Below are 112,910 nucleotides of genomic sequence, written 5' to 3' on the forward strand. Positions count from 1 at the left end.
GCGTACTCCTGCACACCGGCGCCGGCCTCGGCTGCCTGGCGACCGGATCGGCGTTCGAGGCAGCCGGGCTGTGGTGGGCCGTGCGGATCGTGCGGGGAGCGGTGTGAGCGGGCGCGCGGCCGGGGGCGTGCGGGAAGTGGCCGGAGACGAGGAGGGGAGAGCGGCGTGCGGACACGACATGCGGGGCGGCTCGCCGGAAGTGGCCCGCGATGAGCGGGCGAACGGTGTGGGGTGCGCGGCGTGCGGTGGGGTGCGCGGTCCGGCAGACGGGGGGAGAGCGGGCGGTATGAGCGGGGAACTTGTCCACAGGCTGGGGATGGCCGGGGTCGTGGCACTGGCTCTCGGCTGGGCGGTTCGGCGGCTGCATCTGGTCCGGCGGCGTCGGACGCGGCGTCGGGTGGCCGAGCTGCTGGGCCGGGACGTCACGGCCGCGAGGCGGAGGTTCACGCCGGCGGGCGCGGTACGGCGGTGGCTGCCGCCGGCCGGAGCGGCGTGCGGGGCGTGGGTTCTGGTCGGTGGCGTGACCGGGGCCGCGCTGGGCCTGGTAGCCGGTGTGGTGCTGTGGCGATGGCGCAGCCGCCAGTCGGCGGCCGGTCGTACTGAGCCGGTCGACACCGCCGCAGCCGCGCGCCAGCTCCCGCTCGCCGCCGACCTGCTGGCCGCCTGCATCGCGGCCGGTGCGGGGCCGGTGCCGGCGGCCCAGGCGGTGGGGGAGGCGCTCGGCGGACACGTCGGGGAGGCGCTGGCGCGGGGCGCGGCGGAGGTACGGCTCGGTGGTGAACCGGCGGATGCCTGGCGGTGTTTGGCCGAGCTGCCCGGCGCCGGAGCCCTGGCCCGGCTGCTGCAGCGCGCCGACGAGTCCGGGCTCCCGGCGGCGGGCCCGGCCGCCCGTCTCGCCTCCGACGCACGCGCCCAGTGGGCCCGCACCGCGACGGCCCGTGCCCGCCGCGCGGCCGTACTGATGTCCGCGCCGGTGGGCCTGTGCTTCCTGCCCGCCTTCATCGCGGTCGGTGTGCTGCCCGTCGTGATCGGCCTGGCGGGCAGGGTGATGGGAGGCAGGTGAGGCGTACGAGGACGGACGAGCACGACAAGCCTGAGCAGGCGAACAGAACCACGGAAGACCTGAACCTCACGGGGGTTGGAATGAGCAAGAAGACCGAGCAAGCGGCGGTGCGGCTGCGGCGGAAGTGCCGCGCGGACGCCGGAATGGTGACGTCCGAGTACGCGATGGGCATCATCGCGGCCGTCGGGTTCGCGTTGCTGCTCTACGAGGTCGTCACCAGCGGCCAGGTCCGGACGGAGCTTCAGGACATCGTGAAGAAGGCCCTCAGTGCGCGGATGTGAGCGACGCGCGGACCGGGGGTTCGTCACCGCGGAGGCGGCCGTGGTGCTCTGCGTACTGGTGGCGTTCACCATGGCGCTGGTCTGGGGGCTGCTTGCGGTGGCCGCACGGATCCAGTGCGTGGACGCCGCCCGTGTGGGCGCCCGGGCCGCCGCCCGCCAGGATCCGGCGGACGCGGTCGAGACGGTGACCCGGCAGGCGGCGCCGCGCGGGGCTCGGGTGACGGTCGGGCGCGAGGGCGACCAGGTCCGGGTGACGGTGGTGGCCAGGCCGCCGGTGCTGAGCGGACTGCCGTTCGAGGTGCGGGAGGAGGCCGTCGCGCCGGCCGAGGACACCACGGGGGCCGGGGAGGCGGGGCCATGAGGCGAGGCGTGGCGAGGGGAGGTGCGGTGAGGGGTGCGGCGCACGACCGGCGGAACTCCGACCGGGGGTCCGCCACCGTGTGGAGCCTGGGAGTGATCGCCGTGCTGTGCGCGGTGTTCGGCGCCGTGCTCGCGCTCGGACAGGCCGTCGTGGTCCGGCACCGGGCGGCCGGCGGCGCGGACCTGGCGGCCCTCGCGGCGGCGGCCCACTGGACCGAGGGCGGTGCGGCGGCCTGCGCACGGGCGGAGAAGACGGCGGCAGCCGACGGGGTGCGGCTGGTGCGGTGCACGATCGCCGGCGAGACCTCGGACGTGACGGCGGCCGCGGGAAGAGGACCGTTCGCGGCGGAAGTCAGGGCCAGAGCCGGGCCGGCGGGCCCGGCACCGGACGCCCTCAACCGCGGGGCGCCCGCCCCGGAGCCGTCCCGTCCAGGCTCTCGGGGTCCTCTGAGGGCACCCGGCTCTCCCCGTCCGGCTTCTCCTCCGGCGCTCCCCGCAGGAGCACCGTGAGAAGCCGCACCGCACCCCGCTTGTGCAAGGGATCGTTGCCGTTGCCGCACTTGGGGGACTGGATGCAGGAGGGGCAGCCGGCCTCGCACTCGCAGGAGGCGATCGCCTCACGGGTGGCGGTGAGCCAGGCGCGGGCGGTGTGGAAGGCCCGCTCGGCGAAGCCCGCGCCGCCCGGGTGGCCGTCGTACACGAAGACCGTGGGCAGGAGCGTGTCGGGGTGCAGGGGCACGGACACGCCGCCGATGTCCCAGCGGTCGCAGGTCGCGAACAGGGGCAGCATGCCGATCGAGGCGTGCTCGGCGGCGTGCAGGGAGCCGCCGAGGATCTCCGGGATGATCCGGGCCTCGTCCAGCTGGTCCTCGGTGACCGTCCACCACACCGCGCGGGTGCGCAGCGTACGAGGGGGGAGGTCGAGTTTCGTCTCGCCCAGCACTTCACCGGTGATGACGCGTCGGCGGAGGTAGGAGACCACCTGGTTGGTGACCTCGACCGAGCCGTAGCAGAGGCGGGCCGCGCCCCACGGGATCTCGGTGTCCGTCTCCAGGATGGAGATCGACGTGGTGTCGCGGGCGACCGTGGAGTACGGCGGGTCGGCCTGCTCGACCAGGGCCACCGCGTCCTCCAGGTCCAGCCGGCGCACCAGGTAGGTGCGGCCCTGGTGCAGGTGGACCGCGCCCTCGTGGACCGTGGAGTGCGCGGCGCCCGCGTCGACCGTGCCGAGCAGCCGGCCCGTGCCGGACTCGACGACCTGCACCGGGCGCCCGCCCGCGCCGCGGATGTCGGTCAGGTCGGCGGCCCGCTCCCGGCGCGTCCAGTGCCAGGCCTTCGTCCGCCGGCGGAGCAGCTTCGCGGCCTCCAGCTGCGGCAGTACGTCCGCGCAGGCGGGGCCGAAGAGGTCCAGGTCCTCCTCGGACAGCGGGAGTTCCGCGGCGGCGGCGCACAGGTGCGGGGCGAGGACGTAGGGGTTGTCCGGGTCGAGGACGGTCGATTCCACCGGCTGGTCGAACAGGGCCTCGGGGTGGTGGACCAGGAAGGTGTCCAGCGGGTCGTCGCGGGCCACCAGCACGGCGAGCGCGCCCTGTCCGGAGCGGCCCGCGCGGCCCGCCTGCTGCCACAGGGACGCGCGCGTGCCCGGATAGCCGGCGATCACCACGGCGTCCAGACCGGAGACGTCCACGCCCAGCTCCAGGGCCGTCGTGGCGGCCAGGCCGAGAAGGTCGCCGGAGTGCAGGGCGCGTTCCAGGGCGCGGCGCTCCTCGGGGAGGTAGCCGCCGCGGTAGGCCGCGACACGCCGGACCAGGGAGCGGTCGACCTCGGCGAGCTTCTCCTGGGCGATCACCGAGATCAGCTCGGCGCCGCGCCGGGACCGTACGAAGGCGACCGAGCGCACGCCCTGCACCGTCAGGTCGGTCAGCAGATCGGCGGTCTCGGCGGTGGCGGTGCGCCGTACGGGTGCGCCCCGCTCGCCGTGCAGGTCGGTGAGCGGGGGTTCCCAGAGGGCGAAGACGAGTTCGCCGCGCGGGGAGGCGTCGTCGGCGACCTCGGTCACCGGCAGCCCGGTCAGCCGGCGGGCGGCGACGGCGGGCTCGGCGGCGGTCGCCGAGGCCAGCAGGAACACGGGTGAGGTGCCGTAGCGGGCGCACAGGCGGCGCAGCCGGCGCAGCACCTGGGCCACGTGCGAGCCGAAGACGCCCCGGTAGGTGTGGCACTCGTCGATGACGACGTACCTGAGCGATTTCAGGAAGGAGGACCAGCGCGGGTGGGAGGGGAGTATCCCGCGGTGCAGCATGTCGGGGTTGGTGAGGACGTAGTTGGCGTACTGGCGGATCCACTCCCGTTCCTCGAACGGGGTGTCGCCGTCGTACACGGCCGGGCGCACGGCGGTGCCCAGAGGTTGTGAAAGTTCCTTCACCGACCGGCACTGATCCGCCGCGAGCGCCTTGGTGGGGGCCAGGTAGAGGGCGGTGGCCCCGCGGCCGTTCGGCGCCTGTGAGCCGTCCAGGAGGGTGGACAGGACGGGAACGAGGTACGCCAGGGACTTGCCCGACGCGGTGCCGGTGGCGACCACCACGGAGTCGCCGTCCAGGGCGTGCTCGGCGGCCAGCGCCTGGTGCGCCCACGGGTGCTCGATGCCGCACGCCTGGACGGCCGCGATCACCTCGGACCGAATCCGGTCAGGCCAGACGGCATGGCGGCCCGCGCGCGGGGGCAAGTGCTCCGTATGAGTGATGCGCGCAGACCGGCTCGGCCCCGAGGCGAGCCGGTCCAGGACCACGCCCGGAGACGGGCGGGACGCCGGGTCCGCCGGGGATCGATCGGATCGGTGATTCTTGGCCATCGGCACCGAGTGTGTCACTGGCGTGACGGACAATGGAGCCAAGGCGTCGTGCACGCCTGCCGGTAAGTGATTGAATGCCATCGCGGCTGGCGATGCGTCCCGGGGGCCGCAAGTCGGGTGCCCGAGGGGCGACCGCTCGATAGCAAGGTGCTGGAGGATCCGTGGACCTGTCCCTGTCGACCCGTACCGTCGGCGATCGCACGGTCGTCGAGGTCGGTGGCGAAATCGATGTATACACCGCGCCCAAGCTGCGCGAGCAGCTGGTCGAGCTGGTGAACGACGGGAATTTCCACCTCGTCGTGGACATGGAGGGCGTGGACTTCCTCGACTCCACCGGGCTCGGCGTACTGGTCGGCGGCCTGAAGCGAGTGCGTGCCCATGAGGGCTCGCTGCGCCTGGTCTGCAACCAGGAGCGCATTCTCAAGATCTTCCGCATCACCGGCCTCACCAAGGTGTTTCCGATCCACACCTCGGTCGATGAAGCGGTGGCGGCCACCGACTGACCCAGGACCCGTCACCGGCGCCGGGCTCCCGACGGGGCCCGGACGCCGGGCGGTTCCGGCCGGGCCGATGAAGTGGCCCGGGCACAGAAGCACACCAGGGGGTGCGGGCTCACGGCGGCCCCGCCCCCGACCGCACGCCCGTAGTCGCGAGGGGGATGCATGGCCATCGTCGAACTCCGCTTCAGCGCGCTGCCCGAGCACGTCCGGACCGCCCGGCTGGTGGCGGCCGCGGTGGCACGCAGGGCCGGAGTGGACGAGGCCGTCCTCGACGAGGTCCGGCTCGCCGTCGGCGAAGCCTGCTCCCGTGCCGTCGGACTCCACCAGAGCAGCGGCATCAGCGCGCCCGTGAAGGTGGCGCTGATCGAGGAGGAGAAACAGTTCTCCATCGAGGTCGGCGACGAGGCGCCGCACGCCACGCCGGGCGACACGCCCGGCGCGCAGGGCGCCGAGGCGGAGATCGAGGAGGACGAGATGGGCCTCGCGGTCATCAGCGGCCTCGTCGACGACGTGGAGGTCACCACCGGACAGGACGGCGGCCTGATCCGGATGACCTGGCCGACCGCACCGCCGGCCGCGGCACTTCTCTGACGCCGTCGCACCACCTCACGAGGGCCCTGCCTGGCAGGGCCCTCGGTGTTTTTCTCACACGAATGAGACGCCCTCCCGAATTCGTGAAGGAATTCACGATCATCCGCGATCATTCACCAATGCCTTCAGGGCATTACTCCATTCGGGTGGAGTGGCGGGATCTCGATCACTACTAATGAGCCGGTGGAGGCTAATTCCGCTTACCGCGCTCTGTTGAGATCACTCCGGGGTACCTAGAATCCGTCCACATCTTGAGCTCAGCCCAAGCGTCAAGGAGGACGAATGGCGGGGCTTTCCATCCCTCAGTCGGATCACCCCACATCTCTCGCAGCAGCGGTTCTGACCGACGACAACCGGATCATCGTGGCCGCCATCGCGGCGGTCGCCCTGGCCGCGCTGGTGGTGGCGGGGATCCTGGTGCGCCAGGTGCTGGCCGCGGGCGAGGGCACCGACAGCATGAAGCGGATCGCCGAGGCGGTCCAGGAAGGTGCGAAGGCGTATCTCGCCCGGCAGCTGCGCACGCTCGGCGTATTCGCTGTCGTCGTCTTCTTCCTGCTCATGCTGCTGCCCGCGGACGACTGGAATCAGCGTGCCGGTCGATCGGTGTTCTTCCTGATCGGTGCGGCGTTCTCGGCGGCCACCGGCTATATCGGCATGTGGCTGGCCGTGCGCAGCAATGTGCGGGTCGCCGCGGCGGCCCGGGAGGCCACACCGGCACCAGGAGAACCGGAAAAGGATCTCACCAGCGTCTCGCACACCGCGATGAAGATCGCATTTCGCACGGGCGGCGTCGTCGGCATGTTCACGGTGGGGCTCGGCCTGCTGGGCGCCTCCTGCGTGGTGCTGGTGTACGCGGCCAACGCGCCGAAGGTGCTGGAGGGCTTCGGCCTCGGCGCCGCCCTGATCGCCATGTTCATGCGGGTGGGCGGCGGCATCTTCACCAAGGCCGCCGACGTCGGCGCCGACCTGGTCGGCAAGGTCGAGCAGGGCATTCCGGAGGACGACCCGCGCAATGCCGCGACCATCGCCGACAACGTGGGCGACAACGTCGGCGACTGCGCGGGCATGGCGGCCGACCTCTTCGAGTCGTACGCCGTGACCCTGGTGGCCGCGCTGATCCTCGGCAAGGCCGCCTTCGGCGACTCCGGACTGGCGTTCCCGCTGCTGGTGCCCGCCATCGGCGTCATCACGGCGATGATCGGCATCTTCGCGGTCGCGCCCCGCCGCGCCGACCGCAGCGGCATGACCGCGATCAACCGCGGCTTCTTCATCTCCGCGGTGATCTCCCTCGCGCTGGTCGCGGTCGCGGTCTTCGTCTACCTGCCGTCGAAGTACTCCGCCCTCGACGGGGTCACGGAGGCGGCGATCAGGGGCAAGGACGGCGACCCGCGGATCCTCGCCCTGGTCGCGGTGGCGATCGGCATCCTGCTCGCCGCCGTCATCCAGCAGCTGACCGGCTACTTCACCGAGACCAACCGCCGCCCGGTGCGGGACATCGGCAAGACCTCGCTCACCGGCCCGGCCACCGTCATCCTGTCCGGCATCTCGGTCGGCCTGGAATCCGCCGTCTACACCGCGCTGCTCATCGGGCTCGGCGTGTACGGGGCGTTCCTGCTCGGCGGGACGTCGATCATGCTCGCGCTGTTCGCGGTAGCGCTGGCCGGCACCGGCCTGCTCACCACGGTCGGCGTGATCGTCGCCATGGACACCTTCGGGCCGGTCTCCGACAACGCGCAGGGCATCGCCGAGATGTCCGGCGACGTAGTGGGCGCGGGCGCACAGGTGCTCACCAACCTGGACGCGGTCGGCAACACGACCAAGGCCATCACCAAGGGCATCGCCATCGCCACCGCCGTCCTCGCCGCGTCGGCGCTGTTCGGGTCGTACCGCGACGCGATCACCACCAACGTGCAGGCCGTCGGGACGAAGCTCACCGGCCCGGGCGCGCCGCTGAGTCTGTCGCTGGACATCTCGCAGCCCAGCAACCTCGTCGGCCTCATCGCGGGCGCGGCGGTCGTCTTCCTCTTCTCCGGACTGGCCATCAACGCCGTGTCCCGCTCGGCGGGTTCGGTGGTGTTCGAGGTGCGGCGGCAGTTCCGGGAGAAGCCCGGGATCATGGACTTCACCGAGAAGCCCGAGTACGGCAAGGTCGTCGACATCTGCACCAAGGACGCCCTCAGGGAGCTGGCCACGCCCGGTCTGCTCGCCGTCATGGCGCCGATCTTCGTCGGGTTCACGCTCGGCGTCGGCTCGCTGGGTTCCTACCTCGCCGGCGCGATCGGCGCGGGCACGCTGATGGCGGTGTTCCTCGCCAACTCCGGTGGCGCCTGGGACAACGCCAAGAAGCTGGTGGAGGACGGCCATCACGGCGGCAAGGGCAGCGAGGCCCACGCGGCCACGGTGATCGGCGACACGGTCGGCGACCCCTTCAAGGACACCGCAGGACCGGCGATCAACCCGCTGCTCAAGGTCATGAACCTGGTCTCGCTGCTCATCGCGCCCGCGGTGATCAAGTTCTCCTACGGCAGCGACAAGAACCTCGGTGTACGGATCGGGGTCGCGATCCTCGCGCTCCTGGTGATCGTCGTCGCCGTGTACGTGTCCAAGCGGCGCGGAATCGCCGTCGGCGACGAGGAGAGCGTCGAACGGGTCGCCAACTCGGCGAACACGGCGGTGGTTTCGTAGCCGTACCTCGGGTTCTGTTCGAGAAGCCCTGCTCAACGGGCGGGCGGGCGGCGCGTACTGACGTGCCGCCCGCCGTTCGTGTTCACGGGGCCGGCTGTGGGCGCGTCTCGGGCGGGGCTGCGGGCGGCTGGGGGCTCGCCCGTGTGGTGAGCCTTCTCTCGCATGGTGCAAAGAGTCACAAAGGGTGCCTCCGAGGGCGTTCGGGGTGCGGAGGGTGTGGGTCCGCCGTGTAGGGTCCGTGGGCCGAGAGCCATGGAAGGGGCCAATCCGGTGAACAAGAAGCTCGTGGCCGCACTGTCCGGCGGTTCGGTACTCGTGATGGCGCTGTCGGGATGCAGCAGCAGCAGCGGCGGCGGTGGCGGCGACAAGGGGCCCGACCCCAAGCTGGTCGCCTGGGCCAAGTCGGTGTGCGACGCGGTGCCCGCACAGGACGCCAAGATCAAGGCGGCGAACGCGTCGATCGCGGCCATCGCCACCAACAGCAACCTGCCGCCCAAGAGTGCCCAGAAGACCTACTCGCAGGCCTTCCAGGACATGTCCGACGGCTACAAGGCGCTCGCTGACGCCCTCAACGGTGCCGGAGCCCCTCCCGGGGTCGGCGACGGCGCCAAGCGGCAGCAGGACGCCGCCAAGAACCTCGCCGGTCTCTCCGCGTCGTACGCCGCCCTGAAGAAGAAGGTCGACGGGCTCGACACCAAGGACCAGGGCAAGTTCGCCAAGGGCCTCAAGGACGTCGCCGCCACCCAGACCAGGGAGGTCGGCAAGCAGAGCGAAAGCGGCACGGAGGCGCTGAAGCGGCTGGAGCAGGGCGACGTCAAGAAGGCGATGGCCGAGCAGGCCAGCTGCAAGAAGGCCGCGTCGTCGGCGTCGGCCGCCCCCTCGTCGTCGGCGGGCTGACGCGGCCCGTCATGGGGCGGCGCGTGAGCGGTGGCTCACGGCGACGGCTTACGAGGGTGGTGCACGGCCGGCGGCTCGCGGCGGCCGGCGGTTCACACCCGACGGGAAGCCGGTCGCCTCTCTCGGGCGGCCCGCCCGGCACCGGCCGGCAGGCCTCGCCGAAGCCGGGGGCGTGAGGCGCGCTGGGGCCGCGCCCGGCAGGCGCAGCGGGCCACAATGGGGGCGTGACTGACTCCGGACTCGCTTCCCTGCCCGCTTCCGACCGGCCCGACACCGCCGCGCGCCTGCGGGACGCGCTGCTGGCCGCCTCCTTCACCGCCGACGGGCTGCTCGACCTGCTCGGCGCTCCCGCGTACGCGGCGCTGGCGCGCAGCGAGACCGTGCCCGCCCTGAGGGCGACCCGCGGCGACACGCCGCTGGAGACGCTCGTACGGCTCTTCCTGCTCCAGCAACCGGTGCCCCACGCGCGCGTGGCGGCCGTTCTGCCCGTCGAGGAGGCCCTGGAGGCCGGCTGGCTCACGCGCGTGGCCGGCGACGAGGTGGCCGCCACCGTGGACGTACGGCCTTACGGCGGCCCCGGCGGCGAGGACTGGTTCATCGTCTCCGACCTCGGCTGCGCGGTCGGCGGCGCGGGCGGCATCGGACAGCGGGAGGAAGGCGTCGTGCTGGGCGTCGGCGGTGCCTCCACGACCCTCGCCGGCATCACGGTCCGCACGCCGGTCGCCTCCGCCCTGGACCTCGGCACCGGCTCCGGCATCCAGGCGCTGCACGCCGCCCAGCACGCCACGCGCGTGACGGCCACCGACCTCAACCCGCGCGCGCTGCACATCACCGCGCTCACGCTCGCGCTCTCCGGGGCGCCCGCCGCCGACCTGCGCGAGGGCTCGCTCTTCGAGCCGGTCCGGGACGACGAGACCTTCGACCTGATCGTCTCCAACCCGCCCTTCGTCATCTCGCCCGGTGCCCGCCTGACGTACCGGGACGGCGGCATGGGCGGGGACGATCTGTGCCGCTCGCTCGTTCAGCGGTCGGGGGAACGGCTGAACGAGGGCGGGTTCGCGCAGTTCCTCGCCAACTGGCAGCACGTCGCAGGGGAGGACTGGCAGGACAGACTCAGGTCATGGGTGCCGCGCGGGTGCGATGCCTGGATCGTGCAGCGCGAGGTACAGGACGTCACGCAGTACGCCGAGCTGTGGCTGAGGGACGCCGGGGACCACCGCGGGGACCCGGCGGACTACCAGGCCCGCTACGACGCCTGGCTCGACGAGTTCGAGGCACGCAAGGTCAAGGCCGTCGGCTTCGGCTGGATCACCCTGCGCAGGACGGGGGCGGCGGAGCCCTCGATCACCGTGGAGGAGTGGCCGCACCCGGTCGAGCAGCCCCTCGGGGACGCGATCCGGGCACACTTCGAGCGACTCGACTACCTCCGGGAGCACGACGACGCGGCGCTGCTCGACAGCCATTTCAAGCTCGCTGTCGAAGTGGTCCAGGAGCAGGTCGGGATGCCCGGTGCCGAGGACCCGGAGCACGTGGTGCTGCGCCAGCACCGCGGCATGCGCCGGGCCACGAAGGTGGACACGGTCGGCGCGGGGTTCGCGGGCGTGTGCGACGGCACGCTGAGTGCGGGCCGCATCCTGGACGCCATCGCCCAACTCGTCGACGAGGACCCGGTGGTGCTTCGCGACCGGACGCCCGCGCAGATCCGGCTCCTGGTGGAACAGGGCTTCCTGGAGCCGGCGAACTGAGCGGACCGCACCGTTGCCGTGTCTCCGCCGGCCACCGTCCGCCCGGCCCGGCGCTTGGCGGGCGGACGGTGGCCGGTCCGCCGGGCTTGGTGCCTGGCGGGGCACGGTGGCTGGTGCGGCTGAGGTATGCCGGGTGTCGGGTGCGGGCGTAGGCGTTCCGGGCCCCCTTGGGGGTGGCGCCCGGATCATCGTCGTATGCCGGTGGCACTGGCTGGAACCGGCTGGTGCCGGGTGCCGGGACGCGCCGGTGCCGGGAAAACGGCCGGAAAACTACGGAGGTGCGCCGTGCGGCGGTGGTGCTCGATCACGTGTTCGGCATCACGTTGGCCTTCCGTTCACCCCGGTGTCGTCCGTTCTTCCCCGGCGCGTGCCAGTCTCCGGCGCTGGGCGGAGCCGGACGGCACGGAAAGGGCGGGGCGGGGATGGAGAGCGGGCCGGCGATCTTCACGGGCATGGTGTTCGCCCTGTTCGGGGGTGCCGTACTGGCCTGGACCGGGACCCGCCTCAGGCGTCGCGAGCCGGTGGCCCACGGTGTGAACCCGATCGCATCGGCCGCCCTCGCGAGCGTGGCCGGGACGGTCGCGCTGGCCCTCGCCGTGTACTGCCTGACCCGCCTCTGACGTCGGCGGGACGCGGCGGCGGGAACACTGCGAGAGTAAGGGGAGCGTCACGCTCCGGACATGCCTGGAAGGGGTACCCGGTACTCCGGGCGGCAGGAATGGCGGTAGTCGGGTTACCGTTCGAGTGGCCGTTGTGGGCTTTTCCCGTTTGACACGGGGGCGGGATGTACCGTCACACTCCGCAGCATCACACGAGCCAGAAGCACGCCGTGCCCCCGGGACCAAGGCCTGGGGAGGCCCCAGCGTCGACCGGAGAGAAGAGCGAAGTTGTCCCCGACCAGCGAGACCGCACAGGGCGGCCGCCGACTCGTCATCGTCGAGTCGCCTGCCAAGGCGAAGACGATCAAGGGCTATCTCGGCCCCGGCTACGTCGTCGAAGCGAGCGTCGGGCACATCCGCGACCTCCCCAACGGCGCCGCCGAGGTGCCCGAGAAGTACACCGGCGAGGTGCGCCGCCTCGGTGTGGACGTCGACCATGACTTCCAGCCGATCTATGTGATCAACGCCGACAAGAAGGCACAGGTCAAGAAGCTCAAGGACCTGCTGAAGGACTCCGACGAGCTGTTCCTCGCCACCGATGAGGACAGGGAGGGCGAGGCCATCGCCTGGCACCTCCAGGAGGTCCTCAAGCCGAAGATCCCCGTCAAGCGGATGGTCTTCCACGAGATCACCAAGGACGCGATCCGGGAAGCCGTCGCCAACCCGCGCCAGCTCAACCAGAAGCTGGTCGACGCCCAGGAGACCCGCCGTATCCTCGACCGCCTCTACGGCTACGAGGTCTCACCGGTCCTGTGGAAGAAGGTCATGCCGCGCCTGTCGGCCGGCCGTGTCCAGTCCGTCGCGACCCGTCTCGTCGTCGAGCGGGAACGCGAGCGCATCGCTTTTCGTTCTGCTGAGTACTGGGACCTGACGGGGACCTTCGCGACCGGCCGCGCAGGAGACCCGTCGGACCCGTCGTCGCTGGTCGCCCGCCTTCAGACCGTCGACGGCAGGCGGGTCGCGCAGGGCCGCGACTTCGACTCCCTGGGACAACTCAAGAGCGCGAACACCCTCCACCTCGACGAGGCGACCGCCCGCGCCCTCGCCGCCGCCCTGGAGAACACCCGCTTCTCCGTGCGCTCCGTCGAGTCCAAGCCCTACCGCCGCTCGCCGTACGCCCCGTTCCGTACGACGACGCTGCAGCAGGAGGCCAGCCGCAAGCTCGGCTTCGGCGCGAAGGCGACCATGCAGATCGCGCAGAAGCTGTACGAGAACGGCTACATCACGTACATGCGTACGGACTCCACGACGCTGAGCGACACGGCGATCGCGGCGGCCCGCGCGCAGGTCACGCAGCTGTACGGCGCCGACTATCTGCCCCCGCAGCCGCGCACGTACGCCGCCAAGGTCAAGAACGCGCAGGAGGCACACGAGGCGATCCGCCCCTCGGGTGATCGTTTCCGCACTCCCGCCGAGACCGGCCTGTCCGGTGACCAGTTCAAGCTCTACGAGCTGATCTGGAAGCGGACCGTCGCCTCCCAGATGAAGGACGCCACGGGCAACTCCGTCACCGTGAAGATCGGCGGCACCGCCGCCGACGGCCGGGACGTCGAGTTCAGCGCCTCCGGCAAGACGATCACCTTCCACGGCTTCCTGAAGGCCTACGTGGAGGGCGCCGACGACCCGAACGCCGAGCTGGACGACCGCGAGCGCCGGCTGCCGCAGGTCAGCGAGGGTGACGCCCTCAGCGCCGAGGAGATCACGGTCGACGGGCACGCCACCAAGCCCCCGGCCCGCTACACCGAGGCCTCGCTGGTCAAGGAGCTGGAAGAGCGCGAGATCGGCCGCCCGTCGACGTACGCGTCGATCATCGGCACGATCCTCGACCGCGGCTACGTCTTCAAGAAGGGCACGGCCCTCGTCCCGTCCTTCCTCTCCTTCGCCGTCGTCAACCTCCTGGAGAAGCACTTCGGGCGGCTCGTCGACTACGACTTCACCGCCAAGATGGAGGACGACCTCGACCGCATCGCGGCCGGTGAGGCGAAGGCCGTGCCGTGGCTGAAGCGCTTCTACTTCGGCGAGGGCACCGGGCACGGTGGTGCGGCCGAGGCCGGCAACGGCGACGGGGACCACCTCGGCGGCCTCAAGGAGCTGGTGACCGACCTGGGCGCGATCGACGCGCGCGAGGTGTCGTCGTTCCCGGTGGGCAACGGCATCGTGCTCCGCGTCGGCCGCTACGGGCCGTACATCGAGCGCGGCGAGAAGGACACCGAGCAGCACCAGCGCGCCGACATCCCGGACGACCTGGCGCCGGACGAGCTGAGCGTCGAGCTGGCCGAGGAGCTGCTGGCCAAGCCGAGCGGTGACTTCGAGCTGGGCACGGACCCGCAGACGGGCCACCAGATCGTCGCCAAGGCCGGTCGCTACGGCCCGTACGTCACGGAGATCCTCCCCGAGGGCACCCCGAAGACCGGCAAGAACGCCGTCAAGCCGCGTACGGCCTCGCTCTTCAAGTCGATGTCCCTCGACACGGTGACGCTGGACGACGCGCTGAAGCTGATGTCGCTGCCGCGCGTCGTCGGCACGGACGCCGAGGGCCAGGAGATCACCGCGCAGAACGGCCGCTACGGCCCGTACCTGAAGAAGGGCACGGACTCGCGCTCGCTGCAGTCCGAGGAGCAGCTCTTCACGATCACGCTGGAGGAGGCGCTGGCGATCTACGCCCAGCCCAAGCAGCGGGGTCGCGCGGCCGCCAAGCCGCCGCTGAAGGAGCTGGGCGAGGACCCGGTGTCCGGCAAGCCGGTCGTGGTCAAGGACGGCCGCTTCGGCCCGTACGTCACCGACGGCGAGACCAACGCGACCCTCCGCTCGGGTGACAGCGTGGAAACGATCACTCCGGAGCGTGGCTTCGAACTGCTCGCCGAGAAGCGCGCGAAGAGCCCTGCCAAGAAGACCGCGAAGAAGGCCGCGGCCAAGAAGACGGCCCCGGCGAAGAAGACCGCCGCCAAGAAGACGGCGGCGAAGAAGACGACCGCGGCCGCGAAGAAGACCACGGCGAAGAAGACGACCGCCAAGAAGGCGACGGCTTCGAAGGCGACGGCTTCCGGTACGGAGGACTGACGGCCCGGCGTGGCGGACCGCCGGCTCCCGGTAGGGGGGCGGCGGCTCCCCGGGCGGTAGCCGACGGCTGTGGCGCGGGCCCCGCACCTCCCCTGTACGGGGCTGACCGTTTCGGGCAGGGAGGGTCGGCGGCTCCGGCAGGGAGGTCGGCGGCTTCCCGTACGGGAGCGCGGTTTCCGGCGGACGTCGTAGGATCCCGTGGCTTCCCGCAAGGCGGCGGCTCCCTGTGGGTGGCCTGCGGCTACCCGTACGCGCGTCCGCTGTCTTCGCCGCGGCGAACCGACCGGCGCCGGCGGCTCCCGGCTTCGCGCAGCGCACGCTCCGGCATCACTTTGGTGTCGGGGCGTGCGCATGCCAGGAGCGGCGGGGTGTGGTGTCGGTGGCTGCGGATAGGCTGAACGCATGACGCGAGCCGAGCAGCCAACGGCCCCCACCACAGCCCCGGACGACGCCCTGGTCGCGGACTCCCGCGAGCGCGCCGTCCGTTCCCTGCTGCGCCGACCGCAGCTGCGGCGCCTGTGGAGCGCGCAGCTGGTGAGCGGTGTCGGCGACGGCCTGGCACTCTTCGTCCTGGTCGTCCTCACCCTCCAGGCGGCGATCGCCCAGGGCGCGTTCGGCGGTGGATACCGGGGCGTGGCGTTCGCAGTGGCGACGGTCTTCGCAGCGCGCGTCCTCGCCGCGCTGCTGTTCGGCGCGGTCCTCCTCGGCCCGCTGACCACGCTCACCGCCCAGGAGGGCCCGCTCGACCGCCGCTGGACCATGGTCGGCGCCGACGGCGTGCGCGCCGCCCTGCTGATCGTGGCACCCCTGTGGATCGACTGGACGCCGGACAACGCGCTGGCCGTCGTCCTGGTCACCGCCTTCGTCACCGGTGTCGCCGAGCGCCTGTGGACGGTGTGCCGGGAGAGCGCGGCTCCGGCGCTGCTGCCCGGCCCGCCCCCGGAGGGCGCCACCGTACGGCCGCTGCCGGACCACATGGACGCCCTGCGCCGGCTCTCGCTGCGCACCGGCTTCCTGGCCGTCCCGCTGGCGGCCGCCACGCTGGTCGTCGCCGCCCTGTTCAACAACCTGCTGGGCACCGGCGTGGTCTGGTTCGACCAGCACCACGCGGCCCTCGGCGCGTATGTCGCGGCCGGTCTGTTCGCCGCCTCCCTGTCCGTGCTGAGCTTCCTGGAGCTGCCCGACACGCGCACCCCGCGCGCACGGTCCCCGCTGGAGGGCCTGCGCCGCCCGCGCACCGGTACCGGCGTCGACAAGGGCCGCACGGGCGTGGTCCCGCTGCTCGTCCCGGCCTGCGCCGCGGTCGCCGGAGCCATTGCGGCGGCCGTGTCGGTGTGCGTGCTGCACGCCACCGACCTGGGCGGTGGCCCGGTGCTGTACGGCCTGCTGGTACTGGGCCTGACCGGCGGTGTCGCCGTCGGCATCCGTACGGCTCCCGCGCTGCTGCCCTCGCTCTCGCGCCGCCGGCTGCTCGCCCTCGCGATCGCCTTCACCGGTATCGCCCTGCTGGCCGCCGGGCTGGTCCCCGACGTCACCACGGTGCTGCTGATCGTCACACTGGCCGGTGTCACCGCGGGCGTGGCCGCGAACACCGGGCACGTCCTGCTCGACCAGGAGACCGAGGACTACCGCCGGGCGCGCGTCACCGAGCACCTGCACGCGGTCGTCCGGGTCTTCATAGCGCTCGGCGCGCTGGTCGCGCCCGTGGTCGCCGGGCTCATCGGCCCCCACCGGCTGCAGAACGGCAGGTTCGTCTTCGCGCACGGCGGCGCCTCGTTCACGCTGATGCTGGTCGGCGCCCTGCTGCTGCCGGTGGCGGCGCTGGTGCTCGCCAAGGTCGACGACCGCTCCGGCATCCCGCTGCGCCAGGACCTCAAGGACGCGCTGCTCGGCGGCGACGACCCGGTCGAGACACCGATGGCCAACGGCTTCTTCATCGCCCTGGAGGGCGGCGACGGCGCCGGCAAGTCCACCCAGGCCGAGGCCCTCGCCGAGTGGATCCGCGCCAAGGGCCACGAGGTCGTGCTCACCCGCGAGCCGGGGGCCACGCCCGTCGGCAAGCGGCTGCGCTCGATCCTGCTGGACGTGTCCTCGGCGGGCCTGTCGCACCGCGCGGAGGCGCTGCTGTACGCCGCCGACCGCGCCGAGCACGTCGACACGGTCGTACGCCCCGCCCTGGAGCGCGGCGCGGTCGTGATCTCCGACCGCTACATCGACTCCTCCGTCGCCTACCAGGGCGCCGGCCGCGACCTGTCGCCGACCGAGATCGCCCGCATCAACCGCTGGGCGACCAACGGACTCGTCCCGCACCTCACGGTCCTGCTGGACGTCTCCCCGGAGGCCGCCCGCGAGCGGTTCACCGAGGCGCCGGACCGGCTGGAGTCGGAGCCGGCGGAGTTCCACGCGCGCGTGAGGTCCGGTTTCCTCACCCTGGCCGCCTCCGACCCCGGCCGCTACCTGGTCGTGGACGCCGGCCAGGAGCCCGAGGCCGTCACCACCGTCATCCGGCACCGGCTCGACACCGTGCTGCCGCTGTCCGAGGCCGAGATCAAGGCCCAGGAGGAGGCGCGGAAGAAGGCCGAGGAGGAGGCCCGCCGCAAGGCCGAGGAAGAGGCCGCGCGCAAGGCCGAGGAGGAGCGCCTGGAGCGCGAGCGCCAGGAGGAGCTGGCCCGGCTGCGCGCCGAGGAGGAGGAACGCAAGCGCCGCGAGCTGGAGGAGGCGCAGCGCCGCGAGGCCGAACGGCAGGCGGAGGAGGCCCGGCAGCGGGCGGCGGAAGCGGCCCGGCGCGCGGAGGAGGAGCGGCTGCGCCTCCTCGCCGAGGAGAAGGCCCGTGCCGAGGAGGAGGCCCGCCGCAGGGCCGAGGAGGAACGGCGCCGCAAGCAGGCCGAGGAGGAGGCCCGGCTGCGCGCCGAGGAGGAAGCGCGCCGTCTGGAGAAGCAGCGCAAGGCCGAGGAGGCGCTGCTGCGTGCCGAGGAGGCCCGTCGGCAGGCGGCCGAGGCAGCGGCGGCGGCCGACACGGCGGCCCGCAGGCCCAGCACACCCCTGCCGACCGCGCCGGGCGTGGCTTCCGACGCGGTGACGGTCCCGACACCGGTGGTCTCTTCGGGACCGGATGAGCCGGGCAGGCGCGGGGCGGGCACGGAGGAGACCACGGTGCTGCGTCCCGTGCGTGACGACCGGGGCGACCGGGGCGACGTCGGCGAGCGGCGGGGCGTGGCTGGTCCGGCCGAGCCCGGCTCCGACGCCGAGGTCACGGCCGAGCTGCCGCAGCCGCCGTCGGCTCCGGGCGCGGCGGACGAGACGACGGTGCTGCCGCCGGTGGTTCCGGGCGCGGCGGACGAGACGACGGTGCTGCCGCCGGTGGTTCCGGGCGCGGCGGACGAGACGGCCGTACTGCCGCCCGTACGGGGTGACGCACCGGCGGACCGGGTGCCGCCCGGCTTCTTCCGGGACGAGCGGCCCGCCGCCGGCCCCGATGGCTCCCAGGACCGGACGCGCGAGATGCCCCGGCTCGACGCCGACGGCACCCCGCGCCGCCGACCACGGCCCGAGTGGGCCGAGGAGACCCCGCTGGACGACCTGCCGTCGCTGGCGGACGAGCTGCTGGGCTCCTACGACGAGCGCGAGCACGGCGATCAGGACGAGGAGCAGGGCCGCGGCCGGGGCCGGGGCCGACGGGGCTGACGGCCGGCCCTTCGCGGGCACTGCCTCGGGGCGGCGCCGATCGGACCAGCGATCGGCGCCGCCCTCGCCTTTCGCCGCCCGCCCGTCTCACCGTCCTCACCGCCCCGTCCGCAGGACCGCGTTGTCAGTGCCCACCCGCACAATGGAGGCAAGGAACGCGGAGTGTGACGGAAGGGCGGCGTGACCCATGACCGTATGGGACGACCTCGTCGGGCAGGAGAAGGTGAGCGCGGTGCTCGACGCGGCCGCGCGGGACGCCGACGCCCTCGTCACGGCCGCCGCGGCCGACCAGCCGCTGCCCGAGGCGTCGAAGATGACGCACGCCTGGCTGTTCACGGGCCCGCCCGGAGCCGGCCGCAACCAGGCGGCGAGGGCCTTCGCCGCGGCCCTGCAGTGCGTGAGCCCGGACCGCGCGCTCGGCGGTTCCCCCGGCTGCGGCTTCTGCGACGGCTGCCACACCGCGCTGCTCGGCACCCACGCGGACGTCACGACGGTGGCCGCCGTGGGCTCCGAGATCCTGGTGAAGGACATGCGGGACACGGTCCGCAAGTCGTTCACCGCCCCGGCGAACGGCCGCTGGCAGATCATCCTGGTCGAGGACGCCGAGCGGCTGAACGAGAAGTCGGCCAACGCCGTCCTCAAAGCGGTGGAGGAGCCCGCCCCGCGCACGGTCTGGCTGCTCTGCGCCCCCTCCGTCGAGGACGTCCTGCCGACGATCCGCTCCCGCTGCCGCCACCTGAACCTGCGCACGCCGTCCGTGGACGCGGTCGCCGACATGCTCGTACGGCGTGACGGCATCGAGCCCGGGGTCGCGGTGGCCGCCGCCCGCGCCACCCAGGGGCATGTCGACCGGGCCCGGCGCCTCGCCACCGACCCGGCGGCCCGTGAGCGCCGTACGGCCGTGCTCAAGCTGCCGCTGCGCCTGGACGAGGTCGGCGCCTGCCTCAAGGCCGCCCAGGAACTGGTCGACGCTGCCGCCGAGGACGCCAAGCAGCTCGCCGAGGAGATGGACGGCAAGGAGGCCGAGGAGATGAAGGCCGCGCTGGGCGCCGCCCAGGGCGGTCGGCTGCCGCGGGGCACGGCGGGGGTGATGAAGGACCTGGAGGACATGCAGAAGCGCCGCAGAACCCGCACGCAGCGCGACAGCCTCGACGTCGCCCTCGGCGATCTCACCGCCTTCTACCGCGATGTCCTCGCCCTTCAGCTCGGCTCCCGCGTGGCGATCGCCAACGCCGACGCCGAGGACGCCCTGGAGCGGCTGGCGCGGGGCAGCACCCCGGAATCCACGCTCCGTCGCATCGAGGCGATCGCCGCGTGCCGCGAGGCCCTCGACCGCAATGTGGCTCCGCTGCTCGCGGTGGAGGCGATGACGATGGCACTGCGGGCGGGCTGACCACCGCGCGGTGCCGGCAGGCCGACCCTGGCCCCGGCACCGCTCTGACCCCATCGGAGGTGCGGGTATGTACCCCGTACGAGCCATAATCCCGACGTGCCGCACCCGATCCGTCGCTCAGCGTTACGCTCGCTTGATGCACCTCAGGCCAACCCTCCGCCGGACCCGGGCCCCCCGCGCCCGGACGAAGACCCGCCTCACGGCCACCCTTCTCGCGGCCGTCGCCCTGCTCGTGTCCGCCTGCTCCTCCGGGAGCCCGACCACGTCGGCCGGCGGTGCGACGGACGCGGCGCTGGCCGCGCTGCCGCGCGCGACACCGTCGGCGCTGTCGCCGTACTACAGCCAGAAGCTGCGCTGGCGCGGTTGCGGTGTGTCCGGCTTCCAGTGCGCGACGATGAAGGTCCCGCTGGACTACGCCAAGCCCGCCTCGGGTGACGTCCGGCTCGCAGTCGCCCGGAAGAAGGCCACCGGCAAGGGCAGGCCGCTCGGTTCGCTGCTGGTCAACCCGGGTGGTCCGGGCGGCTCGGCGGTCGGTTACCTGCAGAGCTACGCGGGCGTCGGCTACCCGGCCGACATCCGTGCGCGCTACGACATGGTCGCGGTGGACCCGCGGGGCGTCGCCCGCAGCGAGCCCGTCGAGTGCCTCGACGGCCACCAGATGGACGCGTACACGCAGACGGATCTGACGCCCGACGACCAGCAGGAGCGGAACGCGCTGGTCACGGCGGACAGGAAGTTCGCGGAGAGCTGCGGGGCGCATTCGGCGCGGCTGCTGCGGCACGTCTCCACCGTCGAGGCGGCACGGGACATGGACATCGTGCGGGCGGCGCTGGGTGATCCGAAACTGAACTACGTGGGGGCGTCGTACGGCACGTTTCTCGGGGCGACGTACGCCGGGCTGTTTCCCGACCGGGTGGGACGGGTGGTCCTGGACGGCGCGATGGACCCCTCCCTGGACGCCCGCACGATGAACCTGGAGCAGACGGCCGGCTTCGAGACGGCGTTCCAGGCGTTCGCGAAGGACTGCGTACGGCACTCCGACTGCCCGCTCGGCGGCAAGGGCACGACGCCCGCGCAGGTCGGCGACCACCTCACGGCGTTCTTCCGCAAGCTCGACGCGCATCCCATCCCGGCGGGCGACGCGGACGGCCGCAAGCTCGGCGAGGCGCTGGCCACGACCGGGGTGATCGCGGCGATGTACGACCAGGGCACGTGGGAGCAGCTGCGGGAGGCGCTGACCTCCGCGATGAAGGAGAACGACGGGGCGGGCCTGCTCGCGCTCTCCGACAGCTACTACGAACGGGATGCCCACGGCCGCTACAGCAACCTGATGATGGCCAACGCCGCCGTGAACTGCCTGGACCTGCCGCCCGCCTTCACCGGCCCCGACCAGGTGGAGAAGGCACTGCCCGCCTTCGAGAAGGCGTCCCCGGTCTTCGGTGCCGGCCTGGCGTGGGCGTCGCTGAACTGCACGTACTGGCCGGTGAAGGCCACGGGTGAGCCGCACCGCATCCGGGCCGGGGGCGCGGCGCCGATCGTGGTGGTCGGCACCACCCGCGACCCGGCGACCCCCTACCGCTGGGCGCAGTCCCTGTCCCGCCAGCTGTCCTCGGCCCGCCTCCTGACCTACGTCGGCGACGGCCACACCGCCTACGGCCGCGGCAGCGCCTGCATCGACACGGCGATCAACACCTACCTGCTCCACGGCACCCCGCCGACCACGGGAAAGCGCTGCTCGTAGCCCCTCCCACCGGCCCCGGAACCACCCGCTCCGGGGCTGGTACGAAGCACCCTCCGAAACTGTGTAGACTTACCGACGTCGCTGATCGCACCATAGGTGCGGCAAGCGCGCCGCTTTAGCTCAGATGGCCAGAGCAACGCACTCGTAATGCGTAGGTCTCGGGTTCGAATCCCGAAAGCGGCTCCACTGAATCCCCAAGTCAGATCGTCTCTGACTTGGGGTTTTCTCGTTCAGCGGACGTGGCCGGGAAGTCGGCGGTGGTCGTCGGTTCTCCGGCGGCGGGCCCGGGCCCGCAGGGGAAACGGGCGGGTGAATCCGGAGCAAAAGGGTCGCAAAGTGAATCAGGGTCGGGGGAACCCTCGCACCTGAGGCAACATCTTGGTGAACGGCGGACACCGCGCGCTCAGGGGGCGGCGCCGCCGTCGGCCGGATGGGGTGAGTGACGTGGTGGAGCCGAGGATCGCCGTCGCCGTGGTGACGATGGGCAACCGGCCCGCCGAGGTCGACGCCCTGCTGGAGTCCGTGGCCAAGCAGGATCTCGCCCCCGCCCGGATCGTCATCGTCGGCAACGGCTGCCGGCTGCCCGAGTTCGCCCGCCGGCTCTCCCTGCCCGGCGAGGTCACGGCCATCGACGTGGAGGAGAACCTCGGCTGTCCGGGCGGCCGGAACGTCGCGCTCGCCCGGCTGCGGGAGTACGGCGACGTCGACGTCGTCGTGGAACTGGACGACGACGGACTGCTCGTCGACGCCGACGTGCTGCGCCGCGTACGCGACCTGTACGCCGCCGACCCGCGCCTCGGCATCGTGGGTTTCCGCATCGCCGACGAGCACGGCGAGACCCAGCAGCGGCACGTGCCCCGTGTGGGCAAGTCGGACCCGCTGCGCGGCGGTTACGTCACCGGCTTCCTCGGCGGCGGGCACGCCCTGCGCATGGCGATGCTGGCCGAGACGGGGGACTGGCCCGCCGAGTTCTTCTTCGCGCACGAGGAGACCGACCTCGCCTGGCGCGCCGCGGACGCCGGCTGGAAGATCCTCTACGCTCCCGAACTTCTGCTCCAGCACCCCAGGACCTCACCGGCCCGGCACGCCATCTACTACCGCGTCAACGCCCGCAACCGCGTCTGGCTCGTCCGGCGCCGGCTGCCGTTGCCGCTGATTCCCGTGCACCTCGGCGTGTGGACGCTGCTCACCCTGGCCCGCACCCGCTCCCCGGCCGGGCTGAGGGCATGGTTCGCCGGTTTCGCGGAAGGGGTCCGGGAGCCGGCCGGCGAGCGCCGCCCCATGCGCTGGCGGACGGTGTGGCGGCTGACCCGGCTGGGGCGCCCGCCGGTGATGTGAGGGGCGGGCCCGCCGGGGAACCGGGGTGCGAGGCCCTGCCGGTGGGCCGACCGGGGCAAACGGGTCCTGGCGCAGGGAACGGGACGGGGCCCCGGGCGTTCACCTCCGCCGACCGGGGCCCCTTGCGTCCCCGGATCCAGCCTGCGGCGACACTCCCCCGAGTTACGCGACATACGCGCGCGCCGTCGGGCCAGATCCGATGGAGATGATCACATCAGGATTCGCCAACGGATCGCTAACATGTGGCCAACGGTTCGTCGGCAGGTCGAGGATCCGTTGGCTGGAACGTGCCGACGGTATCCGGAATCAGTCCGTCGGACAGGCCGATCCGGGGCCGGACCGGCAGACAGAAGGTGGCGGGAAACCGTTGTGGACAGGGTGGATTTCCGCCAGGGATCGGCGGGCACGCGCTCGCCGCGGAGCACGGTCGGCCCCGACCGCGCGGGAAGGCAGCGGAGCGGCGTGATGCGGCGGTGCGGGCTGCGGTTCGGACTGCTGGGGCCGCCGGTCCTGTACGACCGACCGCCATTGGGAACCTCGGCCGAACCCTCCGGCGCCGATCCCGGCGACCCCGCGCCCGGCGGCCCCCCGCACGGCAGGCTCACCGCCGACGGCTCCGACACCCCTGACGATCCCGACGGACCAGCCGCCCCCGACAGCCTCATCCGTGCCATCGGCAGCCCCAAAGTGCGCGTACTGCTCGCCGCGTTGCTGCTGGAGCCGGGCCGGGTCGTGTCGGTGGAGTCGCTGAAGGACGCCCTGTGGGGCGGCGCGCCACCGGTCTCCGCGCAGGCCTCCCTGCACAACCACGTGACCCGGCTGCGCCGCCTCCTGGACGACCCCGACCGGCTCAGGGCCGTACCGCCGGGATACGTACTGCGCGTCGATCACGGCGAGTTGGACGTGCACGTCTTCGACGCCCGGGTCGCCGAGACGCGGGCCGCGCACACCCGGCGGGACTGGCCGGGTGTCGTACGGGCCTGCACGGCCGGACTCGCGCTGTGGCGCGGCGCCCCGCTCAGCGGGCTCCCCGCCGACCTCGGCGGGTACGCCCTGGTGCAGCGCCTGGAGGAGGCCCGGCTGCTCCTGCTGGAGTGGCGCTACGACGCCGAACTCGCCCTCGGCGGCGCCCGGTTGACCGGTATCCTCCCCGAGCTGGCGGCGCTGGTCGCCGAGCACCCGCTGCGCGAGGCGTACCACCGTCAGCTCATGCTCGCCCTGCACCGCACCGGCCGCCAGGCCGAGGCGCTCGCCGTCCACCGTGATCTGCGCGCCCGCCTGATCGAGGAACTCGGCATCGAACCCGGCCCTGCGGTCCGCGAGGCGCATGTCGAGGTGCTGCGGGGGAGCGACGCGGAGCAGCGGAACGCGGGCGAGGAGCGTGACGCCCGCCGGCCGGGCGTGCCGAGCGATGTCCGTCAACTGCACCACGTTGACCGGCCCTTGGACGCCGACACCGACACCGACACCGACGCCGGGCAGGGGGGTGCGACGCCGGCCCACCACCCGGGCGGTGCGCCGGAGGTCCGGCCGATTCCGCGTCCGGCACAACTGCCGCCCCCACCGGCCCAGTTCACCGGCCGTACCGATGTCCGCCGCGAGCTGTGGCACGCGCTCACCGAGCCGCCCGTCCCGGCTCCCGCCATCGCCGTGATCAGCGGCATGGCGGGCGTCGGCAAGAGCGCGCTCGCCCTGGATGTCGCGCACGGGCTGCGGGGACGATTCCCCGATGGCCAGTTGTACGTCAACCTGCACGGCGCCACCCCAGGCATGACCCCGCTCCCGTCGATGCAGGCGCTCGCCGCGCTGCTCCGGGACCTGGGCGTCGAGCCCCGCGGTATCCCCGAGCACCCGGACGCGGCAGCCGCCCTGCTCCGCTCGCTGCTCGCCCCGGCCCGCATCCTGCTGGTGCTGGACGACGCGGCGAGCGCGGCCCAGGTGCGGCCCCTGCTGCCGGCCGGGCCGGGCTGTGCGGTGATCGTCACCAGCCGCTCGCCGCTGACCGCGCTCGACGGCGCCCGGCGCTTCCCGCTCGCCCCGCTGACCGGCGAGGACAGCGCGGCACTGCTCCGCGCCGTGAGCGGACGCGACGGGCTGGACGCCGGTCATGCGCTGGTCGAGCTGACCGGCCGGCTCCCGCTGGCGTTGCGCGTGGTCGCCGCCCGGCTCGCCGCCCGGCGTGCCCTCACCCCGGATGCGCTGGCCGGCCAACTGGCCGAGACCGGCGGGCGGTTGCGGCACCTGGAGTACGACGACCTGAGTGTCCGGCGCTCCCTGGCCGTCGCCCATGACGCGCTCGCCGCCGCCGAGCGTGAGGCCGACCGGGACGCGGCCCTCACCCTGCGCCACATCGGCGCGCTCGACCTGCCCACCTACGGCGCCCCGCTGATCGCCCGCCTCACCGGCACCGACGAGCGCCGGGCCGAGGCCGCCCTCGACCGCCTGGTCGACGTCGCCCTGCTGGAGGAGACGGCCTACGGCCGGTACACCCCGCACGACCTGGTCCGCGACTTCGCCCGCGAACTGGCCGACACGGCGACGGACATGGGGAAGGCCGGGGGAAAGGGCATGGGGAAGGACATGGGTGGGGAGCCGGGGAAAGACACCGGTACACGGGCGCCCGGTGCCCCGCCCGGCACCGAGCCGGGGCCCGGCGGCCACGGCCCGCACCGGGAAGCCGACGGTCGGACCGATGCCGCAGCCGTGTCCGGCTCCCTCCCGGCCCCCGCCCCGGACCTGACCGCCCTGCGCTGGTACGCCGCCGTGGCGGAGCGGCTGCTGGAGGCGATCGCGGAGCCCGGGCTCGACCTGGACGACCGGCGCCGGCCGACCTCCGCGCAGCCGCCGGACCATGCGACGGACCTGGCCGGGATGGCGCACTTCGACTCCGCCGAACAGGCCTTCGCCTGGGGCGAGGTGGAGCTGGAGAACGTGGTCGCCCTGGTGTCACGGAACGCGGACACGTCCGACGCGGACCGGGCGGCCTCCCTCTCGGCGCTGGCCCGGCTGCTCTTCCCGTATGTCCAGCGCAGCGGACGGGTCGCCGAGATGGAGGTGCTGGGGCGGGCCGCGCTCGGTGCGGCGCGGCGGCTCGGGGACGCGGCGGCCGAGGCGTACGCGCTGGGCGACCTGGCGGGGGTGCACTTCCTGGCCGGCCGGCAGAAGGACGCCCTCGCCCTCACCGACCAGTCCCTGGAGATCTGGCGGCGGCTCGGTGTGGCCTCCCGGGTCCGGCGCTGCCTGAACAACCGAGGGCTGCTGCTGGAGGGGCTCGGGCGGTTCGCGGAGTCCGGGGAGGCGCTGCGGCAGAGCCTCGCCTGCTCCCGGCAGCTGAACGACCCCTACGGGGAGGCCGTCACCCACAGCCACCTCGGCAACCTCTACGAGCACACCGACCCGCGCGCCGCCATCGAGCAGCACCGGCGCTCGCTGGCGATCGGGGACGCGATCGGCGCGGTCATCGTGCAGCACTCGGCGCACTGCAACATGGGCTACGCCCATCTCACCCTGGGTGAACCGGGCGCTGCCGCCGAGCACTTCGAGGAGAGCCTGCGCATCCTCGGCGGCCACGGCGACTGGCACGGCGAGTCCCAGACCCGGCTCGGCCTGGTCCGCGCGCTGCGGCAGCTGGGGGAGACCGAGCGGGCGGCCCACGAGTGCGCTGAGCTGCTCAGCCGGGCCGACGCCCGCGCCGACCGCTACATGGGCGGCCTGGCCCGGCACCAGCAGGGACTGCTGCTGCGCGCGCGGGGACGCCGGCCGGAGGCGCACGACGCCTGGCACGCGGCACTGGCGGCGCTGGACGGCACGGACGAGCAGGCGGTCGTGGCGGAGCTGCGAGAACTTCTCGCGGAGTGACCGAAGGGCGCGGGAACAGCGCTCACTTGGCGTCGGCATAGCACTCCACCACCGCCGTCGTGAACGGGAACCGCACCGGTGTCTCGCCGAAGGTCAGCCGGCCGGCCAGGTCGGCGGCGGCGCGGATGGCCAGGACCACCGTGTCGGCCTCCTCGGCGGGACAGTGCACGATCACCTCGTCGTGCTGGAAGAAGACCAGCTCGGCCTTGAGGTCCGCGCAGGCCTGGCGGAGCGCGGCGAGCATCAGCAGGGCCCAGTCGGCGGCGCTGCCCTGGACGACGAAGTTCCGCGCGAAGCGGCCTCGCGCCCGCGAGTTGGCGGAGGCGTAACCCGGAACCCAGGCGGCCCGGCCGTCGGCCTGCGGCTCGGCGTCGTCCTCGCCGACGGGGATGCCCGCCTCCTCCGCCGCGTCCTCGCCTGCCCCGGCGGCCGGCGGGCAGGTGCGGCCCAGCCAGGTGCGCACCAGCCGGCCCTCCTCGCCCGCGCGGGCCGCCTCGTCGACGTAGGCGACGGCCTTCGGGAAGCGGCGGCGCAGCGCGGCCAGGTTCTTCAGGCCGTCGCCCGAGGTCTGGCCGTAGACCGCGCCGAGCACGGCGAGCTTGGCCTGGTCGCGGTCGCCGGAGAAGGCGCGGTCGGAAACGGACTGGTAGAGGTCGCTGTCGCGGCCGGCGACCTCCATCAGGCCGGGGTCCCGGGAAATCGCCGCGAGCACGCGCGGCTCCATCTGGTCGGCGTCGGCCACCACCAGCCGCCAGCCGGGGTCGGCGACGACGGCCCGGCGGATCACCTTGGGGATCTGCAGTGCGCCCCCGCCGTTGGTCACCCAGCGTCCGGTGACCGTGCCGCCGGCGAGGAACTCGGGACGGAAACGGCCCTCGCGCACCCAGTCCTGCAGCCAGGACCAGCCGTGCGCCACCCAGATGCGGTACAGCTTCTTGTACTCCAGCAAGGGGGCGACGGCCGGGTGGTCGACGGACTGGATCTCCCAGCGTCGGGTCGAGCGCACCTTGATGCCGGCCTGCGCGAAGGCCTTGACGACGTCTGCGGGCAGGTCGGGGCGCACCCGGCGGCCGAAGGCGGCGGACACCTCGTCGGCCAGCTCGGCGAGGCGGCGCGGCTCGCCGCCGCCCGTGTACCGCTCGCCCAGCAGGTCGTGCAGCAGGCCGCGGTGGACCTCGGCGCTCCACGGCAGGCCCGCGTGGTTCATCTCGGCGGCCACCAGCATGCCGGCCGACTCGGCGGCCGTCAGCAGGCGCATCCGGTCGGGGTGGGCGGTCCGCTCGTGCCGCCTCAGCTGCTCGGCGTAGACCGCGAGGAGGTCGGTCAGGGGCAGTCGGGTGCCGGTGGGCTCGAACAGCGGGGACTGCGCGCCCGGTTCGGCCGAGCGCTGGGGCGGGTCGGGCGGCACGGGGCCGCCCCGGAGGCGGGCCAGGGCGGCGGCGGCCGAGCGCGGCTCGCCGTACCGGCCCTCGTGGCCCAGCAGGAGTGTCTCGGCGTCCTCGATGTCGTAGCACCGCTCCACTCGCACCCCCGTGGCGAGCAGACGCGGGTAGACCTCGGGGGTGGACCGCCACACCCAGCGGGTCACCTCCGGGCGGCTCCGCACCGCCCCGGCGAGATCGCTCTCCCGCCGCACCGGCCCGGCGGGCAGCCCGTCCCGGCCGAGGGGGGCGACGTCCACGCCTCCGTCCTCGGCCGGTGCGAGTGCCCACCGGTCGGTCATGAGTGCGAGTGTGGCAGGGGGCTCTGACAATCGGCCTGACCTGCGGTTTCAGTCCTCGGTCGGGTGGGGGTCGGCTTCCGCGCCGGCTGCCTCGGCGGCCGCCGCCCTCGTCTGCTCCGTCAGCAGCGCCAGCACCTTCGCGACGTACCTCTCTGTGGCGGCCTTGGTGATGCCGAGGTCGCTGAGCACGCCCCGGCCGTTCTCGTGTTCCAGCAGGGCCAGCAGGATGTGCTCGGTGCCGATGTAGTTGTGGCCGAGCCGGAGTGCCTCGCGGAAGGTGAGCTCCAGGACCTTCTTGGCGCCGGGGCCGTAGGGGATGAGGTCGGGGACCTCGTCCGCGGCGGGCGGGAGCGCGGCGGTCGCCGCCTGGCGTACGGCGTCCAGGAGGACGCCCTGCTCGGTGATCGCCTGCGCCGCCAGCCCCTCCGGTTCGGCCAGCAGCCCGAGGACCAGGTGTTCGGGGCGGCCCTCGGGGTTGCGGGCGGCCAGGGCCTCGTTGTGCGCGGACATGACGACGTTCCGTGCGCGCGGGGTGTAGCGGCTGAAGTCGGCCGCGCCGAGCTCGGCGGACTCCTTCGGCACGAACCGCTTCTGCGCCGCCTGCCGGGTCACGCCCATGCTCCTGCCGATCTCGGTCCAGGAGGCGCCGGAGCGGCGGGCCTGGTCGACGAAGTGGCCGATCAGGTGGTCGGCCACGTCGCCGAGGTGATCGGCGGCGATCACTGCGTCCTGGAGCTGCTCCAGGGGCTCGGAGTGGGACTTCTTGATGGCCTCGATCAGGTCGTCGAGGCGTACGGGTGCGGTGGGGTTCGGATTGGTGGCCATGCGTCAACTGTAGGTTGACACCCCGTAGGCGTCAACCGTTAGTTGACACTCATGCGTGCCGGTGTCGGCGACCGCCCCCGTCCGCCCACCCCCTTCATCCACAGCCTGTGGACAGCGCTCGGCCCGCTGTCGGTGGGGCATGGCACGATCGACGATGTGACCAGCGCTGCCAGCACCGTCGAGCGGGCTTTCCGTGCCGCCCTCTACGACGACACCGACACCGGCCTCGACACCGGCGCCTCCCTGCTCGCCGCCGACCCCGCCGCGGACGCCGAACTCGCGCGCCGGGGCGAGGAGCTCGTCGCGACGGCCTGGCGGCGCGGCTGGCAGCCCGCCGACGTCGTACGGCTGGTGCGGCGCGAGCTGGAGGACCCGCATGTACGCCGGGTCGCCGCGCTGATCCGCGCGCAGGCCGGGCAGGACCGCCCGCGCGGGCGCCGATGGGCCGCCCAGCTGGGCGAGCTGCCCGAGGGGCCCGCCCGCGAGGCCGACCGCTTCACACAGGCCACGACCGCGCTGGAGCTCTACCGCCTGCTGCTGCGCCTGCCCGCCCTGGAGCCCTTGGAAGAGGAGTCCCGTCCCGCCCCGGGTCCGGCCGCCTCCCGCATGCTCACCCGCATCCGCGCGCTGCTCGCCAAGGCCGAGGCGACCGGGTATCCGGAGGAGGCCGAGGCGCTCAGCGCCAAGGCACAGGAACTGATGGCGAGACACAGCGTCGACGAGGCGCTGCTCGCGGCCGGGGCACCCGCGCCGGACGCGCCCGGTGCCTGCCGGATAGGAGTCGAGCCGCCGTACGAACAGGCCAAGGCGGTCCTGCTCGACGCCGTAGCCGGCGCGAACAACTGCCGCGCGGTGTGGAACGAACCGCTGGGCTTCTCCACGGTCGTCGGCTTCGAGGCGGACCTGGAGGCGGTCGAGCTGCTCTACACCTCGCTGCTGGTGCAGGCGACGCACGCGATGACCAAGGCGGAAGCCGCGCAGAGAGCCGGCGGACGGAAGCGGACCAAGACCTTCCGGCAGTCGTTCCTGGCCGCCTACGCCCACCGCGTCGGCGACCGGCTCGCGGCCGCCGCCGGGACCCAGGTCACCCAGGACCTGCTGCCGGTCCTCGCCACCAGGGAGCTGGCCGTCACCGACCGGCTGGAGCGCATGTTCCCCGAGACCACCACGACCCGGCTGCGCGGCGTGAGCGACGCCGCCGGGTGGACGGAGGGCGCGCGGGCGGCGGACCGCGCCCAGGTCAGAGCCCGTCCCCGGCTGGAGTGACACCGCCCGGACCGGAGCGACGCTCAGTCGCCGACCTGCTGGAAGGCGCTCACGGAGGCGTCCGGGCCGCTCCCGCCGGCCTGGGCCGCGACGGGGCCGTAGGACCAGGGGAAGCTCCGGGCGCCGGGGGAGCCCGGCAGGCTGATGGTCACGGTCTTCGCGTCCACGCCGGTCTTGTCGCCCGCCTTGCCCCGCACGTAGCCGATGGTGAAGGACGCCGAGTCGCCCTTGGCGAGCTTGAGCTTCTGGGCCTTCGCGCCCTTGAGCGTCGGCACGTCGGCCTTGGTGCCGCCGGCGTTCAGGACGACGCCCGCGAAGTGGTCCAGGGTGCAGGGCTTGCTCTGGTTGGTGATGCTGACGGGGATCTCGCCCGTGTCACCGGCCTTCGGTGCGACGCTCGCCGACCCGATCTGCACGGAGACCCCGCCGATCTCGCAGGCCGAGCTGTTCTTGCTCTCGCTCTTGCTCCCGCCGCCGTTGCAGGCGGTGAGCAGCAGGGCGGCGGCGAGGGCCGTGACGGTGAGCGGAATGGCGCGCATGAGCAGGTCCCATCGAGGTCGTGACGGTGCCCCTGCATCATGGCGGCTGCGCGCCGCCCCCGCTCGCGCACCCCCTCGGAATCATCACTTCAGGTGGCGCGCCCCGCAGGCGTCACTTCTTCACCCGGGTCGGTGGTGCCGACGGCAGCGTGCCGCCCTCCGCCCTGGTGTACGTCTCCTCGCCGGCCTTGCCCGACCACTTCACCGTGAGGCCCTTGCCGTCCACCGAGTCGACCATGCCGGTGGTCCGGTCCTTGTCGCCGTCGGGGCAGGTCAGATGGATCATCTGCATCCCCGCATCCTGGCCCGCGGTCCCCTGGCACCAGGTCTTGCGGCCGGTCACGAACAGCCCGGCCTTCTTCCCGGTGATCACCAGAGCCACGATCTTGCCCCCGTTCGTGGTGAGCCAGCTGCCCTGGAGCTTGCCGGAGGCGCCCGTCGCGGCCGCGGAGCCCGAGCTCGCGGTGGGCGTCGCGGTCGCGCTCGGCGGCGCCGAGGAGGCGCTCTTGCCGCCTCCGCCCCCGCCGCCGCTGCACGCGGTCAACGCGGCGAGCGCACCCACCAGCCCCGCGGCCACGGCCGCGGTCCGCACCCTTGCAGTCGCGCTCCTTGCTGTCGCAGAAGTCACCGGAAAACTCCCAAGCTGTAGCGGCCGGCCGCCCTCGGCCGGACGGCCCGCAGCAAGCTACCAGCAGTTACCAGGAGGACTTCCGGACGCCGGGCAGGAATCCGTTGTGAGCCTGCTGGCGCAGGTTCACCCGGGACAGGCCGAAGGTGCGCAGATACCCGCGTGGGCGGCCGTCGACCTGGTCGCGGTTGCGCACGCGCGTGGCGCTCGCGTCCCGCGGCTGCCTGCGCAACTCGGCTTGGGCGGCGAGCCGTTCGGCGTCCGTGGACGACGGCCGGCGGATGATCTCCTTCAGTTCGGCGCGCCGGGCGGCGTACCGGGCGACGACCTCCTTGCGCCGCTCGTTCTTCGCGATCTTGCTCTTCTTCGCCATCAGATCCGCACCCCCCGGGCGCGGATCCGGGCCACGGCCGCCTCGACGCCGATGGCGTCCACGGTCTTGATCCCCTTCGTGCTCAGCCGCAGCCGGACGTACCGGCCCTCGCCGGGCAGCCAGTAGCGCTTGATCTGGATGTTCGGGTCGAAGCGGCGGGAGGTGCGCCGGTGGGAGCGGGAGATGCGGTTGCCGAAGCCCGGCCGGGCCCCGGTGAGCATGCAGTGCGCGGACACGGTGACGTAGCTCTCCTCAGGCGTAGTGCGTAATGGAATTCATTTTCAGTAAGATAGCAGCATGGCACGCAACGAACTCCGCCCGGTCATCAAGCTCCGGTCCACCGCCGGGACCGGCTACACCTACGTGACCCGCAAGAACCGCCGCAACGACCCGGACCGCATGACGCTGCGCAAGTACGACCCGGTCGTCGGCCGGCACGTCGACTTCCGAGAGGAGCGCTGAAGCCATGCGCAAGGGAATCCATCCGGCCTACGGCCCCGTCGTCTTCCGTGACCGTGCCGCGAACCACGCCTTCCTCACCCGCTCGACGATGACCAGTGAGAAGACGATCGAGTGGGAGGACGGCAACACCTACCCGGTCGTGGACGTCGAGATCTCCGACGTCAGCCACCCCTTCTACACCGGCACCGCGCGCGTGCTGGACACCGCCGGGCGCGTGGAGCGCTTCGAGCGCCGGTACGGGAAGCGGGGCGGGGCATGAGCCTCGCCGTGGCCGTCGTGGGCGGGCTGCACGCCGATGCCCGCAAGGCGGCCGTCGACCGCCTCCTCGCCGACGTGCCCGGCAGCGTCGTACTCCACCACGACCTGGCGACGGCCGCCGCCGGCACGGTCGTCCGTACGGTCCGCGACCGCGACGGCGTCGTGTCCGTGGGCGAGACGCCGCTGGTCAACGACTGCGCGTGCTGCGCGCTGCGCGAGGACCTGGTGCCCGAGCTGCGCCGGCTCGCCCACGACGGCACGACCCGGCTCGCGATCGTCGAGCTGTGGGACTCGGTCGAGCCCAAGGCGATGGCCGAGGTCGTCGCGTCCGGCGGCCTGACCGTGACCTCCGTGATCACCGCCGTGGATCCGGCGCTGGTGCTGCCGTACCTGGCCAACGGCGACGATCTCGCCGAGGCCGGCCTCGCCGCGGCGGCCACCGACCAGCGCACGGTCGCCGACACCTTCGCCCGGCAGCTGGAGTACGCCCCCGTCCTCGCCGTGGCCGACTCCCCGGAGGCCGACGACGAGGACCGGGAACTGCTCGCCCAGCTCCACCCGACGGCCCACCAGGTCCCGATCACCCCGGGACCACTCGGGCAAGCCCCTTACCGTGACCGGCAGCCGCCAACGCCGGACGCCCGGGTGACTCCGCGGGACGTGCCGCCGGCGCACGCGCAGGCGCACGGCCCGGGGGCGCAGGCGCCGTCCGACACCCCGGCGTCCGCGCCGGACGCTCACGCTCCCTTGCGGGGCGCTCACGCCCCCGCGCCCGACGCGCCGCCCGCGCACGCGCAGGGGCGCGGACCGGGGGCGCAGGCGCCGTCGCCGGACAAGCACGCCCCCTCTCCACAGCCCTGCGCCCCCACACCCCACCCCCACGCCCCCTCACCCCTCGCGCACGCCGCTCTCGCCGGTTTCGATGTGGAGGCCGCCGCGGCGGCCCAGCACCCGGCCTGTGCCTTGCTGCCCGTCGAGGCGGACGGTCACGGCGTGTCGACCCTGGTCTGGCACCGGCGCCGGCCCTTCCACCCGGAGCGGCTGTACGCGGCACTGGAGGACCTGACCTGCGCCGCGGCCCGTAGCCGGGGCCGGTTCTGGCTCGCCGACAAGCCGGACACGCTGCTGCACTGGGACGCGGCCGGCGGCGCGCTGTGCGTGGAGAGCGCCGGGCCGTGGCTGGCCGCGCTGCCCGACGCGGCCTGGGAGATGGTCCCGCCGGTACGCCGCGCCGCCGCCGCGCTGGACTGGCACCCCGCGCACGGCGACTGCTGCAACCACCTCGTGTTCACCTCGCCCGCCCTCGACCGCGACGGACTCACGCGCCTGCTGGAGTCCTGCCTGCTCACCGACGCCGAGTACGCCGCCGGGCGCGACGCCTGGAAGAGGCTTCCGCCCGCCTTCGACACCCTGCTGGAGATCTGATGCCGCGCAAGAGCGACCGCAAGCCGGCCAAGGACCGCCCCAACCCGCTGGACCAGGCCGGGATCACCTACATCGACTACAAGGACACGGACCTGCTTCGAAGGTTCCTCTCCGACCGGGGCAAGATCCGCAGCCGCCGGGTCACCCGGGTGACCGCCCAGCAGCAGCGGCTGCTCGCGCGGGCCATCAAGAACGCCAGGGACATGGCGCTGCTGCCGTACTCCAGCAGGTGAACAACTATAGGTAGGCGATTACCTACGGTTGACGCGTAGGAAATCGCCTACCTATTCTTGGTGCATGACCATCACCCACGCCTCCTTCGTCACGCTTCCGGTCGCCGACCAGGACCGCGCCCTGCGCTTCTACCGGGACGTCCTCGGCTTCACCGTCACCGCCGACCGGGACACACCCCGGGGCCGCTGGCTCCAGGTGGCCCCCGAGGGCGCTCAGACCGTCTTCACGCTCTCCGGGCCCGGCATGGGCGGTTTCGAGTCCGGCTCGGCCCGGGGGATCATGTTGGTCACGACCGACGTCGACGCGGACTGTGCGCGGCTCGCCGCGGCCGGCACCCCGGTGCAGGGCCCGGACGAACTCCCCTGGGGGCGCATGGCCTCCTTCACGGACCCCGACGGCAACGGTCTGATGCTGCTGACGGAGAAGGAAGGCTTCTGACCGCTCCATGAACGGGACGGGTACCGCCGCCGAGGACCGCGTCTTCGCCGCGCTCGCCAACGCCACCCGCCGCGAGGTGCTGCGGCTGCTGCGCGAGCGCGGACCGCAGCCCGTCCAGGCCCTGGCCGACCACTTCGACATGCGCCGCCCGAGCCTCTCGGAACACCTCAGGGTGCTCCGCGAGGCCGGCCTCGTCTCCGAGCAGCGCGCCGGGCGGCAGCGCATCTACCGTCTGGAGGCGGCCCCGCTCGCCGAGGTGCAGGACTGGCTCCACCCGTACGAGCGGTTCTGGCGCGAGCGGCTGCAGGGCCTCGGCGATCTGCTCGACAGCATGCCCGACGATCAGCCCTCATGAGCACGGCACCCGGCGATGACGCGGACGACCTGACCACCCTCCGCGTCGACCAGTTCTTCCCGCACCCGCCCGCCAAGGTCTGGCGCGCCCTGACCGACCCCGGCCTGCTCGCCCGCTGGCAGATGCCCGGCGCCGAGGACTTCCGGCTGGCGGTCGGCCACCGGTACCGGATGACCTCCGTCCCGCGTCCCAACTCCCGCTTCTCCGGGGTCGTGGAGGTGCGCGTCCTCGCCTACGACATCGAGCGGATGCTGTCCGTCCGCTGGGCCGACGCCGATCCGGCCAATCCCGCGGACTGGACCATCACCTGGACCCTGGAACAGGAAGGGCGCGGTACGCGTCTCTTCCTAGTGCACGAGGGATTCGATCCGGACGACCCGGCTCAGCTGATGGCGCGGAGGATCATGGACGGGGGATGGCGCGGGCATGTGCTGCCCGCACTGGGGCAGACGCTGGACCAGCTTCGGTAAAGCGGACGTCAAACCTGTAACCGTGGGAGCACCGCGCGTGCACGTGCATTTGCTCATGCATCTGCACATGAACGGGTTATGATCCGGGTCAGTTGACCACCGCATCTATGGCCACACCAGCCAGTGCACCACCGGGGAGCGACCTGTGGACCGCGACGTTGACGGCGTGTACGGGGGGTACGACGTGTACAACGGCATGGCTGCCGAGCAGTTGGTCGGAGTGGCCTGGCAGAAGAGCAGGCACAGCAACTCGCAGGGCTCCTGTGTGGAGTTCGCGCGGCTGCCGGGCGGCGAAGTCGCCGTCCGCAACTCGCGTTTCCCTGACGGCCCGGCGCTCGTCTACACGCGCGCGGAGATCGAGGCCATGCTGCTCGGCATCAAGGACGGCGAGTTCGACCACCTCATCGTGAGCTGACGCCCCGGAGCGGAGCCCGGGGCGCGCCGTTGGCAACGATGTCGGAGTGACGCGCGTAGAAACCGGGCGTCCGTCGGTGCACCGCAGGATCAGCCGGCCGGGCGCAGCCGGAACAGCGCCCAGACGACCTTGCCGTGCAGGGTGCCGGCGAGCGGGTGCCAGCCCCAGCTGTCGGCGAAGGAGTCGACCAGGAACAGCCCGCGCCCGGACTCGGCGGAGAAGTCGTCCGAGTCGCGCGGGACCGGCGTCTCGTGGCTCGGGTCGCGTACCGCGCACACCAGCCGCTCGCTCCAGCGCATCAGGTGCAGCCGCACGGACGGGGCCTGTCCGGAACAGCCGGCGTCCCCGGGAAGGGCATGGCGCAGGGCGTTGGTGACGAGTTCCGAGACGACGAGGCATATGTCGTCGAAGCGGTCGCCGGCGTCCCACTGGTCGAGGGTGGCGCGGGTGAAGCGCCGGGCCTCGCGCACCGCGTCGTACCGGGCGGGGAGGGCGCAGGAGGCGGCGTCGGACACGGCCGCGGGATCCAGCGGCGGAAGGCCCTGCCGTAACGGCTTGAGCATGGTCGATCCATTCGTCCCCATGCGAGGCACTCCCGGGAGTTCGCGGTCGTTGCGATGCGGCGGTGGTGCGGCACCATGGTTTCGGATGCGTACAGCAGATGCAAGGGCAGATGCACGTGCACGCGACCGAAATGACACTGCCCGTACCGCTTCTTGGCCATTTTTTCCGCCATCTTCTCGGCGATTGCCGCCAGTGGTCCTGACCTCTTCTCGAAACCGGCAGGCAGAAACGGTCCGCGTCTTTCCGTTTCCGTAACCGGACGAGTACTGCTCGAAGTGTTTTAGTGGCAGACTGCGGGCCCTGAAGACGGTTGGGGAGGCTGACGAAGGTGAGCGCGGGAGAGCCCGGATCGGTGGTGCGGCGGATGCTGCTCGGCTCGCAACTCAGGCGACTGCGTGAAGCTCGCGGAATCACGCGCGAGGCGGCCGGGTACTCCATCCGCGCCTCCGAGTCGAAGATCAGCCGGATGGAGCTGGGCCGGGTGAGCTTCAAGACCAGAGACGTGGAAGACCTGCTGACGCTGTACGGCATCACGGACGAGGCGGAACGCGAGTCGCTGCTCTCCCTCGCCCGCGAGGCCAACGTGGCCGGCTGGTGGCACAGCTACACCGACGTCCTGCCCAGCTGGTTCCCCACCTATGTGGGCCTGGAGGGCGCGGCGTCCCTCATCCGCGTCTACGAGGTGCAGTTCGTCCACGGCCTGCTCCAGACCGAGGAGTACGCCCGCGCCGTGGTCCGGCGCGGCATGAAGGGCGCGAGCCCGGCGGACGTCGAGCGCAGGGTCGCCCTGCGCATGGAACGGCAGAAGCACCTGCTGGCGGACAACGCCCCCGAGTTCCACATCGTCCTCGACGAGGCCTCCCTGCGCCGCCCCTACGGCGACCGCCAGGTCATGCGCGGTCAGCTGCAGCACCTCATCCGCCTCTCCGAGCGGCCCAACGTACGGCTGCAGGTCATGCCGTTCAGCTTCGGCGGGCACTCCGGCGAGAGCGGCGCCTTCACCATCCTCAGCTTCCCCGACGCCGACCTGTCCGACGTCGTCTACGTGGAGCAGCTGACCAGCGCCCTCTACCTGGACAAGCGCGAGGACGTGGCCCAGTACGAGCAGGCGCTCAAGGAGCTGCAGCAGGACAGCCCGGGCCCCGACGAGAGCCGGGACCTTCTCCGAGGTCTCCTTCAACTCTCCTGACACATAAGTACGATGACGTGTGATCAGACCTTGACCAGGATCTGCGTCCGCTAGTGATTGAGGGATCACATGTCGTCCTGCTTCACCGACCTGGCCCAGCAGTACATCGACGGCGAGTGGCGTCCGGGCACCGGCTCCTGGGACGTCATCGACTTCAACCCCTACGACGACGAGAAGCTGGCCTCGATCACGGTGGCCACGGTCGACGAGGTGGACCAGGCCTACCGGGCCGCGGCCCGCGCCCAGAAGCAGTGGGCCGCGACCAACCCCTACGCCCGCCGCGGAGTCTTCGAGCGGGCCCTGAGACTCATAGAGGACCGCGAGCAGGAGATAGCCGACCTGATCATCGCGGAACTGGGCGGCACGCGCGTGAAGGCCGGCTTCGAGCTGCACCTGGCCAAGGAGTTCCTGCGCGAGTCGATCCACCTGGCGCTGCGCCCGGAGGGCAGGATCCTGCCCTCCCCGGTCGACGGCAAGGAGAACCGCGTCTACCGGGTGCCGGTCGGCGTCGTGGGCGTGATCAGCCCCTTCAACTTCCCCTTCCTGCTGTCGATCAAGTCGGTCGCCCCGGCGCTCGCGCTCGGCAACGGCGTGGTCCTCAAGCCGCACCAGAACACCCCGATCGCGGGCGGCACCCTGATAGCGAAGATCTTCGAGGAGGCCGGGCTGCCCGGCGGCCTGCTCAACGTCGTGGTCACCGACATCGCCGAGATCGGCGACGCGTTCATCGAGCACCCGGTCCCGAAGGTCATCTCCTTCACCGGCTCCGACAAGGTCGGCCGGCACGTGGCCACCGTCTGCGCCGCGAACTTCAAGCGCTCGGTGCTCGAACTGGGCGGCAACAGCGCGCTGGTGGTCCTGGACGACGCGGACATCGACTACGCGGTGGACGCGGCGGTCTTCAGCCGGTTCGTCCACCAGGGCCAGGTCTGCATGGCCGCGAACCGCGTGCTCGTGGACCGCTCGATCGCCGGTGACTTCACCGAGAAGTTCGTCGCCAAGGTGAAGGCGCTGAAGGTCGGCGACCCGCGCGACCCGCAGACCGTCATCGGCCCGGTGATCAACTCCCGGCAGGCGAACGCCCTTTCCGGCGCCGTCGAGCAGGCGGTCGCCGAGGGCGCCACCGCCCTCGTGCGGGGCGGCAGGTCGGGCAACCTGGTCGAGCCCAGCGTGCTCACCGACGTCCCCGCCGACTCCGCGCTGCTGCGGCAGGAGATCTTCGGCCCGGTCGTCTTCCTCGTCCCGTTCGACGGCGAGGAGGAGGCGCTCCGCATCGTCAACGACACGCCGTACGGCCTCAGCGGCGCCGTCCACACCGGTGACATCGAGCGGGGCGTCGCCTTCGCCAAGCAGATCGACACCGGCATGTTCCATGTGAACGACGGCACGGTCCACGACGAGCCGATCGTGCCGTTCGGCGGCGAGAAGCAGTCCGGGATCGGCCGCCTGAACGGCGCGACGACGCTGGAGGCGTTCACGACCGTCAAGTGGATCTCCGTGCAGCACGGCCGCAGCGCGTTCCCGTTCTGACGAATTCCGGCCGAGCGGGCCCTTGCGGACAGCACCTGACCGCAAGGGTCCGTAACGTCATCGGTGTCAGGGCGAGAGCCCCGGTGAACCGATGAAAGGCGGCTGTCATGGTCAAGCACGTGCCTGCGGAGGAGAACGGCGACGAGCGAGGGGCGCTGCTGGCGTTCCTCGAGGAGCAGCGCGGCGGGATCCGCCGGGCCCTGCTCGGGCTGACCGAGGAACAGGCCCGCACCCGCCCCAGCGCCAGCGAGCTGTCACTCGGCGGCCTGCTCAAGCATGTCGCCGAGACCGAGCAGATCTGGGTCGCCCGGGCCAAGCAGGAGCCGCCGGCGGTCAGGCGCGACGAGTCGAACTGGCACGAGAGCTTCCGGCTGGCCGACGGGGAGACGGTCGCCGCGCAGCTGGCGTACTGGGAGGAGGTCGCCGCCGAGACGGAGAAGTTCATCCGCTCCGCGCCGAGCCTGGACGACACCTTCCCGCTGCCGCCGGACCCCTGGTTCCCGCCGCAGGGCCGGGTCTCGCTGCGCTGGCTGTGTCTGCACCTCATCCGCGAGACGGCCCGGCACGCCGGCCACGCCGACATCCTCCGGGAGTCCCTGGACGGCACGACCGCCTTCGAGCTGGTGGCCCGGGAGGCCCAGGAAAAGGGTGTCTCCTGAGGGTGATCGGGGAGTCCTAACCTGGACCCCATGTCAGCGATCCGACTCCTCGTGCTGGGCGCGGTCCGCCAGCACGGGCGGGCCCACGGCTACCAAGTCCGCAACGACCTGGAGTACTGGGGCGCCCACGAGTGGTCCCACGCCAAGCCGGGCTCGATCTACCACGCCCTGAAGCAGATGGCCAGGCAAGGGCTGCTGTACGCGCACGAGACCGCGCCGTCCACGGCCGGCGGTCCGCCCCGCACCGAGTACGAGCTGACCGGCAAGGGCACCGAGGAGTACTTCACCCTGCTGCGCGCCGCGCTGGTCACCTACGACCAGCGCGGCGATGTGAAGGCGGCGGCGATCGGCTTCATGGTCGACCTGCCGAGGCCCGAGGCGGTGGCCCTGCTGAAGGAGCGCACCCGCCGGATCGAGGCCTGGCGCTCCTCGGTCACCGAGCACTACGTGCCCGAGGAGGGACCTGCGCAGCTCGGCCACATCGGCGAGATCACGGACATGTGGGTGCACACGGCCGACTCCGAGGCCGAGTGGACCCGTGGCCTCGTCGCGCGCATCGAGAACGGCGCCTACACCTTCGCCGGCGAGGGCGAACCGTTCGTCGGCGTGCTCGCCGAGGGCGAGGAGAACCCGTACGCGACGGGGGAGCGGCATCCGGAGGACGACCGCTGAGGCGAGACCCCTAGTGGTGGAAGCCGGTCGCCGCCTGCTTGTCGCGGGTGAGCGGGTGCGGCTGCCGGCGCAGCTCGGGCAGCAGGCGGGTCAGGTCGTCCAGGAACAGGTCGGCCAGGTCGTGCGAGAAGCCGTTGCGGCACACGATCCGCAGTACGGAGAGGTCCTCGCGGTGCGGCGGGAAGGTGTACGCGGGGACCAGCCAGCCACCCTCGCGCAGCCGCCGGGAGACGTCGAAGACGTCGTACGCCGTGACGTCGTCGGCCGTGGTCAGCGCGAACACCGGCAGCTGGTCGCCGTGCGTGAGCAGCCGGAAGTCGCCGAGCGCCGCGATCTTCCCGGCGAGCGAGGTCGCCACGTCCCGCGTCGACCGCTGCACCGCGCGGTAGCCCTCGCGGCCCAGGCGCAGGAACGTGTAGTACTGGGCCACCACCTGGGCGCCGGGCCGGGAGAAGTTGAGCGCGAAGGTCGGCATGTCCCCGCCCAGGTAGTTCACCCGGAAGACCAGCTCCTCGGGCAGCGCCTCCCGGTCCCGCCACAGGGCCCAGCCGACGCCCGGGTACACCAGCCCGTACTTGTGCCCCGAGGTGTTGATCGAGGCCACGCGCGGCAGCCGGAAGTCCCACACCAGATCCGGGTCCAGGAACGGCGCCACCATGCCGCCGGACGCGCCGTCCACGTGCACCGGGATGTCGAGCCCGGTCCGCTCCTGCAGGGCGTCCAGGGCCGCGCACAGCTCGGCGACCGGCTCGTAGGAGCCGTCGAACGTCGAGCCGAGGATGCCGACCACCCCGATGGTGTTCTCGTCGCACAGCTCGGCGGCGGCCTGCGGGTCCAGATGGAACCGGTCGCCCTCCATGGGCACCTGCCGGGCCTCCACCTCCCAGAAATCGCAGAACTTGTCCCAGCAGACCTGGACGTTGACACCCATCACCAGGTTGGGCCGCGCCCCGCCCGGATAGCGGTCTTCGTTGCGCCGCATCCAGCGCCGCTTCAGCGCCATCCCGGCGAGCATGCACGCCTCGCTCGACCCGGTGGTGGAACAGCCCATGGCCGCCGACGGGTCCGGCGCGTTCCACAGGTCGGCGAGCATCGCCACACAGCGCCGCTCCAGTTCGGCCGTGCGCGGGTACTCGTCCTTGTCGATCATGTTCTTGTCCCGGCACTCCGCCATCAGCACCCCGGCCTGCGGCTCCATCCAGGTGGTGACGAACGTGGCCAGGTTCAGCCGGGAGTTGCCGTCCAGCATCAGCTCGTCGTGCACCAGCTGGTACGCCGTCGACGGGGCCAGCGGCGCGTCCGGGAGCCGGTGCGTGGGCGGGGCCTCGGCCATACCGCCGACCGGATCGGCCTCCCCGAAGAAAGGGTTGACCGCCATCGTCCGTTCCTCGTGCTTCGCGGGACCTTTGTGCAGGGCCATGACTGCCTCCAGGGGGTTCTCTCAGCGGACCGGGGTGCCGTCCTCGCGCAACTGCATCTGCGGGCGCCCGGTCACCAGCAGCCAGGCCGGCAGCGACGCGACGCACAGCAGGGCGAGGGCGCCGGGCGAGGCGACGAGTACCGCGGCGGTGAACAGGCTCACCCAGCCCTGCCGGGTGACCGCCAGGAGCATGCCCAGGACGGCCGTCGCGACGCCCACCGCGGGATGCACGGCCGGAACGAGCGCGTGGGCGCACAGGCCGAGGGCGCCGCCGACGAAGACCGCCGGGAAGATCCGGCCGCCCCGGAAGCCGCAGGACGCGGCGACCAGCAACGCGGCCAGCTTCACCACCGCCATCCCGGCGAACTGCCCCGCCGACCAGCCGTCCGGACGGCGGGCCAGCTCCCCGATCTCCGACAGCCCCTTGAACAGCGTCAGATGGCCGCCCAGCGCCCCCAGGGCGCCCAGCACGACCCCGCCGGCCGGGAGCATCAGCATCGGGTGCCGCAGCCGCCGGAAGGCCGCGTGGACGTACGGGAAGGCGTGCACCGCGCACATGCCGAGCAGCGCGGCGGCCGAGGCGATCAGGAGGGCCGCCAGGACGTCCTTGCCGTCCGGGCGGCCCATGGGCGGAAGCCCCAGGTCGAAGGTCGGATGGGACACCAGGGTGGTCGTGACGGCCCCGCACGCGCCGGCGGTCAGCGGCGCGAACAGGTTGTCCCACAGCCGTCCGCGCATCGGACGCCCGGCCAGCGCTTCCGAGATGACCAGCGCCGCCGCCACCGGCGTGCCGAACAGCGCGCCGATCGTCCCCGACTCGGCCAGCACGGGCCACAGGCTGCCCGGCGTCCGCGGCATCAGACGCGAGCCGAGCCAGGCCGCGAGGCCCACGTTCACGGCGATGACCGGGTTCTCCGGGCCGAGGCTCGGGCCGCCGGCCAGCATCAGCCCGGTCGCCAGCACCAGTCCGGGCAGCACGACCGGCGCCATGACCGGGGCGTTCAGCCCGACGGTCGCCGGATCGGGTCCGGCGTGACCCGGCACCTTCCAGACCACCAGCCCGACGGCGATCCCGGTCGCCACAAGCATGACGAACATCCACAGCACCGAGTAGCGCCCCACCCCGAGCGCGTCCGGCAACGGCCCCCACAGCACGTGCTCGAACTTCTCCGCCACCGCACTGACCCCGACGAAGACCAGGCTGGCGGCCACGCCCACGGCGACGGCGGGCAGGATGAAGGGCAGCAGAGCCCGTGCCGGGGCCGTGGGAGCGGTCGCGGGCGCCTGCTGTGCGCCGGTGTCCTGGGCCACGGGCTCACCATAAGCGGACGAAATGCGCACAACATCCCGAACATGCTGAACGGCAACCGGCTTGCACCTCACGTGAGGTGAGGCCTCAGCGTGGACGGCGTACCGACCACACCGACGACGAGGAGCGGAAAAGTGAGCCACTCCGTGGGACAGGTCGCGGCGTTCGCCGGGGTCACGGTGCGCACCCTGCACCACTACGACGAGATCGGCCTGCTCGTGCCCAGCGAGCGCACGTACGCCGGCCACCGGCGCTACAACGACGCCGACCTCGACCGGCTCCAGCAGATCCTGTTCTACCGGGAGCTCGGCTTCCCGCTCGACGAGGTCGCGGCCCTGCTCGACGATCTGGCCACCGGCAGAGGTGACCCGCGCGCACACCTGCGCCGCCAGCACGAACTGCTGACCGCCCGGATCGAGAAGCTGCAGAAGATGGCCGCGGCCGTGGAGCACGCCATGGAGGCACGCAGGATGGGCATCAACCTCACCCCGGAAGAGCGGTTCGAGGTGTTCGGGGACAAGGACCCCTTCAACGAGGACTACACCGAGGAGGCCGAGCAGCGCTGGGGCGACACCGAGGCCTGGGCCGAGTCCCAGCGCCGGGCCGCCCGCTACACCAAGGAGGACTGGAAGCGGATCAAAGCCGAGGTCGACGACTGGAGCGAGCGGTACGCCGCCCTGGTGGCCGCCGGCCAGGAGCCCTCCGGCGAGGCGGCCATGGACCTGGCCGAGGAACACCGGCAGCACATGAACCGGTGGTTCTTCGAGGTCCCCTACGAGATGCACCGGTGCTTCGCGGAGATGTACGTCTCCGACGAGCGCTTCAAGGCGTACTACGACTCCATGGGACCGGGTCTCGCCGTGCACCTGCGCGCCGCGATCCTCGCCAACGCCGACCGGCACGCCTCCTGACCGGTCCCGGCCCGGGTGTGCACGGGGGGCACTCCCGGGCCAGGACCACCGCCGTGCCGTAGGCGCACACCTCGGTGCCCACGTCCGCGGCCTCGGTCACGTCGAACCGGAACGCTCTTCAGCTCGCCGCCGATCATCGACTTCAGACCGGCGCCGATCTGGCCCCAGCGCACCCTGGAGACTGCGGTGGAACCTGGAGCGGTCACCTCACGTTGATAGCTTTGTGCGGCCGTACCCGGCGTAGCCGCCTTGACCCCCTGGAGCCCGGACCCGTGATGACACTCGCCCTCGGCCCGAGCTGGATGGACCCCAACTATCTGCTCAACACCTACAGCATCTGGGGTCTGCTGCTCGTCGTCTTCGCCGAGTCCGGCCTGCTGATCGGCTTCTTCCTGCCGGGTGACTCGCTGCTGTTCACCTGCGGCCTGCTGATCACCTCGCACGAGATGCACTTCCCGCTGTGGGGTGCGATCGGCCTCATCTGCCTCGCCGCGATACTCGGCGACCAGGCGGGCTACATGTTCGGCAAGAAGGTCGGGCCGTCCCTGTTCAACCGCCCCGACTCGCGCCTGTTCAAGCAGGAGAACGTCACCAAGGCGCACGAGTTCTTCGAGAAGTACGGCCCGAAGTCCCTGGTCCTGGCCCGCTTCGTGCCCATCGTGCGCACGTTCACGCCGATCATCGCCGGCGTCAGCGGCATGAAGTACCGCTCGTTCCTGGTCTTCAACGTCATCGGCGGCGTCCTGTGGGGTGCGGGCGTCACCCTGCTCGGCTCCTGGCTCGGCAACAACGGCTTCGTCAAGAACAACATCGAGGCGATCCTGATCCTGATCGTCCTCGTCTCCGTGGTCCCGGTCGCCATCGAGGTCCTCCGCGCCCGCGGCAAGCAGAAGAAGGCTCCGCCGACGGCACCGGAGGCGTCCCGCCCGGTCCCCCCGGCCATGGACTCCGAGACCACCCAGCTGCGCCGCATCGAGCCGGAGCAGCCGTACGGGTACCAGCAGCAGGGGCAGGAGCAGCAGCAGGAGCAGCAGCAGGAGCAGCAGTACTGGAGCCAGGGCGGCTACGACAACCAGTACAACCAGTACGACCAGCACTACGGCCAGCAGCAGTACCCGCACCAGCAGCCCTACGGAGAGCAGCAGCCCTACGGAGAGCAGCAGCGGTACGACCAGCACCCGTACCCGTACGACTACGACCAGGGCACCTACCGCGCCCCGTAGCCCTCAGAATCCCCTGGTCCTCTTGGCGGCCCGCCGCTTCCCGGCGGAGCCGATCCTCAGGAACAGCCGGAAGACCTCCGAGCCCAGATTCACCCCGATGGCGATGGCGATGGCCAGCGACGCCGCGTTCGCCAGCGACACCAGCCCCTTGTTCACCTCGTTCTGCGCCATGTTGAGCAGCCCGAAGTAGGTGGCCGAACCGGGCAGCAGCGGCCCGATCGCCGCGGTCGTGTACGGCAGCGCCGAGGCGAACCGGTACCGCGACAGCAGCTGCCCGAAGAGGCCCACCAGGCCCGCCGCCACGGCCGTGGACGCCACCGGCGAGATGTCGGCGACGTAGTGCATCGCGCCGTACACCGACCACGCGACACCGCCGTTGAGCGTCACCCACAGCACGGTCGAACGTTCCTGCTGCAGCAGTACCGCGAACGTCAGCGACAGCAGCATGGACGCCGCGATCTGCACCAGCGGCCGTTCGTTGATGATGAGCGCCGCGTCCGGGTTCAGCTTGCCGCCGAGCTTCACACCGAAGTACAGGACGACCAGCACGCCGGTGACGATGCCGACGAAGAAGTACATGACCTCCAGCAGGCGCGCGGAGGCGGTGATGTAGAAGCCCGTCAGGCCGTCCTGCACGCCCGCCACCAGCGCCCGCCCGGGCAGCAGCGCGAACAGTCCACCGGTGACGACGGCGGACGCCTTCAGGTCGACGTGCGCCAGCGCGAACGCCACCCCGATCGCCGCGGGCGGCATCGCGGCCACCGTGAACTGGTAGAACTCCGGCAGCCCGCGCCCCGCGCACAGCCAGGCCAGCCGGTCGCCCAGCATCGCGCCGACGGCCGCCGCGACGAACACGATCAGATCACCGCCGACCAGGATGGACGCGGCCCCGGCGAGCAGCCCGCTGGCCAGGGTCAGCGCCCAGCCGGGGTAGGGGTGCCGGTTGCGGCGGATCTCCGCCAGCCGCCGGTAGGCCTCCTCAAGGGAGACATGGGTCTCCGGGTCGGTCAGGTCGTCCACCAGCCGGAACACGGCCGCGAGCCGCGTGTAGTCGGTGCCCCGCCGCCGTACCGTCCGCGACGCCGTCACCGGGTCCTCCACCAGCGACGGCTGGTGCGAGATCGACAGCAGTGTGAAGGTGACGTTCGGCTCGCAGCGGTCCAGGCCGTAGGAGCGGCACACCGCGAACATCGCGGCCTCCACGTCCTCCGCGCCCTCGCCACCGGCCAGCAGCAGCTCACCGATGCGCAGGGTCAGGTCCAGCACGCGGGGTACGGCCGGGCCGTCCTCCTCCTCGCGCTGCACCGGCTCCGGCGCGGGCCGCTCGGTCACCGGCATGCGCAGCATCGTGCGCATCCGGTCCTGCCAGGGCGCGTCCTTGACCAGGCTGACCAGCGGAACTCCGGCGGCCGGAGTGAACGCCGGCGGAGCCTCCTTGGCGCTGTAGGTGCTCGGCAGGCTGAACGCCGACCCCTCCGGCTCGGCACTCGGCGGCTGCGGCGCGGGCAGCCCCCGCGGCACCGCGAACTCGGACGTGGTCTCCGGCTCGCCGACACCCTCGGGGACCTCGATGCCCTGCGGAATGGCGAACTCGGACGTGATCTCCGGGTCGTACCGCGCCTCGTCCGACCGGGGCTTGCGGTCCTCCGCCTCCGTCACCTCGCACCGCTCCCTGAACGACACCTTCCGTACGGCTCAGTATGCGCACAGGTACCCGAACGGTCCGCACGCGTGCGTGAAACGCGGAACGGGCCGCACGCACGCGTACGGCCCGTTCCGGCGGCGCGGGGCTCAGTGACCGCCCTGCTCCTTGAAGCGCTTGTACGACCGCTCGATCTCCGCCTCGGCCTCCGTGCGGCCCACCCAGTTGGCACCCTCGACCGACTTGCCGGGCTCCAGGTCCTTGTACACCTCGAAGAAGTGCTGGATCTCCAGGCGGTCGAACTCCGACACGTGGTGGATGTCGCGCAGGTGCTCCACCCGAGGGTCGGTGGCCGGGACGCACAGCAGCTTGTCGTCGCCGCCCGCCTCGTCCGTCATGCGGAACATACCGATCGCACGGCACTTGATCAGGCAGCCCGGGAAGGTCGGCTCGTCCAGGATGACCAGCGCGTCCAGCGGGTCGCCGTCCTCGCCGAGGGTGTTCTCGACGAAGCCGTAGTCGGTCGGGTAGGCGGTCGAGGTGAAGAGGCGACGGTCCAGGCGGATCCGACCGGTCTCGTGGTCCACCTCGTACTTGTTGCGCGAACCCTTCGGAATCTCGATCGTGACGTCGAACTCCACCGGTGGCTCCTCCATGATCAGCACATAGTTCTGGTGATTAAGTGTCCCTCACGCAGGTGTGTGATCGCGAAAGGGGCTGGTGGTCGTGCCAGAGCTGAGGCCTTGGCGGGCTGCGAGACCGCAGGTGGAGCGGATCGCGAACGCCGTACGACCGCGTCTGGCGCGGGCCCGGGCGGCTGCCGGGCCGGGGGTCGCGCGGTTGACGCGGGCCCTGCGGCCCGGTCCCGCCCGCCGGCAGGCGGTCAGGACCTGGCAGTACACCGCGGGCGCCGCCACCGCCGGCCTCGCGCTCGCCGCCGGCGTGGTGACCGCGGCGGGCCCCTGGGACGCCGACGGCCAGCGTACGGCCGAGCGGGACCGCGCCGCGGCCCTGGAGCAGCCAGGTGGCGCAGATCACGGCCGCTCCGGCACGGCGTCGACGACGGCACCCCGGCCCGCGCCGAGCGCCGCGCCCGTCCTGGCGGCCCTGGACGGCCCGGCGGGCGCCCTCGGCACCAAGAAGGCCATGCCGGGCCCAAAGCCCCTCTCGGACCTCCTGGGGCCCCTCCTGGACGCCTCCGCGCTGGGCGGCGACCACGCGGCGGCCGTCGTCGACGTGGCCACCGGCCATCGCCTGTACGGCACCGACTCCGGCAAGGGGTTCACCCCCGCCTCCACCACCAAGATCGCCACCGCTGTCGCCGCCCTGTCCGCCCTGGGCCCCGACCACCGCCTCACCACCCGCGCCGCCCTCGAACCCGACACCGGCGAACTCGTCCTCGTCGGCGGCGGCGACCCCACCCTCACCGCCCACCCCGCGACCGGGGAAGCCGGGAACGGGGAGGACTGGGCCAGCCTGACCGCGCTGGCGGCGGACACCGCCAAGGCACTGCGGAAGCGCGGAATCCACAAGATCACGCTCTCCTACGACACCACCCTCTACACCGGCCCCGCCCTGCACCCCATCGGCGTCAACGACAACCTCGCGCCCGTCAGCGCCCTGACCGTCGACGAAGGCCGCACCGACGACTCCGCCAGCGGCCCGGCGCACCGCGTGACCGACCCCGCGAAGGACGCGGCCGGCAAGTTCGCGGCCCTCCTCAAGGACGCCGGGATCACCACCACACCCCCCGGCCCCTCCAAGGCCAGCACGCGCGCGCAGACCCTCGCCACGGTCTCCTCACCACCGCTGTCCGCCCTGGTCGAGCGCATGCTGACCAACAGCGACAACGACATCGCCGAACACCTGGCCCGCCAGACGGCCCTCGCCAGCGGCGAACCCGGCAGCTTCGACGGCGGCGCCAAGGCGGTCTCCGCGCGGCTGACCAAGCTGGGCCTGCCGATGTCCGGCGCCGCCTTCCACGACGGCAGCGGCCTCGACCGTGACGACAGGCTCACCGCCGACCTCCTCACCGCGCTCCTGGTCACGGCCGGCGACCCCGGCCGCCCCGGCCTGCGCCCCGTCCTCACCGGCCTGCCCGTGGCCGGCTTCACCGGCACCCTCACCCACCGCTACACCGACGGCGCCGCCGGCGTCATCCGCGCCAAGACCGGCACCCTGACCGGGGTCAACGCCCTGGCCGGCACGGTCGTGGACACCGACGGCCGCCTCCTGGCCTTCGCCTTCCTGGCCTCCGGCACCACCGACCCCCTGGAGGCCCAGTCGGCCCTGGACAGAACGGCGACGGCACTCGCGGGCTGCGGTTGCCGGTAGCCGCGGTACGTGTCGCGCCGAGTGCACGGCCTGCCCCAAGCGGGAGCGCTCACGTACGGTTGTCAACATGACTGGCTTCGGTGGCACCGCATCTCCCGGGATGGTCGACTGGAACCTCGCGGTGGCAACCGCGACACGGCTGGTACGACCGGGCCCGGACGTCAGTCGCGACGAGGCCCGCGCCGTCGTCGCGGAGCTGCGCCGGCACGCCAAGGCCTCGGAGGAACACGTCCGGGGCTTCACGCGCATGGGCACCGAGGACACCCACGACACCCCCGTCCTCGTGGTCGACCGCCCCGGCTGGGTCCGCGCCAACGTCGCCGGCTTCCGCGAGATCCTCAAACCGCTCCTGGAGAAGATGCAGGAACGGCGCGCGGGCAACCCGGGCAGCGCGGTCCTCGGCACCGTCGGCGGCAAGGTCACCGGCGTCGAACTCGGCATGCTGCTGTCGTTCCTGTCCTCCCGCGTCCTCGGCCAGTACGAGACCTTCGCCCCCGCCACCCGTGACCTCCCCGCCGGCGAGAACGGCGGCGGCCGGCTCCTCCTCGTCGCCCCCAACATCGTCCACGTCGAGCGCGAACTCGACGTCGACCCGCACGACTTCCGCCTGTGGGTGTGCCTGCACGAGGAGACCCACCGCACCCAGTTCACGGCCGTGCCCTGGCTGCGCGACCACCTGGAGGGCGAAATCCAGTCGTTCTTGGCGGAGACCGACGTCGACCCGATGACCTTCCTGGAGCGCATCAGGGAAGCCGCGCAGTCCCTCGCCGGAGGCCGCCCCGAGGGCGAGGAGGAGGACGGCGGCCGGTCCTTCGTGGAGCTGGTGCAGACCCCCGCCCAGCGTGAGATCCTCAGCCGCCTCACCGCCGTGATGTCCCTGCTGGAGGGGCATGCCGACTACGTCATGGACGGCGTCGGGCCCAGCGTCGTACCGACCGTCGCGGAGATCCGCGAGAAGTTCCAGCAACGTCGCGCCAAGGGTGCCTCCCGCCTCGACCTCGCCCTGCGCAAGCTGCTGGGTCTGGATGCCAAACTGAGGCAGTACCGGGACGGCGAGCGGTTCGTACGAGCCGTCGTCGAGCAGGTCGGCACCGACGGCTTCAACCGCGTGTGGACCTCGCCCAACACCCTGCCCACCAAGGCGGAGATCGCCAAACCGGCGGACTGGGTCGCGCGGGTGCACCGCAAGGCCGAATCCTGAACGGCATGGACACGTCGTGAACGGAATCCGGCCGACGGCAGGCGAACGCCCCTCCAATCACCCGTCCGAGGGACCGTGAGCCATGCGTAGGCGTGCGATGCTCGGGGAACGGCCCGCTTCTGTCACCATCTACACACTCTGAGTGACCGACTCGGGCTCACCCCCCGAAACTTCATGAAGGGAACCGGACATGGGTCCCCATCCTGCGGTCGCGGCGATACGCCTGGCGGTCCGCCGCGTCCTCCACGACATCCTCAACGACCACCACAGCCTCGCCGGTGCCGGTGCCCGGCAGGCCTTCGGCGCGCACCCGGACCGGCCGGCCGAGCGGCCCCCCTCCCCGCTCGTCCTCGTCGCGTGCTCCGGCGGCGCCGACTCCATGGCCCTCGCCTCCGCCCTCGCCTTCGAGGCGCCCAAGCTCGGCATCCGCGCCGGTGGCGTCACCGTCGACCACGGCCTCCAGCCCGGCTCCGACCTCCGCGCCGACGAGGTCGTCCTGCGTCTGCGCGAACTCGGCCTCGCGCCGGTCGAGTCCGTCGCCGTGACCGTCGGCCGCGAAGGCGGGCCGGAAGCCGCCGCCCGCGACGCCCGCTACGCCGCCCTCGACGCCGTCGCCGAACGCCACGGCGCCGCCGCCGTCCTGCTCGGCCACACTCGCGACGACCAGGCCGAAACCGTCCTGCTCGGCCTCGCCCGCGGCTCCGGCATCCGCTCCCTGTCCGGTATGGCGGCGGTCTCGGGGGCCGCCGGCCGGTACCGGCGCCCCTTCCTGGAACTCGACCGGCAGACCGCCCGCAAGGCCTGCATGGTCCAGTCCCTCCCCGTCTGGGACGATCCTCACAACGCCGACCCCGCCTACACCCGCTCCCGGCTGCGGCACGAAGGCCTGCCCGCCCTGGAGAAGGCCCTCGGCAAAGGAGTCGTGGAGGCGCTCGCCCGCACCGCCCAGCTCTCCCGCGACGACGCCGACGCCCTCGACGCCTGGGCCAGCCAGGCCGAGGCCTCCGTACGGGACGCCGCAGGCCGGCTGGAGTGCGCCAAGCTCTACGCCCTCCCGCCCGCCGTACGCCGCCGCATCCTGCGCCGCGCCGCCATCGGGGCCGGTGCCCCGGCCGGTTCGCTGTTCGCCCGCCACATCGAGGAAGTCGACCGCCTGATCACCGGCTGGCGCGGCCAGGGAGCCATCAATCTCCCGGGCAGAGTCGTCGCCCGGCGGCAGGGTGGCAGACTGGTGATTCGGCAAGGCTGAATCCTTACCCCCACGAGGGGTGAGCAGCCGGTGGGACGACCGAAAGTGATGCGGGTGGACGCGAAAGACATGGGTGCCGACCTCCAGCAGGTGCTCATCACCAAGGAAGAGATCGACGCGAAGCTGGCCGAGCTGGCCGCGAAGATCGACGCGGAGTACGCGGGCAAGGACCTGCTCATCGTCGGTGTCCTCAAGGGCGCCGTGATGGTGATGGCCGACCTCGCCCGGGCGCTGTCCACCCCCGTCACCATGGACTGGATGGCCGTGTCCTCCTACGGCGCGGGCACCCAGTCCTCCGGTGTCGTGCGGATCCTCAAGGACCTCGACACCGACATCAAGGGCAAGCACGTCCTCATCGTCGAGGACATCATCGACTCCGGCCTGACCCTGTCCTGGCTGATCAACAACCTCGGCTCCCGCGAGCCCGCCTCCCTGAAGGTGTGCACGCTGCTGCGCAAGCCGGATGCCGCGAAGGTCGCCATCGACGTCGAGTGGGTCGGCTTCGACATCCCGAACGAGTTCGTCGTCGGCTACGGCCTCGACTACGCCGAGAAGTACCGCAACCTTCCGTTCGTCGGTACGCTCGCGCCCCACGTCTACGGCGGCTGAGCCGGACCGGGTGGTGTGAGCCACTCGGCTCAAGCCTTGTAGGACGATCGGGAACCCCGGCGGGTTCCGGGCCGTTGAAGCATGCAGAGACGGGTTTCCCGGCCTCCGAAGCAAACTTCGTGCGGCTTCGGACCACCACGCTGGGGTACCGTCAGAAGAACTGTCTTATCAAACTCACTATGGCAGGAGGGACGGGGCGGCACCGCTCCGTATGGATGGACGTGAAGCGATACTTCCGTGGGCCGGTCATGTGGATCGTGCTGGCCGTCCTTGCCGTGGTCGTGTTGATGCAGGTCGTCGGCTCGTCCGGCGGCTACAAGACGGTGGACACCGGCCAGGTCATTGCCGCGATCAATGACAACAGGGTCCAGTCGGCCAAGCTGACCACAGGCGACGAGCAGACCATCAAGGCCACCCTCAAGGACGGCCAGAAGGTCGACGGCAGCTCCAAGATCCAGGCGAGCTACATCGGCGACCAGGGCGCCCAGCTCGCCGGCTCGCTGCAGACCAAGTACCAGGACAAGCAGATCCCGGACGGCTACACGGTCTCGCCGTCCAAGCAGAACCCGTTCGTCGGCGTCCTGCTCTCCCTGCTGCCGTTCGTCCTGATCGTGGTCGTCTTCCTGTTCCTGATGAATCAGATGCAGGGCGGCGGCTCCCGGGTCATGAACTTCGGCAAGTCCAAGGCCAAGCTCATCACCAAGGACACCCCGAAGACGACCTTCGCCGACGTCGCCGGCTGCGACGAGGCCGTCGAGGAACTCCACGAGATCAAGGAGTTCCTGCAGGAGCCGGCCAAGTTCCAGGCCGTCGGCGCCAAGATCCCCAAGGGTGTGCTGCTCTACGGCCGTCCCGGTACCGGCAAGACGCTGCTCGCGCGTGCCGTGGCCGGCGAGGCGGGCGTCCCCTTCTACTCGATCTCCGGTTCCGACTTCGTCGAGATGTTCGTCGGTGTCGGTGCCTCCCGGGTCCGTGACCTGTTCGAGCAGGCCAAGGCGAACGCCCCGGCGATCGTCTTCGTCGACGAGATCGACGCGGTCGGCCGCCACCGCGGCGCCGGCCTCGGCGGTGGTCACGACGAGCGCGAGCAGACCCTGAACCAGCTGCTCGTCGAGATGGACGGCTTCGACGTCAAGGGCGGCGTGATCCTCATCGCCGCGACGAACCGTCCCGACATCCTCGACCCGGCGCTGCTCCGCCCCGGCCGCTTCGACCGTCAGATCGCGGTCGACCCGCCGGACCTGCAGGGCCGCCTGGAGATCCTCAAGGTCCACCAGAAGGGCAAGCCGGTCGCGCCCGACGTCGACCTGTCCGCCGTCGCCCGCCGCACCCCCGGCATGACGGGTGCCGACCTGGCCAACGTCCTCAACGAGGCGGCCCTGCTCACCGCTCGCGGTGACCAGAAGCTGATCGACAACAGGGCGCTGGACGAGGCGATCGACCGTGTGGTCGCGGGCCCGCAGAAGCGGACCCGGATCATGTCGGACAAGGAGAAGAAGATCACCGCGTACCACGAGGGCGGCCACGCCCTGGTCGCGGCGGCCTCCCCGAACTCCGACCCGGTCCACAAGATCACCATCCTGTCCCGCGGCCGTGCCCTCGGCTACACGATGGTCCTGCCGGACGAGGACAAGTACTCGACCACGCGCAACGAGATGCTCGACCAGCTCGCCTACATGCTGGGCGGCCGCGCCGCCGAGGAACTGGTCTTCCACGACCCGACCACCGGCGCTGCGAACGACATCGAGAAGGCCACCAACCTGGCCCGCGCGATGGTCACGCAGTACGGCATGACCGAGCGGCTCGGCGCCATCAAGTTCGGCGGCGACAACAGCGAGCCGTTCCTCGGCCGTGAGATGGCTCACCAGCGCGACTACTCCGAGGAGGTCGCCGCGCTGGTGGACGAGGAAGTCAAGAAGCTGATCGAGACCGCGCACAACGAGGCCTGGGAGATCCTGGTCGAGAACCGCGACGTGCTCGACCAGCTCGTCCTGCAGCTGCTGGAGAAGGAGACCCTGGGCAAGGAGGAGATCGCCGAGATCTTCGCCCCGATCCACAAGCGCCCGCCGCGGCCCGCCTGGACCGGCTCCTCCCGCCGCACCCCGTCCACCCGCCCGCCGGTGCTCTCCCCCAAGGAGCTCGCACTCACCAACGGCGCGAACGGCGCGACGGCCGCCATCAGCACGGCCAAGTCCACCGCCACGGAGTCCGCTCCGGTCACGGACCAGACCCCGGACGACCGTCCGGAGAGCTGACAGCGTTTCGGCCAACCGGCCTGGAATGAACGCCGCGCCCGCCAGGTTCTAGCCTGGAGGGCGCGGCGTTCGTATGTCCGCACACAGCGCGTGGCCGCCGCCACGCGATAGAGGCACAGGAACGAGGAACCAGATGACCGACCCCGTGACGCTGGACGGCGAGGGCCAGATCGGCGAGTTCGACGAGAAACGCGCCGAGAACGCCGTACGGGAGCTGCTGATCGCGGTCGGCGAGGATCCGGACCGGGAGGGCCTGAGGGAGACGCCGGCGCGGGTGGCGCGGGCGTACCGGGAGATCTTCGCGGGCCTGTGGCAGAAGCCCGAGGACGTGCTGACGACGACGTTCGACCTGGGGCACGACGAGATGGTCCTCGTGAAGGACATCGAGGTGTACAGCACCTGTGAGCACCATCTGGTCCCGTTCAGGGGCGTCGCCCACGTCGGCTACATCCCGTCCGTCACCGGGAAGATCACCGGCCTGTCCAAGCTGGCCCGCCTGGTGGACGTCTACGCGCGGCGGCCGCAGGTGCAGGAACGACTCACCACGCAGATCGCGGACTCCCTGATGGAGATCCTGGAGCCGCGGGGCGTCATCGTGGTCGTCGAGTGCGAGCACATGTGCATGTCCATGCGCGGCATCCGCAAGCCGGGCGCGAAGACCATAACGTCCGCCGTGCGCGGACAGCTGCGGGACGCGGCGACGCGCAACGAGGCCATGAGCCTGATCATGGCGCACTGAACCGGTGCTCGGGGAGACCGGTGGTCACGCCGCCGGTTCCGCTCCCGGGTGGTTCTGGTCCTCGTCCTCCGGGAGTTTGCACACCCGCTCCAGGAACAGGGCTGCCGCTATGACCCCGATGCCCGCCAGGACCGAGAAGCCGGCGTAGAGGGCCTGGTCGCGGCGGGCGGGGATGTCGAGGAGCTCCAGCAGGAAGACGCCCGTGCCGCCGTACATGCCGGCGACCAGGGCGGCGACCAGGGCGCTGGCCTGGCCGAAGACGACCGCGCGGGCGGCCATCAGGGGGTCGACGCCCTTCGCGCCGGGGCGGCGCTCGCGCTGGGCCTTGAGGCGGGAGCGCAGGGAGAGCGCCGTGGAGAGCAGCACCACGGCGATCAGGGCGAGGACGATGGGGGCGGCCAGGGGGACGCTGGGAAGAGTCCCGATCGAGTTCCAGAGGCGGGCTCCCGCCCAGGACAGGACGCCGGCGACGATGAACACGCCTGCCAGCACCCTGATGCGCAGCTCTCTCACGGTGTCCCTTCAGCTCCCCCGGACCGGCCCGGACGGTCGTCGCTCACGACCTTGTCGTCTTGACCTTAACGACTACTCGGGCAGTCGGAGTTCCAGGTCCTTGCGGGGCTCGACGCCCGCACGGGTGAGGGCCGACAGCAGATCGGCCACCGTGCCACGTCCGGGCAGCTGGGCCTGCGGGTCCACGTCGTGCCAGGGCGCGAGCACGAAGGCGCGCTCATGGGCGCGCGGGTGGGGCAGGGTGAGGTGCGGGTCGTCGGAGGTGACGTCGGCGTAGGCGACGATGTCGACATCCAGGGTGCGCGGGCCCCAGTGCTCGTCGCGGACGCGTTTGTACGCTTCCTCGATGGCGTGTGCCCGCTCCAGCAGGGAGGCCGGGGGCAGGGTCGTCTTCAGGACCACGACCGCGTTGAAGTACGACGGCTGGCTGCCGGGCTCGACGCCCCAGGGCTCGGTCTCGTAGACCGGGGAGACGCCCTTCACGCGGACACCGGGGGTGTCCTCCAGGGCGTCGACGGCGCCCTGGAGGGTCTCCAGGCGGTTGCCGAGGTTGGAGCCGATGGAGATGACGGCCCACTGGGGGTTGTGCAGGGTCGTGTCGGCGGCGTCGACCTTTTCGACGACCGAGGCGGGCACCGGCTGGACGGTCGGGTCGCTGTGACCCTGGAGGAAAGGTCGGGTCATACTCGGCTCCGGGTGATGGTGACGGTCACGTCGTCGAAGGGAACGGTGATCGGCGCGTCCGGCTTGTGGACGCAGACCTCCACCTCCTGTACCCCTTCGTGCTTGAGGCAGGTCTGGGCGATCCGCTCGGCGAGGGTCTCGATGAGGTCCACCGGCTCGCCCTCGACCACGGCCACGACCTCTTCGGCCACGATGCCGTAGTGCACGGTCTTCGCCAGGTCGTCGTCGGCCGCGGCCGGCCGGGTGTCCAGCCCCAGGACGAGGTCGACGATGAAGGTCTGGCCCTCCTCGCGCTCCTTGGGGAACACACCGTGGTGCCCGCGGGCCTTGAGGCCGCGCAGCGCGACACGATCCACGCGAATCACTCCTGCAATCGTCGGGAAGGACCGGTCCGTACCGCGTGCGGGCGGTACACCGGCCTGAGACGAATCTACCTGCGGGCACTGACAAAGCCGGGCTGCAGGGACGCGGGCCCGCGCCGGGGCCACGAGCGTTCATCTCGTGTTTCCCCGGGGAAACACGGCCTTGTCATGGGCTGGTAGCGGCTCCTACCCCGGGGTAGGTGATTCCAACCACTTCTTGGTCCCCTGGGGGCGGCTACCCGCTCAGGCGAGGGGGCTGTCGTCCGGATTCACGCCACTGACGCCGGTCTCGCCGTCCTCGTCGTCGCTCTCGGCCAGGACGGGGGAGGCGTGGTGCGACCAGAGCTTCCAGCCGTCGGACGTGCGGCGGAACACGTTCGTGGCGACGACGAGCTGGCCGACCAGCGGCCCCAGTTCCCCGCCGCCCTCGGGCGCGGGGCCGCCGCTGAGGATGTTCTCGGTGCAGGTGACGAGGGCGGTGTCACCGGTGACGGAGACGTGCACGTCGGTGAGGAAGAACTGGATGTAGTCGGTGTGGGCCATGATCAGGGCGTAGGACCTGAGGACCTCGCCGCGGCCGGTGAGCACCGGCCAGCCGGGGTGTACGCAGGAGACCACGCCGGTGTCCGCCGGGTCGTGGTACTCCTCGTCCACGCCCAGGTCGGCCGGGGTGAGCCAGAGCGACGACAGCTCCTCGAAGTCGCCGCGTTCCATCGCCTCGTAGAAGGCGGTGTTGGCGGCCTCCACCTGCTCGACGTCGGTATGGGGGGCGCTCACCGGGCTCCTTCCGCCCCGCGCTCGTCACCGGCGCCGGGCGCTGGGCGCGTGCACTCCGCTCCCGGCGCGTCCGCTGCCCCGTACGCCCCCCGCTCACCCTCCGTGCCCGGCGCGCGCCCTGCTGCGCGCGCCCTGCCGTCACCTGGTGCGCCAGGCGCGGACCCGGACATCCGCGCCTTCTCCACGGCGCGCGCGACCCGTACCGCGTCCGCGGTGGCGCGCACCTCGTGCACGCGTACCGCCCACGCACCGGAGTGCGCCGCGAGTGCGGAGACGGCGGCCGTGGCGGCGTCGCGCTCCCGGGCCGGCGGGGGCGCGCCCTCCGGGCCGGCCAGGACGCGGCCGAGGAACCGTTTGCGGGAGGCGGCCACGAGCAGGGGGTGGCCGAGGGCGCGCAGGCGGTCCAGGCGGGCGAGGAGGGCGAGGTCGTGCTCGGCCTCCTTGGAGAAGCCCAGTCCGGGGTCCACGACGATGCGGTCGGGGGCGATGCCGCCGGCGAGGACGGCCTCCACGCGCGCGTGCAGCTCGTCCACGACTTCGGCGACGACGTCGTCGTAGACGCCCTTGACGTTGCCGCCCTGGAGGAAGCCGCGCCAGTGCATGACGACGAACGGGGCGCCCGCGTCTGCGACGACCGGGATCATCGCGGGGTCGGCGAGGCCGCCGCTGACGTCGTTGACGAGGGCGGCGCCGGCCGCGAGGGACTGTTCGGCGACACGGGCGCGCATGGTGTCGACGGAGACGACGACGCCCTCGGAGGCGAGGCCGCGGACGACCGGGATGACGCGCCTGAGTTCCTCGGCCTCGTCCACCCGGGTGGCGCCGGGACGGGTGGACTCGCCGCCGACGTCGACCAGGTCCGCGCCTTCGGAGACGAGGTCCAGGCCGTGTTTGACGGCGACGGTCGTGTCGAACCAGCGGCCGCCGTCGGAGAAGGAGTCGGGGGTCACGTTGACGACACCCATGACCGCGCACCGGTCCCATGCCGGAAGGCCCGCCACCTGGCCGCGCCCGCTGAGGTTGTTCATACGTTCAGCGTAGGCCCAGCAGGATGCCGCAAACGCGCGGCGGCCCGGGCGGGAGCCCCTGTGCTGGAGGGGGTGGGGTGCCCGCCCGGGCCCGGCCTTGCCGCACGGTACGGTCATGCGGTGCTCAGTACGTCTTGACGTCTTAGGGCGCTCAGTGCGTCCTACGGCGCGTCAGGCCGCGCGGACGTCCCGTTCCGCCACGGTGTGCGCGCAGGGGCGCTCGACAGCTGCCCTGCGCCGGCGCAGGAAGCGCGGGAGCGGCAGCGCGAGGTTGACGAAGCCCTCCGCCTGCATGGCGGCGAAGCCGATGCGGGGCAGGTCGGCGGAGTGCCGGTAGACCACGAAGCGGGGCTCCCAGCGCGGCTGGAACTTGGCGTTGAACTTGTACAGCGACTCGATCTGGAACCAGCGCGAGAGGAACACGAGCAGCCCGCGCCAGGCGCGCAGCACCGGACCTGCGCCGATCTTCTCGCCGCGTGCGAGGGCCGAGCGGAACATCGCGAAGTTCAGTGAGACGCGGGTGATGCCGAACTTCGGGGCGGCCTGCAGGGCGGCGACGATCAGCAGCTCGTTCATGCCGGGGTCCGCGCTGCGGTCGCGGCGCATGAGGTCGAGCGAGGCGCCGTCCTTGCCCCAGGGCACGAAGTGCAGGACCGCCTTCAGGTCGCCGTACTCGCCGGGCTCGTCGTCCTGCTTGTGGGCGGTGGCGATCAGGCAGTCGCCGTCGGTGGGGTCACCGATCCGGCCGAGCGCCATGGAGAAGCCGCGCTCGGTGTCGGTGCCGCGCCAGTCCTCCGCCGCCCGGCGGATGCGCTCCAGCTCGGTGTCGCCGAGGTCACGGATGCGCCGTACCCGCGTTTCGTAGCCGGCTCGCTCGATGCGCTTGACCATTTGTCGGACGTTGCGCATCGCGCGTCCGGCGAGGGAGAAATCCGCGACCTCCACCACCGCCTCGTCGCCCAGCTCCAGGGCGTCCAGGCCGGTCTCGCGGGTCCACACCTCGCCGCCCGTCTCCGAGCAGCCCATCACGGCCGGGGTCCAGGAGTGGGCCTTGGCCTCGTCCATGAAGCGCTCGATGGCGCCGGGCCAGGCCTCGACGTCGCCGATGGGGTCGCCGCTGGCGAGCATCACACCGGAGATGACGCGGTAGGTGACGGCGGCCTTGCCGCTGGGGGAGAAGACGACCGCCTTGTCCCGGCGCAGCGCGAAGTGGCCGAGGGAGTCGCGCCGGCCGTGCTTCTCCAGCAGGGCCCGCAGTTGGGCCTCGTCCTCCTCGGTGAGGCGGGCGGCCGGGTGCTCGGGGCGGAACGCCAGGTAGATGGTGGTGACGGCGGTGATCCAGCCGAGGGCGCCGAGGGAGAAGGCGACGGTCCAGGACGTGTTGCCCTGGTAGTCGACCGGGCCCTCGAAGCCGAACAGGCCGTAGATGACGTGGGTGAGCCGGTCGGCGAGGCTCGGGTCGCCGACCGTCCGGTGCGGGTGGACGCTGACGATGACCAGGCCCAGCATGAGCGAACCGGCGCTCATGAGGACGAAGTTGGCGAGCGCGCGCCACCTGCTGCGCGGGTCGGGCAGCGCCGCGAACTCGTTCCGGTGCAGCAGCAGCGGTACGAGCAGCGCGACCGCGATGAGCACACCGACGACCGAGTGGCGGTAGGCGAACTGGGCCACCGCACCCGCCGGCAGCAGCGCGACCGCGGCGCGCCACGCCCGTCGCTTGCGCCGCTTGAGCCCGTGCGCGAGCAGCAGCAACAGCACGCCGCTGCTCAGCGACAGCGCTGCGGCGAAGGGGCCGAACGACCCCGGCAGCACCTCGGCTATGGCATGGACGCGGCTGTGCCGGAAACGTGGGAACACGCCCGCGGCGATGTCCAGGACGCCCACAAGAGCCGCCGCCCAGCCGACCAGGGCGGGAACGGCCTCGGGGCGCGGGCCGCGCAGTATGCGCCGCGCCCGGCTTGATCGGCTCGGAACCCCGCCCGACATTTCCCCATCTATCCTGACAGACATCGCATCCCGTAGTTCTGCGAGAGACCTTGGACCCGGGCCCGAGCGGGCATCCGGCGACATTGCGCCCTCTAGGACGGTGTCTCGGGGAGAGAGGTTCACTCCCCACCGGAAAGTCGGGTCAAAGGCCAAGGAAAACCCCGGGCAAGCCTTCGCGATGAAGCATGGGCGGGCGCCGGGCGGAGAGCGCAGGCAGGAAACATCCATGGGTCTCACGAGCAACAAGGTGCTGGTGCTGGCGATCGTCCTCGCCGTCGTGCTGTTCGTCGGCACGGTGTGGCTGTGGCCGCGGCTCGCCCGGCAGAGCTGGCGGGCCATCAGCGGACGGGTCGGCCTGCTCCTCGGCACCCAGCTGGCACTCTTCGCCTCCGTGGGCCTCTACGCCAACCAGGCCTTCGGTTTCTACGCCAGCTGGGCCGACCTGTTCGGCCAGGAGACGGATCAGGGCGTCGTCGTCGACCACGCGGCGGGCGGCGGCAGCGGCCCGGTCCAGGTGCTCACGTCGTACGGCGTCCCGGGCGTGCGCGGCAGCGGTCCGCAGACGACCGGTCAGGTCCAGAAGGTCGACATCACCGGCCGGCGAAGCCACATCGCCACCCCGGCGTTCGTCTACCTGCCGCCGGAGTACTTCCAGCCGCAGTACCGCACGCGCACGTTCCCCGCGGCGGTCGTCCTGACCGGCTACCCGGGTACGGCGCAGGCGCTGGTGGACAAGCTGCGCTACCCGCGCACGGCGCTGCAACTGGCCAAGGACGGGAAGATGCAGCCGATGATCCTGGTGATGCTGCGGCCGACCGTGGCGCCGCCGCGGGACACCGAGTGCGTGGACGTACCGGGCGGGCCGCAGACAGAAACGTTTTTTGCGAAGGACCTGCCGGAGGCCGTCCTCACGCACTACCGGGTCGGCAAGCGGCCCGGCAGCTGGGGCGTGATCGGCGATTCCACGGGCGGCTACTGCGCGCTCAAGCTCGCCATGCACCACCCCGACGCGTACGCGGCCGCCGCGGGCCTGTCGCCCTACTACAAGGCGCCGATCGACCCCACCACCGGCGACCTCTTCCACGGCGACAAGAACCTGCAGAACCGCGCCGACCTCTCGTGGCTGCTCAAGCACGACCGGGCGCCGGACACCTCGCTGCTCGTCACCAGCAGCAAGGTCGGCGAGCACAACTACAAGGCCACGCTGAAGTTCATCGCGGGCGTGCAGGCCACGAACGTGACCCGGATATCGTCGATCATCCTCGAAAGCGGCGGACACAACTTCAACACCTGGCGGCGCGAGATCCCGCCGACGCTGCAGTGGATCAGCGGGCGGCTCACCGACCGCTGAGCCGCCGTACGCCTGACGCCCCGTGAAGCCGGTGCCGTGGCCGTGTTTTTACGGGGCGGGGGCCCACGATTCGCCTACGCGCGGTAAGTTTCTGGCCATGCCACGTGGACGCCACCGCCATTCACCACCCCTGCACCGGCTGTTGCCTCCCTCGGCGATCGCCGGTGTCTCCGTCGTCTGTGCGCTGGGTCCCTGGGTGTTCTCCGAGGCCATGGTGTTGCGCGCACTGGCCGCGGCCGCCGCCGTGACGGCGGTCGTCGGCGCGGTCGTGATGCGCCGCTGGGACGCGCAGGCGGGCAAGCGGGTCGCCGAGCTGACACGCGCGCGTGCCGGCGACGAATGGCGGTACGAGGAGCGGGTCGCCGAACTGGAGACCGACCTGGAGGAGTCGCGCGAGCTGCGCGCCAAGCTGGAGCAGCGGCTGCGCGCCAAGCGGGCCGAGCTGACCGGCCTGCGCAACGAGCACGCGGCCCTGCTGCGCCGGTACGCCACGGCGGAGACCGAGCGCGCGAGCGCCCTGGAAGGACGCCGGCTGCTGGAGATCGAGGCCGCCGAACCGTCGTCCGCGCCCGCGCTGCCGCCCGCGCGCCGCGCCGAGCCCGAGCCGGCCGCGGTGGAGGGAGCCGACGCAGCCGCCGAGGAGGACTCCGGGGACGAGCCGACGGCCCGCGCGGTGTTCTCACCCGAGGGCGCCGGGCTGTACCGGCAGGCACTGACGGCGCTGGTCCGGTTCGACGCGGACGCCTCGGCCGACGCCGTGACGGAAGCCGCGCACGCACCGGCGCCCGCGGTCTCCGAGGCCGCCGCCGCCGGGGACACGGCCGACAAGCCGGCCGCTCCCGAGGCCCGCGAAGCCGACGCCGACGAGCCCGACGCCATCGCCGATGCCGTTACCGATGCCGTCCCGGCGGGCAGGGCCGACATATCCAGGTCCGACGCGGGCACGGCCGAGTCCGTCACCACACCAGCGGGCGCCGCGGCGGACACCCGAGCAGGCGCGGCCGAGAGCGCGGTCGAAGGAACGGCGGACGGTACGGCGGAAGGCGGAGTGGCGGACCACGCCGGTGCCCCTCGGAGCGAGGCCGGTGCGCCGGCCGCCCAGGAGGACGAGGCGCAGGGGCAGCCCGTGGCGGCCGACGGGCACGCCCGCGCGGCCGCCGCCCCCATGCCTCCGGCCGAGCCCGCGGGCCCCGGGGCGCAGGCCTCCGCCGGGCACTTCACGGTGCCGACCGCGGTGGCCGTCGTACCGTCCGCGCCCGCGCGGCGCCCGGCGGTCGAGGGCGGTTTCGACTTCTTCGGCACCCAGAAGGGCGCGCCGAAGGCCGCGCTGGACTCCGTGCAGAACGAGGACCTCGCCGACGTGGTCGGCGAGGAGGCCCTCGCCGTCCACAAGGCCGAGTCCGAGGCCGGGTTCAAGCAGGCCGACGCACAGTCGCGGGGCGTCGGCCAGGTCATCGACCTGACCGCGCACGACGAGACCGAGCAGATCGACGTGCAGAGGCTGCGCAGCGCGGCTTCCTGAGTGCCCCTCGGCCGCATCTCCCCTCGCCACGAGGACGACCGGGCCCGGCTTCCCGCGCAGGGAGCCGGGCCTCAGGTCATCCAGCGGTCCGGGCGGGCGTCCCGGCGGCCCGTACGGGACCGCTCCGCCTGGGCGTGAAGGAGCCGCGCGGCCTCCTCGGCGTCCCGCAGACGGGCGGTCACGGTCTTGCCGGCCCCGGTGTCCACGTGGACGTCGGCGAGCCGCCGGAGCCGCTCCCAGGGCCCCTGAGTCAGCCGTACGCTCTGCACCTTGGCGTGCGGGACCAGCGAGAGCCGGCGGCGCAGCAGGCCGTGCCGGGCGGCGAACACGGTGTCGGTGACCGCGAGCCGGTGGCCGCGCCACCACACCGGCACACACCAGCGGGCCCGGTCCGGGGGGCGCGTCAGAGCCTGGGGCACCGTCACGCCGTGCAGCACGCGCGCGATGACCGACTCGGCGACCGGGCGCGGGGCGACCGGCACCAGCACCGAGTTGTCGGACCCGGCCACGTCCAGCTCCACCCGCACCCAGCCGAGCCGCCGCCACAGCAGCGGTTCCACGATCCGCACGGTCTGCACCCGGCCGGGCGGCACCGTCTCATGCGTACGGTCGAGCAGCCCGCGGTCGATGCGCAGCCCGTCCGGCGACTCGCTCACCTTCCAGTCGAACTCGCCGGCGAACCGCCTCGCGCTGCTCGCGCCGGCCGCGCCGAGCAGTGGCAGGGTGGTCGCGAGGACCGTCCACAGGTTGTCGGTGGTGAGCCACAGCACGGTCGGTACGACGACCGCGGCGCACAACGAGCCCCAGGTGGCGCCCGTCAGCACCAGGGAGAGTGCCAGCGCGCGCGGGGGGACACGCAGCAGCTCGTGCGCCGGCGCCTCGCCGACTTCACGCGCCGTCTCGGGGGCGAAGCCCGCCGCGCGCGCGAGCAGTTCCGCGCGCAGGACGCGCGCCTCCCGCTCACCGAGGAAGGCGAGCTCGTCCTTGTCGTCGGCGCCCACGACGTCTATCCGCAGCTTGGCGACGCCCGCCACGCGCGCGAGGAGGGGACGGGAGACGTCCACGGCCTGGATGCGCTCCAGCCGGATGTGCGCCGTGCGCCGGAACAGCAGGCCGGTGCGGATGCGCAGTTCCGTGTCGGTGACCGCGAAGTGAGTGAACCACCAGGACAGGAAGCCGTAGAGGCCGGCGACCGGCACCAGCACGGCGAGCCCCAGCAGCAGCACGGTGGTGGTCAGCCGTTCCAGCTGCCGCTGCGTCGTGTCCGGGTCGTGCACCGCCCATCCGGCGAGTACGGCGATCGGCGCCCACGCCCGCCGGAAGGGCGTGACGGGGTGCAGCCGGCGCTCGATCACGGCCGCGTGCCCCTCGGCGCCCCGGGCGCCATCGGCGTCGGCGGCGCCATCCGCGCCGTCTCTGCGGTCTGGGGCGGCCATCGCCTGGTCTGTGGCGGCTATGCCGTCCGCGGTGTCGTCGTGGCCGGGGCTCGTCACAGGCCCGCCGTTCGGGCTTCGCCCAGCTCGGTGAGCCGGTCGCGCAGCCGTTCCGCCTCGGCGGGGGACAGACCGGGGATGGTGGCGTCCGTCGCGGCGGCCGCCGTGTGCAGCTGCACGGTGGCCAGCCCGAAGCGCCGCTCTACGGGCCCTGAGGTGACCTCCACCAGCTGCATCCGCCCGTACGGCACCACCGTCTCCTCGTGCCACAGGACACCGCGGCTGATCAGCAGGTCGTCCCCGCGCTCGGCGTAGCGCCACGAGCGCCAGTTGCGCTCCACCAGCGGCCAGCACCACGCGGCGAGGGCCGGCGGCAGCAGCGCGAAGGCGGCCCACGCGGGCCCCACGAGCAGGCCCAGCAGCAACCCGACGGCCACCGCGAGCACCGCCGTCCACACGACCAGGAGCAGCCGCCGCACCCGCACCAGAGCGGGATCCAGCCCCCGCCACGCCGGCTCGGCCCCTGGTATCCCGGTCTCCTCCGGGCTCCCCGTTTCCATGGGCCCAGCGTACGTAGGGGAAACTGGGGCCATGACTCCTACGACGGAGACCACGGTCGGGATCGGCGGCGCCGCGGAGAGCACCGACATGGTGCTCAACATCGGGCCCCAGCACCCCTCCACGCACGGCGTGCTGCGGCTCAGGCTCGTGCTGGACGGGGAGCGCATCGTGCGCGCGGAACCGGTGATCGGCTATATGCACCGGGGCGCCGAGAAGCTCTTCGAGGCCCGCGACTACCGCCAGATCATCATGCTCGCCAACCGCCACGACTGGCTGTCGGCGTTCTCCAACGAGCTGGGCGTGGTCCTCGCCGTGGAGCGGATGCTCGGCATGGAGGTGCCCGAGCGGGCGGTGTGGACGCGCACGCTGCTCGCCGAGCTGAACCGCGTGCTGAACCACCTGATGTTCCTCGGCTCCTACCCGCTGGAGCTGGGCGGCATCACCCCGGTGTTCTACGCGTTCCGCGAGCGCGAGGTGCTGCAGAACGTCATGGAGGAGGTCTCCGGCGGGCGCATGCACTACATGTTCAACCGCGTCGGCGGCCTCAAGGAGGATCTGCCGGCCGGCTGGGCGGGGCGCGCGCGTGCCGCCGTCGCCGACGTGCGCTCGCGCATGGACGTCTTCGACGACCTGGTGCTCGGCAACGAGATCTTCCGGGGGCGCACGCGCGGGGTCGGTGCGATGACCCCGGAAACCGTGCACGCCTACGGCGTGAGCGGGCCCATCGCGCGCGCCTCGGGCGTCGACTTCGACCTGCGCCGCGACGAGCCGTACCTGGCGTACGGCGCCCTCCAGGACACGCTGCGGGTCGTCACCCGGAGCGAGGGAGACTGCCTCGCCCGTTTCGAGGTCCTGCTGGAGCAGACGCACAACGCTCTGGACCTGGCCGACGCCTGCCTGGACCGGCTCGCCGAGCTGCCGCCCGGGCCCATCAACCAGCGGCTGCCGAAGGTGCTGAAGGCGCCCGAGGGGCACACGTACGCGTGGACCGAGAACCCGCTCGGCATCAACGGCTACTACCTGGTCAGCAAGGGCGACAAGACGCCGTACCGGCTGAAGCTGCGCTCGGCCTCGTACAACAACATCCAGGCGCTGACCGAACTGCTGCCGGGGACGCTGGTGGCGGACATGGTGGCGATCCTGGGCTCGATGTTCTTCGTGGTCGGCGACATCGACAAGTAGGCCGGCCACGGGCAAGGGGCCGGCCGGCTCAGCGGCTCAGGCGAGCGGGTCCGGAATTCCAACCGGCTGGACCAGCCAGCCGAAGTCGCCCAGACCGCCCGGCGCGGTGAGTTCGGCGGCCTCTCCGGCGCTCGCGAGGGCGCGCACGTAGGCGGTGGGGTCCGTGGCGGCCAGCGCGAGCGGGGGGCGTGCGCCGGTGATGTCCAGGGCGTGCAGAGCGGCGCGCTGCGTGAGCAGGCGCGCGGCCGGCAGTGTGCGCGCCTCATCAGAAGGCCCCTGCGCCGTGTTCGAGGGCGTGCGCGCCGGACCCGGGGGGGTGTCCGGGGGCGTGTGCGCCGTGGTCTTGGGTGTGCGAGCCGTGCCCAGTGGCGCGTCGGGCTGCTCCGAAACGGCGCGGGTCGTGTGCTCGGCCGGGCGCGCCGCCCCCGCGGTCGTGTGCGCCGGGTCGCAAGCCGTGCGCGCCGTCTCACCAGGCGTGCCCGAGGGCGTCTGCGCCGTGGGAGCCGCCGCGCACGCGTCCAGGGCGACATGCGCTGTGATGTCGCACGATCCGTCCGGCACGGGTGCCGTCTCGCGCCCTTCCCGGAAGCCGGTGAGGGTCCCGAACGGGGGACGCGCGTCGACGGTGTGCGCGTAGTCCACGGCCACCGCGAGCCCGCGCACCACCCGGTGCACCACCGACGCCCACGCCAGGTCCCGGGGCAGCCCGATCTCCGCGCGCAGCCCCTCCTCCGCGGGCAGGGGCCACCAGCGCGCGAGCCAGTCCGCGTCCGCGCCGGTCACGGGCTCCCCGAGCCGCTCGCTGCCGTCGTCGGCGACGAGCACCAGCCGGGGGACTCCCGCGGGGTCGACCTCGGCGACGTCCACGGGCACGTTGTCCAGCCACTCGTTGGCGAACAGCAGCCCCGTGACGGCCACCGGGGGTGTGTCCAGCCAGGTGATCCGCTCGTCCAGTCCGGCCGGACGGTCGGCGAGCTCCACGGCGTACGCACGCACGCGTGCGGCCACGTCGGCGGGCAGAGCGGCGAGCACGCCGGTGACCAGCTCGCCGCGCCCCGCCCCCATGTCGACGAAGTCCAGCACAGGGGGTCGTTCCAGCGCCTCGTCGACCCGGCCCAGCAGCCGGGCCACGGCCTGCGCGAACAGCGGGGACGCGTGCACGGACGTGCGGAAGTGGCCGGCCGGGCCCTCCGGGCGGCGGTAGAAGCCGCCGGGGCCGTACAGCGCCGCCTCGGTCGCCGTACGCCAGCCGCGCGGGCCGGTGCCGTCCCGCAGGCCGTGCCGACCGGGCCGGCCGGGCCGGCCGTGGGCGTTGTGCCCGTCGCCGGGGGGCCGTTCCGCTTGCCGTGCCGTCTCATCCGTCACCGCAACAGACTAGGCGCACAGATGATCACTTCCTCCACCTTGCGGAGTATGCGCGCCCGGCGCGGATCGGCCCTCCGGTTGACCCCTGCACGCATCTGTTTTCCCTACTCTGGGTTACGTGCAGCGCCTCTACGACTTCCTCCGCCGCCACCCGACCGGGGTCGACACCTTCTGGGCCGTCGTCCTGTTCGGGCTGTCCGGCATGGTCGTGGCGAGCGTGAGCGGGGGGTCCGACCGGCACCACATGTCGCTCGTGGCCGGGATGGCGGTGTCGGCCATCCTGTGCGTCGTGCTCGCGCTGCGCCGCCGTTTCCCCGAGCCGATGCTGTTGGTCGCCCTCGCGACCGGACTGGCCCAGCTGGTGCTGGACGTCGAGACGACCGTCGCCGACTTCGCGATGCTGGTGATCACCTACACGGTGGCGGCGGTCGGTGCGCGCTGGGCCTCCCGGCTCGCCCTCGCGGTCAGCCTCTGCGCGGCGGGTCTCGCGCAGATCCGCTGGCCGGCCGAGCACTCCAGCTTCGCCGGGCAGATCGCCATCGCGGTCTTCCAGACGGTGCCCTTCGCGCTCGCCTGGGTGCTCGGTGACTCCATGCGCACCCGGCGCGCCTACTTCGCCCAGCTGGAGGAGCGCGCGGCCCGTCTGGAGAAGGAGCGCGAGGCGCAGTCGAAGGTCGCGGTGGCCGCCGAGCGCGCCCGTATCGCGCGCGAGCTGCACGATGTCGTCGCGCACAACGTGTCGGTGATGGTGGTGCAGGCGGACGGCGCCGCCTATGTCCTCGACGCCGCCCCCGACCAGGCCAAGAAGGCGCTGGAGACGATCTCCTCCACCGGCCGTCAGGCCCTCGCCGAGATGCGCCGCCTGCTGGGCGTGCTGCGCACCGGGGAGCACCAGGAGAGCGGGGAGTACGTCCCCCAGCCGGACGTCGAGCAGATCGACGACCTGATCGAGCAGTGCCGCAGCTCGGGCCTCCCGGTCGACTTCAAGGTCGAGGGCACCCCGCGTCCGCTGCCCAGCGGAGTGGAGCTCACCGCGTACCGGATCGTGCAGGAGGCGCTCACCAACACGCGCAAGCACGGCGGGCCCAACGCGGGCGCGAGCGTGCGGCTGGTGTACTTCGACGACGGGCTCGGTCTGCTCGTCGAGGACGACGGCAAGGGCGCTCCGCACGAGCTGTACGAGGAGGGCGGCGCCGACGGCCGGGGGCACGGCCTGATCGGCATGCGCGAGCGGGTCGGCATGGTCGGCGGCACGCTGGACGCGGGTCCGCGTCCGGGCGGAGGATTCCGCATCAGCGCCCTGCTGCCGCTCAAACCGGCGCACTGACGCGGCCGCACGCTTCCGATGAGACCCGTGCCACCACTCCCCGAGGCAACCCCACCGCTCCGAACGAAAGAGGCCCGATGACGATCCGCGTGATGCTCGTCGACGACCAGGTGCTGCTGCGCACCGGATTCCGGATGGTGCTCGCCGCCCAGCCGGACATGGAGGTCGTCGCGGAGGCGGGCGACGGCGTCGAGGCCCTGCAGGTCCTGCGGTCCACGGCCGTCGACGTCGTCCTGATGGACGTCCGCATGCCGAAGCTGGACGGTGTGGAGGCGACCCGGCGGATCTGCGCCGAGCCCAACCCGCCCAAGGTGCTGATCCTGACCACGTTCGATCTCGACGAGTACGCCTTCTCCGGGCTGAAGGCGGGCGCCTCCGGCTTCATGCTCAAGGACGTACCGCCGGGTGATCTGCTGGCCGCGATCCGTGCCGTGCACAGCGGTGACGCGGTCGTGGCGCCGTCCACCACCCGGCGCCTGCTGGACCGCTTCGCGCCTATGCTGCCCTCCGCCGGCAAGGAGCCGCAGCACAAGGAACTGGAGCGGCTCACCGACCGGGAGCGCGAGGTGATGGTGCTGGTCGCCCAGGGCCTGTCCAACGGCGAGATCGCGGCCCGGCTGGTGCTGAGCGAGGCGACGGTGAAGACCCATGTGGGCCGCATCCTGACCAAGCTCGGCCTGCGCGACCGGGTCCAGGTCGTGGTGCTGGCCTACGAGACGGGGCTGGTACGCGCGGGCGGACACGGCTGACGCGGTCCGTACGGCGCCGGCTTCGACGCGGGGACCGTCCCAGCCCGGTTTCAGCGCGACGGCTGTCCGAACCCGGCTGCAGCGCGGCTCTGTCCAAGCCGGGCTTCATTGCGAGGGTCGTCCGAACTCGGCTTCGGCGCGGGTCCGTTCAAGCCGGGCTTCAGTGCGAGGGCTGTCCGGTCCCGGCGTCAACGCGGGCCCTCGGGGCCGGGCTTCAGTGCGACGGCCGTCCGACCCGGCTGCAGTGCAGGTCCGTCCGGGCCCGGCTTCAGCGCAGGACGCCCTCGATGAAGTCGCTGCCCAGGCGGGCCACCGCCGCCAGGTCCAGTTGGTGCTGGACGTACCGGCCCCGGCGGCAGCCGGTGATCAGGCCCGCCTTCTTCAGCACCGCGAGGTGCCGGGATATCTCGGGGGCCGACATGCCGTGCGCGTCGGCCAGTTCGCCGGTGGTGTGCGGGGACCGCGCGAGATGCCGGCACAGCCGCAACCGCACCGGGTGGGCCAGCGCCTCCAGCCGGCGCGTGAGCTGGTCGACGGACGGGGCCTGCGGTCGCGTGCCGTTCACGGGATAGGTGATCGAGGGCTGCCAGCCGTACCGGTGCAGGACCATCACGTGCGGCCAGCCCAGGCTCGTCGGGACGAGGACCAGGCCGCCGTCACCGGTGGCGCTGTGGCCCACCAGGAGCTTGTCGACGGTGATGAGCGCGGCCTCCTGGTCCAGCGAGACGGCTCCCGAGAGGGACGACAGGGCCTCGGCGAGGCCCTTGCGGCGCAGCAGCTCGGTCTTGTGCCGGGCGTCCGCGGCGAGCTGCGGCTGGACGCGGGCCCAGATGTCGGCGAAGAACGCCTCGTCGCAGTCGAGCATCAGCTCCCGGAACCAGGCGCGCACGGCCGGCGGATCCGCCAGCAGCCGACGCGTGAACCGCTCCTGTACGGCACCGCGCGCGGCGGCCAGTTCCAGCGAGCGGCGGCGCAGTTCCGGGTCGTCGAGCGGGCTGGACTGCTGGGAGTCGTAGCGCAGCTGGCAGGTGAATTCCAGTGCCGCGGTGACGAACTGATCGTCCGTCAGTTTGTCCAGCAGGTCCAGTTCCTCGGCGAGCGTGGCGCCGGGGAGCGCGTGGCCGCCGGGGATGCCCGCGAACGGGGCGAAGACGTCCGAGAACGTCGTGCGCCACAGGAACTCCGCCTCGCACAGCCGGTCGGCCAGACAGGGGTCCAGCCGGGACGAGACGGCCGTCGCCCAGCCCTGGAGGCCGGGGTGGTGGCCGGGCTCGCTGAGGGCGTGCAGGGCCATCCCCAGCTCCGCCAGCGGAGAGGGCACGACGGAGACCCGCTCCGGTGGCAGCCCGGTGATGTCGATGGTCACGCTCATGCCCTCCATCGTGCACCCGGCCACTGACAGTGCCGCCGTGGATTGACGGCAGCCGTCAATCCACGGGACACCCGCCCTGGCCGGGGGCAGCCTGGAGGGCGCCGGGGCAGCCGCGGAGCCCGAACGGTCACCGAGCGGTCGGTGACCAATCCCTGACCCGAGAGTCCCGAGAACATCCGAGAAGGCGATCCGCCATGAGCATCACCCAGCAGTACCTCCTGGACAGTTACCGCGCCCGCGTGCTCGGCGAACCGGAGCCGCCCGCGTCGGGCCGGTACGACGTCGGCCTGGTGCGTGAACTGCGCGACCACCGGCGCTTTCACGCCGTCATCGCCGGGCGCCCGGCGCGGGGGCGCGTGCGGCACGCCCTGCGCCGGTGGCTGCGCCCGCGCACGCTGTGATCATGCGTGCTGTGATCACGGGCGGGCGCGTGCCCATCGCGCGATCACCCCGCGGGCAGCCGGCGCACGAAGTCGGCCACGGCCGCCCGTACGTCGTCCGCCGTCCACTCCAGGCCCGGTGAGCGCACGGCGACCTCGCTGAAGGACATCCCGGGTCCGCCGCGGTCCCAGGGATGGGCGAAGAGGAAGACCCCGGTCTCCTCGGCCTGGCGCACCGCCGCCTCCATCACGACGTCCGGGTCGTACGGCAGCCAGACCTGGAAGTCGTGGGTGTGCGGTTCCTCGGGGTGCACCCGCGCCCACGGGACGCCCGCCGCGGCGAAGCCCTCGCGCAGCGCGGCGGCGACCACGCGCGCGTGCCGTACGTAGTCCGGCAGCCGGGGCAGCTCGCGCGCCAGGCCGACGAGTGCCGAGAGCACGGTGGGGAACTGCTGGAAGACCATCCCGCCGTACCGGTGGCGCCAGGTCTTCGCCTCCTCCACCAGCGTCCTCGGACCGGCCAGCGCGGCGCCGCCGAAGCCGTCGAGGGACTTGTAGAACGACACGTAGACGCTGTCCGCCAGGCTCGCGATCTCCTCCAGGGGCCGGCCGAAGTGGACCGTGCACTCCCACAGGCGCGCGCCGTCGAAGTGCACCACCGCGTCGCGCTCCCGCGCCGCCTCGGTGACCTCGGTCAGTTCCTCCCAGGTGGGCAGCACGAAACCGGCGTCCCGGAGGGGCAGTTCCAGCATCAGCGTGCCGAAGGGCTCCTCGAAGTCGCGTATCTCGGCGGCGGTGGGCAGCCGGGGCGCACTGGTCACACGCACCGGCCGCAACCCGCTGACCTCGCTGAGCGCATGCCGTTCGTGCACCTCCGGGTGGGCCAGGGCGTGCAGGGCCACCGCGCGGTCGCCGGTGCGGCCCGCCCAGCAGCGCAGGGCCACCTGCTGGGCCATCGTGCCGGTGGGGAAGAACGCGGCGGCCTCCGTGCCGAGCAGGGTCGCGACCCGTTCCTCCAGGTCCGCCACGATGCCGTTGCCGTACTGGTCCACGTGCTGGTCCAGGTCGCACACCGCGGGTGCGGCTTCCTGGAGGGCGGCCAGCCGCTCCCGGATCGTGCGTTGCGGGCCCGGGCGCGACAGCACCCGTTCCGCCTGCGCGAAGGCGGCTCGGCGCCGTTCCCGCATCCGCTCCTGGACGGACGGTTCCGCCTGTCGCTCTTCGCCCTGCTCCGCCGTATCGGTCATGTACTGATCATGGCGTGCTGCCCCGCGCGCGGACAGCCGGGTTTCCGCGCGGCGAGACCGCAGCCGGCGCCGGGCGACACCGCCGCCGTGCGTGGCGTAACCCACAGCCTGTGGACAACCAGTCGGCGCCGCACCGAGATAGCGTTAACATGACGAGAAATCGTCCGGTACCCAGAGCGGACTGGAACGGGAAGGCCGCCGTCGCGTGAGTACAGTCCACCAGCCAGACCTCAAGGACCGCCCCGCGCGGCTCACCGTCGGTGTCGTCGGCGCCGGCCGCGTGGGCCCCGCGCTCGCCGCGTCCCTCCAGCTCGCCGGACACCGCCCGGTGGCCGTCTCGGGTGTCTCCGACGCCTCCCGGCGGCGCGCCGAGACCATGCTCCCGGACGTGCCGCTGGTGCCGCCCGCCGAGGTCCTTCAGCGCGCCGACCTGGTGCTGCTCACCGTCCCCGACGACGTCCTGCCCGGCCTGGTCACCGGCCTCGCCGAGACGGGTGCGGTGCGGCCCGGTCAGCTGCTCGTGCACACCTCCGGCCGGTACGGCGCGGGGGTCCTCGACCCGGCCCTGCGCGCGGGCGCGCTGCCGCTGGCCCTGCACCCGGCGATGACCTTCACCGGCACTCCCGTGGACGTGCAGCGCCTGGCCGGCTGCTCCTTCGGCGTCACCGCGCCCGAGGAGCTGCGGCTGGCCGCCGAGGCCCTCGTCATCGAGATGGGCGGCGAGCCCGAGTGGATCAGCGAGCAGAACCGCCCGCTCTACCACGCGGCCCTCGCGCTCGGCGCCAACCACCTGGTGACCCTGGTCGCCCAGTCGATGGAGCTGCTGCGCACGGCGGGTGTCGGGGCGCCCGACCGGATGCTCGGCCCGCTGCTCGGCGCCGCCCTGGACAACGCCCTGCGCTCCGGTGACCTGGCGCTCACCGGGCCCGTCGCGCGCGGGGACGCCGGCACGGTCGCCGCGCACATCACCGAGCTGCGCGAGCACGCCCCGCAGACCGTCGCGGGCTACGTGGCGATGGCCCGCGCGACCGCCGACCGGGCACTCGCGCACGGCCTGCTGAAGCCCGAACTCGCCGAGGACCTGCTCGGCGTGCTGGCCGACGGTGCCGGCGGCACGAACGGCACCACCGGCCCAGGCACCACCGGCACCGAGGGGAACGACCGATGACCACCGCCCTGCTGAGCACCGCCGGCGAGCTGCACGCGCGGGTGCGCCGCGGCCGCCGCGCCGTCGTGATGACCATGGGCGCCCTGCACGAGGGCCACGCCACCCTGATCCGCACGGCGCGCGAGATCGCAGGACCGGACGGCGAGGTCGTCGTCACCGTCTTCGTCAACCCGCTTCAGTTCGGCGCGGGCGAGGACCTGGACCGCTACCCCCGCACCCTGGACGCCGACCTGAAGATCGCCGAGCAGGCCGGTGCGGACGCGGTGTTCGCGCCGTCCGTGGACGAGGTCTACCCCGGCGGCGCTCCCCAGGTCCGGATCACCGCCGGCCCCATGGGCGAACGCCTGGAGGGCGCCTCGCGGCCCGGCCACTTCGACGGCATGCTCACCGTCGTCGCCAAGCTGTTGCACCTCACCCGCCCCGACGTGGCCCTGTACGGCCAGAAGGACGCCCAGCAGCTGGCCCTGATCCGGCGCATGGTGCGGGACCTGAACTTCGGCGTCGAGATCGCCGGCGTACCGACCGTGCGCGAGGAGGACGGGCTCGCCCTGTCGAGCCGCAACCGCTACCTCTCGGCGGAGGAGCGCCGTACCGCGCTCGCGCTGTCCCGGGCGCTGTTCGCGGGCCGCGACCGGCACGCCGCGCAGGAGGCGCTGCGCGCGCGTGCCCGCGAAGTGCCCTCCACGCACGCGCGTGCCGAGGCGCTGAGCGCCCTCGGGGAGTCCCGTGCGGCCGCCGACGCGCACGCGGTCGCCACGGCGTCCCCCGGCGGTCCGGCGGCCGTCCGCGCCGCCGCACGGCAGGTGCTGGAGGAGGCCGCGCGCCTGTCCCCGCCGCTCGAACTGGACTACCTGGCCCTCGTCGACCCGTCCGACTTCACCGAGATCGGTGACGACTTCACCGGCGAGGCCGTCCTCGCCGTCGCCGCCCGGGTCGGTACGACCCGGCTGATCGACAACCTCCCTCTCACCTTCGGAGCCGCCTCGTGAGCAGCACAGGCACCAGCACAGGCATACGACTGCACGCGCCCGCCCCCGGGTGGTCCATCCCGGCGGACGTGGTCGTCGTCGGCTCCGGAGTGGCCGGTCTGACCGCCGCTCTGCGCTGCGAGGCCGCGGGCCTGACGACCGTGGTCGTCACCAAGGCCCGCCTGGACGACGGCTCCACGCGCTGGGCGCAGGGCGGTATCGCCGCGGCGCTCGGCGAGGGCGACACGCCTGAACAGCACCTAGGGGACACCCTGGTGGCCGGCGCGGGCCTGTGCGACGAGGAGGCCGTACGGATCCTCGTCACCGAGGGCCCCGACGCGGTACGGCGGCTGATCTCCACCGGCGCCCACTTCGACACCGACGACGAGGGCGACATCCACCTCGGCCGCGAGGGCGGCCACCACCGGCGCCGGATCGCGCACGCGGGTGGCGACGCGACCGGCGCGGAGGTCTCCCGGGCGCTCGTCGAGGCGGTACGCGCGCGTGGGCTGCGCACCATCGAGAACGCGCTCGTGCTGGACCTGCTCACCGACGCCGAGGGCCGTACGGCCGGTGTCACGCTGCACGTGATGGGCGAGGGCCAGCACGACGGTGTGGGCGCCGTGCACGCCCCCGCCGTGGTGCTCGCGACCGGCGGCATGGGGCAGGTGTTCACCGCGACCACCAACCCGTCGGTGTCGACCGGTGACGGCGTCGCGCTGGCGCTGCGCGCGGGCGCCGAGGTCAGCGACCTGGAGTTCGTCCAGTTCCACCCGACCGTGCTGTTCCTCGGCCCGGACGCCGAGGGCCAGCAGCCGCTGGTGTCCGAGGCGGTGCGCGGCGAGGGCGCCCATCTGGTGGACGCCGACGGCGTGCGCTTCATGGCCGGGCAGCACGAGCTGGCCGAGCTGGCGCCGCGGGACATCGTCGCCAAGGGCATCCTGCGGCGGATGCTGGAGCAGGACGCCGAGCACATGTTCCTCGACGCCCGGCACTTCGGCGCCGAGATGTGGGAACGACGCTTCCCGACCATCCTGGCCGCCTGCCGCGCCAACGGCATCGACCCGGTCACGGAGCCCATCCCGATCGCCCCGGCCGCCCACTTCGCCTCCGGAGGCGTCCGCACCGACGCGCAGGGGCGTACGACCGTGCCCGGCCTGTACGCGTGCGGCGAGGTCGCCTGCACCGGCGTGCACGGCGCGAACCGGCTCGCCTCCAACTCCCTCCTCGAAGGCCTCGTCTACGCCGAGCGGATCGCCGCCGACATCGCCGCCGCGCGGGCGGAGAACGGCCTCCACGCGCCCGTGCCCCAGCCCGTCCCGGACCCCGGGAAGCCGGAGCACCCGCTGCTCGCCCCCGAGGCCCGGTTCGCCATCCAGCGGATCATGACCGAGGGCGCGGGCGTGCTGCGCTCGGAGGACTCCCTCGCGAAGGCCGCCGAGCAGCTCCAGCAGCTGCACAGCGAGGCCCGTGACGCCCTCCACGAGAACGGCAAGACCGCCGAGCCCGGCGTCGACACCTGGGAGGCCACCAACCTCCTGTGTGTCGCCCGCGTCCTGGTCGCCGCCGCGCGGATGCGCGAGGAGACCCGCGGCTGCCACTGGCGCGAGGACAGCCCCGAGCGCGACGACACCCACTGGCGGCGCCACATCGTCGTACGGCTGAACCCCGACCGGTCGCTGGCCGTGCGCACCACCGACACCGCAGACTTCCCCCCTACCCGGTAACACCCAGCGCCCCAGGAGCAGTGACGAACGTGAGCACCGACGACCTTCCCCTCGCCCCCACCGGCGGTTGCGGCGACGGCTGCGCCTGCGGCGCCGAGGGCGACGAGGAGTACCTGGAGAGCGGGCTCGACCCCGCGCTCGCCGAGCTGCTGGCCGCCGCCGGGCTCGATCCCGTAGAGGTCGAGGACATCGCCAACGTGGCCATCCAGGAGGACCTGGACGGCGGCGTGGACGTGACGACCGTCGCGACCATCCCCGAGGAGGCCGTCGCCACCGGCGACTTCACCGCGCGCGAGGCGGGCGTCGTGGCGGGCCTCAGGGTCGCCGAGGCCGTGCTCTCGGTGGTCTGCACGGACGAGTTCGAGGTCGAGCGGCACGTCGAGGACGGCGACCGCGTGGAGGCCGGGCAGAAGCTGCTGTCGGTCACCACCCGCACGCGTGACCTGCTGACCGCCGAGCGCAGCGCGCTGAACATCCTGTGCCGCCTGTCCGGCATCGCGACCGCCACGCGCGCGTGGGCGGACGCGCTGGAGGGCACCAGGACCAAGGTCCGCGACACCCGCAAGACGACCCCGGGTCTGCGCTCGCTGGAGAAGTTCGCGGTCCGCTGCGGCGGCGGCGTCAACCACCGCATGTCGCTGTCCGACGCGGCCCTGGTGAAGGACAACCACGTGGTCGCCGCCGGTGGCGTCGCGCAGGCCTTCAAGGCCGTACGGGAGCAGTTCCCGGAGGTGCCGATCGAGGTCGAGGTCGACACCCTGCACCAGCTGCGCGAGGTCGTCGAGGCGGGCGCCGACCTGATCCTGCTGGACAACTTCACGCCGGACGAGTGCGCGGAGGCCGTCGGGATCGTGCGCGGGCGCGCGCTGCTGGAGGCCTCCGGCCGGCTGACGCTCGACATCGCGCGCGTGTACGCCGACACGGGCGTGGACTTCCTGGCCGTCGGCGCGCTCACCCACTCCTCGCCGATCCTGGACATCGGCCTGGACCTGCGCGAGGCGGAGTAACGGCCATGCTGCTCACGATCGACGTCGGCAACACGCACACCGTCCTCGGGCTGTTCGACGGTGAGGACATCGTCGAGCACTGGCGCATCTCCACGGACGCGCGCCGCACCGCGGACGAGCTGGCGGTGCTGCTGCAGGGCCTGATGGGCATGCACCCGCTGCTCGGCGAGGAGCTGGGCGACGGCATCGACGGCATCGCGATCTGCGCGACCGTCCCCTCGGTGCTGCACGAGCTGCGCGAGGTCACCCGGCGCTACTACGGCGACGTCCCCGCCGTCCTGGTCGAGCCGGGCGTGAAGACCGGTGTGCCGATCCTCACCGACAACCCCAAGGAGGTCGGCGCCGACCGGATCATCAACGCGGTCGCGGCCGTCGAGCTGTACGGCGGCCCCGCGATCGTCGTCGACTTCGGTACGGCGACCACGTTCGACGCGGTCTCCGCGCGCGGGGAGTACGTCGGCGGCGTCATCGCACCCGGCATCGAGATCTCCGTGGAGGCGCTCGGCGTCAAGGGCGCGCAGCTGCGGAAGATCGAGGTGGCCCGGCCGCGCAGTGTGATCGGCAAGAACACCGTCGAGGCCATGCAGGCCGGCATCGTGTACGGCTTCGCCGGGCAGGTCGACGGGGTCGTCAGCCGGATGGCCCGGGAGCTGGCCGACGACCCGGACGACGTCACGGTGATCGCCACGGGCGGGCTCGCGCCGATGGTGCTGGGGGAGTCCTCGGTGATCGACGAGCACCAGCCGTGGCTGACGCTGATCGGGCTGCGCCTGGTGTACGAGCGGAACGTGTCGCGGCTGTGAGGTGACCGGCGCCCTCCTGGAGCGCCGGTTCTCCCGCTGCACGCGCGCGTGGTCGTGTCCGTGGCCCCGGTCGGGGGAAACCGGGAGCGACACGCGTCGAAAAAACATCCCGATTCGTCAGTTTTGTCCGATTAGCGGTAGCGTCGCCGCATGCCCACGCCATACGGATCCCGCGGCGGCATGGCGTTCGGCGCGGAGGAGCTGCGTGTGCTCCGCCGCGCCCTCGCCCTCGCCCTTCACCCCGGCCAAGCGTCCGCCGAGGACGTCAAGGACTGCTTCCGGCTCGCAGAGTCGCTCGACGAGGCGATGCGCGAGGGGGCGAGACTGCGCGCTTTCCTGGTGGCCGACCTCGGCCGGTACCGGGCCGCGCTCCCGGGTGCCGCCGCCGGGTATCTCGGCCTGCTGGAGGAGGCGCTGGGGGCCGGGCACCGGCCGGCGCCGGATGATCTCGCCGCGCTGCGGGCGCTGCGCGGCAACCCGGCGGCGGCCGCGCTGCTGGACCGCTGCCAGGCGCTGGCCGAGCAGGACGTACGGGCCCGGTTCGCGCAGGGTGCGCGCAAGGTGCCCGCACCCGCCGTGCCGCCCTCACGCGCCCGCCTGCTGGCCCTTCCGGGCGGCGGGGCGGCCTCGGGGCCCCGGCAGGCCGAGGAGCCGCAGAAACCGGCGCAGAAGCCCGCACCGGGTCCCGCGACGAAGCCGGCGCCCAAGCCCGGGCCGGCGCCCGCGGAGCGGCCCGCCACGGAGCCGGCCACGCCGAAGCGGCCCATCCCGACGCCGGGGGAGGTCTTCCCGCGCCGCAAGCCCGCGCCCCCGGCGGACCCGGCCGAGAGCTGCCGGCTGGCCGCCGGCTGAGCGACGCGCCCGGTTCACGGGCGGTTCGCGCACCCCGTACCTTTCGCCCGTTGCTCCGTGGCTACTCTGGACCCATGGACTACGTCTCCGCGCTCGTGCCTCCGGTCGTGATGGCCGTGTTCTTCATCGGTGTGGTCAGGGTGATCGTGAAGACCCAGGGCGGGGCCGCCAAGGCCAAGGAGGACGCCGCCGTCGACGCCGCCCTCGCGCGCGTGGAGGGTGCGCGTCAGGCATCCCCCGGCGACGCCTGAGTCGGTGCGCCGGGCAGGCGCCGCCCCGGTGCGGGCCCGGGTCGCATGCCCCTTTTGTTCCCATTCGCGGGCTTAGTGCCCGTCCGGCACGCCATTACCGGGATCTCCCACTATTATTCTGAGTTGTGCCTCGCCCATTGGGAGAACTCGAAGACGCGGTCATGACGCGGGTGTGGAAGTGGAACCGCCCGGTGACCGTTCGAGAAGTCCTGGAAGACCTCCAGCAGGAGCGCTCCATCGCGTACACCACCGTGATGACCGTTTTGGACAATCTCCATCAGAAGGGCTGGGTCCGCCGCGAGGCGGAAGGGCGGGCCTATCGATATGAGGCCGTCTCGACACGGGCCGCGTACGCCGCCGCCCTCATGAACGACGCCTGGTCGCAGAGCGACAACCCGGCCGCCGCACTCGTCGCCTTCTTCGGGATGATGAGCGAGGAACAGCGCCAGGCCCTCAGCGACGCCGTACGCATCGTCCAGGGCCCGGAAACCGTTCAAGCCACCGAACCGCGGCAACGGGAAGCCGTGCAAGAGGAAGCCGCGCAACGGGAAGCGCCCGAAGCCCGGCAAGGGGAGAACCCCGGCTCGGCCGGGGGCGCGGACGGGCGATAGCGTCCGCTCATGTCAGCAGAGCGTCCCGAAGTCTCCGCAAAAGCCATCACCGTCCGACGCGCCCGGACCAGCGATGTGCCGGCCGTTCGCCGCCTCCTCGACGCCTACGTCCGTGACCGCATCCTGCTCGACAAAGCCACCGTCACGCTTTACGAGGACATCCAGGAGTTCTGGGTCGCCGAACGCGACGACAACGCCGAGGTGGTCGGCTGCGGCGCGCTGCACGTCATGTGGGAGGACCTCGCGGAAGTCCGCACTCTCGCGGTGAAGCCCGGCCTCAAGGGCGCCGGTGTCGGCCACCAGTTGCTGGAGAAGTTGCTGCACACCGCGCGCTGGCTCGGCGTTCGCCGGGTTTTCTGCCTGACCTTCGAAGTGGACTTCTTCGGGAAGCACGGCTTCGTGGAGATCGGGGAGACGCCGGTCGACACCGATGTGTACGCGGAGCTCTTGCGTTCCTATGACGAGGGCGTCGCGGAGTTCCTGGGTCTCGAACGAGTGAAACCGAACACCTTGGGCAACAGCCGGATGCTTCTGCATCTGTGATCGTCATTGCCCCGGTTCCCTATGTCCGAAACGCGCATGTTTCCGGACGGAGCCGGTCCGTCGGTCCTCTACCGGTCCTCTCCCAGGGGTTTGTGTTTTTCCGGCAAAAGCGGTTTGCTTTCCGACGTACTGCAGTACTGCATATAACAGGGGCGGCGAAACGGCGGACGCCGCAGACCCCTGGCCCTCAACGTTATCGATGAAAGGAAATCCGGTGGCACAGAAGGTTCAGGTCCTTCTTGTCGACGACCTCGACGGCGGCGAGGCGGACGAGACCGTGACGTTCGCGCTGGACGGCAAGACGTACGAGATCGATCTCACGACCGCCAATGCGGACAAGCTGCGCGGCCTTCTCGACCCCTATGTGAAGGGCGGTCGGCGTACCGGAGGCCGTGCGTCGGGCGGACGCGGAAAGACGCGCGCCGCTTCCGGTGGCAACCAGGACACCGCGGCGATCCGCGCCTGGGCGAAGGAGAACGGTTACGAGGTCAACGACCGCGGCCGTGTTCCCGCGACCATTCGCGAGGCCTACGAGAAGGCCAACGGCTGATCCCGCCGGCAGGCGGTCGGCAGTGCGGCGCGCAGGCGCCGCAGCCGGACCCGGTGACAGTGCGCTGCCACCGTGTCCACCAGCCGTACGAGATCAGGGGCGCTCTTCTCGCGCCCCAGGGCCGGCATCGCCGGCAGCGAGGCCTCGACCTCGCCTCCAGGCCCAGGGGGCCGCAGCCATACGGCGGCCCCCTGCACGGATCCGGCCAAGGACCCGTCCCTCGTCGGCGTGACGCCGGCGCGGCCGGCCACCGGCGGGACCGGCGCCTCCATCGCGTCCCCCGCGCCCAGCACCCGCAGGTCGAGGGCCACGGCGCCCCATTCCAGCCAGTCCAGCAGCCCCGGCAGCTCCTCCGCGCTGCCCGCGGCCAGCAGCAGCCCCATCCGGTCGCCCCGCAGCGCCACCGGAGAGCCCGGCGCGAGATGCCGGAGCGCGCCCGCGCCCGCCTCGGCCGGCACGTCCAGGACGTCGAACCGCACCCCGGTGAGCAGCCGCAGCGGCCTTCCGGGCACTGTCGCCCACCCCAGATCGTTCTCGTACCAGTGACGGGCCCGGACCTCCGGGCCGGCCGGAGGACCACCGGCGTCCGGCACGCCCGGATCCGAGGGGCGACGAGGAAGGGGGACCGTTGAGAGCGCGGGGACCGAGCCGACCATGCCCACCGCAACCGCCGAAGCGACCGGCGGGTTACGCTGAGTGCACTGACGATCGCGCAAAGTACCGAAAAGGGGGGCGCGCGGAGGTGCGGGGAGGCGCAAGGTTGTTCGCCCATAGCGGAGGGAACCGGTGCGCGCGGCATGGAGTGTCCGTCCCGGCGGGTAAGACATGCCTAGTGGGAGGGGGCGACACGCAGAACGGGCCGTCTCACGTTCGCCATCGGCGTACTGGCGACTGGGATATCTGCCTGGCCTGCGGGAACATCGTCTCGCACCATCGGGTTGGAGCAGATGTCGGCGTTCGGGGTCAGGAGGCCATCGACGGTGTCGGCAGTTGGAATGAGCGGTCCCCGCTTGCGGGACTAAGCTGCGGAAGGACAGGGAGGGGAAGTTCCCCCCACTGCCTGACCGCTCTGAGGAGCGATTAACGATGTTCGAGAGGTTCACCGACCGCGCGCGGCGGGTTGTCGTCCTGGCTCAGGAAGAAGCCCGGATGCTCAACCACAACTACATCGGCACCGAGCACATCCTCCTGGGTCTCATCCACGAGGGCGAAGGTGTCGCCGCTAAGGCCCTGGAGAGCCTCGGCATTTCGCTTGAGGCGGTCCGCCAGCAGGTGGAGGAGATCATCGGCCAGGGCCAGCAGGCCCCGTCCGGTCACATCCCCTTCACCCCCCGTGCCAAGAAGGTCCTGGAGCTGTCGCTCCGCGAGGCCCTTCAGCTGGGCCACAACTACATCGGCACGGAGCACATCCTGCTCGGCCTGATCCGCGAGGGCGAGGGCGTCGCCGCCCAGGTCCTGGTCAAGCTGGGCGCAGACCTCAACCGGGTGCGGCAGCAGGTCATCCAGCTGCTCTCCGGTTACCAGGGCAAGGAGACCGCCGCCGCGGGCGGCCCGGCCGAGGGCACGCCTTCGACCTCTCTCGTCCTGGACCAGTTCGGCCGGAACCTCACCCAGGCCGCTCGTGAGTCCAAGCTCGACCCGGTCATCGGGCGCGAGAAGGAGATCGAGCGGGTCATGCAGGTGCTGTCCCGCCGTACGAAGAACAACCCGGTGCTGATCGGTGAGCCCGGCGTCGGCAAGACCGCCGTCGTCGAGGGCCTCGCCCAGGCCATCGTCAAGGGCGAGGTGCCCGAGACCCTCAAGGACAAGCACCTCTACACGCTGGACCTCGGCGCGCTGGTCGCCGGCTCCCGCTACCGCGGTGACTTCGAGGAGCGCCTGAAGAAGGTGCTCAAGGAGATCCGCACCCGCGGCGACATCATCCTGTTCATCGACGAGCTGCACACCCTGGTCGGTGCGGGCGCCGCCGAGGGCGCCATCGACGCGGCGAGCATCCTCAAACCGATGCTGGCCCGCGGTGAGCTGCAGACCATCGGTGCGACCACGCTGGACGAGTACCGCAAGCACCTGGAGAAGGACGCGGCCCTGGAGCGCCGCTTCCAGCCCATCCAGGTCGCCGAGCCGTCCCTGCCGCACACGATCGAGATCCTCAAGGGCCTGCGCGACCGGTACGAGGCGCACCACCGCGTCTCCATCACGGACGAGGCCCTGGTCCAGGCGGCCACCCTGGCCGACCGCTACATCTCGGACCGCTTCCTGCCCGACAAGGCGATCGACCTGATCGACGAGGCGGGCTCCCGGATGCGCATCCGCCGGATGACCGCTCCGCCGGACCTGCGCGAGTTCGACGAGAAGATCGCCGCCGTCCGCCGGGACAAGGAGTCCGCGATCGACTCGCAGGACTTCGAGAAGGCCGCCTCCCTGCGCGACAAGGAGAAGCAGCTCCTGGCCGCCAAGGCCAAGCGGGAGAAGGAGTGGAAGGCCGGCGACATGGACGTCGTCGCCGAGGTCGACGGCGAGCTGATCGCCGAGGTCCTCGCCACGGCCACCGGCATCCCGGTCTTCAAGCTGACCGAGGAGGAGTCCAGCCGCCTGCTCCGCATGGAGGAGGAGCTGCACAAGCGGGTCATCGGCCAGAACGACGCCGTCAAGGCGCTGTCGAAGGCGATCCGCCGTACGCGTGCCGGTCTGAAGGACCCGAAGCGTCCGGGTGGTTCGTTCATCTTCGCCGGCCCGTCCGGTGTCGGTAAGACCGAACTGTCCAAGGCGCTCGCCGAGTTCCTCTTCGGTGACGAGGACGCGCTGATCTCCCTCGACATGTCGGAGTTCAGCGAGAAGCACACGGTCTCGCGTCTCTTCGGTTCCCCGCCCGGATACGTGGGTTACGAAGAGGGCGGCCAGCTGACCGAGAAGGTCCGCCGCAAGCCGTTCTCCGTCGTCCTCTTCGACGAGGTCGAGAAGGCCCACCCGGACATCTTCAACTCGCTGCTGCAGATCCTGGAGGACGGTCGCCTGACCGACTCCCAGGGCCGGGTCGTGGACTTCAAGAACACGGTCATCATCATGACGACCAACCTCGGCACCCGGGACATCTCCAAGGGCTTCAACCTGGGCTTCGCGGCCTCGGGTGACACGAAGACCAACTACGAGCGCATGAAGAACAAGGTGTCGGACGAGCTGAAGCAGCACTTCCGCCCCGAGTTCCTCAACCGCGTCGACGACGTGGTCGTCTTCCCGCAGCTGACGCAGGCGGACATCCTGCGGATCGTCGACCTGATGATCGGCAAGGTGGACGAGCGTCTGAAGGACCGGGACATGGGCATCGAGCTCTCCCAGTCCGCGAAGGAGCTGCTGTCCAAGAAGGGTTACGACCCGGTGCTGGGCGCGCGTCCGCTGCGTCGCACGATCCAGCGCGAGGTCGAGGACTCGCTGTCGGAGAAGATCCTCTTCGGTGAGCTGCGCCCCGGTCACATCGTGGTCGTGGACACCGAGGGCGAGGGCGACGCCCAGACCTTCACCTTCCGTGGTGAGGAGAAGTCGGCGCTGCCCGACGTCCCGCCGATCGAGCAGGCGGCCGGCGGTGCCGGGCCGAACCTGAGCAAGGACGCGTAAGCCTCCGGCGAATCGGCCGAGCACAAGGGGCCGGTGCCTTCGGGCACCGGCCCCTCAGCCATGTCCGGCACCCGCCGGTTACGACAACTGGCCGTTGTAGTCCGGCAGTTTGAAGGTCTTCTCGGCGTGGCCGCCGGAGAGGTCGGTGGCGCTGTTGCCGATGTTCGCGATGATCGTGTAGCCCTTGTTCTCGATGTCGACGCGCTGGGCGGTCTTGTAGGCGGCGACATCCTTGAAGAGGTCGAACAGCCCGCGGACGTAGAGGCCGGAGACGTCGTAGCCGTCGTGTTCGAGGTTGTACTCGGTGGGCAGGTAGATGATGCCCGGGCGGGCCGTGACGAAGAACAGCGAGACGCCGTGCTCCTGGGCGTACTTCGCCACGTTCAGCACGGGCTTGTTGGCCGGCTGCGGGTAGCTGAAACCGAAGTCGGTCTCCAGCGTGGTGTTGTCGATGTCGAAGACGATCGCCTGCTTCTCGCCCGGCCCGGCGTCGGCGATGCGCTCCTTCAGGTACGGCAGGGCCTGGTCCATCACCGTCTGGCAGTCCTTCTGCCAGGTGGCGTAGTCGACCTTCGTCGAAGCGGCGGCGGAGTCGGCCGCGGCCGCGGTCGCGGCCTGGGCCGGGGCGGCCATCGCGGCCAGGGCGGCCACGGAGACGGCGGTGGCGGAGATGCGGTGCGCCCAGGGGCGTCTGGTCATCGGTGGGGGTCCTCTCACGTCCGTACGTCCGTACGCGTGCATGACATGTCAGGGGCATGATCTGCGGCGAGGGTGGCGCGAAAGGGACCGTAGGGTTACCGGACGGTAGGTCGCCAGAGGCGTGCATCACATTTCCGTGATCGTCGGTTTGGCCGGCCGGTGATAACCGGCACATGCGAAATGTCCCTTACTAGCGGGGATAGTGGGATCCGTCGCCCTTAGTGAAAAGGGTTTTCGCCCTGGAATCGCGTGGTGGCTTACCGGCATCTACGGCCGGCTGTCGTAGACGGCGCGTTTTGGGCCGGACGGGGTCCTCGGCTACCAAGGGGTGGCCGCTCCGCCGGACGTCTGTTCGCGGGGTGGCGGTTCTGTCCCCGAGTCCACGAGGTTTCGATGTTCCAGCGCGTCACGTCCCGTTCTTCCCGTACGTCTTCGCTCCGCACCCGCGTGGCCGTCCTGGCCGCCGGAATCGGTGCCACGGCCGTGCTGGGGACCGGGGTCGCGAGCGCTGCCGCCCCGTCGGCCGCCTCCTGGGTCGACCCGGTGAAGACGTACACGCTCTCCGCCGGCTTCATGCAGGCCGGCAGTCACTGGGTCGCCAAGCACAGCGGGCAGGACTTCGCCGTGCCGACCGGTACCGAGGTCGTCGCCGCGCACGGCGGCACCGTCGTCAAGGCCGGCCCGAACGGCGCCGGTGACGGTCCCGCGTACGGCAACGCCGTCGTGATCAAGCACGGCAACGGCAGCTACTCGCAGTACGCGCACCTGTCCCGGATCGACGTCAGGGCCGGCCAGACCGTCACGACCGGCCAGCGCATCGCCCTCTCCGGCTCCACCGGCAACTCCACCGGCCCCCATCTGCACTTCGAGATCCGTACGACCCCGAACTACGGCTCCGCCGTCGACCCGGTCGCCTTCCTGCGCGCCAACGGCGTCAGCGTCTGAGTCAGTCCTTCTCGCGGGCGTGTTCGTGGGCCTGTGTGATCAGGCCCAGGGCGACCTCCAGAACGGCATCGCGCTTCTTCTCGGGGTCGCCTTCCAGGTCCTGCATCACGAACATCCCCGCGTGCAGCGTGAACATCGCGCTGACGGAGCGCACCTGGTCCACCAGGTCGGCCTCGGGGTCGATCAGGATGTCCCTCAGGCCCCGCATACGGTCCTTGAAGGTGTCGCCGATGCGCAGCTCCCGCACGGTCGCCTGGTTCTCCTGCATGAAGCGGAACAGCGGTTCGGCACCGGACAGGGCCTCGCTGTAGCGCCGCACGAGGTCCTGCTTGGTCTCCAGGGTGTGCGGCTGGCCGCGGCCCCACTCGATCAGGTCCTCGATCGGTTTCGTCAGATCCTCGAAGAGGCTGACGATGATCTCTTCCTTCGTCTTGAAGTGGTAGTACAGGGCCGCCTTCGTGACGTCGAGACGCTCGGCGATCTCGCGCAGGGAGGTCTTCTCGTAGCCCTGCTCCGCGAAGAGTTCGAGTGCCACGTCCTGGATGCGCTGGCGGGTGTTGCCGCGGCGCTGCTGCTTGGTGCCGTCCATGGTGACGCCCATCCTCGTACTCCTCGCGCTCCCGCGAAAACTTACTTGACGCCCGGCTAGTTAGGCGTCTACTTTCCCTAGTGTAGTGAGCTAGCCGGGCGGCAAGTAAGTAGCCGCCGCAGGGGGAGTGGAAAGAGATGGCGGACACAGTGGGAAGCAGTACGGAGGGCAAACGGCCCAGGAGCGTGCGGGTGGTCCTGCTCGCGCTCATGATCGCGATGATGCTCGCGATGCTCGACAACATGATCGTGGGTACGGCGATGCCGACGATCGTGGGCGATCTGGGCGGTCTGGAGCACCTGTCCTGGGTGGTCACCGGCTACACCCTGGCCACCGCGGCCTCCACCCCGATCTGGGGCAAGGTCGGGGACATGTACGGGCGCAAGGGTGCCTTCCTCGGCTCGATCGTGCTCTTCCTGATCGGCTCGGCACTCAGCGGCATGGCCCAGAACATGGGTGAGCTGATCGGTTTCCGCGCCGTGCAGGGCCTCGGCGCCGGCGGTCTGATGGTCGGCGTGATGGCGATCATCGGCGACCTGATCCCGCCGCGGGAGCGCGGCAAGTACACCGGCATGATGGCCGGCGTCATGGCGCTGGCGATGATCGGCGGTCCCCTGGTCGGTGGCACCATCACCGACAACTGGGGCTGGCGCTGGTCGTTCTACATCAACCTGCCGCTGGGTGTCGTGGCCCTGGCGCTGGTCAGCGCCGTACTGCACCTGCCCAAGAAGCGGGCACAGGCGCGCATCGACTATCTGGGCGTCGTGCTGCTGACCGTCGGCATCACCGCGATCGTGCTGGTCACCACCTGGGGCGGCGCCGAGTACGCCTGGACGTCCGCGCGGATCATGGAACTGATCGGTATCGGCGTCGCCGCGCTGATCGGGTTCGTGTTCTGGCAGACGAAGGCCGCCGAACCGGTCGTACCGCTGCACATGTTCAGGAGCCGCAACTTCACCCTGATGTCGCTCATCGGCTTCATCACCGGCTTCGTGATGTTCGGAGCCACGCTCTACCTGCCGCTGTACCAGCAGGCCGTGCAGGGCGCCTCCGCGACCAACTCCGGTCTGCTGCTCCTGCCGATGCTCGGCGCGATGCTGGTGACCTCGATGGTCGCGGGCCGGGTGACCACCAACAGCGGCCGCTACAAGGTCTTCCCGGTCGCCGGTGGCGCGCTGATGATCGTCGGGCTGTATCTGCTGTCCCTGATGGGCACCGGTACGACCCGGCTGACCTCCGGCGTCTACATGGCCGTCCTGGGCCTGGGCATGGGCTGCCTGATGCAGGTCACCATGCTGGTCGCGCAGAACAGCGTGGAGATGAAGGACATGGGCGTGGCCTCGTCGTCCTCGACGCTGTTCCGTACGCTCGGCTCCTCCTTCGGTGTGGCCATCATGGGCGCGCTGTTCAACAACCGGGTTCAGCACGTCATGGCGGAGCGGGGCGGCGCGGTGGGCAAGCGCATGACCGAGAAGACCGCCGCGCTGGACGCGAAGCACATCAAGATGCTGCCGGCGCCCATCCGGGACGCGTACCAGCACGCGGTGTCCGCCGGTACGCACTCGGCGTTCCTGCTGGGCGCGGCGATCGCGGTGCTCGTGCTGATCGCGGCCCTGTTCGTGAAGGAGGTCCCGCTGAGGGGCGGGAAGCCTTCGGCGGACGCCGGTGACGAGGTGGCTCCGGTGCAGGTCGTCGAAGCCGTGTGAGGTGTGCCCGAGCCGAAGGCCCCGGGGTCGTGTCCGCCCCCGGGGCCTTCCGTGTTCGCGCCGGCCGGAGCCGTTGTCAGTGCCCCGTGCCACCATCGGTCGCATGGACAAGCTGCGCCGTATGCGTCTGGCCAAGGACGTCATGGACCGGGACTGGGCCGACCCCGGTCTCGATCTCGGCGCGGTCGCCGCGCATGCCGGGTACTCGCGGTTCCACTTCCTGCGCGCCTTCAGGGACGCCTACGGCGAGACGCCGGGCCAGTATCTGACCCACCGGCGCATCGAGCGGGCCGAGGAGATGCTGCGCTGCGCCAACCTCACCGTGACCGAGATCTGCACGCTCGTCGGCTTCAGCAGCCTCGGCACCTTCTCCGCCCGCTTCAAGGCCCGCACCGGCCTCACCCCGAGCGAGTACCGCGCCCGGCACGTGGGCCGCGGTGCCTCCCTGATACCCGGCTGCTACGCCATGCTCTGGGCCGGCGGATTCAGCACCGCAAGATCGGAGAAGCGCCCCGGGCCCGGCCCTGCCTACGGTGACGAACGGGAATCCGTCCCACCGCACCACGCCGCCGACAGGGGAGCAGAACCATGATCAAGGGGCTTGCCATCACCACCGTCTGGGTCCTCGACCAGGACCGGGCCAAGGACTTCTACACCCGGAAACTGGGCCTTGAGGTCCGTACGGACATGACCATGGGGGAGGGCGGCATGCGCTGGCTCACCGTCGGCGCCCCCGGCCAGCCCGACGTGGAGCTGACGCTCATGGTGCCCGGGCCGCCCGCGATGGACCCCGAGTCCGCGGAGATGATGAGGAAGCTCATCGCGAAGGGGGCGCTGGGCGCGGGGGTGCTGGCGACCGATGACATCCACGGCGACTACAAGAAGCTCAAGGAGCGGGGGGTGGAGTTCCTCCAGGAGCCCCAGGAGCGGCCGTACGGCACGGAGGCGCTGTTCCGCGACGACTCCGGGAACTGGTTCTCGTTCACGCAGCGGCGGGAGGGCGGGCTGGATCCGGAGCGCGACTGGGGCTGCTGAGCGCCTGACGCTCCGCCGCGCGGCGCGAGTTGCGGCGCCTTCGGCCGACGGCGCCGCAACTCGCGCCGCGCTACGAGGCGCTGCCCCCCGACAACGGCAGCATCGGGTAGCTGCCCGTCGCCGTCGGCGCGTGTTCCGGCAGCCACAGCACCGCCACCGCGCCCTCCGCGGGGATGCCGTCGGGGGTCCCGGCGGGGCGGACGTTGCGGAACGTCAGGCGGGCGCCGAGTACCCGGGCCTGGCCCGCCGCGATGGTCAGGCCCAGCCCGTGGCCCGTACCGGCGCGGTCCTTGCTGCCGGTGCGGAAGCGGCTCGGCCCCTCGGCGAGCAGCTCCTCGGGGAAGCCGGGACCGTGGTCGCGGACCCGGATGACCCGGCCCTCGACGGTCACCTCGATCGGCGGCCTGCCATGCCGTGCCGCGTTGGCGAGCAGGTTGAACAGCACCCGCTCCAGGCGCCGCGGATCGGTGGTGACCTGCGACTCGTGCACCACCCGTACGGCGATGTCCGGGTCCTTGGCGGCCACCCGCCGGGTGACGAACTCGCCGAGCATGATGTCCTGCAGCTCGGCCCGCTCCGAGGCGCCGTCGAGCCGGGCCACCTCCAGGACGTCCTCGACGAGCGTGCGCATCGCCTTCGCCCGGTCCAGGACCAGCTCCGTCGGCCGGCCCGGCGGCAGCAGTTCGGCGGCCGTCAGCAGGCCCGTCACCGGGGTGCGCAGTTCGTGCGCGATGTCGGCGGTGACCCGCCGCTCGGCCTCCAGCCGCTGCCGCAGCGCGTCCGCCATGGCGTCCACGGCGCGCGCGAGATCGTCGGTCTCGTCCCGTACGACCCCGCCGATGGCCTCCCGGACCCGGACGTCGGTCTCGCCCTTGGCCACCTGGTTCGCGGCGGCCGCCGCCTTGCGCAGCCGCCCGGACAGCTGCCCGCCGATCAGCACGCCGAGCGCGCTGCCGCCGAGCACGACGGCGACGGACCCGATGACCAGCGCCTGGTCGAGGTCCTTCATCACGTCGGTGGAACGGTCGGGCATATGGCTGTGCAGGGACAGCACATGGCCGTCCTTGGTGGGCACGGCCGCCCAGATGTCCGGCACTCCGTCGCGGTCGATGACATCGCTGGCCTTGCGGCCGTCCGTGACCTTCTCGCGCAGCGCGGCCGGCAGCTCGGAGTCGTCGATCTTGACGTTCGGGAAGTTCGGCCGCCGGTTCTGGTCGTAGTTGAGCTGCGCGAACTGGAGGCGCTGGTTGGCCAGGTCGCGTGCGTTGTCGAGCATCGAGACCCGGGCCGCGTTGTGCACGACCAGGCTCAGCACGATCGCCACCAGCCCGGCCACCAGCGCGATCGCCGCGCTGAGCTTCCATCTGAGTCCGGTGTGCAGGCCCGCGCGCTCCACGCGCCGGACCGGGTGTCGGAGGATCCCCCGCATCGCCGCCCCGCTCAGGCCTTCAGCTTGTAGCCGAAGCCGCGGACGGTCTCGATCCGGTCCTGGCCGATCTTCTGGCGGAGCCGCTGCACATGCACGTCGACGACCCGGGTGTCCCCGCCCCAGCCGTAGTCCCAGACCCGCTCCAGCAGCTTGTCGCGGGAGAGCACGGTGCCCGGCGCCGAGGAGAACTCCAGCAGCAGGCGCATCTCGGTCGGGGTGAGCGCCACCGGCTGCCCGGCCCGGCGTACCTCCATGCCCTCGGTGTCGATCTCCAGGTCCCCGAAGACGAGCACCCCGCCGTTCACCGCGTCCGCTCCGGGCTCGGCCTGGCCGCTGCCGCTCGCGTGCCCGAAGCGGCGCAGCACCGCCCGGATCCGCGCGACCAGCACCGCGCCGTCGAACGGCTTGGTCACATAGTCGTCGGCGCCCGCCTCCAGGCCGAGGACGACGTCGATGGAGTCGGCGCGCGCCGACAGCATGATCACCGGCACGGTCGACTCGTCGCGGATGCGACGGCACAGGCTGACGCCGTCCAGGCCGGGGACCATGACGTCCAGCAGGGCGATGTCGGGGCGGTTCGCCCGGAACGCCTCCAGGCCCGACAGCCCGTCGGGCATGGCGGTGACCGCGAAGCCGTCCCGCTCCAGGGCGAGCTGGGTGGCCTCGCGGATGACATCGTCGTCCTCGACGAACAGGACGTGGGTCTGGTCGGCCATCCCGGTGCTCTCAGTCCTCGTGGTGTTGTGCGTGTGCGGGTCAGTTGTCCTGCGCGGGCGCCGCGTCGCCGCCGGTTCTGCTGTAGCGGTTCTCGTGCCGGGTCCGCTCGGCGAACCGGCCCGCCTTCCAGTGGTACGTGATCACGGTTTCCCTGGACGGGTTGGCCGCCGGGTCGTCCGTGTCGTACACCTGCTTGGTCACGGTCAGCTCGTGGCCGTCGATCTCCGAGAAGACCGGCGAGTCCTCCGCCTTGAACACATTCTCGTACGTCCCCCCGACGTCCCGGTACACGTACGTGCCGATGCCCACCTCGTCACCGCAGACCCACACGTTGACCAGGACGTCGTTGACGGGCCCGCCGGTCAGATCGCCGTAGGCGGCCTCGACAGGGTAGTCGTCGCCGCTGCACGGCTTCAGCTCCCGCTTCACCGCCGTGGAGACCGCCGGGTCCCTCTTGAGCAGGGAGACCGCGTCCACTCGCTGGTAGCGGCTGGTCGGGCTCGGGCTGGACTTGGGAGCGTCGACGGCTCCCACGGCCGCCGACGCGTGTGCCGGGCCCTCGTCCCGGGTGCCGGTGCCCCCCGTGCCGCTAGCGGCGACGAAAAGGGCGATGGCGGCGAGCGCGGCCCCCGCCGCGATCACCGCCTGCGTGATTCCTCGGGTCCCGACGGACCCGGCCCCGGTCAGGCCGCGCAACGCTCCCGCTCCTCACGCTCCAGCGCGCGTGCGTCCAGATCGCGGGCCTCCAGCTCCTCGCGGAGCCGGGCGAGCGCCCGGTGCAGCGTGCTCTTGACCGTACCGGCCGACATGCCGAGGGCCGCGGCGGTCTCCTCCGTGGACATCTGCTCCCAGTGTCGCAGCACCACGACGCTCCGCTGCTTCGGTGCGAGTACTTTCATGATGTCCATCAGCAGGGCCCGGTCGGCGTGCTGCTCGGTGGCGTCGTCCACGGACGCGTCGGGCAGCTGCTCGGTCGGGACCTCCTCCAGCTTGCGCGCCCGCCACCACTCCGTACGGGTGTTGATCATGACGCGGCGCAGGTAGGCGTCGGCGAGCCGCTTGTCCGCGATGCCCTCCCAGCGGCCGTACGTGCGCACCAGCGCCGTCTGCAGCAGGTCCTGGGCGTCGACGGGGTCCGGCACCAGTCGGCGAGCGCTGCGCAGCAGCGCGTCCTGCCGGGTGCGGACGTACTCCTCGAACTCGAGCACCTCGCCCTGCGCCATGATCAACCGCCTCCCGTTCCCCGTTCACTCCGGCCCGATGCCTGAAGTCCTTCGTCCCAGTGCCCGGTGGTCTGCCGGGCATGGAAGAGAACCTACGGAGTGGTTGTCACGGCGTTGTCCGAACCAGCCTGCGGCTAGCAATCGGCTATCCGTCGGTTGTGTAACGGCCGTGGGAACGGGGTAAGAAGGCCGACCCTTATGTCCATTTATGCAGGGCTTTGCCAGTCTGATGGGTCCGTAACAGAGGCGCGGTGACTGTGACTTGGCTGTCCGTCAGCCCAGCGGCAGCCGGTACAGACCGCCCGGCAGCGGCTCCACCAGACCGTCCGCGACGAGCCCGTCGAGCGCGCGGGCGCGCTGCACCGGCTCGTGCCACACCCGGTCCAGCACCGCCTGCGGCACCGGCGCGTGCGCCTCCCGCAGCACGGCCAGCAGCTTGCCGCGCACCTGCCGGTCCGTACCGGCGTACGTCTGCCCGCGGCGCGGCGGGCCCGCGTGCTCCGGCTTGCCGGCCAGCCGCCAGGCGCACTGCGCGGCGATCGGGCACCGCGCGCACCCCTCGTTCTTCGCCGTGCACACCAGCGCGCCCAGCTCCATGGAGGCCGCCGCCCAGCGCGCGGCGGTCCCCTCGTCCTCCGGCAGCAGCTCACGGGCGAGCCTGCGCTCGGCGGCCGTCGTCGCGTTGGGCGGGTACTGCACCCCCGTCACCGCGCGCGCGAAGACCCGGCGCACATTCGTGTCCAGCACCGGATGCCGCTGCCCGTACGCGAAGGAGGCCACCGCGGCGGCCGTGTACTCGCCGATGCCGGGCAGCGCGAGGAGCTGCGCGTGGTCCGTCGGTACGTCCCCGCCGTGCCGTTCCGTTATGGCGACCGCCGCGCCGTGCAGCCGCAGCGCCCGGCGCGGATAGCCGAGCCGGCCCCAGGCGCGCACCGCCTCGCCCGGCGCCTCCTTCGCCAGGTCGGCGGGGCGCGGCCAGCGGGCGAGCCACTCCTCGTAGACGGGCAGCACCCGGCTGACCGGGGTCTGCTGGAGCATGAACTCGCTGACCATCACACCCCACGGGCCCGCCTCCGGGCGGCGCCAGGGGAGGTCGCGGGCATGGGCGTCGAACCAGGCGATCACGGGGGTGTGGAGCTTCTCAGTCATGGCCTTCCGATCCTGCCACGGCTCGGCCCGCCTGACGGGTGACGGCGCGGTCACGCAGCGTTGTGATGGATGAAGATCCGCGCGGCTGACGGCAGTTGCCGGGATGATGATCGGGAAAAGTTGGTGCTCGTGCGGCGGGTGGCGCAAGCGGGCGCGGGGATCTCTCGTACAGTTTGCGCCGTGGGATCTCTGCGCAATCCGGTCGGGCCGCTTCCCTCCTCCATCTACTGGCGAAGGAGGGTCGTACTGCTGTCGGTGTTCGCGGTGTTGGCGCTGCTGATCGCGTGGATCGTCACCGCCGGCGGCGGGAGCGGCAAGAAGAGCGCCGGCGGATCCAACGACAAGAATCCCGCACCCACGATCACCCCGGGACCGTCCTCGTCCGGGCCCGCGATCAGCCAACACCCGGGCGGGCGCGACGAGTCGGGCGGCGGCTCCGGCGGGAGCGACTCCGGTTCCGGCGGCGGCAGCGGTTCGGACGGCGGCTCCACCGGCTCCTCCGGGTCCGGCGGCGGCTCGGCCGGCGGCTCGGGTTCGGCTTCCGGTGGCGGCAACGTCGGTACGGGCGACGCGCTCCCGGCGTCCTCCCCGCTGCCCGACTGCACCTCCGGAGCGGTCGCGTTGAGCCTGCGGAGCCTGCGCAACTCCTACTCGCCCGACCAGACGCCGACCTTCGAACTCACCGCGAAGAACGGCTCGTCCGCCGACTGCAAGCTCGATCTCGGGCCGAAGAGCACGGAGTTGACGATCACGCCGGCGGACGGGGACGACGCGTTCTGGTCGTCGGCCGACTGCCCCCGGGGCGCGGGGAGTCTGGTGTTCCGGGTGCCGGCGGGGCGGAGCATCACGTACACCGTGAAGTGGGACCGGAAGCGGAGTGCTCCGCGGTGCGGGAAGGTCTCCGGGGGCTCGGCCGGTGCGGGGACGTACCTGCTGGAGGCGAAGGCACCGGGGTTCGGGAAGGCGCGGGCGTCTTTCGTGCTGTCGGCCGACTGAGAGGGAGGGCGGCGCGGTTCAGCCGCCGGCCGGACACGCGCCCCCGAGCGATGAGACGCCCGGCCGAAACTCAGACGTACCGCTCCAAGATGGACGACTCGGCCAAACGGGACAGGCCTTCCCGCACGCTTCTCGCCCGGGCCTCGCCCACACCGTCCACCGCCTGCAGATCATCCACGCTGGCGGCGAGCAGCTTCTGCAGGCCGCCGAAGTGCTCCACCAGCCGGTCGATGATCGCGCCCGGAAGACGCGGAACCTTGGCCAGCAGCCGGAAGCCCCGCGGGGACACCGCCGAGTCGAGCGTCTCGGGAGACCCGGTGTAGCCCAGCGCACGCGCCACCGTGCCCATCTCCAGCAGCTCCGCGTGGGTCAGCGCGTCCAGCTCGGACAGCGCCTCCTCGACCGTGCGGGACCGCTTCGCCGTCGGCTCGGGGACGTAGTCCCGGACGACCAGCTCGCGGTCGGGCTCGACGCCCGCGATCAACTCCTCCAGCTGCAGCGCGAGCAGACGCCCGTCCGTGCCCAGCTCGACCACGTACTCGGCGATTTCGGTGGCGATGCGCCGGACCATCTCCAGCCGCTGTGCGACGGCGGACACGTCCCGCACCGTCACCAGGTCCTCGATCTCCAGCGCCGACAGCGTGCCCGCCACCTCGTCCAGGCGCAGCTTGTAGCGCTCCAGCGTGGCCAGCGCCTGGTTCGCGCGGGACAGGATCGCCGCCGAGTCCTCCAGGACGCGCCGCTGGCCGTCGACGTAGAGGGCGATCAGGCGCATCGACTGGGAGACGGAGACCACGGGGAAGCCGACCTGCTTGCTCACCCGGTCCGCCGTGCGGTGCCGGGTGCCCGTCTCCTCCGTGGGGATGGTCGGGTCCGGGACCAGTTGCACACCGGCCCGGAGGATCTTCGACAGGTCCGAGGACAGCACGATGCCGCCGTCCAGCTTGCACAGCTCCCGCAGCCGGGTCGCGGTGAACTCCACGTCCAGGACGAACCCGCCCGTGCACATCGCCTCGACCGTCTTGTCGGAGCCGAGGACGATCAGCCCGCCGGTGTTGCCGCGCAGCACGCGCTCAAGGCCGTCGCGCAGGGCCGTACCGGGAGCCACGGCGCTCAGCGAGGCGCGCATCAGGCCATCGGAACCGGCACTCCCACCGGACTTTCCGGGAGCTGCTGCCCGGTCGTTGGCTGCCACTGCACTCCTCCGGTCGCAGGTTCTGACGCGCTCCCTTACCCGTACGCGGTTCGTACGGACGGGCGAGACCTGGGCAAAGTCTACCGGCGCTCCTCCGCCTCCCGGGGGGCCTCTCGGCGACGGGAGCGCGGCAGCACCCGCAGCGCGTCCCCCATGTCCGCGACTTCCAGGACCTTCATGCCGGGCGGGACCTTGCCCGGATCGGTCGGCACGAGCGCGTGCGTGAAGCCCAGCCGGTGCGCCTCGGCGAGCCTGCGCTGCACGCCCGTGACCCGTCTCACCTCGCCCGCGAGGCCGACCTCCCCGATGGCCACCAGGTTCTTCGGCAGCGGGGTGTCGCTGGCGGCGGAGGCGAGCGCGAGGGCGATGGCGAGGTCGGCGGCCGGCTCCGACAGCTTCACCCCGCCCACCGTCGCGGAGTAGATGTCCCGCTTGCCGAGCGCGCTGATCCGGCCGCGCTGCTCCAGGACGGCCAGCATCATCGACACGCGTGAGGTCTCCAGGCCGGAGGTCGTCCGGCGCGGGGAGGGGATCTGGGAGTCGACGGTCAGGGCCTGCACCTCGGCCACCAGCGGGCGGCGGCCCTCCAGGGTGACGGTCAGGCAGGTGCCGGGGACCGGCTCGGCCCGGCGGGTCAGGAACAGGCCGCTGGGGTCGGCGAGGCCGGTGATGCCCTCGTCGTGCAGCTCGAAGCAGCCGACCTCGTCCGTGGCGCCGTAGCGGTTCTTCACGCCGCGCACCAGACGCAGGCGCGCGTGCCGGTCGCCCTCGAAGTGCAGGACGACATCCACCAGGTGTTCGAGGAGGCGGGGGCCCGCGATCGCGCCGTCCTTGGTGACGTGGCCCACCAGGAGGGTGGACATGCCACGCTCCTTCGACGCCCGGATCAGCGCGCCCGCCACCTCCCTCACCTGGGCCATGCCGCCGGGCGCGCCCTCGATCTGCGGGGAGGCGACCGTCTGCACCGAGTCGAGGATCAGCAGGGACGGCTTCACCTCGTCCAAGTGGCCGAGGACGGCGGACAGATCGGTCTCGGCGGCCAGATACAGCTCGTCATGGAGGGCGCCGATGCGGTCGGCGCGCAGCCGCACCTGGCTCGCCGACTCCTCACCGGTGACATAGAGCGTGCGGTGCTCCGCGCTCGCGGACTTGGCGGCCACGTCCAGCAGCAGGGTGGACTTGCCGACGCCGGGTTCGCCCGCGAGCAGCACGACCGCGCCGGGCACCAGGCCGCCGCCGAGCACCCGGTCCAGTTCGGGCACGCCGGTCGGGCGGGCGGTGGCCTGCCGGCCGTCGACCTGGCCGATGGGCAGCGCGGAGGTGGTGACCCGGCCCGGTGCCGTCGTACGCACCGCGGGCGCGCCGTACTCCTCGACCGTGCCCCATGCCTGGCACTCGGGGCAGCGGCCGAGCCACTTGGCCGTCTGCCAGCCGCACTCGGTGCAGCGGTAGGACGGGCGGTCCTTGGTGGTCTTGGTACGGGCAGCCATGCGGAAACCGTAGCCCGCGGCACTGACAACGGGTCCCCGGGCTGTCCGAACGCGTCCCCGGGCTGCCGGGAGGGTGAACCGGTATCGGCCACCAACCGTCGGAATCGCGCCACGGAACAAAGGGTTCCTGTCCCCTTATGAGGGATCGTTTCACCCGTGCGGGTTAAAAGTGCTCAAGCTTCGAGAAGGGGCACTCCACGGCCGCCTACGGTCGCACGGGTGACGAGCAGCAGTCCGGAGACCACCACCCGCAGCACCGGAGCGCACCGCGTGCAGCGCGAGACGCGTGACCGCACCGCCGCGCGCACCCTCGCCCAGCGGCCGCCGGCGCGCTACGAGCCGTACCTGGACGGACTGTTCACCTACTGTCTGTCGGTGCTGTGCGACCACGACGCGGCCACCGCCGCCCTGGGCGACGCCCTCGCGCTGGCCGAGGGGCGCGGCCACCGCGCCCCTCGTTCCGCCGCCGACCGCAGGGCCTGGCTGTACGCGCTGGCCCGCTGGGCATGCCTGCGCAAGCTGGCCGAGGCCAAGCAGAAACGTCAGGCCACCCACGCGGCCGGCCGTTCCGGCGCCGGGAAGCCGGCCGGGCCCCAGGTGCCCGACCCGCCGGTCGCACCGGAGGTCCAGGAGCGGCGGCGGCGCGAACTGGCCCTGCTGGCCTGGCCGGAGGCGGCGGGTACCACCCCCGAGCAGCGCGAGGCCCTCGAACTGGCCGTCCGGCACCACCTGGCCGCGCACGAGGTCGCCGCCGTCCTCGGCATGGCGGAGGCCGCCGCGCGGGAACTGCTCGCCACGGCCGCCTGCGAGGTCGAGCGCACCCGCGCGGCCCTCGCCGTCGTCGAGACCGGCGGCTGTCCGAGCGTGGGCCACCTCACCGGGGACAGCGGCCTGGTCCTGAGTACGGCGCTGCGCCGCGAGCTGGTCCGCCACGTCGACGACTGCCCGCGCTGCCGCCGCACCGCCGAGCGCGCCGTTCCCGGCCGCTGGCCCGGCGCCACGGTCACCCCGGCCGAGCTGCCCGTCCTGGAGGCCCCCCGCGCGGCCCTGCACATCGCCCTGACCCGCCCGGCACGCGCGCGTGGCGTGGCGGTACCCCGCTTCGACCGGCGGGGCTTCCCGATGGACCCCAAGGACCGCGTGGCCCGCCGCGACCGGCTACGCGCACGTGCGGTGACGACGACGGTCGTCGCCACGGTGGTGGCCGCCCCCGTCCTCGCCCTGTGGGCCGCCTACCGGGGCGCCCCGACGGCGGAGGGGGAGGGCCCCTCGGCCACCGCGCGCGAGGCGCAGAGCCCCGACGCCCTCGGCAGTGACACGGCCGGCGGCTACGAGAACGCCGGGAACGCCAGCGCGAAGCCCGGCGCCCGGCTCGGTGAGGACAGTGAGGCGGACGTCTCCGTGGAGGTCGTCAGCGTCCACGGCAGGGGCGACGCGCGCTCCGGACAGCTCGACGTCAGCGCCGCAGGCGACGGCGACACCACGCTGATCACCCTCAGCGCGTCGGGTTCCGGGCCGGTCGCCTGGTCCGCGTCCGCCTCGGCGGACTGGCTCTACCTCAGCCGGTCCTCGGGAACCCTCCGGCCCGGCGAGACGTTGACGATCAAGGTGTACGTCGACCGTCTGCGCGAGCCCTCCGGCCACTGGCACGCACAGCTGGCGATCTCCCCGGCCGGCGCCGTGGTCTCCATCGACGGCTACGGCCCCGCACCGACCCGCCACCCCACACCCCCGCCGCCGTCCTCCGCCCCCACCCCGCCCGCGTCCAGCACACCCCCCACCGGCCCCCCGCCCACCCAGGCCCCGCCCTCACCGGACCCGACCCCCACCCCGACCGCCACGAACCCACCGACCCCCTCCGACTCCCCGACCCCGACACCGCCCCAGCCGGGGAGCGGGATGCCGAGTCCTTCCGGGGGGTAGGGATGGGGTGTGCCGGGGCGGGAAGCGGGGGCGCTCGGCGGCCGGGGCCGCCGGGGCTACGGGGCCGGGTCGGCCGGGTGCGGGGCGACCAGGGGAAGCTGCGAGGCCAGTCGCTGTTCGCAGAGCTCGGCCAGGCGGTCGTAGCCGGCCTTGCCCATCAGTTCCGTCAGCTCGGCCCGGTAGGAGACGTACACCGGCTCGCCCGCGCCGTGCGCCGAGGTCGCCGAGGTGCACCACCAGTGCAGGTCGTGGCCGCCCGGGCCCCAGCCCCGGCGGTCGTACTCGCCGATGGACACCTGGAGGACCCGTGTGTCGTCGGGGCGGTCGATCCAGTCGTACGTCCGCCGGATCGGCAGCTGCCAGCACACGTCCGGCTTGGTCTCCAGCGGTTCCCGGCCCTCCCGCAGCGCGAGGATGTGCAGGGAGCAGCCCGCGCCGCCCGCGAACCCCGGACGGTTCTGGAAGATGCACGAGCCCTGGAACGGGCGGGTCTGGCGGGAGCCCTCGTCGTCCTCGGAGATCCAGCCGTTCCGGGTGCCCTCGGCGTGGTGCTGCCAGATCTCCGGCGTGAGCCGGGCCACATGCCCGGCGACCCGCTTCTCGTCGTCCTCGTCCGAGAAGTGCGCGCCCAGCGAGCAGCACCCGTCGTCCGCGCGGCCCGCCTGGATGCCCTGGCAGCCGCTGCCGAAGATGCAGTTCCAGCGGGAGGTCAGCCATGTCAGATCACAGCGGAAGACCTGCTCGTCGTCCGCAGGATCAGGAAACTCCACCCAGGCGCGCGCGAAGTCGAGCCCCTTCTCGTCGCTCACCGCCGCTTCCTTGGAGGGTGCGGCGCTCTTACGAGATTTGTCCGGCTTGCCGGCCTTCGCCTTCTTCGTCTTTGGCACTCGTCCAGAGTAAGTGGCCCAGGACCGCTCCGGGGACCGTGGACCGACGATCTGGCAGTAGCGTTCCGTATATGAGACTCGGTGTCCTGGACGTGGGTTCGAACACGGTGCATCTGCTGGTGGTGGACGCCCACCCCGGCGCGCGCCCGCTGCCCGCGCATTCGCACAAGGCCGAACTACGGCTCGCCCAGCTCCTCGACGACAGCGGTGCCATCGGCGACGACGGCATCCACAAGCTGGTCGAGGTCGTTAAGGACGCGCTCCAGGCCGCCGAGGACAAGGGCGTCGAGGACCTGCTGCCGTTCGCGACCTCGGCCGTCCGGGAGGCCGGCAACGCCGACGAGGTCCTCGCGCGCGTGGCCGACGAGACCGGCGTACGGCTCCAGGTCCTCAGCGGTGAGGAGGAGGCCCGCCTGACCTTCCTCGCGGTCCGCCGCTGGTTCGGCTGGTCCGCCGGGAAACTGCTGGTCCTGGACATCGGCGGCGGCTCCCTGGAGATCGCCTACGGCATAGACGAGGAGCCGGACGCCGCCGTCTCCCTGCCGCTCGGCGCCGGCCGGCTCACCGCGGGCTGGCTGCCCGGCGACCCGCCCGCCCCCGAGGCCGTACGCGCCCTGCGCCGCCACGTCCGCACGGAGATCGCCCGCACGGTCGGCGAATTCAGCCGCTTCGGCGCCCCCGACCACGTCGTCGCCACGTCGAAGACCTTCAAGCAGCTCGCCCGCATCGCCGGCGCGGCCCGCAGCGCCGAGGGCCTGTACGTCCAGCGCGAACTCAAGCGCGAGTCCCTGGAGGCCTGGGTGCCGCGGCTGGCCGGCATGACAGCCGACCAGCGCGCCGAGCTGCCGGGGGTCTCGGACGGCAGGGCCGGCCAGCTGCTGGCGGGTGCGCTGGTGGCCGAGGGCGCGATGGACCTGTTCGGCGTGGAGAGCCTGGAGGTCTGCCCGTGGGCCCTGCGGGAGGGCGTGATCCTGCGCCGCCTTGATCACATGGGCTCCGACTAGCGCCCCTGGAAGGGGCGGGGGGACTGCGCGAGAAGCGACCACGCAGCCGCCCCCGCCCGAATGGCAAACCTCACAACGGCGAACAGGCACCCAACACCCTCACCACCCGACCCCGTAAGGTGACGGACGTGGCTGAACCAAGGGACGTCTCCGTCGCCCTGTCCACGGCCTCCGTGTACCCGGAGTCCACGGCGACGGCCTTCGAGATCGCCGCGCGCCTCGGGTACGACGGCGTCGAGGTCATGGTGTGGACCGACCCCGTCAGCCAGGACATCGAGGCGTTGCGCCGCCTGTCGGACTACCACGGCGTCCCGATCCTGGCCGTCCATGCCCCCTGTCTGCTGATCACCCAGCGGGTCTGGTCGACGGACCCCTGGGTGAAGCTGCAGCGGGCCCAGGCGGCCGCGGAGAAGCTGGGTGCCTCCACCGTCGTCGTGCACCCGCCCTTCCGCTGGCAGCGGCAGTACGGGCGCGACTTCGTCGACGGGATCTGGCGGATGGCGAACGAGACGGACGTACGGTTCGCCGTCGAGAACATGTACCCGTGGCGCTACCGCGACCGCGAGATGCTCGCCTACGCCCCCGACTGGGACGTCACCAACGACGACTACCGGCACTTCACGATCGACCTCAGCCACACGGCGACGGCCCGCGCGAACGCCCTGGACATGATCGGCCGCATGGGCGACCGGCTGGGGCACGTGCACCTCGCCGACGGCCGGGGCTCGGCCAAGGACGAGCACCTGGTGCCCGGCCGCGGCACCCAGCCCTGCGCCGAGCTGCTGGAACACCTGACGCTGTCCGGATTCGACGGCCATGTCGTCATCGAGGTCAACACCCGCCGGGCGATGTCCAGCGCCGAGCGCGAGGCCGACCTCGCCGAGGCCCTGGCCTTCACCCGCAAGCACCTGGGGTCGACGGCAGGGATGCCCCGGCGAGGAACGGGACTCCGGCCATGAGCGACACGTCCGCCACCGGTGAGCCGGCGGCCCGCAGACGAGGCCGCCCGCCACGCGCCGAGTCCGCCGACACCCGCGACCGCATCCTCACCGCGGCCCGCGAGGAGTTCTCCGAGCGCGGGTACGAGAAGACGTCCGTACGCGGGATCGCCAAGGCGGCCGGGGTCGACCCGGCGCTCGTCCACCACTACTTCGGCACCAAGGAGCAGGTGTTCGAGGCGGCCATCGAGGTCGCCTTCGCACCCGCGCTGAACGCGCCGAACGCGGTGGCCGACGGTCCCCTGGAGGGGGTGGGGGAGCGGCTGACCCGCTTCGTCTTCGGCGTCTGGGACAACCCCACGACCCGTACGCCCCTCCTCGCGATCCTCCGGTCCGCCGTGAACAACGAGACCGCCGCCGCCGTCTTCCGCCGCCTCGTCGCCTCCCAGCTGCTGCGCCGGATCGCCGCCCAGGTGGACCTGCCGGACCCGGAGCTGCGGGCCGAGCTGGCGGCCGCGCAGCTGGTGGGCACGGCGATGATGCGTTACGTCATCAAGCTGGAGCCGCTGGCGTCCGCGGACCTGGAACAGATCATCGCCCGGGTCGCCCCCGTCGTCCAGGGGCATCTGACGGCTCCGTGAGGCGGGCGCCGGTGAAACGCGCGTCCCGCATTCCGGACAACCGTGTCCAGCGTTTGGAGCACCGGCGTACGCTCGGAGACAGTCAGAACTCTCTGGCAGCAGTTCTTCGAAGGAGCGAGCGACGATGCCCGAGCTGAGGTCCCGCACAGTCACCCACGGCCGCAACATGGCGGGCGCCCGCGCCCTGATGCGCGCCTCCGGTGTACCCGGTGCGGACATCGGCCGGAAGCCGGTCATCGCGGTCGCGAACTCCTTCACCGAGTTCGTGCCGGGCCACACCCACCTCCAGCCGGTCGGCCGGATCGTCAGCGAGGCGATCAAGGAGGCGGGCGGCATCCCGCGCGAGTTCAACACCATCGCCGTGGACGACGGCATCGCGATGGGCCACGGCGGCATGCTCTACAGCCTCCCCTCCCGCGACCTGATCGCGGACTCGGTGGAGTACATGGTCGAGGCGCACTGCGCCGACGCCCTGGTCTGCATCTCCAACTGCGACAAGATCACCCCGGGCATGCTGCTGGCCGCCCTGCGCCTCAACATCCCCACGGTGTTCGTCTCCGGCGGCCCCATGGAGTCCGGCCGCGCCACCCTGGTCGACGGCACGGTCCGCACGCTCGACCTGGTCGACGCCATCTCCGACGCCGTCAACGACAAGATCTCCGACGAGGACATCCTCCGCATCGAGGAGAACGCCTGCCCGACCTGCGGCAGCTGTTCCGGCATGTTCACCGCCAACTCCATGAACTGCCTGACCGAGGCCATCGGCCTCTCGCTCCCCGGCAACGGCTCGGTCCTCGCCACCCACACCGCGCGCAAGCAGCTCTACGTCGACGCCGCCCGCACGGTCATGGACCTCACCCGCCGCTACTACGAGCAGGACGACGAGTCGGTCCTCCCGCTCAACATCGCCACCTTCCAGGCCTTCGAGAACGCCATGGCCCTGGACATCGCGATGGGCGGCTCCACCAACACGATCCTGCACCTGCTGGCCGCCGCCCAGGAGGCGGGCGTCCCCTTCGGTCTGGAGCAGATCGACGCCGTCTCGCGCCGCGTCCCGTGCCTGGCGAAGGTCGCCCCGAACGTCGCGAAGAACCGCACGTACTACATGGAGGACGTGCACCGCGCCGGCGGCATCCCCGCCCTCCTCGGCGAGCTGCACCGCGCGGGCCTGCTCAACGAGGACGTGCACGCCGTGCACAGCCCGTCCCTGGCCGACTGGCTGAAGACCTGGGACGTCCGCGGCGGCTCCCCGTCCCCCGAGGCGGTCGAGCTGTGGCACGCGGCCCCCGGCTGCGTCCGCTCCGCCGAGGCCTTCTCCCAGTCCGAGCGCTGGGAGGCCCTGGACGAGGACGCGGAGGGCGGCTGCATCCGCAGCGCCGAGCACGCCTACTCCAAGGACGGCGGCCTGGCCGTCCTCAAGGGCAACCTCGCGGTCGACGGCTGCGTGGTGAAGACGGCCGGCGTCGACGAGTCCATCTGGACCTTCGAGGGCCCGGCCGTGGTCTGCGAGTCCCAGGAGGAGGCCGTCCAGCGGATCCTCACCCAGGAGGTCAAGGACGGCGACGTCGTCGTCATCCGCTACGAGGGCCCCAAGGGCGGCCCCGGCATGCAGGAGATGCTCTACCCGACCTCGTACCTGAAGGGCCGCGGCCTCGGCAAGTCCTGTGCGCTGGTCACCGACGGCCGCTTCTCCGGCGGCACCTCCGGCCTGTCCATCGGCCACGCCTCCCCGGAGGCGGCCTCCGGTGGCACCATCGCCCTGGTCCAGGACGGCGACCGCATCCGCATCGACATCCCGAACCGCACGATCGAGCTGCTGGTGGACGAGGCCGAACTGGCCCGCCGCGAGCAGGCCCTGAACGGCGTCTACGCCCCCAAGAACCGCGACCGCAAGGTCTCCGCCGCCCTCCGCGCCTACGCGGCGATGGCCACCAGCGCCGACAAGGGCGCGGTGCGTGATGTGACCAAGCTGGGCTGAGCAGCCGTACGACCGAAGGGGCCGCCTCCCACCGGAGGCGGCCCCTCCGCACGTCACCAACCGGACGGATCGCGCGTGGCCATGGCGAAGACGGTCCCGTCGGGGGCGGCGGCGTAGACGTGGCCGTCGGCGAGCACGGGCGCGGGGGGCGCGCTCATGACCTTCGCCGACTCCGCGCCCAGACGCGCGGCGGTCTGCCCGACGAGAACGCCCTTACGGGCGTCGACGGCGAGGAGGCGTCCGTCGCCCGCGGTGAAGTACACGTACCTGCCGTCCGCGACGGGCGCGGAACCGCGGCTCACCGAGGTCTCCACGCGCCACAGCTGCTTCTGCGCGCCCATGTCCACGGCTTCGAGAGAACCACCGGTGGCGAGGAGGTACACGATGTCCCCCCGCACGGTGGCGTGGGCGGCCTCGCTCGCCACGGGCAGTGTCACCCGGCGTGCCGACCGGGTCGAAGGCGTATAGCGGACGACCGCCTTCGTTTCCCCGTAGACGCTGTCGACGGAGAGGAAGAACACGGAGCCGTCCTCGGTGCCGACGGGCTTGAGCGCTCCGTCCAGCCGGGCCTGCCACCGCACCTCGCCGCTCTGCGGGTCCACGGCGACCACCCGTGTGCTCGAACCGTCGGCCGACGTGCTCGTGGCGTAGGCCAGCGGGTCGCCGGGGAACGAGTCGACGGACGGCCTGCCCCGGCCGGCGAGCCGCCGGCTCCACATGGCCTTGCCCGAGGCGCCGTCGACGCCGGTGACCTGGCCGTCGGCCTCCGTGAGCAGGGCCATCCGGTCGGTGTACCGGACCGCCGCACCCGGAGCCAGCCGCCGCTTCCAGACCTCGTCGCCCGAGGCCGGGTCGAGCGCCGCGAACCGCGGTCCGCCGTCGGCGTAGGGCTGCACGAGCAGGGCCGATACGGCCGGCGGTCCACTGGAGGACCGGGTGGCGACCGTGCGGCGCCACAGCAGTCTTCCGTCGGCGGGGGAGAGCGCGAACACCACGCCCGGCTGCGCGCACAGCAACCTGCCCGCCCCGGCCGAGCACTGAGGCATCCCCGCTGCTCCGGGCACCGGCTTGACCGACCAGGAGCTGAACGACGCCGCCTTGGTGCGCGGATGCGGGCCGGCCGGCGCGGGCTCGTCACGCCCGGCCGGCAGAACCGAGGCCAACGCGGCGACCACGACGAGACCGAGCGCCCCGGCGCCCACGGCCGCCCTCCGGCCGACGCGCCCCCTGGCCGGCGGCGCAGGCCGCTCGGCACCGGACTTCGGCGCCGGTCCCTCGCCCGACCGCTGCGCCGGTATGAACGCCTGTGTGTCGTACGAGGCCGCCACCGACCGCAGCTCCCGCATGAGTTCATCGGGAGTCGGCCGCTCCTCGGGCTCCTTGGCGAGGCAGCGCCGCACCAGCGGAGCGATGCTCTCCGGCACCCCGGTGAGGTCCGGCTCGTCATGCACGACCTGGTACGCCACGACATACGGGCTGTCCGAGTCGAAGGGCCCGCGCCCGGTCGCCGCGTGCACCATCACGGACCCGAGCGCGAAGATGTCGGCGGCGGGCCCCACTTCACGCGGCCGCCGGAACTGCTCGGGCGCCATGAAGGGCGGCGTGCCGATCAACTTGCCGGTCTCCGTGCGCAGTTCGCTGTCCTTCGGCCGGGAGATGCCGAAGTCGATGACCTTCGGCCCGTCCTCGGCGAGCAGGACATTGCTGGGCTTCAGGTCCCGGTGCACCACCCCGACCCGGTGGATGTCGCGCAGCGCCTCGGCGAGCCCCGCCATCAGCCGGCGCAGCTGAGCCGGCTCCATCGCCCCGTTCCGCTTCACCTCGTCGGAAAGGGTCGGACCGGGAATGAACAGCGTGGCCATCCAGGGCCGTCCGGCCTCCGGATCGGCGTCGACGACAGGCGCGGTGAAGGCCCCGCTCACCTTGCGAGCGGCGGCCACCTCCTGCCGGAAACGGCCCCTGAACTCGGGATCCCTGGCGAACTCGGCATGTACGACCTTCACCGCGAGCTTCATCCCCGAGGTACTGCGGGCCAGGTGGACCACACCCATGCCACCCGATCCCAGGCGTGCCTCCAGGCGATAGTGACCGGCGTACTCCGGAAGTTCCGCTTCCGCGCCCGCTCCCGTGTTCCCGCGTGGCGTCATGCGACCACCCCCGTGCTGTTCGACCGCGCGCGCGACGCACGGAGCCTAGTCGATGACTCGTGCGAGACAGAGGCGGCTTGCTAGCCTGCGCGCGCGAGTCGCGCAGAGGTGTTTCGCGGCTCGTTTCCTGGGAATCGACGCGACCCCATGACAGACATGGGGCCGAACGGGGGGCTTTCATGTCCATGGACCGCGCCGAAGAGGCCGCCACTCCATTGCTGCGCTACTACTCCGTCGCTCCGGGCGTCCGCCTGAACGTCCACAGCGGCCCCGGCACCAGCTACAACGTCGTCCGCGTCCTGACCGTCGGGGCGAAGGTCCCGGTCTTCTGCCAGACGCCGGGCACGACGGTGAGCGGTCCGTACGGCACGACGAACATCTGGGACAACATCGACAACGGCGAGTTCGTCTCCGATGCCTACGTCCAGACCGGCAGCGACGGCTACATCGCCCCGCGCTGCGGCTGAGTCCTTCGAGGCCGGCGCCGCCTGACCTCGCGCTGCGCCTGCCGACCCCACCGGGAGCCCGCCCCCGCCCGGCGCCATAATCGTTCCGTGAGCGACGAAACCGGCACCCCGGACACCCCGGCGGGCTCCCCGGAGGGCGCGGCCCCGAGCGGCGGCCCGCGGCCCGAGCCCCTCCGCTTCTTCGGCACCACCTGGGTGAACCACGACAACGGCTACGCGGCCCGCCGCGCCGGCGTCGCCGCCGGCTCGCTCGCCACCGCCGTCGTCTCCTGCCTGGTCCTCCGCTTCGCCTACGAGGGCATCCGGATCGCCGGCACCGGCTCCTTCGTGACCGTGCTGATCACCGCCATGTTCGCGATCTGCAGCGCGCTCGCCTTCCGCAACACCTGGGAGGGCTTCGGCGCGCGGCACGACCCGCAGCGCCAGGCGTCCCTGCGCGGTCTGCTCGCCATCGGCTTCGTCGGCTCCCTCCTCGCCTACTTCTTCCGCTCCCTCACCGAGGCGCCCGGCGAGAAGCTGCACCGCGAGGAGTACGAGAAGGCCCGCGAGGAGTACGAGCGCCGCACCTCCCGGCGTACCGGCAATCCGTCGAGGAAGAAGCGCCGCCGCTGACGCCTCCGCCGGCCGGGGCCGCGATCCGGTCGGGCCGGTTCCCGCCGCGCCGGGCAGTCCGCGCACCGCGACCACGAGAGAGCGCGGAGTCCGTGAATCACCGAGGCCAAGTGCCCGAAGCGGTGGTGTCCTTGTCCGTATGACCACGACACCACCGCCCCCACCCACACCCTCGCCCACGGACCGCGCCCACTCCTTCAACTCCGCCGCGGCGCAGTACGCCGCGAACCGCCCCTCCTACCCGCCCGCCCTCTTCGACGCCGTCGAGGAACTGGCCGGCCGGTCCCTGTCGGGTGCCAGGGTCGTGGACGTCGGCGCCGGTACGGGCATCGCGACCGCCCTCCTGCGGGACCGCGGCGCCGATGTCCTCGCCGTCGAACCCGGTGAGGGCATGGCCGCCGAGTTCCGCCGCGGGCTGCCGCATCTCCCGATCGTCCGCGGCAACGGCAACGCCCTCCCCCTCCCCGACGCACACGCCGACTTCATCACCTACGCCCAGGCCTGGCACTGGACCGACACCGCCCGTTCGGTGCCGGAGGCGCTGCGCGTGCTGCGGCCGGGCGGCGCGCTGGCGCTGTGGTGGAACGGCGACGCCCTGGACGTCGAGTGGATCGCCGAGGCCGCCGTCCGCATCGGCGGCTTCTTCGGCGTGGACATCATCGCCAAGCAGCGGGACGGCAGCCGCACGGAACTGGCAGACCCGAGCGGCCGTCTCCGCTTCACCCGCCGGGTGGTCCGCTGGAGCCGCCGGGTCACGATCGACACCCATCTCGCCAACATCGGCAGCCACTCGGCGTTCCTCCTCACGCCCGCCGAGCGCAGGACCGCCTTCCTCGAAGAGGAGCGCGCCCACCTGCTGAAGGTCTTCCCGGACGGCATCGTCGAGGAGACCTACGACGTGCTCCTCCTCGTCGCCACCAAACCCTGACCCAGCGCTGCCGCGCGGACAGGACAGCGGCGGCCGGGCGTGGACGGCATCCCGGCCGCCCTCCTGGCCGCCGCTCTTCCCTGCCACCGCCCGGGCTTCCTGCCACCACCCCGGCTTTACCTGCCACCGGCTTGACGGCAGGCCGTGCCGGGCCAATTATTCATCGCATGATGAATTATGCCGTCCAGGCCGACGGCCTCACCGTCGTCCGCGGCCCCCGCACCGTCCTGCACCACCTCCGCTTCACCATCCCCCGCGGCCAGATCACCGGCCTCCTCGGCCCCTCCGGCTGCGGCAAATCCACCCTCATGCGCTCCATCGTCGGCACCCAGGCCAAGGTCACCGGCACCCTGAACGTCCTCGGCCACCCGGCCGGCCACCCCACCCTGCGCAGCCGCATCGGCTATGTCACCCAGGCCCCCTCCGTCTACGACGACCTGACCGTCCGCCAGAACCTGGAGTACTTCGGCGCGATCCTCGACTCCCGCCGCACGGCCGCCGAACGCCGCCACGAAGTCGACCGCGCCCTCGCCGACGTGGACCTCACCAGCCACGCCGACGCCCTCGCCGGCAACCTCTCCGGCGGCCAGCGAGGCCGGGTCTCCCTGGCCGTGGCCCTGCTCGGCACCCCCGAACTCCTCGTCCTGGACGAACCCACCGTCGGCCTCGACCCCGTCCTGCGCCGCGACCTGTGGGCCCTCTTCCACGACATCGCCGCCACCCGCGGCGCCACCCTCCTCGTCTCCTCCCACGTCATGGACGAGGCCGAACGCTGCCACCGCCTGCTCCTCATGCGCGAGGGCGAGATCCTCGCCGACGACACCCCCGACGCCCTGCGGACCCGCACCGGCACCGACACCGTCGAGGCCGCGTTCCTCCGCCTCGTCGACGAAGCCACCGCCGCCCACCGCACCCGGCAGACGCCCCGCACCCAGGAGACGACCCGATGACCACGACCGCCCCCGCCGCCCCCACCAGCGCGCTCAGCCCCTCACGCACCACCGCCACCGCCGCCCGGGTCCTGCGCCAGCTCCGGCACGACCCGCGCACCATCGCGCTGATGCTCCTCATCCCGTGCCTGATGCTGATCCTGCTGCGCTACGTCTTCGACGCCAGCCCCCGCACCTTCGACAACATCGGCGCCTCGTTGCTCGGCATCTTCCCGCTGATCACCATGTTCCTGGTCACCTCCATCGCCACCCTGCGCGAACGCACCTCCGGCACCCTCGAACGCCTCCTCGCCCTGCCCCTCGGCAAGGCCGACCTCATCGCCGGCTACGCCCTCGCCTTCGGCGCCCTCGCCATCGTCCAGTCCGCCCTCGCCACCGGACTCGCCGTGTGGCTGCTCGGCCTCGACGTCACCGGCTCACCCTGGCTGCTCCTCCTCGTCGCCCTCCTCGACGCCCTGCTCGGCACGGCCCTCGGTCTCTTCGTCTCGGCCTTCGCCGCCTCGGAATTCCAGGCGGTCCAGTTCATGCCCGCGGTGATCTTTCCCCAGCTCCTCCTCTGCGGCCTGTTCACTCCCCGGTCCGACATGCACCCCGCGCTCACCGCCCTCTCCGACGTCCTGCCGATGTCGTACGCCGTCGACGGCATGAACCAGGTCCTGCACCACACCGACATGACGGGCACCTTCGTGAGGGACGTCCTGATCGTGGCGGGCTGCGCGCTCCTGGTGCTGGGACTGGGCGCGGCGACCCTGCGACGCCGGACGCCGTGAGCCCGAAGCAGCCACTCCCCGCCCTGCGTCCGCCCACCGGACAACCGATCCGCACCCCTCCTCACCGGTGCCAGACTGAACCCCATGAGCCAGAAAGTCGCAGTCCTCGGCACCGGCAAGATCGGCGAAGCCCTGCTCAGCGGAATGATCCGGGCCGGCTGGGCCCCCGCAGACCTCCTGGTCACCGCCCGCCGCCCCGAACGCGCCGAAGAACTCCGCGCCCGCTACGGAGTCACCCCGGTCAGCAACACCGAGGCCGCCAAGACCGCCGACACCCTCATCCTCACGGTCAAGCCGCAGGACATGGGCACCCTCCTGGACGAACTGGCCCCGCACGTCCCCGCCGACCGCCTGATCATCAGCGGCGCCGCCGGAATCCCCACCTCCTTCTTCGAGGAGCGCCTGGCCGCAGGCACCCCGGTCGTCCGTGTCATGACCAACACCCCCGCTCTCGTCGACGAGGCCATGTCGGTCATCTCCGCCGGCAGCCACGCCACCGAGCAGCACCTCGCCCACGCCGAGGAGATCTTCGGCGGCGTCGGCAAGACCCTCCGCGTCCCCGAGAGCCAGCAGGACGCCTGTACCGCCCTGTCCGGCTCCGGGCCCGCGTACTTCTTCTATCTGGTCGAGGCCATGACCGACGCCGGCATCCTGCTCGGCCTGCCCCGCGACAAGGCCCACGACCTCATCGTCCAGTCCGCCATCGGCGCCGCCGTGATGCTCCGCGACAGCGGCGAACACCCCGTCAGGCTCCGCGAGAACGTCACCTCCCCGGCTGGCACGACGATCAACGCCATCCGCGAACTGGAGAACCACGGCGTACGAGCCGCCCTCATCGCCGCCCTCGAAGCCGCCCGCGACCGCAGCCGCGAACTCGCCTCCGGCAAGAAGGACTGACAAGAAGGACTGACCGGCGCCGGGGGCGACGGCTCACCGCCGGC

General features: G+C 72.1%; 106 protein-coding genes, 1 tRNA gene and 1 pseudogene (1 of these 108 running past the window's edge). 72 read left to right on the top strand and 36 right to left on the bottom strand.

What is annotated here, in order from left to right:
• The 5 genes from ABT171_RS15840 to ABT171_RS15860 all read left to right on the top strand — a co-directional run.
• A protein-coding gene (locus ABT171_RS15840; RefSeq protein WP_351244140.1) for a type II secretion system F family protein crosses the window boundary here: on the top strand, positions 1-107 show its 3' end. The gene continues 733 nt to the left of window position 1, outside the view; the window shows 107 of its 840 coding nt (coding positions 734-840); the start codon falls outside the window, past its left edge; its stop codon occupies positions 105-107.
• Between the two features lie 179 nt (positions 108-286).
• Complete coding sequence (locus tag ABT171_RS15845) at positions 287-1,063, top strand: type II secretion system F family protein (RefSeq protein WP_351243940.1); 777 nt, start codon at positions 287-289, stop codon at positions 1,061-1,063.
• A gap of 80 nt (positions 1,064-1,143) precedes the next feature.
• Positions 1,144-1,344, top strand: a complete 201-nt coding sequence (locus ABT171_RS15850) for a DUF4244 domain-containing protein (protein WP_351243942.1) — start codon at positions 1,144-1,146, stop codon at positions 1,342-1,344.
• Entirely contained in the window at positions 1,331-1,705 is a 375-nt protein-coding gene (locus ABT171_RS15855) for a TadE family type IV pilus minor pilin (protein ID WP_351243944.1), read from the top strand. The genes ABT171_RS15850 and ABT171_RS15855 overlap by 14 nt, the downstream gene beginning before the upstream one ends.
• On the top strand, positions 1,702-2,214 hold the full coding sequence (locus ABT171_RS15860; RefSeq protein ID WP_351243946.1) for an Rv3654c family TadE-like protein: 513 nt from the start codon (positions 1,702-1,704) through the stop codon (positions 2,212-2,214). The genes ABT171_RS15855 and ABT171_RS15860 overlap by 4 nt, the downstream gene beginning before the upstream one ends.
• On the opposite strand, the gene ABT171_RS15865 is transcribed toward ABT171_RS15860, so the two are convergent.
• Positions 2,099-4,633: a DEAD/DEAH box helicase gene (locus ABT171_RS15865; protein WP_351243947.1), complete on the bottom strand. Its 2,535-nt coding sequence runs from the start codon at positions 4,631-4,633 to the stop codon at positions 2,099-2,101. The genes ABT171_RS15860 and ABT171_RS15865 overlap by 116 nt on opposite strands.
• 80 nt (positions 4,634-4,713) lie before the next feature.
• Here ABT171_RS15865 and bldG point away from each other — a divergent pair, with 80 nt between their 5' ends.
• The 13 genes from bldG (at position 4,714) to ABT171_RS15930 (ending at position 26,703) form a co-directional block, all read left to right on the top strand.
• Positions 4,714-5,055 (top strand): anti-sigma factor antagonist BldG, encoded by a 342-nt coding sequence (bldG, locus tag ABT171_RS15870; protein ID WP_009189842.1) that lies wholly within the window; start codon positions 4,714-4,716, stop codon positions 5,053-5,055.
• A 159-nt stretch (positions 5,056-5,214) separates the two neighbouring features.
• The gene (locus ABT171_RS15875) at positions 5,215-5,643 is read left to right on the top strand and encodes an ATP-binding protein (protein ID WP_351243948.1); all 429 of its coding nucleotides are present in this window, start codon (positions 5,215-5,217) and stop codon (positions 5,641-5,643) included.
• Between the two features lie 282 nt (positions 5,644-5,925).
• Positions 5,926-8,328, top strand: coding sequence for a sodium-translocating pyrophosphatase (locus ABT171_RS15880; RefSeq protein ID WP_351243950.1), 2,403 nt, complete (start codon positions 5,926-5,928; stop codon positions 8,326-8,328).
• A 270-nt stretch (positions 8,329-8,598) separates the two neighbouring features.
• Positions 8,599-9,225 (top strand): small secreted protein, encoded by a 627-nt coding sequence (locus ABT171_RS15885; RefSeq protein WP_351243952.1) that lies wholly within the window; start codon positions 8,599-8,601, stop codon positions 9,223-9,225.
• A 224-nt stretch (positions 9,226-9,449) separates the two neighbouring features.
• The gene (locus ABT171_RS15890; protein ID WP_351243954.1) at positions 9,450-10,970 is read left to right on the top strand and encodes a DUF7059 domain-containing protein; all 1,521 of its coding nucleotides are present in this window, start codon (positions 9,450-9,452) and stop codon (positions 10,968-10,970) included.
• Between the two features lie 422 nt (positions 10,971-11,392).
• Complete coding sequence (locus ABT171_RS15895; protein ID WP_351243956.1) at positions 11,393-11,590, top strand: hypothetical protein; 198 nt, start codon at positions 11,393-11,395, stop codon at positions 11,588-11,590.
• 267 nt (positions 11,591-11,857) lie between these two features.
• Positions 11,858-14,689: a type I DNA topoisomerase gene (gene topA / locus ABT171_RS15900; protein ID WP_351243958.1), complete on the top strand. Its 2,832-nt coding sequence runs from the start codon at positions 11,858-11,860 to the stop codon at positions 14,687-14,689.
• Between the two features lie 402 nt (positions 14,690-15,091).
• Positions 15,092-18,373, top strand: a complete 3,282-nt coding sequence (tmk, locus tag ABT171_RS15905) for a dTMP kinase (RefSeq protein WP_351243960.1) — start codon at positions 15,092-15,094, stop codon at positions 18,371-18,373.
• A 187-nt stretch (positions 18,374-18,560) separates the two neighbouring features.
• On the top strand, positions 18,561-19,766 hold the full coding sequence (locus ABT171_RS15910; RefSeq protein WP_351243962.1) for a DNA polymerase III subunit delta': 1,206 nt from the start codon (positions 18,561-18,563) through the stop codon (positions 19,764-19,766).
• A gap of 136 nt (positions 19,767-19,902) precedes the next feature.
• Positions 19,903-21,507 (top strand): alpha/beta hydrolase, encoded by a 1,605-nt coding sequence (locus ABT171_RS15915; protein WP_351243964.1) that lies wholly within the window; start codon positions 19,903-19,905, stop codon positions 21,505-21,507.
• Between the two features lie 109 nt (positions 21,508-21,616).
• Positions 21,617-21,693 (top strand) — tRNA-Thr (locus tag ABT171_RS15920).
• Positions 21,694-21,951: 258 nt separating this feature from the next.
• Positions 21,952-22,845 (top strand): glycosyltransferase family 2 protein, encoded by an 894-nt coding sequence (locus ABT171_RS15925; RefSeq protein WP_351243966.1) that lies wholly within the window; start codon positions 21,952-21,954, stop codon positions 22,843-22,845.
• Positions 22,846-23,310: 465 nt separating this feature from the next.
• Positions 23,311-26,703, top strand: coding sequence for an AfsR/SARP family transcriptional regulator (locus tag ABT171_RS15930; RefSeq protein ID WP_351243968.1), 3,393 nt, complete (start codon positions 23,311-23,313; stop codon positions 26,701-26,703).
• A gap of 22 nt (positions 26,704-26,725) precedes the next feature.
• Here ABT171_RS15930 and ABT171_RS15935 read toward each other — a convergent pair whose 3' ends face one another.
• Together ABT171_RS15935 and ABT171_RS15940 are read right to left on the bottom strand one after the other, a co-directional pair.
• Entirely contained in the window at positions 26,726-28,426 is a 1,701-nt protein-coding gene (locus ABT171_RS15935; RefSeq protein ID WP_351243970.1) for a bifunctional 3'-5' exonuclease/DNA polymerase, read from the bottom strand.
• 48 nt (positions 28,427-28,474) lie between these two features.
• The gene (locus ABT171_RS15940) at positions 28,475-29,251 is read right to left on the bottom strand and encodes a Clp protease N-terminal domain-containing protein (RefSeq protein ID WP_351243972.1); all 777 of its coding nucleotides are present in this window, start codon (positions 29,249-29,251) and stop codon (positions 28,475-28,477) included.
• Positions 29,252-29,407: 156 nt separating this feature from the next.
• On the opposite strand from ABT171_RS15940, the gene ABT171_RS15945 reads away from it, so the two are divergent.
• Positions 29,408-30,517: a DUF2786 domain-containing protein gene (locus tag ABT171_RS15945; RefSeq protein WP_351244142.1), complete on the top strand. Its 1,110-nt coding sequence runs from the start codon at positions 29,408-29,410 to the stop codon at positions 30,515-30,517.
• 23 nt (positions 30,518-30,540) lie between these two features.
• Here ABT171_RS15945 and ABT171_RS15950 read toward each other — a convergent pair whose 3' ends face one another.
• The 4 genes from ABT171_RS15950 to rpmB all read right to left on the bottom strand — a co-directional run bounded on the left by ABT171_RS15950 (position 30,541) and on the right by rpmB (position 32,293).
• The gene (locus ABT171_RS15950; RefSeq protein WP_351243974.1) at positions 30,541-31,056 is read right to left on the bottom strand and encodes a DUF4232 domain-containing protein; all 516 of its coding nucleotides are present in this window, start codon (positions 31,054-31,056) and stop codon (positions 30,541-30,543) included.
• Between the two features lie 112 nt (positions 31,057-31,168).
• Positions 31,169-31,648, bottom strand: a complete 480-nt coding sequence (locus ABT171_RS15955; protein ID WP_351243976.1) for a hypothetical protein — start codon at positions 31,646-31,648, stop codon at positions 31,169-31,171.
• Between the two features lie 103 nt (positions 31,649-31,751).
• A complete protein-coding gene (gene rpsN / locus ABT171_RS15960) occupies positions 31,752-32,057 on the bottom strand; it encodes a 30S ribosomal protein S14 (RefSeq protein ID WP_351243978.1) in 306 nt (101 codons plus the stop codon).
• Positions 32,057-32,293 carry a 50S ribosomal protein L28 gene (rpmB, locus tag ABT171_RS15965; protein ID WP_351243980.1) on the bottom strand — a complete coding sequence of 79 codons (237 nt, stop codon included), beginning with the start codon at positions 32,291-32,293 and terminating at the stop codon, positions 32,057-32,059. The genes rpsN and rpmB overlap by 1 nt, the downstream gene beginning before the upstream one ends.
• A gap of 61 nt (positions 32,294-32,354) precedes the next feature.
• Between rpmB and rpmG the strand changes: the two genes are divergently transcribed.
• The 8 genes from rpmG to ABT171_RS16005 all read left to right on the top strand — a co-directional run bounded on the left by rpmG (position 32,355) and on the right by ABT171_RS16005 (position 36,114).
• Positions 32,355-32,519, top strand: a complete 165-nt coding sequence (gene rpmG, locus ABT171_RS15970) for a 50S ribosomal protein L33 (protein ID WP_003999141.1) — start codon at positions 32,355-32,357, stop codon at positions 32,517-32,519.
• Between the two features lie 4 nt (positions 32,520-32,523).
• A complete protein-coding gene (locus tag ABT171_RS15975; protein WP_351243982.1) occupies positions 32,524-32,778 on the top strand; it encodes a type B 50S ribosomal protein L31 in 255 nt (84 codons plus the stop codon).
• On the top strand, positions 32,775-34,202 hold the full coding sequence (locus ABT171_RS15980) for a GTP-binding protein (RefSeq protein ID WP_351243984.1): 1,428 nt from the start codon (positions 32,775-32,777) through the stop codon (positions 34,200-34,202). The genes ABT171_RS15975 and ABT171_RS15980 overlap by 4 nt, the downstream gene beginning before the upstream one ends.
• Entirely contained in the window at positions 34,202-34,435 is a 234-nt protein-coding gene (gene rpsR / locus ABT171_RS15985) for a 30S ribosomal protein S18 (protein ID WP_351243986.1), read from the top strand. The genes ABT171_RS15980 and rpsR overlap by 1 nt, the downstream gene beginning before the upstream one ends.
• Positions 34,436-34,499: 64 nt before the next feature.
• Positions 34,500-34,874 (top strand): VOC family protein, encoded by a 375-nt coding sequence (locus tag ABT171_RS15990; RefSeq protein WP_351243988.1) that lies wholly within the window; start codon positions 34,500-34,502, stop codon positions 34,872-34,874.
• A 7-nt stretch (positions 34,875-34,881) separates the two neighbouring features.
• Complete coding sequence (locus ABT171_RS15995) at positions 34,882-35,229, top strand: ArsR/SmtB family transcription factor (protein WP_351243990.1); 348 nt, start codon at positions 34,882-34,884, stop codon at positions 35,227-35,229.
• On the top strand, positions 35,226-35,699 hold the full coding sequence (locus tag ABT171_RS16000; RefSeq protein WP_351243992.1) for an SRPBCC family protein: 474 nt from the start codon (positions 35,226-35,228) through the stop codon (positions 35,697-35,699). Before ABT171_RS15995 ends, ABT171_RS16000 begins: the two co-directional genes overlap by 4 nt.
• A gap of 145 nt (positions 35,700-35,844) precedes the next feature.
• Positions 35,845-36,114: a DUF397 domain-containing protein gene (locus ABT171_RS16005; RefSeq protein ID WP_351243994.1), complete on the top strand. Its 270-nt coding sequence runs from the start codon at positions 35,845-35,847 to the stop codon at positions 36,112-36,114.
• A gap of 89 nt (positions 36,115-36,203) precedes the next feature.
• Here the strand turns inward: ABT171_RS16005 and ABT171_RS16010 are convergent, their stop codons facing one another.
• On the bottom strand, positions 36,204-36,677 hold the full coding sequence (locus ABT171_RS16010) for an ATP-binding protein (RefSeq protein WP_351243996.1): 474 nt from the start codon (positions 36,675-36,677) through the stop codon (positions 36,204-36,206).
• 353 nt (positions 36,678-37,030) lie between these two features.
• Here ABT171_RS16010 and ABT171_RS16015 point away from each other — a divergent pair, with 353 nt between their 5' ends.
• The 4 genes from ABT171_RS16015 to ABT171_RS16030 all read left to right on the top strand — a co-directional run bounded on the left by ABT171_RS16015 (position 37,031) and on the right by ABT171_RS16030 (position 40,728).
• Positions 37,031-37,867, top strand: coding sequence for a Sco1979 family transcriptional regulator (locus ABT171_RS16015; protein ID WP_503075362.1), 837 nt, complete (start codon positions 37,031-37,033; stop codon positions 37,865-37,867).
• Between the two features lie 69 nt (positions 37,868-37,936).
• Positions 37,937-39,397, top strand: coding sequence for an aldehyde dehydrogenase family protein (locus ABT171_RS16020; protein WP_351243998.1), 1,461 nt, complete (start codon positions 37,937-37,939; stop codon positions 39,395-39,397).
• 107 nt (positions 39,398-39,504) lie between these two features.
• A complete protein-coding gene (locus tag ABT171_RS16025) occupies positions 39,505-40,056 on the top strand; it encodes a DinB family protein (protein ID WP_351244000.1) in 552 nt (183 codons plus the stop codon).
• 30 nt (positions 40,057-40,086) lie between these two features.
• Positions 40,087-40,728 (top strand): PadR family transcriptional regulator, encoded by a 642-nt coding sequence (locus ABT171_RS16030; RefSeq protein WP_351244002.1) that lies wholly within the window; start codon positions 40,087-40,089, stop codon positions 40,726-40,728.
• A 10-nt stretch (positions 40,729-40,738) separates the two neighbouring features.
• Here ABT171_RS16030 and gad read toward each other — a convergent pair whose 3' ends face one another.
• Both gad and ABT171_RS16040 read right to left on the bottom strand, forming a co-directional pair.
• On the bottom strand, positions 40,739-42,148 hold the full coding sequence (gad, locus tag ABT171_RS16035) for a glutamate decarboxylase (RefSeq protein WP_351244004.1): 1,410 nt from the start codon (positions 42,146-42,148) through the stop codon (positions 40,739-40,741).
• 21 nt (positions 42,149-42,169) lie between these two features.
• Positions 42,170-43,459, bottom strand: a complete 1,290-nt coding sequence (locus ABT171_RS16040; protein WP_351244006.1) for an ion channel protein — start codon at positions 43,457-43,459, stop codon at positions 42,170-42,172.
• Between the two features lie 132 nt (positions 43,460-43,591).
• Between ABT171_RS16040 and ABT171_RS16045 the strand changes: the two genes are divergently transcribed.
• Positions 43,592-44,368, top strand: a complete 777-nt coding sequence (locus tag ABT171_RS16045) for a MerR family transcriptional regulator (protein WP_351244008.1) — start codon at positions 43,592-43,594, stop codon at positions 44,366-44,368.
• A 31-nt stretch (positions 44,369-44,399) separates the two neighbouring features.
• Here ABT171_RS16045 and ABT171_RS41905 read toward each other — a convergent pair.
• Positions 44,400-44,685 (bottom strand): annotated as a pseudogene (locus ABT171_RS41905) (hypothetical protein); the annotation flags it as partial.
• Here ABT171_RS41905 and ABT171_RS16050 point away from each other — a divergent pair.
• The gene (locus tag ABT171_RS16050) at positions 44,644-45,591 is read left to right on the top strand and encodes a DedA family protein (protein ID WP_503075363.1); all 948 of its coding nucleotides are present in this window, start codon (positions 44,644-44,646) and stop codon (positions 45,589-45,591) included. The pseudogene ABT171_RS41905 and the gene ABT171_RS16050 overlap by 42 nt on opposite strands.
• 3 nt (positions 45,592-45,594) lie before the next feature.
• Here ABT171_RS16050 and ABT171_RS16055 read toward each other — a convergent pair whose 3' ends face one another.
• Positions 45,595-47,250 (bottom strand): threonine/serine exporter family protein, encoded by a 1,656-nt coding sequence (locus ABT171_RS16055; protein WP_351244012.1) that lies wholly within the window; start codon positions 47,248-47,250, stop codon positions 45,595-45,597.
• Positions 47,251-47,382: 132 nt separating this feature from the next.
• Positions 47,383-47,874 carry an inorganic diphosphatase gene (locus ABT171_RS16060; protein ID WP_351244146.1) on the bottom strand — a complete coding sequence of 164 codons (492 nt, stop codon included), beginning with the start codon at positions 47,872-47,874 and terminating at the stop codon, positions 47,383-47,385.
• A gap of 124 nt (positions 47,875-47,998) precedes the next feature.
• Between ABT171_RS16060 and dacB the strand changes: the two genes are divergently transcribed.
• The 6 genes from dacB to folE all read left to right on the top strand — a co-directional run bounded on the left by dacB (position 47,999) and on the right by folE (position 55,620).
• The gene (gene dacB / locus ABT171_RS16065; RefSeq protein WP_351244014.1) at positions 47,999-49,567 is read left to right on the top strand and encodes a D-alanyl-D-alanine carboxypeptidase/D-alanyl-D-alanine endopeptidase; all 1,569 of its coding nucleotides are present in this window, start codon (positions 47,999-48,001) and stop codon (positions 49,565-49,567) included.
• Between the two features lie 67 nt (positions 49,568-49,634).
• Complete coding sequence (locus ABT171_RS16070) at positions 49,635-50,768, top strand: Rv3626c family coenzyme F420 biosynthesis-associated protein (protein ID WP_351244016.1); 1,134 nt, start codon at positions 49,635-49,637, stop codon at positions 50,766-50,768.
• Between the two features lie 190 nt (positions 50,769-50,958).
• Positions 50,959-52,017, top strand: coding sequence for a tRNA lysidine(34) synthetase TilS (tilS, locus tag ABT171_RS16075; protein ID WP_351244018.1), 1,059 nt, complete (start codon positions 50,959-50,961; stop codon positions 52,015-52,017).
• Positions 52,018-52,065: 48 nt separating this feature from the next.
• Positions 52,066-52,626 carry a hypoxanthine phosphoribosyltransferase gene (hpt, locus tag ABT171_RS16080; protein ID WP_031165039.1) on the top strand — a complete coding sequence of 187 codons (561 nt, stop codon included), beginning with the start codon at positions 52,066-52,068 and terminating at the stop codon, positions 52,624-52,626.
• Positions 52,627-52,841: 215 nt separating this feature from the next.
• A complete protein-coding gene (gene ftsH / locus ABT171_RS16085) occupies positions 52,842-54,881 on the top strand; it encodes an ATP-dependent zinc metalloprotease FtsH (RefSeq protein WP_351244020.1) in 2,040 nt (679 codons plus the stop codon).
• A 133-nt stretch (positions 54,882-55,014) separates the two neighbouring features.
• Positions 55,015-55,620 (top strand): GTP cyclohydrolase I FolE, encoded by a 606-nt coding sequence (gene folE / locus ABT171_RS16090; protein WP_351244022.1) that lies wholly within the window; start codon positions 55,015-55,017, stop codon positions 55,618-55,620.
• Between the two features lie 24 nt (positions 55,621-55,644).
• Here folE and ABT171_RS16095 read toward each other — a convergent pair whose 3' ends face one another.
• The 6 genes from ABT171_RS16095 to ABT171_RS16120 form a co-directional block, all read right to left on the bottom strand.
• Positions 55,645-56,133 (bottom strand): DUF3180 domain-containing protein, encoded by a 489-nt coding sequence (locus ABT171_RS16095; RefSeq protein WP_351244024.1) that lies wholly within the window; start codon positions 56,131-56,133, stop codon positions 55,645-55,647.
• A gap of 72 nt (positions 56,134-56,205) precedes the next feature.
• On the bottom strand, positions 56,206-56,817 hold the full coding sequence (gene folK, locus ABT171_RS16100; RefSeq protein ID WP_351244026.1) for a 2-amino-4-hydroxy-6-hydroxymethyldihydropteridine diphosphokinase: 612 nt from the start codon (positions 56,815-56,817) through the stop codon (positions 56,206-56,208).
• Positions 56,814-57,173, bottom strand: coding sequence for a dihydroneopterin aldolase (gene folB, locus ABT171_RS16105; RefSeq protein WP_208899553.1), 360 nt, complete (start codon positions 57,171-57,173; stop codon positions 56,814-56,816). Before folB ends, folK begins: the two co-directional genes overlap by 4 nt.
• A gap of 249 nt (positions 57,174-57,422) precedes the next feature.
• Entirely contained in the window at positions 57,423-57,956 is a 534-nt protein-coding gene (locus ABT171_RS16110; RefSeq protein ID WP_351244029.1) for a nuclear transport factor 2 family protein, read from the bottom strand.
• Positions 57,953-58,984, bottom strand: a complete 1,032-nt coding sequence (folP, locus tag ABT171_RS16115) for a dihydropteroate synthase (protein WP_351244031.1) — start codon at positions 58,982-58,984, stop codon at positions 57,953-57,955. The genes ABT171_RS16110 and folP overlap by 4 nt, the downstream gene beginning before the upstream one ends.
• 171 nt (positions 58,985-59,155) lie before the next feature.
• On the bottom strand, positions 59,156-60,970 hold the full coding sequence (locus ABT171_RS16120; protein ID WP_351244033.1) for a phosphatidylglycerol lysyltransferase domain-containing protein: 1,815 nt from the start codon (positions 60,968-60,970) through the stop codon (positions 59,156-59,158).
• A gap of 226 nt (positions 60,971-61,196) precedes the next feature.
• On the opposite strand from ABT171_RS16120, the gene ABT171_RS16125 reads away from it, so the two are divergent.
• Positions 61,197-62,321 (top strand): alpha/beta hydrolase, encoded by a 1,125-nt coding sequence (locus tag ABT171_RS16125; RefSeq protein ID WP_351244035.1) that lies wholly within the window; start codon positions 61,197-61,199, stop codon positions 62,319-62,321.
• A 97-nt stretch (positions 62,322-62,418) separates the two neighbouring features.
• Entirely contained in the window at positions 62,419-63,843 is a 1,425-nt protein-coding gene (locus tag ABT171_RS16130) for a hypothetical protein (protein ID WP_351244037.1), read from the top strand.
• 71 nt (positions 63,844-63,914) lie between these two features.
• On the opposite strand, the gene ABT171_RS16135 is transcribed toward ABT171_RS16130, so the two are convergent.
• Complete coding sequence (locus ABT171_RS16135) at positions 63,915-65,279, bottom strand: PH domain-containing protein (RefSeq protein ID WP_351244148.1); 1,365 nt, start codon at positions 65,277-65,279, stop codon at positions 63,915-63,917.
• Between the two features lie 53 nt (positions 65,280-65,332).
• Positions 65,333-65,836, bottom strand: a complete 504-nt coding sequence (locus tag ABT171_RS16140) for a PH domain-containing protein (protein ID WP_351244039.1) — start codon at positions 65,834-65,836, stop codon at positions 65,333-65,335.
• A 31-nt stretch (positions 65,837-65,867) separates the two neighbouring features.
• Between ABT171_RS16140 and ABT171_RS16145 the strand changes: the two genes are divergently transcribed.
• A complete protein-coding gene (locus tag ABT171_RS16145) occupies positions 65,868-67,019 on the top strand; it encodes an NADH-quinone oxidoreductase subunit D (RefSeq protein ID WP_351244041.1) in 1,152 nt (383 codons plus the stop codon).
• Between the two features lie 36 nt (positions 67,020-67,055).
• Here the strand turns inward: ABT171_RS16145 and ABT171_RS16150 are convergent, their stop codons facing one another.
• Positions 67,056-68,384, bottom strand: coding sequence for an SAM-dependent methyltransferase (locus ABT171_RS16150; protein ID WP_503075357.1), 1,329 nt, complete (start codon positions 68,382-68,384; stop codon positions 67,056-67,058).
• A gap of 118 nt (positions 68,385-68,502) precedes the next feature.
• Here ABT171_RS16150 and ABT171_RS16155 point away from each other — a divergent pair, with 118 nt between their 5' ends.
• Together ABT171_RS16155 and ABT171_RS16160 are read left to right on the top strand one after the other, a co-directional pair.
• On the top strand, positions 68,503-69,711 hold the full coding sequence (locus ABT171_RS16155) for a sensor histidine kinase (RefSeq protein WP_351244043.1): 1,209 nt from the start codon (positions 68,503-68,505) through the stop codon (positions 69,709-69,711).
• A gap of 77 nt (positions 69,712-69,788) precedes the next feature.
• Positions 69,789-70,460, top strand: a complete 672-nt coding sequence (locus tag ABT171_RS16160; protein ID WP_351244045.1) for a response regulator transcription factor — start codon at positions 69,789-69,791, stop codon at positions 70,458-70,460.
• A 268-nt stretch (positions 70,461-70,728) separates the two neighbouring features.
• Here the strand turns inward: ABT171_RS16160 and ABT171_RS16165 are convergent, their stop codons facing one another.
• Positions 70,729-71,832, bottom strand: a complete 1,104-nt coding sequence (locus ABT171_RS16165) for a DUF5937 family protein (RefSeq protein ID WP_351244047.1) — start codon at positions 71,830-71,832, stop codon at positions 70,729-70,731.
• A 194-nt stretch (positions 71,833-72,026) separates the two neighbouring features.
• On the opposite strand from ABT171_RS16165, the gene ABT171_RS16170 reads away from it, so the two are divergent.
• Positions 72,027-72,233 (top strand): hypothetical protein, encoded by a 207-nt coding sequence (locus tag ABT171_RS16170; RefSeq protein ID WP_351244049.1) that lies wholly within the window; start codon positions 72,027-72,029, stop codon positions 72,231-72,233.
• Between the two features lie 44 nt (positions 72,234-72,277).
• Here ABT171_RS16170 and ABT171_RS16175 read toward each other — a convergent pair whose 3' ends face one another.
• Complete coding sequence (locus ABT171_RS16175) at positions 72,278-73,459, bottom strand: threonine aldolase family protein (RefSeq protein ID WP_351244051.1); 1,182 nt, start codon at positions 73,457-73,459, stop codon at positions 72,278-72,280.
• A gap of 205 nt (positions 73,460-73,664) precedes the next feature.
• Here ABT171_RS16175 and ABT171_RS16180 point away from each other — a divergent pair, with 205 nt between their 5' ends.
• The 10 genes from ABT171_RS16180 (at position 73,665) to ABT171_RS16225 (ending at position 81,939) form a co-directional block, all read left to right on the top strand.
• Positions 73,665-74,627, top strand: a complete 963-nt coding sequence (locus ABT171_RS16180; protein ID WP_351244053.1) for a Rossmann-like and DUF2520 domain-containing protein — start codon at positions 73,665-73,667, stop codon at positions 74,625-74,627.
• Positions 74,624-75,616: a pantoate--beta-alanine ligase gene (gene panC, locus ABT171_RS16185; protein ID WP_351244055.1), complete on the top strand. Its 993-nt coding sequence runs from the start codon at positions 74,624-74,626 to the stop codon at positions 75,614-75,616. The genes ABT171_RS16180 and panC overlap by 4 nt, the downstream gene beginning before the upstream one ends.
• The gene (locus ABT171_RS16190) at positions 75,613-77,322 is read left to right on the top strand and encodes an L-aspartate oxidase (protein ID WP_351244057.1); all 1,710 of its coding nucleotides are present in this window, start codon (positions 75,613-75,615) and stop codon (positions 77,320-77,322) included. Before panC ends, ABT171_RS16190 begins: the two co-directional genes overlap by 4 nt.
• Positions 77,323-77,351: 29 nt before the next feature.
• Positions 77,352-78,329: a carboxylating nicotinate-nucleotide diphosphorylase gene (nadC, locus tag ABT171_RS16195; protein WP_351244059.1), complete on the top strand. Its 978-nt coding sequence runs from the start codon at positions 77,352-77,354 to the stop codon at positions 78,327-78,329.
• Positions 78,330-78,334: 5 nt separating this feature from the next.
• Positions 78,335-79,132: a type III pantothenate kinase gene (locus ABT171_RS16200; RefSeq protein WP_030651508.1), complete on the top strand. Its 798-nt coding sequence runs from the start codon at positions 78,335-78,337 to the stop codon at positions 79,130-79,132.
• A gap of 180 nt (positions 79,133-79,312) precedes the next feature.
• Positions 79,313-79,984 carry a hypothetical protein gene (locus tag ABT171_RS16205; RefSeq protein ID WP_351244152.1) on the top strand — a complete coding sequence of 224 codons (672 nt, stop codon included), beginning with the start codon at positions 79,313-79,315 and terminating at the stop codon, positions 79,982-79,984.
• Between the two features lie 74 nt (positions 79,985-80,058).
• Positions 80,059-80,235: a hypothetical protein gene (locus tag ABT171_RS16210; protein WP_351244062.1), complete on the top strand. Its 177-nt coding sequence runs from the start codon at positions 80,059-80,061 to the stop codon at positions 80,233-80,235.
• A gap of 161 nt (positions 80,236-80,396) precedes the next feature.
• Positions 80,397-80,846 (top strand): BlaI/MecI/CopY family transcriptional regulator, encoded by a 450-nt coding sequence (locus ABT171_RS16215; protein WP_503075358.1) that lies wholly within the window; start codon positions 80,397-80,399, stop codon positions 80,844-80,846.
• 9 nt (positions 80,847-80,855) lie between these two features.
• Entirely contained in the window at positions 80,856-81,389 is a 534-nt protein-coding gene (locus ABT171_RS16220) for an amino-acid N-acetyltransferase (protein WP_351244066.1), read from the top strand.
• A 214-nt stretch (positions 81,390-81,603) separates the two neighbouring features.
• A complete protein-coding gene (locus ABT171_RS16225; protein WP_351244068.1) occupies positions 81,604-81,939 on the top strand; it encodes a histone-like nucleoid-structuring protein Lsr2 in 336 nt (111 codons plus the stop codon).
• Here the strand turns inward: ABT171_RS16225 and ABT171_RS16230 are convergent.
• On the bottom strand, positions 81,918-82,595 hold the full coding sequence (locus ABT171_RS16230) for an SCO3374 family protein (RefSeq protein WP_351244070.1): 678 nt from the start codon (positions 82,593-82,595) through the stop codon (positions 81,918-81,920). The two genes, ABT171_RS16225 and ABT171_RS16230, sit on opposite strands and share 22 nt — an antisense overlap.
• Positions 82,596-83,025: 430 nt before the next feature.
• Between ABT171_RS16230 and ABT171_RS16235 the strand changes: the two genes are divergently transcribed.
• A complete protein-coding gene (locus tag ABT171_RS16235; protein ID WP_351244072.1) occupies positions 83,026-85,551 on the top strand; it encodes an ATP-dependent Clp protease ATP-binding subunit in 2,526 nt (841 codons plus the stop codon).
• A 78-nt stretch (positions 85,552-85,629) separates the two neighbouring features.
• Here the strand turns inward: ABT171_RS16235 and ABT171_RS16240 are convergent, their stop codons facing one another.
• Positions 85,630-86,250, bottom strand: a complete 621-nt coding sequence (locus ABT171_RS16240) for an HAD family acid phosphatase (RefSeq protein ID WP_351244074.1) — start codon at positions 86,248-86,250, stop codon at positions 85,630-85,632.
• Positions 86,251-86,643: 393 nt separating this feature from the next.
• Here ABT171_RS16240 and ABT171_RS16245 point away from each other — a divergent pair, with 393 nt between their 5' ends.
• Positions 86,644-87,195, top strand: coding sequence for a M23 family metallopeptidase (locus ABT171_RS16245; protein WP_351244076.1), 552 nt, complete (start codon positions 86,644-86,646; stop codon positions 87,193-87,195).
• 1 nt (position 87,196) lies between these two features.
• On the opposite strand, the gene ABT171_RS16250 is transcribed toward ABT171_RS16245, so the two are convergent.
• Positions 87,197-87,796, bottom strand: a complete 600-nt coding sequence (locus tag ABT171_RS16250; protein WP_351244078.1) for a TetR/AcrR family transcriptional regulator — start codon at positions 87,794-87,796, stop codon at positions 87,197-87,199.
• Between the two features lie 125 nt (positions 87,797-87,921).
• Between ABT171_RS16250 and ABT171_RS16255 the strand changes: the two genes are divergently transcribed.
• The 3 genes from ABT171_RS16255 to ABT171_RS16265 all read left to right on the top strand — a co-directional run bounded on the left by ABT171_RS16255 (position 87,922) and on the right by ABT171_RS16265 (position 90,525).
• Positions 87,922-89,490 (top strand): MDR family MFS transporter, encoded by a 1,569-nt coding sequence (locus tag ABT171_RS16255; RefSeq protein WP_351244080.1) that lies wholly within the window; start codon positions 87,922-87,924, stop codon positions 89,488-89,490.
• 103 nt (positions 89,491-89,593) lie between these two features.
• Positions 89,594-90,082 carry a helix-turn-helix transcriptional regulator gene (locus ABT171_RS16260; protein WP_351244082.1) on the top strand — a complete coding sequence of 163 codons (489 nt, stop codon included), beginning with the start codon at positions 89,594-89,596 and terminating at the stop codon, positions 90,080-90,082.
• Entirely contained in the window at positions 90,079-90,525 is a 447-nt protein-coding gene (locus tag ABT171_RS16265; RefSeq protein WP_351244084.1) for a VOC family protein, read from the top strand. Before ABT171_RS16260 ends, ABT171_RS16265 begins: the two co-directional genes overlap by 4 nt.
• A gap of 70 nt (positions 90,526-90,595) precedes the next feature.
• Here the strand turns inward: ABT171_RS16265 and cseC are convergent, their stop codons facing one another.
• From cseC to ABT171_RS16290, 5 genes are all read right to left on the bottom strand, one after another.
• Positions 90,596-91,954 (bottom strand): two-component system sensor histidine kinase CseC, encoded by a 1,359-nt coding sequence (gene cseC / locus ABT171_RS16270; protein WP_351244086.1) that lies wholly within the window; start codon positions 91,952-91,954, stop codon positions 90,596-90,598.
• Between the two features lie 11 nt (positions 91,955-91,965).
• The gene (gene cseB, locus ABT171_RS16275) at positions 91,966-92,670 is read right to left on the bottom strand and encodes a two-component system response regulator CseB (RefSeq protein WP_351244088.1); all 705 of its coding nucleotides are present in this window, start codon (positions 92,668-92,670) and stop codon (positions 91,966-91,968) included.
• 40 nt (positions 92,671-92,710) lie between these two features.
• Positions 92,711-93,313 carry a hypothetical protein gene (locus ABT171_RS16280; protein WP_351244090.1) on the bottom strand — a complete coding sequence of 201 codons (603 nt, stop codon included), beginning with the start codon at positions 93,311-93,313 and terminating at the stop codon, positions 92,711-92,713.
• Between the two features lie 41 nt (positions 93,314-93,354).
• On the bottom strand, positions 93,355-93,894 hold the full coding sequence (locus ABT171_RS16285; protein ID WP_351244092.1) for a SigE family RNA polymerase sigma factor: 540 nt from the start codon (positions 93,892-93,894) through the stop codon (positions 93,355-93,357).
• A 273-nt stretch (positions 93,895-94,167) separates the two neighbouring features.
• Positions 94,168-95,043 carry an HhH-GPD family protein gene (locus ABT171_RS16290; RefSeq protein WP_351244094.1) on the bottom strand — a complete coding sequence of 292 codons (876 nt, stop codon included), beginning with the start codon at positions 95,041-95,043 and terminating at the stop codon, positions 94,168-94,170.
• 180 nt (positions 95,044-95,223) lie between these two features.
• On the opposite strand from ABT171_RS16290, the gene ABT171_RS16295 reads away from it, so the two are divergent.
• Positions 95,224-96,039 carry a hypothetical protein gene (locus ABT171_RS16295; RefSeq protein ID WP_351244096.1) on the top strand — a complete coding sequence of 272 codons (816 nt, stop codon included), beginning with the start codon at positions 95,224-95,226 and terminating at the stop codon, positions 96,037-96,039.
• A 70-nt stretch (positions 96,040-96,109) separates the two neighbouring features.
• On the opposite strand, the gene disA is transcribed toward ABT171_RS16295, so the two are convergent.
• Both disA and radA read right to left on the bottom strand, forming a co-directional pair.
• Positions 96,110-97,234: a DNA integrity scanning diadenylate cyclase DisA gene (gene disA, locus ABT171_RS16300; RefSeq protein ID WP_351244098.1), complete on the bottom strand. Its 1,125-nt coding sequence runs from the start codon at positions 97,232-97,234 to the stop codon at positions 96,110-96,112.
• An 80-nt stretch (positions 97,235-97,314) separates the two neighbouring features.
• The gene (gene radA, locus ABT171_RS16305) at positions 97,315-98,724 is read right to left on the bottom strand and encodes a DNA repair protein RadA (RefSeq protein WP_351244100.1); all 1,410 of its coding nucleotides are present in this window, start codon (positions 98,722-98,724) and stop codon (positions 97,315-97,317) included.
• Positions 98,725-98,943: 219 nt separating this feature from the next.
• Between radA and ABT171_RS16310 the strand changes: the two genes are divergently transcribed.
• Positions 98,944-100,647 carry a BACON domain-containing protein gene (locus tag ABT171_RS16310; protein ID WP_351244102.1) on the top strand — a complete coding sequence of 568 codons (1,704 nt, stop codon included), beginning with the start codon at positions 98,944-98,946 and terminating at the stop codon, positions 100,645-100,647.
• A gap of 56 nt (positions 100,648-100,703) precedes the next feature.
• On the opposite strand, the gene ABT171_RS16315 is transcribed toward ABT171_RS16310, so the two are convergent.
• Complete coding sequence (locus ABT171_RS16315; RefSeq protein WP_503075359.1) at positions 100,704-101,534, bottom strand: DUF3109 family protein; 831 nt, start codon at positions 101,532-101,534, stop codon at positions 100,704-100,706.
• A 71-nt stretch (positions 101,535-101,605) separates the two neighbouring features.
• Between ABT171_RS16315 and ABT171_RS16320 the strand changes: the two genes are divergently transcribed.
• The 4 genes from ABT171_RS16320 to ilvD all read left to right on the top strand — a co-directional run bounded on the left by ABT171_RS16320 (position 101,606) and on the right by ilvD (position 106,095).
• Positions 101,606-102,538, top strand: coding sequence for a Ppx/GppA family phosphatase (locus tag ABT171_RS16320; RefSeq protein WP_351244104.1), 933 nt, complete (start codon positions 101,606-101,608; stop codon positions 102,536-102,538).
• A 128-nt stretch (positions 102,539-102,666) separates the two neighbouring features.
• The gene (locus ABT171_RS16325) at positions 102,667-103,497 is read left to right on the top strand and encodes a sugar phosphate isomerase/epimerase family protein (RefSeq protein ID WP_351244106.1); all 831 of its coding nucleotides are present in this window, start codon (positions 102,667-102,669) and stop codon (positions 103,495-103,497) included.
• Positions 103,494-104,117, top strand: coding sequence for a TetR/AcrR family transcriptional regulator (locus ABT171_RS16330; protein ID WP_351244108.1), 624 nt, complete (start codon positions 103,494-103,496; stop codon positions 104,115-104,117). The genes ABT171_RS16325 and ABT171_RS16330 overlap by 4 nt, the downstream gene beginning before the upstream one ends.
• Before the next feature lie 124 nt (positions 104,118-104,241).
• Positions 104,242-106,095, top strand: a complete 1,854-nt coding sequence (gene ilvD, locus ABT171_RS16335; protein WP_351244110.1) for a dihydroxy-acid dehydratase — start codon at positions 104,242-104,244, stop codon at positions 106,093-106,095.
• A gap of 53 nt (positions 106,096-106,148) precedes the next feature.
• On the opposite strand, the gene ABT171_RS16340 is transcribed toward ilvD, so the two are convergent.
• Positions 106,149-108,242 (bottom strand): serine/threonine-protein kinase, encoded by a 2,094-nt coding sequence (locus ABT171_RS16340; protein ID WP_351244112.1) that lies wholly within the window; start codon positions 108,240-108,242, stop codon positions 106,149-106,151.
• Positions 108,243-108,421: 179 nt separating this feature from the next.
• Between ABT171_RS16340 and ABT171_RS16345 the strand changes: the two genes are divergently transcribed.
• The 6 genes from ABT171_RS16345 to proC all read left to right on the top strand — a co-directional run bounded on the left by ABT171_RS16345 (position 108,422) and on the right by proC (position 112,866).
• Positions 108,422-108,709, top strand: coding sequence for an SH3 domain-containing protein (locus ABT171_RS16345; protein WP_351244114.1), 288 nt, complete (start codon positions 108,422-108,424; stop codon positions 108,707-108,709).
• A gap of 87 nt (positions 108,710-108,796) precedes the next feature.
• Positions 108,797-109,321, top strand: a complete 525-nt coding sequence (locus tag ABT171_RS16350; protein WP_351244116.1) for an EamA/RhaT family transporter — start codon at positions 108,797-108,799, stop codon at positions 109,319-109,321.
• Between the two features lie 139 nt (positions 109,322-109,460).
• Entirely contained in the window at positions 109,461-110,249 is a 789-nt protein-coding gene (locus ABT171_RS16355) for a class I SAM-dependent methyltransferase (protein WP_351244118.1), read from the top strand.
• A 167-nt stretch (positions 110,250-110,416) separates the two neighbouring features.
• Positions 110,417-111,199, top strand: a complete 783-nt coding sequence (locus tag ABT171_RS16360; RefSeq protein WP_351244120.1) for an ABC transporter ATP-binding protein — start codon at positions 110,417-110,419, stop codon at positions 111,197-111,199.
• The gene (locus ABT171_RS16365) at positions 111,196-111,969 is read left to right on the top strand and encodes an ABC transporter permease (RefSeq protein ID WP_351244122.1); all 774 of its coding nucleotides are present in this window, start codon (positions 111,196-111,198) and stop codon (positions 111,967-111,969) included. The genes ABT171_RS16360 and ABT171_RS16365 overlap by 4 nt, the downstream gene beginning before the upstream one ends.
• A gap of 84 nt (positions 111,970-112,053) precedes the next feature.
• Positions 112,054-112,866, top strand: coding sequence for a pyrroline-5-carboxylate reductase (gene proC / locus ABT171_RS16370; RefSeq protein ID WP_351244124.1), 813 nt, complete (start codon positions 112,054-112,056; stop codon positions 112,864-112,866).
• The last annotated feature ends 44 nt before the right edge of the window (positions 112,867-112,910 follow it).

It is taken from the genome of Streptomyces sp. NPDC001851, assembly GCF_040297165.1.
Lineage (GTDB): Bacteria > Actinomycetota > Actinomycetes > Streptomycetales > Streptomycetaceae > Streptomyces.

Bases quoted from the DNA above. Each gene is read 5' to 3' on its own strand.
- ABT171_RS16290 (WP_351244094.1), bottom strand. From the start codon at position 95,043: ATGACTGAGAAGCTCCACACCCCCGTGATCGCCTGGTTCGACGCCCAT.
- ABT171_RS16215 (WP_503075358.1), top strand. From the start codon at position 80,397: ATGACGCGGGTGTGGAAGTGGAACCGCCCGGTGACCGTTCGAGAAGTC.
- ABT171_RS15995 (WP_351243990.1), top strand. From the start codon at position 34,882: ATGAACGGGACGGGTACCGCCGCCGAGGACCGCGTCTTCGCCGCGCTC.
- ABT171_RS16330 (WP_351244108.1), top strand. From the start codon at position 103,494: ATGAGCGACACGTCCGCCACCGGTGAGCCGGCGGCCCGCAGACGAGGC.
- cseC (WP_351244086.1), bottom strand. From the start codon at position 91,954: ATGCGGGGGATCCTCCGACACCCGGTCCGGCGCGTGGAGCGCGCGGGC.
- folK (WP_351244026.1), bottom strand. From the start codon at position 56,817: ATGACCCGACCTTTCCTCCAGGGTCACAGCGACCCGACCGTCCAGCCG.
- panC (WP_351244055.1), top strand. From the start codon at position 74,624: ATGACCACCGCCCTGCTGAGCACCGCCGGCGAGCTGCACGCGCGGGTG.
- ftsH (WP_351244020.1), top strand. From the start codon at position 52,842: ATGGACGTGAAGCGATACTTCCGTGGGCCGGTCATGTGGATCGTGCTG.
- ABT171_RS16365 (WP_351244122.1), top strand. From the start codon at position 111,196: ATGACCACGACCGCCCCCGCCGCCCCCACCAGCGCGCTCAGCCCCTCA.
- ABT171_RS16345 (WP_351244114.1), top strand. From the start codon at position 108,422: ATGTCCATGGACCGCGCCGAAGAGGCCGCCACTCCATTGCTGCGCTAC.
- ABT171_RS16320 (WP_351244104.1), top strand. From the start codon at position 101,606: ATGAGACTCGGTGTCCTGGACGTGGGTTCGAACACGGTGCATCTGCTG.
- ABT171_RS16175 (WP_351244051.1), bottom strand. From the start codon at position 73,459: ATGACCGATACGGCGGAGCAGGGCGAAGAGCGACAGGCGGAACCGTCC.
- ABT171_RS16130 (WP_351244037.1), top strand. From the start codon at position 62,419: ATGCCACGTGGACGCCACCGCCATTCACCACCCCTGCACCGGCTGTTG.
- ABT171_RS15860 (WP_351243946.1), top strand. From the start codon at position 1,702: ATGAGGCGAGGCGTGGCGAGGGGAGGTGCGGTGAGGGGTGCGGCGCAC.
- ABT171_RS16170 (WP_351244049.1), top strand. From the start codon at position 72,027: ATGAGCATCACCCAGCAGTACCTCCTGGACAGTTACCGCGCCCGCGTG.
- tmk (WP_351243960.1), top strand. From the start codon at position 15,092: ATGACGCGAGCCGAGCAGCCAACGGCCCCCACCACAGCCCCGGACGAC.
- ABT171_RS16360 (WP_351244120.1), top strand. From the start codon at position 110,417: ATGATGAATTATGCCGTCCAGGCCGACGGCCTCACCGTCGTCCGCGGC.
- ABT171_RS15850 (WP_351243942.1), top strand. From the start codon at position 1,144: ATGAGCAAGAAGACCGAGCAAGCGGCGGTGCGGCTGCGGCGGAAGTGC.
- ABT171_RS16355 (WP_351244118.1), top strand. From the start codon at position 109,461: ATGACCACGACACCACCGCCCCCACCCACACCCTCGCCCACGGACCGC.
- ABT171_RS15895 (WP_351243956.1), top strand. From the start codon at position 11,393: ATGGAGAGCGGGCCGGCGATCTTCACGGGCATGGTGTTCGCCCTGTTC.
- ABT171_RS15950 (WP_351243974.1), bottom strand. From the start codon at position 31,056: ATGCGCGCCATTCCGCTCACCGTCACGGCCCTCGCCGCCGCCCTGCTG.
- ABT171_RS16125 (WP_351244035.1), top strand. From the start codon at position 61,197: ATGGGTCTCACGAGCAACAAGGTGCTGGTGCTGGCGATCGTCCTCGCC.
- ABT171_RS16250 (WP_351244078.1), bottom strand. From the start codon at position 87,796: ATGGGCGTCACCATGGACGGCACCAAGCAGCAGCGCCGCGGCAACACC.
- ABT171_RS16140 (WP_351244039.1), bottom strand. From the start codon at position 65,836: ATGGAAACGGGGAGCCCGGAGGAGACCGGGATACCAGGGGCCGAGCCG.
- ABT171_RS16165 (WP_351244047.1), bottom strand. From the start codon at position 71,832: ATGAGCGTGACCATCGACATCACCGGGCTGCCACCGGAGCGGGTCTCC.
- ABT171_RS16245 (WP_351244076.1), top strand. From the start codon at position 86,644: ATGTTCCAGCGCGTCACGTCCCGTTCTTCCCGTACGTCTTCGCTCCGC.
- ABT171_RS16210 (WP_351244062.1), top strand. From the start codon at position 80,059: ATGGACTACGTCTCCGCGCTCGTGCCTCCGGTCGTGATGGCCGTGTTC.
- ABT171_RS15940 (WP_351243972.1), bottom strand. From the start codon at position 29,251: ATGGCCACCAATCCGAACCCCACCGCACCCGTACGCCTCGACGACCTG.
- rpsR (WP_351243986.1), top strand. From the start codon at position 34,202: ATGCCGCGCAAGAGCGACCGCAAGCCGGCCAAGGACCGCCCCAACCCG.
- ABT171_RS16205 (WP_351244152.1), top strand. From the start codon at position 79,313: ATGGCGTTCGGCGCGGAGGAGCTGCGTGTGCTCCGCCGCGCCCTCGCC.
- cseB (WP_351244088.1), bottom strand. From the start codon at position 92,670: ATGGCCGACCAGACCCACGTCCTGTTCGTCGAGGACGACGATGTCATC.
- ABT171_RS16030 (WP_351244002.1), top strand. From the start codon at position 40,087: ATGTCAGCGATCCGACTCCTCGTGCTGGGCGCGGTCCGCCAGCACGGG.
- ABT171_RS15875 (WP_351243948.1), top strand. From the start codon at position 5,215: ATGGCCATCGTCGAACTCCGCTTCAGCGCGCTGCCCGAGCACGTCCGG.
- ABT171_RS16255 (WP_351244080.1), top strand. From the start codon at position 87,922: ATGGCGGACACAGTGGGAAGCAGTACGGAGGGCAAACGGCCCAGGAGC.
- gad (WP_351244004.1), bottom strand. From the start codon at position 42,148: ATGGCCCTGCACAAAGGTCCCGCGAAGCACGAGGAACGGACGATGGCG.
- ABT171_RS16050 (WP_503075363.1), top strand. From the start codon at position 44,644: ATGACACTCGCCCTCGGCCCGAGCTGGATGGACCCCAACTATCTGCTC.
- ABT171_RS16230 (WP_351244070.1), bottom strand. From the start codon at position 82,595: ATGGTCGGCTCGGTCCCCGCGCTCTCAACGGTCCCCCTTCCTCGTCGC.
- folP (WP_351244031.1), bottom strand. From the start codon at position 58,984: ATGAACAACCTCAGCGGGCGCGGCCAGGTGGCGGGCCTTCCGGCATGG.
- ABT171_RS15865 (WP_351243947.1), bottom strand. From the start codon at position 4,633: ATGGCATTCAATCACTTACCGGCAGGCGTGCACGACGCCTTGGCTCCA.
- ABT171_RS15880 (WP_351243950.1), top strand. From the start codon at position 5,926: ATGGCGGGGCTTTCCATCCCTCAGTCGGATCACCCCACATCTCTCGCA.
- ABT171_RS16220 (WP_351244066.1), top strand. From the start codon at position 80,856: ATGTCAGCAGAGCGTCCCGAAGTCTCCGCAAAAGCCATCACCGTCCGA.
- ABT171_RS16145 (WP_351244041.1), top strand. From the start codon at position 65,868: ATGACTCCTACGACGGAGACCACGGTCGGGATCGGCGGCGCCGCGGAG.
- ABT171_RS16010 (WP_351243996.1), bottom strand. From the start codon at position 36,677: ATGCTCAAGCCGTTACGGCAGGGCCTTCCGCCGCTGGATCCCGCGGCC.
- ABT171_RS16025 (WP_351244000.1), top strand. From the start codon at position 39,505: ATGGTCAAGCACGTGCCTGCGGAGGAGAACGGCGACGAGCGAGGGGCG.
- ABT171_RS16265 (WP_351244084.1), top strand. From the start codon at position 90,079: ATGATCAAGGGGCTTGCCATCACCACCGTCTGGGTCCTCGACCAGGAC.
- ABT171_RS15990 (WP_351243988.1), top strand. From the start codon at position 34,500: ATGACCATCACCCACGCCTCCTTCGTCACGCTTCCGGTCGCCGACCAG.
- radA (WP_351244100.1), bottom strand. From the start codon at position 98,724: ATGGCTGCCCGTACCAAGACCACCAAGGACCGCCCGTCCTACCGCTGC.
- rpsN (WP_351243978.1), bottom strand. From the start codon at position 32,057: ATGGCGAAGAAGAGCAAGATCGCGAAGAACGAGCGGCGCAAGGAGGTC.
- ABT171_RS15845 (WP_351243940.1), top strand. From the start codon at position 287: ATGAGCGGGGAACTTGTCCACAGGCTGGGGATGGCCGGGGTCGTGGCA.
- ABT171_RS16240 (WP_351244074.1), bottom strand. From the start codon at position 86,250: ATGACCAGACGCCCCTGGGCGCACCGCATCTCCGCCACCGCCGTCTCC.
- proC (WP_351244124.1), top strand. From the start codon at position 112,054: ATGAGCCAGAAAGTCGCAGTCCTCGGCACCGGCAAGATCGGCGAAGCC.
- hpt (WP_031165039.1), top strand. From the start codon at position 52,066: ATGCGGGTGGACGCGAAAGACATGGGTGCCGACCTCCAGCAGGTGCTC.
- ABT171_RS16200 (WP_030651508.1), top strand. From the start codon at position 78,335: ATGCTGCTCACGATCGACGTCGGCAACACGCACACCGTCCTCGGGCTG.
- ABT171_RS15915 (WP_351243964.1), top strand. From the start codon at position 19,903: ATGCACCTCAGGCCAACCCTCCGCCGGACCCGGGCCCCCCGCGCCCGG.
- ABT171_RS16285 (WP_351244092.1), bottom strand. From the start codon at position 93,894: ATGGCGCAGGGCGAGGTGCTCGAGTTCGAGGAGTACGTCCGCACCCGG.
- ABT171_RS16000 (WP_351243992.1), top strand. From the start codon at position 35,226: ATGAGCACGGCACCCGGCGATGACGCGGACGACCTGACCACCCTCCGC.
- ABT171_RS15930 (WP_351243968.1), top strand. From the start codon at position 23,311: ATGCGGCGGTGCGGGCTGCGGTTCGGACTGCTGGGGCCGCCGGTCCTG.
- ABT171_RS16260 (WP_351244082.1), top strand. From the start codon at position 89,594: ATGGACAAGCTGCGCCGTATGCGTCTGGCCAAGGACGTCATGGACCGG.
- ABT171_RS16020 (WP_351243998.1), top strand. From the start codon at position 37,937: ATGTCGTCCTGCTTCACCGACCTGGCCCAGCAGTACATCGACGGCGAG.
- ilvD (WP_351244110.1), top strand. From the start codon at position 104,242: ATGCCCGAGCTGAGGTCCCGCACAGTCACCCACGGCCGCAACATGGCG.
- ABT171_RS16340 (WP_351244112.1), bottom strand. From the start codon at position 108,242: ATGACGCCACGCGGGAACACGGGAGCGGGCGCGGAAGCGGAACTTCCG.
- ABT171_RS16160 (WP_351244045.1), top strand. From the start codon at position 69,789: ATGACGATCCGCGTGATGCTCGTCGACGACCAGGTGCTGCTGCGCACC.
- ABT171_RS15935 (WP_351243970.1), bottom strand. From the start codon at position 28,426: ATGACCGACCGGTGGGCACTCGCACCGGCCGAGGACGGAGGCGTGGAC.
- ABT171_RS16135 (WP_351244148.1), bottom strand. From the start codon at position 65,279: ATGGCCGCCCCAGACCGCAGAGACGGCGCGGATGGCGCCGCCGACGCC.
- ABT171_RS15980 (WP_351243984.1), top strand. From the start codon at position 32,775: ATGAGCCTCGCCGTGGCCGTCGTGGGCGGGCTGCACGCCGATGCCCGC.
- ABT171_RS16120 (WP_351244033.1), bottom strand. From the start codon at position 60,970: ATGTCGGGCGGGGTTCCGAGCCGATCAAGCCGGGCGCGGCGCATACTG.
- ABT171_RS16070 (WP_351244016.1), top strand. From the start codon at position 49,635: ATGACTGGCTTCGGTGGCACCGCATCTCCCGGGATGGTCGACTGGAAC.
- ABT171_RS15910 (WP_351243962.1), top strand. From the start codon at position 18,561: ATGACCGTATGGGACGACCTCGTCGGGCAGGAGAAGGTGAGCGCGGTG.
- ABT171_RS15975 (WP_351243982.1), top strand. From the start codon at position 32,524: ATGCGCAAGGGAATCCATCCGGCCTACGGCCCCGTCGTCTTCCGTGAC.
- tilS (WP_351244018.1), top strand. From the start codon at position 50,959: ATGGGTCCCCATCCTGCGGTCGCGGCGATACGCCTGGCGGTCCGCCGC.
- folE (WP_351244022.1), top strand. From the start codon at position 55,015: ATGACCGACCCCGTGACGCTGGACGGCGAGGGCCAGATCGGCGAGTTC.
- rpmG (WP_003999141.1), top strand. From the start codon at position 32,355: ATGGCACGCAACGAACTCCGCCCGGTCATCAAGCTCCGGTCCACCGCC.
- ABT171_RS16235 (WP_351244072.1), top strand. From the start codon at position 83,026: ATGTTCGAGAGGTTCACCGACCGCGCGCGGCGGGTTGTCGTCCTGGCT.